The following is a 107938-nucleotide window of genomic DNA, read 5'->3' as shown; positions in this document are numbered from 1 at the left end:
GTTGATCGGCGCGTTGCATTTCGGGCACCTGCCCACCGTGTTCGTGCCCGCGGGCCCCATGCCCTCGGGCCTGTCGAACGGCGAAAAATCCAAGGTGCGCGAGCAGGCCGCACAGGGCTTGGTCGGCCGGCAAGGCTTGCTCGACGCCGAGATGGCGGCCTATCACACCGTGGGCACCTGCACCTTCTACGGCACCGCCAACAGCAACCAGATGCTGCTGGAGGCCATGGGCCTGCATGTGCCCGGCACCGCGTTCATCCAGCCCGGCGACGCCATGCGCGAAACGCTCACGCGCGAGGCCGTGCGCACGGTGCTCGGACGCGCGAGCGAATCCGCATTCAATTGCCCGCCCATCGGCGAAGTCGTGGACGAGCGCTGCATCGTCAATGCCATGGTCGCGCTGCTTGCCACCGGCGGCTCCACCAACCACCTGATCCACTGGGTGGCCGTGGCGCGCTCGGCCGGCATCGTGATCGACTGGGACGACTTCTCGCGCCTCTCCGACGTGACTCCGCTGCTGACGCGCGTGTACCCCAACGGCAGCGCCGACGTGAACGCGTTCCAGGCCGCGGGCGGCCCCGGCTTCGTGATCGGCGAGCTGCTCGATGCAGGCCTGATGCATGCCGACGTGCTGACCGTTCGCGCCGGCGGCATTCGCGAATTTGCGAACGTTCCCGCCATGGCCGACGACAAGCGCCTGGTGTGGCAATCCGCCGCGCCCTCGAAGGACGAAGCGGTGGCGCGGCCCGTCGAGAACCCCTTCAGCGCCACCGGCGGGCTGAAGCTGCTCAATGGCAACCTGGGGCGCAGCGTGATCAAGGTGTCTTCGGTGCCCGACGACCGCCACGTGATCGAAGCGCCGGCGCGCGTTTTCGATTCGCAGGCCGCGCTGCAGCAGGCGTTTACCGCCGGCGAACTCGAGCGCGACGTGGTGTGCGTGGTGCGCTGGCAGGGCCCGCAGGCCAACGGCATGCCCGAGCTGCACAAGCTCACGCCGCCGCTGTCGGTGCTGCAGGGCAAGGGCTTTCGCGTGGCGCTGGTCACCGACGGCCGCATGAGCGGCGCATCGGGCAAGATACCGGCTGCAATTCACGTCTCGCCCGAAGCCGCCGCGGGCGGCCCGCTTGCCAAGGTGCGCGACGGCGACGTCATACGCCTGGATGCGGTAGCGGGTACGCTTGCCGTGCTGGTGCCCGATGACGAATGGGCCGAACGCGAGCTTGCCAAGCTGCCAGAAGCCAAGCGCATTGCCGACGGCCATGGCCTCGGCCGCGAACTGTTCGCCGGCATGCGGCGCAATGCATTGACTGCTGAAGAAGGAGCCTGCTCATGGCTGTAGATAACAACAAACTCACCGCACTCGACGTCATGCGCGATGCACCGGTCATCCCGGTCATCGTGCTGAACGACGTGAAACATGCCATTCCACTGGCGCGCGCGCTCGTGGCCGGCGGCATTCGCATGCTCGAAGTCACGCTGCGCACTCCGCAAGCGCTCGAATGCATCGAAGCCATTGCCAAGGACGTGCCCGAGGCCGTGGCCGGTGCGGGCACCATCCGCAGCGCGGCCGATGCGCAGGCCTCGGCGCTGGCGGGGGCCAAGTTCGGCGTGAGCCCGGGCTACACGCGCGCCGTGGGCAAGGCATGCCACGACCTCGGCTTGCCGCTGCTGCCCGGCGTGGCCACCGGCAGCGAGATCATGACGGCGCAGGAAGACGGCTACACCGAGCTCAAGTTCTTTCCTGCGCTGCAGGCGGGCGGGCTGCCGATGCTCAAGGCCTGGCAAGGGCCGTTCGGCGACGTCACCTTTTGCCCCACCGGCGGCATCCATGCGGGCAATGCGGCGGAGTTTCTTGCGCTCTCGAACGTGGCTTGCGTGGGTGGCTCGTGGATCGTGCCGACCGACGCCATCCGCGAGGGCAACTGGGCACTGATCGAGCAGCTGGCACGCGCCGCGAGCCAACTGCAGCGCTGACCATGCGCGCGGATTTCGACGCGACCGACCTGAAGGTCATCGCGTTCGACGTTTTCGGCACCGTGGTCGATTGGCACAGCGGCATTGCCGCCGAGGCCGAACTCGCGCTGCCCGGCGTGGACGGCGCCACCTTCGCGCTGGCTTGGCGCGCCGGCTACCAGCCCGCAATGAAATCGGTGATGGAGCGCATTGCAGCGGGCGAGGGCGGCTTCACGCTGCTCGATGAGCTGCACCTGAGCATGCTCGGGCAGGTGCTGCACGATTTCGGCCTGACGGAGCAACTGGACACCGCCGCCAAGCGCCACCTGAGTCGCGCCTGGCACCGGCTGTCCGCCTGGCCCGACGCGGTCGAGGGACTCACGCGCCTGAAGAAGAAATTCACCATCTGCACGTTGTCCAACGGCAACATCGGCCTGCTCACCGAAATGGCCAAGCGCGCCGGCCTGCCGTGGGATTGCGTGCTCTCGGCCGAAGTGTTCAAGGCCTACAAGCCCGATCCACGCACTTACCTTGGCGTGGCGGGCGTGTTCGACGCGACGCCGGGCCAGGTCATGCTGGCGGCGGCGCACCATGACGATCTTGCCGCGGCGCGTGTGTGCGGCCTGAAGACCGCCTACATCGAACGGCCCCATGAATACGGCCGCGCGCAGCCCAAGGATGTTTCGCCGAACGCAGAGAACAACCTGCACGCGCGGGACATCAACGAACTGGCTGATCTGCTGGGCTGCTGATTCGCATCATCTGGCTCTCGCTGCGCCAAGCGATTTCGCGGACTTGATCATCCCGCGCATCATTTGCGTGAGCGGAAACTCCACCAGCTTGTAGACCATGTGCGAAGCCGCAATGGCCGCAACGCCGACCGCCGCGGAAATGGCGAGTATCTGGACCGGCGAGGAAATGCCGAGCAGCTTCACCGTGATGGGAATGCCGACCAGGATGAATGGGTGGAAGAGGTACAGCGAATAGGAGCTGTCACCAATGGCCAGCACCGTGCGCATTTTTTTCCAGAACGGCCCGAGCAGGATGATTCCGATGAACATCATGGCCGAAGGAATTGCCAGCGCAAATCCTCTCAGTTGGCCGCTGCCAAGGCCTTGGGATATGGCCAGGTGGGCGAGAAAAGCGCCCGCAACGGTCAGGCCGATGGCGGCAGGAATGTGTTGCCGGAACGATCCCTTTTTGAACGCGACGCCAACGGCCACGCCAAAGGCAAATTCCACGAACAGCGAAAAATTGATGACCTTGGGGTCCACGTTCAGGAGCAGCCCAATGAATGAACCCGCGGCCAGTATCAGGCACGCAATGGTTGCGGTTTTCTTGTTGGCCGTGGGCAGCGCGACGAGCGCCCAGAGCGCGTAGAAGATGATCTCGTAGGTCAGTGTCCAGCCGTTGTTCACCAGATACGGCGCGGTGGTGGGCCACAAGAAAAACGAGGCGGCAATATCCGTTGCTTGCTGCGCGTTGCTGTTGATCAGGTTCGGCTTGAAGATCAGAACCAGCAAGGCCAGCAACGAAAGCCCCCAATAGAGCGGGAACACCCGCACGATCCGCTTTTCCATGAACTCCACATGCGTCATCGTCTTGTTGGCGGTGACAAAGTAGATGATGAAGCCGCTGATCATGAAGAAGATGTCGACACCGACGATCCCGAAATCGAACAACGGAATGGCGCCGCCCGAGAGCGCATGCGATTTTTGCGCGATGTGGTGAACGACCACTAGGAGGGCGGCAATGCCTCTTCCGGCCTGGATGGATTCAACGTACTGGGGCTGGTCGACCGCAATGGATTGAGACTTCACGAGATGCGATCCTGTTGAGCGGCGCCAACGAGAGCCGGCGAGCCTGAAGGGGCGGCAGGGCTGCTGCGCCGCAACCGCTTTTCTTCACGCAGTTCGGCTTTTTGCAGCATTGCCATGGCGGAAAAAACAAGCGGACTCACAATGGCGAAGTGGCGCGCAAAAGAGCCGAAATCGGGCTCGAACACGCCTTCGATAATGAGAAAGGACAAAGGCGCCAGGGCAATCTTGCCGGCCTGGATCATCTTTTTATTGTCGGACTTCGCGCTCTTGACGATGACCTTCACCATCCAGATGAAGGTGAAAGGCATGATCGAAATAAATGCCAGCTGGCTGACCGAACCAAAGCGCAAAAGCTCGAGCGGAAATGCCAGCCTGAAAAACGTGATCGTCGCATTGAGCGCCTGCAGCAGTGCATTGTCGGAAGCAATGACCGCCTCGATCACCGTTCGCGATCCTTCGGCGCCAACTTCCCGGTTTTCATTGACCGCGAGCCGGGCAAAGTCCAGCGTGACGCCTAAAGCGATTTGGAACGTCAGCGCAAGTGCGAAGTAAACCAGAACAATGATGGCCAGCAGCCTGAATACAGTGAGCTGCTTTCTGACGAGCCTCAGCCCGAACCAGACACCGCTGACCAGCAGCCAGTACTTTCTGACCACCCAGCCGTAAACCGTTGCGGACAAGAGCCACGTGAGTCCGAACCATGATTGGCGTGCCGCCATGACCGAGACGAGCACCACGGCGGCAGACAGCATGTCTTTGGAGAGAACCGACAGAAAAATCGCCCGGATGACTCCCCAGGCCAGCGACGCGAGGAATACGCCGAGGGGAATGCGGGCAAACTGGAAGACGGGAATCAAGGTGAGCGACACGCTCAGCAGGGCGCCAGCCAATGGCGCGGTGCCGGCGCTCAACCCCACCGATTCAAGAAGGAACGCGCTGCAGGCGTAGGAGTTTCTTTCCTCAATGGTGGTGGAGGTCAACTGGCACGCATCGGCCCCGAAGAAGCTCAGCAGCGTGTCTTCGTCCGGAAAGATCTGGGCTGCCGTGTCGTGATACGCGAACGGAATGGCTCCAACGACGAGCGCGGCAAATAGAAATACGATGAGCGATATTGCCGGGTCGATCGCTTTGCCGCGGATGCTTAAACTGGTCAAATTCGTTCCGCTTTAGAAGAAAGCGTTCATTTGGAAGACGGGGCAAAAATCAACGGGCCATTTCAATACTTTTGAACTGCTATCCGCGTTCAAGCATGAAAGTTCTTGTTGCAAATTCGGGCGTCTGAAGCGTTAAGCATTAACGCTTCTTGCCAAGGAACAGCAGCAAAGAATATGCCGGTCGCCCCTGCGAAGGCGGCTATTTTGTCTCGTTAATTCGCCCGCGCATTCCGGGCCTCGCGTTTCTTACGGTTGCTTGCAACCTGGCGGTGCCGGCCCGGTGGCCGGCACTCATTGCGGCGGCTGATTACGGCGCGCGCAAAGCGTCTGCGGCGGCTTCTGCCTTGTCGCCGTGGGCTTTTGACTTGTCCTGGATCAGTTCGACCTTGTAGCCGTCCGGGTCGGTCACGAAGGCGATGACCGTGCTGCCGCCTTTCACCGGGCCGGCTTCGCGCGTGACGTTGCCGCCGGCGGCCTTGATCTTTTCGCACGCGGCGTAGGCGTCGGGCACGCCGAGCGCAATGTGGCCGTAGGCGGTGCCGAGCTCATAGCTTTCGGTGCCCCAGTTGTAGGTGAGTTCGATCTCTGCCTGGTCGGGGTTGCCGCCTTCGTAGCCGACAAAGGCGAGGCTGTATCTGTACTCCGGGTTCTCGGAGGTGCGCAGCAGGTTCATGCCCAGCACCTTCGTGTAGAAGTCGATCGAACGCTGAAGATTGCCGACGCGCAGCATGGTGTGGAGAAGTCGCATCTCGTGGGTGCCTGTTCGTTGTTGTGGGAAGAATTCGATTGTCGGGTTTACGCGAGCGTGAGCAAGTGCGCCTCGTGTTTCTTCAGGAATTCACGCAGGTGCTGCGGATACTCCGGCACCACGGCGCTGCGCACACTGGGCCGCGCCGCCAGGGCCTTGCGCCATGCATTCACCTTGGGCAGGGCATCGAAGATGTGCGAGTCGCTGATCTCGTCGAACACTTCGAAGTAGCGAAAGACCGGCGCAAAGACGGCGTCGACCAGGCTGAAGTTTTCGCCCGCGAAGTAGGGACCTGCGCCCAGCGCGGCTTCGACGCGCTCGAACTTGGCGGCGAGTGCCATGCGCTTCTGTTCGAACACTTCGGCATCGCGCGTGGTCTCGTAGCCCCACAGGTCGCCCAATATCGCCGAGCCGAATTCCATCCAGGCGCGGTGCTCGGCGCGGGTGAGCGGGTCTTCAGGATGAAGACGCGGGCCCGGCTGGGTTTCTTCGAGGTACTCGCAGATCACATTGCTTTCGAACAGCACCGCTTCGCCGCCGCCCGGCCGCTGAAGGCGCAGCAGCGGCACCTTGCCGAGCGGCGAGATCGCAATGAACCAGTCCGGCTTGTTTGCGAGGTCGATCACCACGCGCTCAAAAGGCACGTTTTTCTCGGCCAGGGCAATGGCTGCGCGCTGTACATAGGGGCACAGCAGGTGGCTGACGAGGGTAAGGGGTTGGGCCATTGGCGTGCTCCGGAAAATAGGAAAGTGGGAGCGCCGCATTCTTGCGATCCCGAACAACCTTTTCCCGAAAAGCCCATTCGCCGAACGGGCGCCTTGTGCTATTTGGCGGTGTCCAGCCAGTGCGCGATGCGGCCTGCGTGCATCACGCCGATGCGGTCGGCCATGGCATGGGCTTCGGCATCGTTGTGGGTGACGAGGATGGCGGTCTGCCCGGCGCGTTTGAGAATCCCGCGCACCTCCGCCGTCAGGCGTTCGCGCGTGCCGCCGTCGAGATTCGAAAAAGGCTCGTCGAGCAGCAGCAGCGCGGGCGAAGGCGCCAGTGCGCGGGCGAGTGCGATGCGCTGCTGCTGGCCACCCGACAGCTCGTGCGGAAAGCGTTCACCGGCGTCCGCCAGGCCGACGAGCGAAAGCATTTCGGCCGTGCGCGACTGCTGCTGCGCGCGGCCCGCGCGGCGCAGGCCGAACGCCACGTTCTGGCTTGCCGAGAGGTGGGGAAACAGCGCGTACTCCTGAAACATCATGCCCACGCGCCGCTGCTCGGGCGGCAGGTGCACCTGGGTCGAAGACAGCAGCACCTCGCCGAGCCGGATCGTGCCGGCGCGTACGGGCTCGAAGCCGGCAATGGCCCGCAACACGGTGGTCTTGCCGCAGCCCGAAGGGCCGAACAGGCAGGCTATTTCGCCCGCGGGCAGGGACAGCGAAAAGTCGTTCACCACGGTGTGCAGGCCGCGCGGTGTTTCGTAGGCGAGCTGGATCGACTCGAGGGAAAGGGGGGAACTCATGTTTGATGCGGACCGGGCAGGGCCGATGGCGTGCCCAGTTGATTGCGTGCCAGCAGCACCACGGGCAGCAGCCCGGCCGCGACGATGGCCAGCGCGGCAATGGCGCCTTCTTCGTACGTGCCGCGGGCGGCCTCGGCATAGAGCCATGTGGCCAGCGTGTCGAAATTGGCGGGACGCAGCAGCAGCGTGGCGGGCAGCTCTTTCATGGCGTCGACAAAGACCAGCAGCGCACCCGTGGCAATGGCCGGCTGCAGCAGCGGCAGGTGCACACGGCGCAGCGTGCCGCCGGTGGTTTCACCCAGCAGCCGCGAGGCCTGTTCGATGGCGGGCGGAATGCGTGCGAGCCCGGCTTCGATGCCGCCCACCGGCATGGCGAGAAAACGGATGGCGCAGGCCACCACCAGCACAACACCCGCGCCCATCAGCGGCAAGCCTGCGAGGCCGAATGCGTTTGCCAATGCGGAGTCGAACGCCAGTGCGGGCGTGAGCAGGCCAATGGCGAGCACCGTGCCCGGCACGGCGTAGCCCAGCGCGGCCACGCGTGCCTGCCAGCGCGCGCGGTTGGGCCGCGACCCCTGGCTCCGGGCCGCCCATGCCACCACCAGCCCGGCGGCCACGGCGACGACGGTTACGCCCGCGGCCAGTGCCAGCGTGTTGCCCAGGCTCGAGAGCAGGCCTTGCGAAATGCCGCCGCCCTGGCGCAGGCGCTTGCTGCTTTCCCAGACGAGGTAGAGAGCAGGCGCCGCGAATCCGATCATCACCGGCAAGGCGGCGGTGGCGGTGGCCAGCCATGCCGTCCAGCCATGCAGGCGGCGCGGCTGCATCGGGCGCATGCGCTGCGTCGAGCCGAAGCGTTGATGCCGGCGGCCGTTGCGTTCGAGCCAGACCAAGGCCACCACCACGAACAGCATGGCGCAGGCGATCTGCGCCGCGCCGGCCAGGTCGGAGCGCGTGATCCACGTGGTGTAGACCGCAACGGTGAGCGTGTTCACGCCGAGGAATTCAGAGGCGCCGATGTCGTTGAGCGTTTCGAGCAGCGCAAGGCTCAGCCCCACGGCAAGCGCCGGGCGCGCCAGCGGCAGCGCCACCCGAAAGAACGCACCGCGCCGGCTCTCGCCCAGTGTGCGGGCGGCTTCCATCAAGTGCGCGGGCTGCGTCATGAACATGGCGCGCGCGGTCATGTAGACGTACGGGTAGAGCACGAAGCCCAGCACGAAGATCGCACCCGGCATGGAGCGCAGGTCGGGCAGGCGGAACTGGCGCGGGCTGTCGAAGCCCAAGGCCCAGCGGATCGCGCCCTGCACGGGGCCGATCGGGTGCAGCAGGTCCAGGTAGGCGAATGCGACGATGTAGGTCGGCATGGCCAGCGGCAGCAGCAGCGCCCAGTGCAGCACGCGGCGCCCCGGAAAGTCGCAGGCCGTGACCAGCCAGGCGCAGCCGGTGCCGATTACCAGCACCAGCACGCCGACACCCGCAAGCAGCACCGCCGTGTTGAGCGCCGCCTGCGGCAGCACGTGCGCGAACAGCGGCCCCCAGTGCGCCACGCCGGAGCCGAACGCAAGCCAGGCGAGCGTGAGCACCGGCGCAAGCACGCCGATGGCAATTGCAAACGAAGCGCTGCGCCAGAGCGGGCCTGCTGCGTGCAGGTCACCGAAGCTCATGCGAACCACAGGCGTTCCATTGCTCCCGCTCCCCTGGGGGCGAGCAACATCACTGATCGAAGCCGACCTTGTCGACCAGCGCGCTGGCTTGCTTGCGGTACTTGGCAATGTCGGTGAGCGGCAGCGGGTCGACCTTCAGTTCGCCGATGGTCTCGCCTATGATCGGGTCGAGCGCCACACCCTTGCGCACGGGGTATTCGTAGTTGGCTTGCGCGTACAGCGATTGCGCCGGCTCCGAAACCAGGAACTCGAGCAGCTTGACCGCATTGGCGCGCTGCGGCGAGTTCTTCGCCACGGCTGCGCCGCTGATGTTGACGTGCGTGCCGCCGCTCTTGCCGCTGGCGAAGGTCGGGCGGATCACCTTGATGGCGTCGCCCCACTTGCGCGCGTCGGTGCCTTCCTTGGCGCTCTTCATCTGGCCGACGTAGTACGAATTGGCCACGCCGATGTCGCAGATGCCGCCGAGAATGTCGCGCGCCACGTCGCGGTCGCCACCCGTGGCCTTGCGGGCCAGGTTGGCCTTGACGCCGCGCAGCCACTGTTCGGTCTTGGCTTCGCCGTCATGCGCAATCATCGATGCGATCAGCGCCGTGTTGTAGGGGTGCTGGCCCGCGCGGATGCAGACCTTGCCCTTCCACTTCGGGTTGGCCAGGTCTTCATAGCGGAAGCTCGTGATCGGCTGGTTCTTGTCGGCGTAGAGCACGCGTGCGCGCAGCGAGAGCGCGAACCACTGCCCGTCGGCGCCGCGCAGGTTGGCGGGAATGGCCGATTCGAGTGCGGCCGATTTCACCGGCTGCGTGACGCCGCCGTCCACCAGGTCCATCAAGTTGCCAATGTCCACCGTCATCAGCACGTCGGCCGGCGAGCGTGCACCTTCGGCCTTGACGCGCTCCAGCAGCCCGTCCTTCACGAACACGGTGTTGACCTTGATGTTGGTCTGCGTGCTGAAGGCCGTGATCAGCGGCTGGATCAACGCGGGTTCACGCGTTGTGTAGAGCGTGAGTTCGTCGTTGGCGGCGAAAGCAGGCAGGGCGGCAGCGGCCAGCCAGGCGGCGGAGACGCCGAGCAATGCGCGGGCGGCGCGGCCTTGAACGCCGAGGCGGTCGGTCATGAAGGATCCTCCAGGTGCAGAAACGTGAGTGGAAAAGCACCGCAGCCACGTGGCTGACGATGAGAATCATTATCACTGCCCCTGGCGCCGTTTATGTCCTTGCACTTACAAGAAGCACGGACTCACGCAGGTCAATCGACCCACTGGCAGGCTTGGTCGGGCGCGGCGCGCGTGGTGCGAAAGCGGTTGGCCGGATGCGACGGATCCTCGTAGCCGAACGAGATGCCGCAGACGATCTGGCGGTCGTCCGGAATCTCGAACCAGCGGTGCAGAAACCTGGAGCGCGACGCGACGGCCGCCTGCGCGATGCTGGCCACGCCCAGGCTGCGTGCCGCCAGCATGAAGTTGCCGACATAGGCGCCGCAGTCCACCGCGCCGTAGGTGCCGAGCAGCGCCTCGGTGGTGACGAGGGCCACGTGCGGCGCCCCGAAGAACCTGAAGTTCTCCTGCGCCTGCCGCGCCGAAGCCTCGCGGTCGCCGCGCACGATGCCGACGCTCTCGTACAGCTGAAAACCGCATTCGCGGCGGCGCTCCTGGTACACGCCGCGGTATTCCGCGGGCGGCGCAATGTCGAACGCGGCATCGGCCGCGGCTTCGTCCGAATCGAAGGCCTGGCGCAGCCGCTCGGTGGCTTCGGCACTGGTCACGATCACCTGCCATGGCTGTGAGTTGCACCAGGAGGCGGTGCGCTGTGCCATCTGCAGGATCGTGTCGATGGTTTCGCGCGCGACGGGTTCCGCAAGGTAGGCGCGGCAGCTGTATCTCTCGGAAAGAAGAGTCTTGAATGCCGGAGCGAGGTCAGGGTCGAGCGGCGTGGATGGCATGGCGGCGGCCCGGCTTACCGTGCAGAAGGCATCTCGAACACCAGGCAGGTGGTGGTGGCGTGCGCGTACAGCGTGCCGTCCGGTCCGAAAAGCCGTGCCTCGGCCGTGGCGAGTTGCCGGCCGCAATGAATGACCTTGCCCTCGGCGCGAACCCGTTGCGCCTTGGGCGTGAGGCCCTTCACGTAGTTCACGCTCAGCTCGGCGGTGGTGTAGGCGCGGCCGGCCGGCATCATGGTGTGGACCGAGCAGCCCAGCGCCGAATCCAGCAGCGTGGCCACCCAGCCGCCATGAATGGTGCCCAGCGGGTTCAGGTGCTGCGGCAGCGGCGTGCCCTGGAACACGGCCACGCCGGGGCTCACCGAAAGAAGCGTGAAGTCGAGCGTCTTGGCGATGGCGGCGTAGGGGATTTCGGCGCGCAGCATCGCTTCCATCATCTGCAGCCCGGTCTTGCCGGCGATCTGCTCCGGCCGCGCCAGGCCAGGGCCGGGTCCCGCGTCCAGGCGCTGGACGATCTCGGCCTCTTCCGCAATCCAGGCGTCGATGCCTTGGGGCTCGGTCATGAAAATCTCCTTGTTAGTTGTAGATGCAATTATTGTAGCTACAATGAAAATATGAATACCGCTCTGAAGCCCCCTCAGCTGAAGCCCCAGGGATGTACCAATTTCCGCTTGCGGCGGCTCTCCAGGCTGGCGTCGCGCCTCTATGACGCGCATGTCGCGCCCAGCGGGCTCAAGACCACGCAGTATTCACTGCTCTCGCACGTGCTGCATTTCGGACCGCTGCGTCCGGTCGATCTGGCACGCGAGATGAATGTCGACGCCTCGACGCTCACGCGCAATCTCAAGCCGATGCTGGCGGCGGGCTTCCTGGTGCAGACCGAGGGCCCCGATGCGCGCAGCCGCATGCTGTCGATCACCGACGCGGGCCGCGAGAAGCGGGCCGAAGCGCAGCGGCTGTGGCACGGCGCGCAGCTGGCGCTCAACGACATCCTCGGCACGGAGCGCGTTCTGGCGCTGCACACCCTTCTCGACGAGAGCCTGGAATTGCTGCAGCGCGCAGGACTGGGCGATGGACAGCCGGAAGACCCAACAGGAGCCCGCGATGAATGAAACCTCTGTGCGGCGCCATGCGCTCTGGCTCGTGCTGCTGGCGGCCGCGGGCGCTTTCGCGCTCACGATGGGCGTGCGCCAGACGATGGGTCTGTTCCTCTCGGCGCTCAACACCTCGACCGCACTTGGCATCGGCAGCATCAGCCTTGCCTTCGCGTTCGGGCAGCTCTGGTGGGGGCTCACGCAGCCCTTCGCGGGCGCCGTGGCCGACCGCATCGGAACCGGGCGCGTGGTGGTCATCGGCGTGCTGCTGGTGGCCATCGGCACGCTCATCACACCGCTCATGACGAGCACGGCCGGCCTGATCTTCGCCATAGGCGTGCTCGCGGCCGGCGGCGCCGGCATGGCGGGCCCTTCGGTGCTGATGGCCGCGACCACGCGCCTGGTGCCGGCGAACAAGCGCGGCCTGGCCACCGGCCTGGTCAACGCCGGCGGGTCCTTCGGACAGTTCGCGATGGCACCGATCGCCGTCGGCCTGACGGCCGCGGTGGGCTGGGCCGGCGCCATGCAGTGGCTTGGCGTGCTGGTGCTGCTGGCGTTGCCGGCCGCATGGGTGCTCAAGGGCAATTCGAACGCGATGGCCGCGGCCTCGGCAGCCGCATCGGGCACCAAGCCGTTGAGTGCGCGCCAGGCCATCGGCCAGGCGCTCGCGACACCCAGCTACCGCTACCTGAGCCTGGGCTTCCTGGTCTGCGGCTTCCACGTCGCCTTCCTGGCCACGCACCTGCCCGGCGTTGTCGCGGCCTGCGGGCTGCCGGCCGAAGTCGGCGGCTGGGCGCTCGCGATGATCGGGCTCTTCAACATCGTCGGCAGCCTTGCCATGGGCTGGGCCGTGGGGCGCTGGCGCATGAAGTCGCTGCTGTCGCTGGTCTATGCCACGCGCGGCATCGCCGTGCTGGTGTTTTTGCTGGCGCCGAAGACGACGACGGTCATGCTGGTGTTCGCCGCCGTGATGGGTGTGACCTTCCTGTCGACCGTGCCGCCAACCGCCGGCCTCGTCGCCAAGATGTTCGGGCCGGCCAACATGGCGATGCTGTTCGGCATCGTGATGCTGGCGCACCAGGTCGGTGGCTTCCTGGGCGCGTTCCTGGGCGGCTACGTGTTCCAGGCCACGGGCAACTACGACATCGTCTGGTACATCGACATCGCGCTTGCCGCCGGTGCCGCGCTGGTGCACCTGCCGATCCGCGAAGCGCGGCTCGTGCGTTCGAAGCTGGCGGCGGCATGAGCCAGGAACTCGACCCGCGCACGCGGCGGCTGCTCGAAGCGCCCATCGTGCCCACGCTGCTGCGGCTGGCCGCGCCCAATGTGCTCGTGATGGTGGCGCAGGCTTCCGTCGGGCTCATCGAAACCTACTTCGTCGGCAAGCTGGGCACCGATGCACTCGCTGGCATGGCGCTGGTATTTCCCATCGTCATGCTGATGCAGATGACCTCGAGCGGCGCCATGGGCGGAGGCATCGCCTCGTCCATTGCGCGAGCGCTGGGCGCGCGGCGCCGCGATGACGCCGACGCCCTGGTGTGGCACGCGGTGGTCATCGCCATCGGCTTCGGCTTGCTCTTCTCGCTCGCGCTGCTGGCCGGTGGGCGCTGGCTGTACGGAATCATGGGTGGCACCGGCGCCTCGCTCGAGGCGGCGCTGACGTATTCGAACTGGGTGTTTGCGGGCGCCGTGCTGGTGTGGCTCTTCAACTCGCTGTCGGCCATCATCCGCGGTACCGGCAACATGGCGGTGCCTGCGAACGTGACGGTGGCGGGAGTGGTGTTTCTTATTCCGGCATCGCCATTGCTGATCTTCGGCTGGGGTCCGCTGCCGGGCATGGGCATTGCGGGCGGCGCAATGGCGCTGCTGCTGTACTACCTGCTGGGCTCTGTGGCGCTCATCGTCTACCTGCGCTCGCCTCGCAGCCTGCTGCGCCCGACGCTTGCCGCGCTGAAGCTGCGCTGGCCGCTGTTCCGCAACATCCTGGGCATCGGGCTCGTGGGTGCGGTGTCCACGGTGGCAACCAATCTGTCGATCGGCATTGCCACCGCTCTGACCGGCCACTTCGGTTCAGGCGCACTGGCAGGCTACGGAACCGCATCACGGCTCGAATACCTGCTGGTGCCGCTGGTCTTCGGCCTTGGCGCGCCGCTGGTTGCGATGGTCGGCACCTGCATGGGCGCCGGGCAGCGCGAGCGCGCGTTGCGCGCCACGTGGGCCGGCGCCGCGCTGGCTTTTGCATTGACCGAGACCATCGGGCTCGCCGCGGCGCTGTTTCCGCGGCCCTGGCTGCTGCTGTTCGGCAACGACCCCGCCATGCTCGAAACCGGCGCGCACTACTTGCGCGTGGTGGGACCGCTCTACGGCCTCTTCGGCGTCGGCCTGGTGCTGTACTTTGCCTCGCAAGGGGCGGGGCGCCTGCTGTGGCCCGTGCTTGGCAACATCGCGCGGCTGGCCGTGGCCGGAATCGGCGGATGGCTCGCATTGCGCTGGGGCGGCGGGCTGACCGGCGTGTTCGCCGCGCAAGGCGTGGCGTTGGTGGTCTACGGCATCGTCATCGCGTCGGCAATTGCAGGCGGCGCGTGGTTCGGCCGTGTCGGCTGGCCGCGCTCGCCTGCAAACCTGCTGCGGCGCGTGGCGGCGCAAGCTGAGCCGGCTTTGGCCCAGGCAAGGCCTACCGCGCTAAATCAATAGCGATAGGGGTTGTTCGGGCGGCGGTCGTAGCGATTCGGAACGCCGTCGCCGTCGTAGTCCCTGCGGCCGTAGCGGCGCTCTTCCCAATGCCGATGCCGGCGGTGTTCGTAGCGGTCGTGGCCACGGTGGTAGCCTGGACCGTAGTAGGGCCGCGGGGGCGGCGGAGCGTAGTAGTGGTGGCGCGGGGGCGGCGGCGCTGGCACCACATACACCTGTGCCTGAATGAAGCGGCCGCCGGTCTGGGCTTGGGCCGGGGCGCTGAGGGCAGTCAGCGAGAGCAGGGCAGCGGCGCCGATTGCAAAGATGAGCTTTTTCATGGCAACTCCAATGGAGTGGTTGGAAGCCCTATCGTCGTGCTTCCATGTGAACGCTGTGTAAGGCTCGCGCGAAATCCGATAAAGAGCTGTAAGCCGCTGCGCAGCCGTTCCGCCATCTTAGGCGCCCTGTGCCGTGGCTGTAACCGGTCGAACGGACGTCAGCCGTGTGGCGGAGGCAGCATCCGCCGGAGCGCCTCGAAGAACAGGTCGGACTGCTCGCGTTCACCCTGGATTTGCGCCGCGGCAAGAGCGGCCATCTCGGCATCGACGGGAACCAGCGGGCGCCCGGTGGATTGCGCAATCACCTGGTGCAGGCTTGCGCGTTCGAGGTAGTAGAGATCGTCATAGGCGTGCGCAATGGTGGCGCCCGCCACGACGACGCCATGGTTTGCGAGAAAGGCCACGTCTTTTCCCGCCATGGCGCGCGCGATGCGCTCGCCCTCGGCATCGTCGAGCGCCAGCCCGTTGTACACCGCGTCGATTGCAATGCGGTTCATGTAGCGCATGGCGTTCTGGCTCAGCGTGGGGTCGAGCGCGCGATCGACCGTGAGCGTGAGCGCCGTGGCGTAGGGCATGTGGCAGTGCAGCACCACCGCATGGCCGGTGATCCGGTGCACCGCGCCGTGAATGAAAAGGGCGGTCGGTTCGACCCTGTGGCGGCCGGCGAGCACTTCGCCGTGCACGTCGATCAGCACGATGTCGTCCGGCCCGATCTCGCTCCAGTGCAGGCCGCGAGGGTTGATCAGGTAGCGGTCCTGCGCGCCCGGCAACATGACGCTGAAATGATTGCAGACCCCTTCGGACAGGCCGTGGTGTGCGGCTGCGCGCAAGGCAAGTGCAAGGTCTTCGCGCAACTTGCGCACGGTGGGGCTCGCGTAGTCTGAATCTGCGGACATCGACGGGGCCTTGTGGATGTGTGGATGGATGTGGCTAAAGAGGATGGGCTCAGGCGCGGATTGCGCCCGTATAGGCCGCAACGAATCTCTCGGCATCGGCACGCACCGCCGATGCCTGCTTGCCGGGCTTGTAGAGCGCAGAGCCGATCCCGAAGCCGGACGCGCCAGCCGCGCGCCACTCGGCCATGTTGGCCGGCGTAACGCCGCCCACGGGCATGAGCGGCGTGCCGGCAGGCAGCACGGCGAGCAATGCCTTCACAACCGCGGGCGATGCCAGTTCGGCCGGAAACAGCTTGAGCCCGGTGGCGCCCGCGGCCAGTGCGCCGAAAGCCTCGGTCGGCGTCATCACGCCGGGCAGGCAGACCATGCCGAGCCGCACGGCTTCGGCGATGACTTCGGCGTTGAAGTTGGGCGACACGATGAGCTCGCCGCCGGCGGAATGCACATAGCGCACCTGTTGCGCGTCGAGCACCGTTCCGGCGCCCACCAGTGCCTGCGGAAAGCGCGTGCGCATCAGCGTGATGCTGGCATAGGGCTTGGGCGAATTGAGCGGCACCTCGAGCAGCCGGAAGCCCGACTCGACGATGGCGTCGCCCACGTCGGCGGCTTCGGGCGGCGTGAGCCCGCGCAAGATGGCGACCAGCGGCAGCTCGCGCATCGCGGCATCGAATTTTTCTTGGGGAGTCGTCATGAGGGATTTCTGTCTGCGTCGAGAAAACCGGACAGCGCGTGCAGCCCCGCCCAGGTGGCTTCGGCGCCGAGCGTGCGGGTGGCAGTGCCGGTGGCGCTCAGCGCAAGCGTGTAGCGTTGCGTCAGTGCAGGGGAGCCGATCAGCACCACTTCGCCGAAGGCATGCAGCGACTGCGTGCGCAGTTCTTCGCCGATCAGCAGGCCCGAGAGATAGCTCGCAAGCTCTTGCGTGGGCATGCGTTCGAAAAGTGCCAGCGTGCGCGCGCCGAAGGCGTTGTGCAGCAGGCCCTGGCCGTTGTCGGCACGCGTGACGCCCTGCACAAAAGCGGCTTCGTCGAGCGGCGCATCGGCATCGAGCGTGCGCGCCAGAATCGAATGCTGGCTCAGCAGCGCATAGAACTCGCCGGTCATGAAGGTGCGAAAGCCGGTGACGCGGCCCTTCTTGACCGTGGCCCATTTGTTATGGGTGCCCGGCAATACGAACACGCCTTCGTCCACATCCATCAATGCCATGGCGCCGAAGATCTGCACTTCTTCGCCGCGCATGACATCGGGAACGCCGTCGTGCTCGTCGCTGAGACCCGGCACGATGGCAATGCGCGAACGGGGCAGTGCGTCGATGTCGATGATCTTGCGGCCCACTTCGACGCGGCCCGCGGGGCAGGCGCAATACGGCGCCTCGACCCAGCCCTGCTTGCTGCCGGCCATGCCGGAGATCAGGCAGCGCGTGCCTCCGGGCTGCATCCAGTCGCCGAACAGCTCATCGAACACCGCGGGAAAGCCGCCCGCCGGCACCTTGAGAATGCCGCGCGTGTCGCTGCGCTCGTCGAGCACCTCGCCACCCGCGTCGAGCAATGCGCCGCGCAGGGAGCTCGTGCCCCAGTCGATGGCTACCAGTCTTGTCATCCTAGTGATTGTCGCGCGGCACAAAGCCTCCGCGGCGGCCGCGCAGGAACGCCAGGTCGGCCCCCTGGTCGGCCTGCAGCACCGTGTCGACATAGAGCTTCCAGTAGCCCGAATCGAGCGGCGCCTTGGGCGCGACCCATCTTTCGAGCCGCTTGGCCAGTTCTTCGTCGCTCACATGCAGGTGCAGCTTCCGGTTGGGCACGTCGAGCTCGACGATGTCGCCGTCCTGCACCAGCGCGAGCGGGCCGCCCGCCGCGGCCTCAGGCGACGTGTGCAGCACCACCGTGCCGTAGGCTGTGCCGCTCATGCGCGCATCGCTGATGCGCACCATGTCGGTAATGCCCTTGCGCAGCACCTTGGGCGGCAGCGGCATGTTGCCCGACTCGGCCATGCCGGGGTAGCCGCGCGGGCCGCAGTTCTTCAGCACCATGACGCAGTGCTCGTCGATGTCCAGGTTCTCGTCGTCGATACGCTTGTGCAGGTCGTCCGCGTTTTCGAACACCACGGCGCGGCCCTTGTGCACCAGCAGCTCGGGCGTGGCAGCGCTCGGCTTGATGATGGCGCCGTTGGGCGCGAGGTTGCCGCGCAGCACGCAGATGCCGGCCTTGTCCTTGAAGGGTTCGGCCAGCGGACGGATCACCTGCGGGTTGTAGTTTTCGGCGTCCTTCACGTTGTCCCACAGCGTCTGGCCGTTGGCGGTGATGGCGTCCTTGTGCAGGTGTTCCGCAATTTCCTTGATGACCACCGGCAGGCCGCCCGCGTAGCAGAAATCTTCCATGAGGAAGCGGCCCGAAGGCTGCAGGTCGACCAGGCAGGGCAGCTCGGAGGCCAGCCGGTCGAAGTCGTCGAGCGAAAGGTCCACGCCGATGCGGCCGGCAATGGCCAGGAGGTGAATCACCAGGTTGGTCGAGCCGCCGATGGCCGCATTGACCTTGATGGCGTTCTCGATGGCCTGGCGCGTGAGGATCTTGGACATGTTGAGGTCTTCATGGACCATGTCGACGATGCGGCGGCCGGCCATGCGTGCCAGCACGTTGCGGCGGCCGTCGACGGCCGGATACGCCGCATTGCCCGGCAGGCCGATGCCGAGCGACTCGACCATGCAGGCCATGGTGCTTGCGGTGCCCATGGTCATGCAGTGGCCGTGGCTGCGGTGCATGCAGCTCTCGGCCTCGAAGAAGTCTTTGAGCTTGAGCGTGCCGGCGCGCACCTGTTCGCTCATCTGCCACACGCCGGTGCCCGAGCCCAGCTCCTGGCCGCGCCATTTGCCGGAGAGCATCGGGCCGCCCGAGACGCCGATGGTCGGCAGGTCGACGCTGGCCGCACCCATCATGAGCGCGGGCGTGGTCTTGTCGCAGCCCATGAGCAGCACCACGCCGTCGAGCGGGTTGCCGCGAATGCTTTCTTCCACGTCCATGCTCGCAAGGTTGCGGTACAGCATGGCTGTGGGCCGCAGCAGCGTTTCGCCGAGCGACATGACCGGAAACTCGACCGGGAAGCCGCCCGCTTCGTACACACCGATCTTCACCTGCTCGGCGAGCGTGCGGAAGTGCGAATTGCAGGGCGTGAGTTCGCTGAAGGTGTTGCAAATGCCGATGACCGGACGCCCGTCGAACTGGTCGTGCGGCACGCCCTTGCCCTTCATCCAGCTTCGATAGATGAAGCCGTCGCGGTCATTGCGGCCGAACCATTGCTGGCTGCGCAGATCTTCGGGATTTTTCTTCTTCGGCGGGGTGGTCATCGCTTGTCTCCGGGTAACTGGAAGTGTGCCGGCAGGTCAGGGTTTTTCCTGCCGAAATGCGTTTTCAATCATCATATGATAAGCGTGAGGCGCTGTCACGGCGTTCAGGGTTTTCGAGTGGCTAGCGGCGTCGCAGGCTGCTGAACCGACAAAAAGCGAGAGCCAAGAAGCACAACAACAGCAGACAAAACAATCAACAGGCACGCATGATCAAGAACGTTCACGGCAATACCGTCGACCGCATCGGAAGCGACATCGTCGCCGGCCGCTATGCGCCTGGCGCGTCGATCCCGCCGGAACCGCTTTTGTGCGAGGAGCTCGGCGTCAGCCGCACCGTGATTCGCGAGTCGATCAAGTCGCTGATTGCAAAGGGCCTGGTCACCAGCGGGCCCAAGGTGGGCACGCGCGTGCAGCCCGCGGACCAGTGGAACTGGTTCGATGCCGACGTGATCGTCTGGCAGACCGAGGCGGGCCTGTCGGCCGAGTTCCTGCGCGACCTGCAGGACCTGCGCCGCGTGGTCGAGCCTGCCGCCGTGGGGCTGGCCGCCATGCGCGCCACGGTTAAAGACATTGCCGACATGGAAGACGCCTATGCGGGCATGAAGCGCGCCATCGAGTTCGGCGGCGACTACATCACCCCCGACCTGCGTTTTCATCAGGGGCTCATCCGTTCCAGCCACAACCGCATGCTGGTGCAGATGAGCCGCGCGCTGGGTGCGCTGCTGCGCACAAGCTTCGAAATATCGACCAGTCGCAAGAACGGCCCCGCCAGTTCGCTGCCGCTGCATCGCGCGGTGCTCGACGCCGTGATTGCGCGAGATTCCGTACGTGCCGAAAAAGCCGTGCTGGTGCTGATCGACGGTGCGCGCCACGACATCGAGCAGGTGCTCGCCTCGCGCAAGAAGCTTCCGCGCATCAGCCGCCCGGCCACCAGGCTCAAGGCGTTTCCGCTTTGACGCGCGGCAGATTTCATAACAACAGCAAAAGCGACAGGAGATGGTTTATGAATAGAGTGATCGACGGGTTTTTCCGCGTGCTGGAATTCCTTGTAGTGGTGTGCATGGTGGCCATGGTCCTCATGGTGTTCGGCAACGTGGTGCTTCGCTATGGCTTCAATTCGGGCATTTCCGTGTCCGACGAAATGTCGCGCTACTGCTTCATCTGGCTCACCTACATCGGTGCCATGGTGGCAATGCGCGAAGGCGCGCACCTGGGTGTCGACACACTCATCAAGCGGCTGCCGCTCGGTGGCAAGAAGTTCTGCTTTTTCATGAGCCAGTCGCTCATGCTGTTCTGCAACGTGCTGTTCCTGATGGGTACTTACGAGATGCATGAGCTGCAGGTCACCAACATATCGCCGGTGGTCGGCATCTCGATGATCTGGATCTACGGCATCGGCTACGTGGTTGCCGTCGTCATGGGCATCTTCAATATCGAAAAGCTGTGGCGGCTGTTCCGCGGGAGAGTCCCGGAGCAAGAGCTGATCCAGGTCATGGAATCCGAAGAGCAAGTGCTCGAAGTGTCCGCACACGGCAAGGTGGCGCAATGACAGTCACCATCTTCATCGTGTCGCTGCTTGGTGCCATGGCGCTGGGCATTCCAATTTCGTATTCGCTGCTGGTGTGCGGCGTCTCGCTGATGGGCTGGCTGGCCGCAACCGGCGGCTTGCCGGCATTCGACAGCCAGATCATTGCGCAGCGCTTCGTCGACGGCGCAGACAACTTTCCGCTGCTCGCCGTACCTTTCTTCCTTTTGGCCGGGGAGTTCATGAATGCCGGCGGGCTGAGCCGGCGCATCGTCAACCTGGCGATGGCGTGGGTCGGTCACTACCGGGGCGGCATGGGTTACGTGGCAGTGCTGGCGGCCATCATCATGGCGTCGCTGTCGGGTTCGGCCGTTGCCGATACGGCCGCACTCGCCGCGCTGCTGATTCCGATGATGAAGGCGGCCGGCTACCAGCTGAACCGCTCGGCCGGCCTGATTGCCGCGGGCGGCATCATTGCGCCGGTCATTCCGCCGTCGATCGGTCTCATCGTGTTTGGCGTGGCCGGCAACGTGTCGATCACCAAGCTGTTCCTGGCCGGCATCGTGCCTGGCATCCTGATGGGTCTGGCGGTCGGCGTTGCCTGGTGGATCGTCGCCAAGAAGGAAAACGTGAAGTCCGCGCCGCGCGTGGGCTGGGGTGAGCGGCTCAAGGTCACGGCGCAGGGAAGCCTTGCACTGGCGCTGCCCGTCATCATCATCGGCGGCATGAAGTTCGGCATCTTCACGCCGACCGAAGCCGCCGTGGTGGCGGCGGTCTACTCGCTGATCGTGGGCCTCTTCGTGTACGGCGAACTGAAGTTCAAGGACCTGTACCGCCTCACGCTGGCCGCGGGCAAGACGACCGCCGTGGTGATGTTCCTCGTGGCGGCCGCCATGGTGAGCGCCTGGCTCATTACCGTAGCCAACATTCCCGGTGAGGTGGTGGCGCTGCTCGAGCCGTTCCTGGACAACAAGATCCTGCTGATGTTCGTGATGATGGTGCTCATCGTCATCGTGGGCACCGCGCTCGACTTCACTCCCACGGTGCTGATCCTCACGCCCGTGCTGATGCCGGTGGTGCTCAAGGCCGGGATCGACCCGGTGTACTTCGGCGTGCTGTTCATCATGAACAACGCCATCGGCCTCATTACGCCGCCGGTGGGCACGGTGCTCAATGTGGTGAGCGGCGTGGCGCGCATCTCGATGGACGATGCCTTCAAGGGCGTGATGCCTTTCTTCATCGCGCATCTGGTCGTGTTGTTCGCGCTGGTGTTCTTTCCCCAGATCGTGACCGTTCCGCTCCAATTGTGGATGGGTCGCTAGTCAATTTTTTCGTCAGTTCATTCAACCTCAATCGAAGGAGACAAAGCATGTTGTTCCGCAGAACCCTGATGACCGCCGCCCTCGTGGCCGGCGGCCTGCTGGCATCGACCGGTGCCATTGCGCAATTCGCCGAGCGCACCATCAAGTTCACCAATGGCGTGAACGAAGACCACCCCGTGGGCGTGGGCGTGAAGAAGATGCAAGAGGTGCTGGCCGCCAAGACCGGCGGCAAGATGAAGATCGTCGCCTTCTGGGGTGGCGCCGCGGGCGGCGACCTGCCGGCCACGCAGGCGCTTCGCGCAGGCACGCAGGAGATGGTGTGCACCTCCAGCTCCCCGCTGGTGGGCATCGTGAAGGAACTCGGCGCGTTCGACTTGCCGTTCCTGTTTGCGAACGAGAAAGAAGCCGATGCGGTGCTCGACGGCCCTGCCGGCGAATACTTCAACAAGAAGCTCGAAGCCGCCGGCCTGGTGAACCTGGCCTATTGGGAGAACGGCTTCCGCAACCTCACCAACAGCAAGAAGCCGGTGGCCAAGGCCGAGGACTTCGAAGGCGTGAAGCTGCGCGTGATGCAGAACAACATCTTCCTGGACTCGTTCAAGACGCTCGGCGCCAACGCCGTGCCCATGGCCTTCGGCGAAGTGTTCACCGCGCTCGAGACCCGCACCATCGACGGCCAGGAAAACCCCTTCGTGACCATCGAGACCTCGAAGTTCAGCGAAGTGCAGAAGTACCTGAGCGTGACGCGCCACGCCTATACGCCATTCCTCATTCTGTACAGCAAGAAGCTGTGGGACCAGCTCAACCCGCAAGAGCAGGCCGTGCTGCGCGAAGCCGCGAAGGAAGGCCAGAAGGTCCAGCGCGAGGCCAACCGTGCGCTCAACGAGAAGTCGCTCGCCAACCTGCGCAAGACCATGACCGTCAATGACGTGTCGCCGGCCGAGCAGAAGCGCATGCTCGAAAAGGTGAAGCCCGTGTACGACAAGAACGTGCCCAACATCGGCGCTGAAGCCGTGGGCGTGGTGACCGACGCACTGAAGAAGGCGCGCGGCGGCTGATCGATTCCTGACCTGGTTTCGGGGCCGCGCAGCGCAAGCTGCCGCGGCCCTTTTTTATGGAGTTTCAAATTGAAGATCACCGAAGTCGAAACCATCCGCCTGGGTGAGTTTCCCAACATCGCGTGGGTGCGGCTGCACACCGACGAAGGCCTGGTCGGCCTTGGCGAAACCTTCATGGGCGCCGAGGCGGTCGAAGCCTATCTGCATGAATGGGCGGCGCTCAAGCTGCTTGGCACCGATCCGCTGCAGATCGAGGCACGCAACCGCGACATCACCGGCTACCTGGGCTGGCGCGGGTCGGGCGTGGAAACGAGAGGCAACTCTGCCGTCGATATTGCGCTTTGGGACTTGTTCGGCAAGGCGGCCAACATGCCGGTGCACACGGCCCTGGGCGGCAAGAGCCGCGATGCGATCCGCATCTACAACACCTGCGCCGGCTACCAGTACATTCGCAGCGCCACCAACCAGACCAGCTCCAACTGGGGCCTGGCCAACAACAACGGACCCTACGAAGACTTGCAGGGCTTTCTGCACCACGCCGACGAACTGGCCGAATCGCTGCTGTCCGAGGGCATCACGGCCATGAAGATCTGGCCCTTCGACCCGGCTGCGGAAAAGAGCCACGGCCAGTACATCAGCAATGCCGATCTCGACACCGCGCTGGAGCCGTTTCGGAAGATTCGCAAGGCGGTGGGCAGCAAGATGGACATCATGGTCGAGTTCCACAGCCTGTGGCGCCTGCCGATGGCGCAAAAGATCGCCCGCGCGCTGAAGGAGTTCGACACCTTCTGGCACGAAGACGCCATCCGCATGGACAGCCTCGACCTGCTCAAGCAGTACGCGAAGGACTGCGATGCGCTTATCTGCGCAAGCGAAACGCTGAGCTACAAATGGGGCTTCAAGGACTACCTGCAGACCGGCGTGGCCGGCGTGGCCATGCTCGACCTGAGCTGGTGCGGCGGCCTCACCGAAGCACGCAAGATCGCCGCCATGGCGGACGCATGGCAATTGCCGGTGGCGCCGCACGACTGCACCGGCCCTGTGGTCTGGGCCGCATCGACGCACCTGAGCCTGCATGCGCCCAACGCACTCATCCAGGAGAGCGTGCGAGCCTTCTTCACCGGCTGGTACAAGGAGCTCGTCACCGAACTGCCGAAGGTCGAGAACGGAATGATCAGCCTGAACGACAAGCCGGGGCTCGGCCTCGAGCTGCTGCCCGACCTGCACAAGCGTCCGGACGCGATGGTGCGGGTTTCGAAGCTCTGATCCGAGCTTCGTTTCGGCCGAGATTCAGTCGGTGCGCAGTCTCAGCAGTGCACGCACAAAGCCGTGGTCCGAGCGTGAGCGGTCGCGCCCTTCGTGCAGGTGGTCGTTGAAATAATCGACCCGGCGCACGTCGCCCAGGCTGCGCCGGCTGGCCGCAACGAACTCCTCGCTCACGAAGATCTGGTCGAGCACCGCCGGAAAGCCCTGGTGGATGTGCGAATAGGCCACGTCTTTCTTGAGCGCCGACTCGCCCTGCATCTCGTAGGCGTTGAAGAGCGCCACGTCGCGCGCGGCCTTGTCGTAGGCCACATCGGAAGTGGCGGCCACCAGCTGCGTGGTCACGCTGTGCGGCTCGTCGTTGAAGTCGCCCATCACCACCAGCGGCGTGTCCGTGCCCTGCAGCAGGTCGATCACGATGCAGCGCAGGGCGGCCGCTTCGACGCCACGCATGACGAGCGAGCGCAGCGAAGCCATGGCACCCACCTTGCGGTCCTCCCGGTCTTCTAGGTGGTTGCCTTGTGCGTCCTGCAAAAATTTCGGGCGCTTGGATTTGAGGTGCGCCGTCAGCACGTGCACCTGCTGCCCGTGCTTCATTCGCAGCGTGACCAGAAACGGCGGGCGCTCGAAGCGAGTGTGCGGGCCCAGGCCGGGCACATCGACGCCGAAGCCGGCCGGAAAGTCGACGAACGACTGCGCATGGTCCACCTGCAGGCGCGTGGCAATGCCGACCCGCGGCGTGCCTTGTGCGCCGTTGTGCGGCGGCGTGTTCTCGGCGCCGGGTACCGAAACGAAGTCATAGCGCAGGCCGCTGCGCGCAATGGCGGCCTTCAGCGCGCTCTCGTCCCAGACTTCCTGCACAGCCAGCACATCGGCATTCAGCGCGTGAAAGCGCTCGCCGGTCCAGCCGATCTTGCGTTCGTATTCGCGCTCGTCGTAGCCGTCCTGGTTCTCGTAATACACGCGGTGCGGATTCGCGAGATTCAGCAGATTGCAAGTCGCAACGAAGAGGGTGGCGTAGTTGGGCGGTATGTACTGCATGGCTTCGGATTGTGTCGGGACCGCGTGACGCGCGGCGCGACGCCTTTGGTACTAATGGGAAAAGACGATCCATACCGCTTTGTTGCGCAGCTGACAAAAAGCGCGAGAAATGTGCGGAATTTGCGTTTCTGCAACGTTTGTGTCCGCACTTGTAAAACGACAATTCGACGCTGCATCAATTCCGAACGGGAGGAAATAAACATGAGGATTCGATCGACCTGCGCCATCTTGCTGGCGTGCATCGCACTTGCCGCCTGCCGGTCCGCGCCTTTGTACGAGCCCAGCCGGCGCGCGCTGGTCGCGGCGGAAGAAGACGAGGAGCGCACTGTGGTCGGCCAGCCGGTGGCCGGCACGGCCTTCGCGCAACTGCGGCCCAGCATGAGCTACGCCGAAGTCATCAAGATCGCGGGCAAACCCAACGCGGAGACCGTGCGGAACACCGGGAAGGCCTGGATCCCCACCTACAACGGCACCGACCGGTGGCGCCACTACCTTGCCTATAAGGGGCAGGGCGTGCTCGTCTTCGCCGGCACCGCAGGCGGAGAAATCGCCGAGATTTCGCGCACCCGGAATTACACGCCCGATGTGCTGATCCAGATCGTGCATAACCCCGGCGACAGCGGAAAGCTCTGAGCGACCCGGAAAAAAACAAAGGGCACCGAGGTGCCCTTTTTTTCAATTGCGCGGTAGCTGCTCTAGCCGCGCTTCGGCTCAGCGGCCGAACGAGCGGCCGCCGCCACCGCCGGAGCGGTTGCCACCACCACCGCCGCCGTAGCCGCCGCCACCCGAGCGGCCACCGCCGCCCGAACGGTTGCCGCCGTAGCCGCCACCGCCGCCGCCCGAACGGCCGCCGCGACCGCGGCCGCCACCCATGTGGTCGACGCTCGTGCGCAACGGATCCGGCTGGCCGTCGCCACCCGCAACCGCTTCGGCGCGCAGGTGCGCAACCTGGTTGGCCTGCGTCGGGCTGTGGCTGTTGCCGTGATGGCGCGGTTGGCGCTCGTCATGCGGCAGATGGTTCTGCTGTTGATGATGTTGGGGCGCATGGTGCGGCGTGCGTGCCGGGCCTTGCGGTCCGCGGCCTTGCGCCGGGCGGGCAGCGCCCTGGCCGCGTGGGCCTTGGCCTTGGCCGCCACCATTGGCGTTGCGGCCTTGACCGCCGCCGCCCTGGCCGCCGCGGCGTTGACCGCCGCCGTTGCCGCCACCACCGCCGCCACCGGCGCGTTCGCCGCCGCCCTGGCCGGCCTTGTTCTCGCGAATGCGTTGCAGCATTTCGGTGCGGGCAGCCTTGGCGGCCGCCTGCATCACGTCGCGGCTCGGCGGACGGCCTGCCCCGCCCCAGATCGTCTGGCGGCCCATGGCGATGGGCTCGGCGCGCTCGCCTTCTTCGGGGCCGAAGCCTTCGACGAACTGCACCGGAATCGTCTGCTTGGTGAAGCGTTCGATTTCCTGCATGAAGCCTTCTTCGTCCATGCAGACGAAGCTCACGGCCTCGCCGCTCGAACCGGCGCGGCCGGTGCGGCCGATGCGGTGCACGTAGTCTTCGCTGACGTTCGGGATTTCGTAGTTGACGACGTGCGGCAGCTCGTCGATGTCGATGCCGCGGGCCGCGATGTCGGTGGCCACCAGCGCGCGGATCTCGCCGCTCTTGAAGCCGGCCAGCGCCTGCGTGCGTGCGCTCTGGCTCTTGTTGCCGTGCAGCGCCATCGCCTCGATGCCGTTCTTGGTCAGGAACTCGGCCACGCTGTTGGCGCCGAACTTGGTGCGCGTGAATACCAGCACCTGGCTCCACTTGTTCTCGTTGATGATGTGCGCGAGCAGCGCCTTTTTCTTGCCGCGGCCCACCGGGTGGATCACCTGGGTGATGCGCTGCACGGTGGTGTTGCGCGGCGTGACCTGGATGCTTTGCGGGTTCTTGAGCAGCGTGGCGGCCAGGTCGCGAATTTCGTCGCTGAAGGTGGCCGAGAACAGCAGGCTCTGCTTTTCCCGGGGCACCAGCGCGAGGATCTTCTTCACGTCGTGGATGAAGCCCATGTCGAGCATGCGGTCGGCTTCGTCGAGGATCAGCATCTGCACCTGGCTCAGGTCGAGCATGCCTTGCTGCTGCAGGTCGAGCAGGCGGCCCGGAGTGGCCACCAGAATGTCGACGCCCTTCTTGAGCTTGCTGATCTGCGGGTTCATGCCCACGCCGCCGAAGATCACGGTGGAGTCGAGCTCCAGGTACTTGCCGTAGGTGCGGACCGACTCTTCGACTTGGGCCGCGAGTTCGCGCGTGGGGGTGAGCACCAGGGCACGAATGCCGATGCCGCCGAACTTGTTGGTGGCGCTGGCGCCCATGCTGAGCTTGTGCAGCATCGGCAGGGTAAAGGCGGCCGTCTTGCCGGTGCCGGTCTGGGCGCCGCCCAGAAGGTCATGGCCTTCCAGAACCGCGGGAATGGCTTGCGCCTGGATGGGGGTGGGGGTGTCGTAACCGTGCTCGTGCACAGCCTTCAAGATGGCGGGGGCCAGCTTCAGTTCGTCAAAATTCATTGGAAACAATAAGCGCCATACACGGCGCAGTGGCATCGGCCCGCTTGGCGTCTTTTGGTAACGCCGAGCCAGTCAAGGCAGATGAAGGTCAGGGGTGGGAGCCGGAAAGTCCGCCCTCGCAAAAGGGTTGGAAAGGGCTTTCTTCGTCCCCGGCAGAGAGCCGGTGTTGCGGGCAACTGGACCCGGCAACGGTGCTTATTGTCGCATGAGTCGATAATCTATGGTTTGCCGCGTCCGAGAGCTTTCTTCGGGCGCCCGCACTTTCCACCCAATTCCGCTACCCAAGGTAACTATCCACAGATGGCTCAATACGTCTATTCGATGAACCGTGTCAGCAAGACCGTGCCGCCCAAGCGGCAGCTCTTGAAAGACATTTCGCTCTCTTTCTTCCCCGGCGCCAAGATCGGCGTGCTCGGCTTGAACGGCTCGGGCAAGTCCACACTGCTCAAGATCATGGCGGGCGTGGACAAGGAGTTCGAGGGCGAGGCGCTGCCCATGCCGGGAATGACGATCGGCTATCTGGAGCAGGAACCCAAGCTCAACCCCGAGCACACCGTGCGCGAATCCGTCGAAGAGTCCATGGGCGCGGTGTTTGCGGCCAAGGCGCGCCTCGAGGAGGTGTATATCGCCTATGGTGCCGAAGACGCCGACTTCGACGCGCTGGCGGCCGAGCAGGCCCAGCTCGAAGCCATCATCGCCACCGCCGGCACCGATTCCGAGCATCAACTGGAAATCGCGGCCGACGCATTGCGCCTTCCGCCGTGGGACGCAAAGATCGGCCTGCTGTCAGGCGGCGAAAAGCGGCGCGTGGCACTCTGCCGCCTCTTGCTGTCCAAGCCCGACATGCTGCTGCTCGACGAGCCGACCAACCACCTGGACGCCGAATCGGTGGAGTGGCTCGAAGTGTTCCTGCAGCGCTTCACGGGCACCGTGGTGGCCATTACCCACGATCGCTACTTCCTCGACAACGCCGCCGAGTGGATCCTGGAAATGGACCGCGGCCGCGGCATTCCCTGGAAGGGCAACTACAGCACCTGGCTCGAGCAGAAGGGCGAACGCCTGGCGCAGGAGCAGAAGAGCGAAGAAGCCCACGCCAAGGCACTGAAGAAGGAACTGGAGTGGTCGCGCCAGAACCCGAAGGCCCGCCAGGCCAAGAGCAAGTCCCGCCTGGCCCGCTTCGAAGAACTGAGCGACATGGAATACCAGAAGCGCAACGAGACGCAGGAAATCTTCATTCCTGTGGCCGAGCGGCTGGGCCAGCAGGTGTTCGAGTTCCATAACGTCAGCAAGTCCTTCGGCGACCGCATGCTGATCGACAACCTGAGCTTCACCGTGCCGCCGGGCGCCATCGTCGGCATCATCGGCCCGAACGGCGCCGGCAAATCGACGCTGTTCAAGCTGCTCGCGGGCAAGGAAAAGCCGGATTCGGGCGAGGTCGTCATCGGCCAGACCGTGAAGATGGCCTTCGTCGACCAGCACCGTGACGAGCTGGCGTCCGACAAGACCGTGTGGGAAGACATCTCGAACGGCCTGGACATCATCAACGTCGGCAAGTTCCAGATGGCGAGCCGCGCGTATGCGGGACGCTTCAACTTCAACGGCGCCGACCAGCAGAAGAAGGTCGGTACGCTGTCGGGCGGTGAACGCGGCCGGCTGCACCTGGCCAAGACGCTGATTGCGGGCGGCAACGTGCTGCTGCTTGACGAACCGTCGAACGACCTGGACGTTGAAACGCTGCGCGCGCTCGAAGACGCGCTGCTCGAGTTCGCCGGCACGGTCATGGTCATCAGCCACGACCGCTGGTTTCTCGACCGCATTGCCACGCACATCCTGGCCGCCGAAGGCGACAGCCAATGGACCTTCTTCGACGGCAACTACCAGGAGTACGAAGCCGACAAGAAGAAGCGCCTCGGCGAAGAGGGCGCCAAGCCCAAGCGCATGCGCTACAAGGCTCTGAAATAGGCTCGCCCCCAGTCTTCACGCACTTCGTGTCGCTTCGCCAACCCCCTACCGGGGGCAACACCGGAGGCCCGGCAAAGCCGGTTCCCGGTGTTTCTGGAAGAGACCTCAGGGTGCTTCGACAAGAGCGCGTGGTTCCGCAAGGGGCCGCGCGCTTTTTTCATGGGGCGGGCAAGCCGGTGTCTCAGCGCGCCCGCACCAGCCGAAAGGCCGCATTGGCACCCCAGGTGGCAACCAGCAGGTTTCCGCCGGGCATGCGGGCGAACCCCACCGGGCTCAAGAGACCATCGGCTATTGCCGTGCGGCTTCCCTCGCGGTCGATGTTTCAGCAGCAGGTGCTTTCGGCGGCGGCGTGCGGGGCGCGAAGTCGCCCGGCTGCGGCCAACGCAGCTGCACGCGCTTTTGCACCGCGTGGATGTTGTTGCGCAGCGCATAGAGTTCGTCGGCGTAAGAAAGCGGCACGGCCACCTTGTTCACCACGCGGTCGAGTTCCTCGAGCTCGCTCAGCAATTCCTCGCGTCCGCCCTGCTGCGCATCGATCTTGGCTTCGATGTCGCGCAGCCGCGCATACCAGCGGAACACACGGCGCCGCACGCGGAACTGGTAGAGCGGCGGCACCACTCGGCTCAACGGCAGCATCAGCACCAGCAGGCCGCCGAGCACCAGCCACATGCGCTCGATCAGGTTGCTGGCCCAGAACGGAAGGTAGCGCTGCCAGAACGGCGGCGTGCCGTTGATGGCGCGGTCGCCCTCGGGGCTCACCGGCAGTTCGCTGGTGCGCGTGTTCGGAAAGTCGCGCGCGCGGTTGAACCAGCCGGCATCGCTGTGCAGGCCTTGTGCGGCCTGCGCGAAGAGCTGCCGCAGGGCCGAATGCGTTTCGTCCCGCGACAGCATCGAGGTGGTGGCCGCGAGCAGCGTGACGTCCGAGGGCGGCAGGTCTTTCGACAGGTCGACCACGCCGCGCGGCAGCGTCACTGCCGAAAGAAAGGGAAAGCGCCGCGAATAGGCGTCGGCCTGGCCGAAGTCCATCAGCTTGATGTCGGGTGCGCGCAGCAGGCGCTGCACCTGCGGCGACTGCGGCGCCGAAGCCAGCACGATGGCATCGAGCAGGCCGGCCTGCAGCGCTTCGGCCGCGGCCGCCTGCTCGAGGTTCGAGAGCTGCAGCGCGTCGGGCTCCAGGTGGTTGGCCTTGAAGAGCCTGTCCATGATCTCGGGCAGGCCGCTGCCCGGCATGTCGACGTTCACGCGCAAGCCGCGCAGCTGCGTGAGAGAGGTCAGGGTGGCCGTCTTGCGGTCGATCTTCTGCGCGGTGTCGGCGCGATAGAAGAGCCATATCGGTTCGAAGAACAGGCTGCCGAGGGAGGTGAGGCCGGCTTCCTCGTCGGCCACCGGGTCGGCGCTGCCGCCGCGCACAAAGCCCACGTCGGCGCCGCCGGTTCGCAGCAGCTGCAGGTTCTCGGTCGATCCCGTGGTGGCCTTGAGCTCCACCTCGATGCCGCTGCTCTTGAGCACTTCTGCATAGCGCTTGCCGAACTGCGCGTAGGCGCTGCCGGTGGGGCCGGTGGCCAGCGTCACGTGCTTGGGCGGCTGCGGCTGCAGCCACCAGTAGGCGGCAATCAGCACGCCAATCACAAGGAACACGACAGGACCGGCCGAGGCGATGAGGTCGCGTATCGACAGCAGGATCAGCTTCAGCGTCTTGGGCATGGCCATGAGGAGTTCAACCTTTCGTTGCTGCGAGGTCGCCCGCGCAGGGAACATGCAATTCGCCGACCGTGACGGCGCGTGCCGCCAGCACCGCGCGCAAGGTGGCGCGGGCCACCGCTTCGGCCGCCATGGTGCCGAGCACGGTCATGCCGGGCCTGGATTCGGCGCCGGGGCCTTCGAGCGGAACACGGCCGGTGGCCAGCGCAAACAGCGTGTCGCCGTCGCTCATGGTGTGCACCGGGTTGATGGTGCGCGCGAGGCCGTCGTGCGCCACGCTGGCGAGGCGGTTGGCCTGCACCTTGGTCAGCACCGCATCGGTCGCGATCACGCCGAGCGTGGTGTTGGTGCCCGCGAGCAGCGGCTTGGGCAACTCGCCGCGCAGCAGGGCGCGGCGCGTGTCGAGCAGCGCAAGGCCGTCTTCGGTGCGCGCGCCGGCCACCGGCTGTGCGGTGTCCGGGTCGATCACGTCGCCCAGCGCATTGACCGCGATGAGCGCGCCCACCGTCACGCCGCCCACGGTGACAGAGGCCGTGCCGATTCCGCCTTTCATTGCGCGGTGCACGCCGAAGAGCTTGCCCACGAGCGCGCCGCTGCCGGCGCCCACGTTGCCTTCTTCCGGCGCATCTCGGGTGGCCGCGTCGCAGGCTGCATAGCCGGCCGCCGCATCAGGGCGGATGCGCGCATCGCCCATGGGCAGGTCGAACAGCACGGCGGCAGGCACGATGGGCAGGGTGCCAAAGCGCACGTCCATGCCGATGTTGCGCTCCTCGAGCCAGCGCATCGCGCCTTCGGCGGCGGCAAGGCCCCAGGCGCTGCCGCCCGCCAGCATGATGCCGTGCACCTGCTGCACCAGGTTGCCTGGCGCAAGCAGATCGGTCTCGCGCGTGCCCGGTGCGGCGCCGCGCACGTCGACGCCGGCCACGGCGCCCTCGCGGGCAAGGATCACGGTGCAGCCGGTGGGCCGGCGCGTATCGGAGAAGTGGCCGACTTCGATGCCGGCGACATCGGTGATGGCGCCTGAAGACGAAGAAAGAGAAGCGGGTGCGGATGACGAAGCAGGCATGGCGGCCGATTATGGGACCGCGCCCTCTACGATAGGCGCCATGACAGTTGCAAGAAGTTTCTCCGCGGGCGGCGCTGTGCGCCACGTGGTCGTGATCGGAGCGGGTGCCGTGGGCTGCGCAAGCGCCATCGAGGCACTGCGCGCGGGCCTGCGCGTGACGGTGGTGGAGCCCGGCGAGCCCGGTGGCCCGCACGCGACGAGCTACGGCAATGCGGGCTGGTTGTCCTCGCATTCGGTGGTGCCGCCTGCGCTGCCGGGTGCATGGCGCAAGGTGCCGGGCTGGCTGGCCGATCCGCTCGGCCCGCTGGCGCTGCGTTGGCGCTACCTGCCGCACGCGTTGCCGTGGCTGCTGCGCTACCTGGCTTCGGGCTGGACCGAGGCGCGCGTGCAGCGCACCGCCGACGCACTGCGCACGCTGCTCGTCGATGCGCCGGCGCTGCATGCCCGGCTCGCCGCCGAGGCGGGCGTGCCACAACTCATCGAGCAGCGCGGACTGCTGCATGCCTACCGTTCGCGCGAAGAGTTCGAGGGCGATTCGCTCGGCTGGCGTGTGCGCGGGCGCACCGGCGTGCAATGGGAAGAATGGCTTGAGCCGCAACTGCGGCAGCGAGAGCCGGACCTCGACGCGCGCTACACGCTCGGCATCTTCGTGCCCGAGGCCGGGCATTGCCGCAACCCGAGTGCCTACGTGGCTGCGCTGGCGCAGCATGCACTCAGCGCCGGTGCGCAGCGCGCGGCAACGCGCGCCACGGGCTTTCGCATCGAAGGCGGCCGGCTGCGCGCGGTGCTGACGGAAGCCGGCGAAATCGCCTGCGATGCCGCGGCCATCTGCGCCGGCGCGCGTTCGGGCCCGCTCGCTGCGGCGGCCGGTTCCCCGGTGCCTCTGGAATCGGAGCGCGGCTATCACGTCATCGTAGAAGGAGCCGCGGTGGGGCCGCGCACGCCGACCATGGCGGCCGACGGCAAGCTCATCGCGCACTGGATGGACGGCGGGCTGCGCGCTGCGGGGCAGGTCGAGATCGGCGGGCTCGATGCCGCGCCCGATTGGCGCCGCGCCGAGATCCTGCACCGGCATCTGCAATCGATGTTCCCCGCGCTCGGCGATCAGCCAGTGGAATCAACTTCGGTGAAGCACTGGCTCGGCCACAGGCCCAGCCTGCCCGATGGCCTGCCATGCATCGGCGCCTCGAAGGCCAGCACGGATGTGGTGCTGGCTTTCGGGCATGGGCACGTCGGCCTGTGCGGGTCTGCGCGTACCGGCAAGCTCGCGGCGCAGTTGCTTGCGGGCACAACGCCCGAGACCCCTCTCGCCCCATTTGACCCCGGCCGCTTCAGCTGACCGGAGCGTTCCCTCGGTGCGGTTCCGCCTCAGCGATAGCTTTGGTAGACGCGGCTGCCGCCATCGGCGAGGACCAGCAGAACGTCGTAGGGATCGCGCCTGTCCCCGTAGGCGGCGCCGTCCATGCCGGGGGAGCCTACCGGCATGCCAGGCACGGCAAGGCCGACCGCTTTCGGCTTTTCGCGCAACAGCCTGTGCACCTCGCGCGCGGGCACATGGCCTTCGAGCGCATAGCCGCCGACCAGGCCGGTGTGGCACGAGCCCAGCTTGGCCGGGATGCCTAGCCGTGTGCGTGCGGCATCGTTGCCGTTGTCGTGCACGCGGGTTGCGAAGCCGTTCGCATTGAGGTGCTTCACCCAATCCTGGCAGCAGCCGCAGTTCGGGTCTTTCCAGATCTCGACCATCGGAGCGGCGGCCAATGCGGCCAGCGGCCATGCCGTCGTCGATGCGAGCGCCAGCACGGGCGCGGCGCGCAAAAGAAGGGTTCGTCTTTGCATATCGATTCTCCTCAAGACGCGAGTTGCGCACGGGCTTTGTCGACCCACACCTGCAGGTTGTCGAGCAGGTCTTTCTGGCTGAAGGAACAACTCTCTTCGCTGAACAGCGCGCTCGACTCCAGCCGGTCGAGCAGGTTCAGCAGCACCTCGCCATAGCGCGGCGGCAATGCCCCGAGCAGCTCGCTGCTTGCGCGTGCTTCGTTCGAGAGTGCGGTGATCGATTCGCCGCGGCCGTTGCGCAGTGCGTCGATGCGCGCGGCGATGGCGTCGAGTTGCGCTGCGGCGCTCATGTGCCGGCCTTTCCGGGCGGCGGCAGCGAAAGGCCGCGCTCGCGCATCAGGTCGCGCAGCACATCGGGGTAGTCGGTAATGATGCCGTCCACGCCCCATTCCATCAGCCGCAGCATGTCGGCACGCTGGTTCACGGTCCAGGGCAGCACCTTGAAGCCGAGCTTCTGCGCTTCCTTGATGGCTGCCGGCGTCAGGTCGGCATAGGCCGGTGACCAGGCCACCGGCGCGCCGGGCTTGCCCGCGGCGGCCTTGACCAGCTGTGGCGTCGAAGCGAAGTCGGCCGCGTTGAGGCCGGCCGTCCAGCGGCTGTCCTTGAGCGTGCGCGGGGAGCTCAAGTAAGCCCGCGGCAGTTGAGGCGCAAGCTGGCCGACCAGCGCCAGCGTGCGCCAGTCGAAGCTCTGGATCGTCACCCGGCCGCCCATCTGCGCCTTGTCGATTTCTGCCAGCAGGGCGCGCACCATCGGCTCGGGTGCGGCGGTGTCGTCGGGCCTGGTCGGGTCGATCTTCGTTTCGATATTGAAGCGGACCGTGGCTGCACTCGCGCCGCGTGCGCGCACGTGGTCGAACAGGGCCGCCAGCGTGGGAATGCGCTCGCCGTCGCGCGGCTGCTGCAGCGCGAACTGCTTGCCATAGTTGCTCGTGGGGTTGAGCCGGCCCACGTCGTAGCTCTGAAGCTGCGCCAGCGTCAGCGAACGAACGGCCGGGCCCGTCTTCGATGCAAGCCATGCACCGTTCGCGTCGCGCGTGTGGTCGGCATTGAGCGCGGTGTCGTGCGAGATGACGACCACGCCGTCGGCCGTGAGTCCGATGTCGAGTTCGAGCGTGGTCACGCCCAGGTCGATGGCCTTGGAGAACGCCGCCAGGGTGTTCTCGGGCGCAAGGCCGCGTCCACCCCGGTGGGCCTGCAGGTCGAAGTGCTGCTTGGCCGTGGGAAGAATGGCCGCGCAGCTCGCAATGAGCAATGCGGCGGCAAGCAGTGGGATTTTCATTTCAGCTGTACCTTGATGCCGTCGTCCTGAACCGTGATGTCGCCGATCTCGTAGGTCTTGCGTCCGACCGTGAGCTCGTCCGCGGTAAAGCTGCGCAGCACCTGGCCCTGCAGCAGTTCTTGCGCGACCACCGCGCCTATCTTTTGCAGCCGCTCCGCATCGCGGCCTTCCACGCCTTGCAGTTCGAGCCGTTCGGCCTTGGGCTGGTCGAGCCGCAGCGCGCGCGTGGCGGCGTCGTAGCGCAGCGCGCTGCTGACCGAGACCACGCCCTGCACCGGCGATGTGGCCAGCAGGGGGCTCGCAATGGTCAGCGTGGCCGTGATGGCTGCGCGGTTGCCGCGTGCGTCCAGGCCCAGCTGCGGGTCGCGCAGGCCGACCATGAAGATTTCGGCATAGCGCTCGGCCACCGGAAAGCGCTTGGCGATCTGCGCTTGCAGCTCATCGCGGGTTGCGGTGTACTCGTTGGTAAAGAAGTTGAAGCCGGCCAGCGCCGAGAGCGGCGACTGCAGGGCTGCGGCGCCCAGGAGCGCGCGCAGCATCCAGCGGCGGGAAGTGTAGGGCAGGGGGCGGATTTCCATACTCCTGCGAGCTTGCCACAGCCTGCATGGTTCCGTTCCCCGCGCTGCTACGCGAACAGGCAAATTTCCTACGCCGGGGCCACTCCGTGCGAGACACGTTCAAGGCCTCACCGGAAAAAACCAACGATGCAGGGCGCGACGCGAATCGGAATTTCTGGCTGGCGCTATGCGCCATGGCGAGGCCGTTTTTACCCGAAAGGCCTGGCGCAGCGCCTCGAGCTCGACTTTGCCTCGCGCATGCTGCCCACCATCGAGATCAACGGCTCGTTCTATTCGCTGCAGCGCCCCGTGTCGTACCAGGCGTGGCACGACGCAACGCCCGACGATTTTGTTTTTGCGGTGAAGGGGCCGCGCTACATCACGCACAACCTGAGGCTCAAGGAGCCGCGTACCGCGCTGGCCAACTTCTTTGCCTCGGGCGTGTTTGCGCTGCGGGCCAAGCTGGGGCCGATTCTGTGGCAATTGCCGCCGTCCTTCGTCTACAACGCCGATCGGCTCGAGGAGTTTCTGGCGCTCTTGCCGCGGGGCGGCCGGTCTGCCCTTGCGCTGGCGCGGCAACACAACGAAAAGCTGGACGACGACCGCGCGTTTCTGAAGGTGCCCTCGAAGCTGCAGATCCGGCATGCGATCGAGGTGCGGCATGCGAGCTTCGAGAACCCAGGCTTCATTGCAATGCTGCGCCGGCACGGCGTTGCGCTGGTGGTCGCCGACACCGCGGGGCGCTGGCCCCTGCTCGAAGACCTTTGCGCCGACTTCGTCTACCTGCGGCTGCACGGCGACAAGGAGCTCTACGCGAGCGGCTACAGCGACGACGCGCTCGACCGCTGGGCCGAGCGCATCGATGCCTGGCGCAACGGGCGGCAGGTCAAGGACGCAAGGCTGGCCGAACCCTCGCGCCTGCTGTCACGCAAGAAGGGGCGCGACGTGTACTGCTACTTCGACAACGACGTGAAGGTGCATGCACCGTACGATGCCGCGCACCTGGCGGCCCGGCTCGGCGTGGAGACCGGCATCGGACCCGACGACAACTTTGGTCCGCCGCCTGGAATGGTCGTGGGCAAGCGTACGAAGGCGCGGGTCCGCAAGTAGCGACAGCTTTCCGCCTCAGTCGCCTTAGTCGTGCAGCGACGAGAGAAACTGCTTCAGCTCGGGCGTCTGCGGGTTGCCGAACAGCTCCGCCGGCGGCCCCATCTCGTGCACGCGGCCCTGGTGCATGAAGATCAGGCGGTCGCTCACCTTGCGCGCAAAGCTCATCTCGTGCGTGACCATCAGGAGCGTCATTCCTTCATCGGCCAGCGACTCCACCACGCGCAGCACGTCGCCGACCAGCTCGGGGTCGAGCGCGGAAGTGATTTCGTCGCACAGCAACACAGCCGGCTCCATCGCCAGCGCGCGTGCAATGGCCACGCGCTGCTGCTGGCCGCCCGAAAGCTGGTCGGGCATGGCGTCGAACTTTTCGCCCAGGCCCACGCGGTCGAGCAGCTTGCGCGCTTGCGAGGCCGCTTCCATGCTGCTGCGCTTTTTCACCAGCGTGGGCGCAAGCATCACGTTCTTGCCGACGGTGAGGTGCGGAAACAGGTTGAAGCTCTGGAAGATCATGCCCACACGCTGGCGCAGCTCGCGCATGGCCATGGCGCTCTCGTGCAGCAAGGGCTTGCCGTCGACCGTGAGCGAGCCTTCCTGGAACACCTCGAGCCCGTTGATGCAGCGCAGCAGCGTGCTCTTGCCCGAGCCGCTCTTGCCGATGATGGCGATGACCTCGCCGCGCTTCACTTCAAGGTCGATGCCCTTGAGCACTTCGTTGGCACCGTACGATTTGCGCAGCGCGGTCACGCGCACGATCGGCGCGGCGGAAGTCTGGGTTTCAAGCACGGCGGCCATGGGATTTCCTCTCGAGGTTCTTGGCGTACAGGCTTACCGGGAAGCACAGCACAAAGTAAAGCAGCGCCACGCAGCTGAACACCACAAAGGGCTGGAAGGTGGCGTTCGAAATCATGCTGCCGGCCTTGGTGAGTTCGACGAAGCCGATCACCGAGGCGAGCGCCGTGCCCTTGATCACCTGCACCAGAAAGCCCACCGTCGGCGCAATGGCGATCTTTACGGCTTGCGGCAGGATGACGTGGCGCATCTGCTCGGCAAAGCTCAGCGCCAGGCTGCCCGAGGCCTCCCACTGGCCCTTGGGAATGGAGGCCACGCAGCCGCGCCATATTTCAGTGAGAAAGGCGCTGGTGTAGAGGGTGAGCGCCACGCTCGCCGCGGTCCACGCAGACACGTCGACACCGAACAGCGCAATGCCGAAGTAGGCGAGAAACAGCTGCATGAGCAGCGGCGTGCCCTGGAAAAGCTGCACGTACAAGCCGACGGCGCGGTTCATGATGCTGCCCCCGCGCAAGCGCAGGAACAGCAGCAGGCCGCCCACCAGTCCGCCGCCGATGAACGCGATAAGCGACAACACGACAGTCCAGCGCAGCGCCATGAGCAGGTTGCGCAGGATGTCCCAGAGAGAAAAATCGACCATGTGGTTTCTCTCTTCTTTCAGCGGCCGAAGAAGAACTTTGGCCCGGCCCAGTTGAGCAACCGGCGCAGGCTCACGGCCAACGCCAGGTACACCAGCGTGGCGACGATGAAGGCCTCGAATGCGCGGAAGTTCCGGCTCTGGATGAGGTTGGCCGCGTAGCTCAGCTCTTCGGTGGAAATCTGTCCGCACACCGCGGAGCCCAGCATCACGATGATGATCTGGCTCACCATGGCGGGCCATACCTTCTTGAGCGCCGGCGGCAGGATCACGCGGGTGAACACTTGCACCTTGTTGAGCGCCAGGCTCACGGCCGCTTCGATCTGCCCCTTGGGCGTGGCCTCGATGCCGGCGCGAATGATTTCGGTGGCGTAGGCGCCAAGGTTCAGCACCATCGCAATCACGGAGGCCGTCTCCGGCGTGAGCTTGACGCCCGCCGCGGGCAGCCCGAAGAAGATGAAGAACAGCTGCACGATGAAGGGCGTGTTGCGGATCAGCTCCACATAGCTGCCGACCAGCCAGCGAAGCCACGCAGGCCCGCTGGCGCGCGCCCAGGCGCAGGCCACGCCCACGGCCATGCCGATGAGGGTGGCAATGGCCGTGAGGCCCACCGTCCAGGCCACCCCCTTGGCGAGCAGCCGCCAATCGACAAGAACTGCACCGAAGTCGAATTCCATGGCCGCGCCTTCTTTACTCGTGAGAGGTCAGCGGGCGATCAGACGGGCAGGTCGCCGGCTGCCTTGCCCAGCCACTTCTTGGACATGGTGTCCAGCGTGCCGTCCTTCTTGGCGGCGGCAATGATCTCGTTGACCTTGGTCTTCAATGCGGTTTCGCCCTTGGCAACGCCGATGAAGCAGGGGCTGTCTTTCAGCAGCAGCTTGAATTCAGCGCTCACCTTCGGGTTCTTGGCGAGCATGTCGCCCGCCACGGCCGCGCTGGTTGCAAGGGTGTGCGTCTGGCCGGCCACGAAGGCGGCGATGGTCGCGTTGTTGTCCTCGAAGCGGCGGTAGTCGACATTCGGCGGCGCCACCTTGTTCAGTTCCTGGTCTTCCATTGCACCGCGCGTCACGGCCACGGTCTTGCCAGCCATGTCGGCAAAGCTGGTGAGCTTCATGCTCTTGGCCGCATACACGGCCTGGAAGAACGGGGCGTAGGCGGAAGAGAACTCGATGACCTTCTCGCGCTCGGCGTTCTTGCCGAGCGTGGAAATCACGAGGTCGGCCTTGCGGGTCTGCAGGTAGGGAATGCGGTTGGCGCTGGTCACGGGCACCAGCTCGACCTTCACGCCCAGCTTGGCGGCAATGAGCTCGGCCATTTCAACGTCCAGGCCCTGGGGCTTCATGTTCTTGTCGACCGAGCCGTACGGCGGATAGTCCGTCGGCACAGCGATCTTGATGGTCTTGGCCTTCAGCACGTTGTCCAGGGCGTTCTGGGCTTGGGCGGTGCCGGCTGCGGCCAGCATGGCAACGGAAGCAAGCGCAAGCGCGAGGTGGCGTTTGGACGAAGAGAAAGTCATAGCAGGGCTCCTAGGTAAGTCGAAGAATCGGGATCATTGGGAGAAGACGCGGCCGCCTTGCGCCGCCTTGGCTTGGCCGCGGTGTTCTGCTGCAGCGGTGCCAGCGCGTCGCGCAGTTGCGCAAGCGGGTCGGTCGGCGCCTGCACGCGCAGCGCGGACTGCACGGTGCCTATGTGCGCGGCCATCAGCGCTTCGGCGGCGGCGTGGTCGCCCCGTTCGAGTGCGGCAACGATCTGCACATGGTCTTCGCACGACTGCACCGCGTCGTGCGTGCTTTGGTAGAGCATGGCGATGAGCGTGGTGCGCGCGGTGAAGTCGCGCAGCGTGTCGGCCAGCAGCGTGTTGCCCAGGCATTCGGCCAGGCACACATGAAAGTCGCCCAGAAGAAAGCTGCGGTTGCCGACGTCGCTTTCCTTCAGCGCCGCCTTTTCACGCTGAAGATGCGCCTTCAGCTGGCGCAGCGCGGCCTTGTCGATCTTGCCAGTGCTGCCCGTACTGCGGATCAGGCCAAGCTCGATGACGCGGCGTGCCTCGAAGGCTTCGCGCGCTTCTTCCTGCGAAGGCTCGATAACGAACCAGCCGCGCCGTGCGCTCACCGTCACGATGCCGCGCGCTGCCAGGCGGGTGAGGGCTTCGCGCACTATGGTGCGGCTGCAATCGAAGAGCATGGCCAACTGCTGTTCGCCCAGGCGCGAACCCGGCGCAAGCTTCTGCGCCATCACCGCTTCGACGATGCGTGCACTGATTTCGGATGCGGATGTAGACATTGGTCTGCATACCAGCAGCTTTTGTGCCAACTGGTATGCAAGATATGTGCACCGAAATGGGTTTGCGCTGCATGCCGGTGGTGCATGGCGCTTGATTTACGAGGCTTGGTTGGGCGCTCGTTTTTTGTGGCGCCGCTGTTCAGGGCGCGCACCCGCCGACGGGGTACCTTTCTCCGCGAATGTCCCCCGGCCTGCGGCCTCCTCCTTTATTTCGCTGCGCAAGGCACCCCATCAGCGGGTGCGTTGGGCAGAGCCGTGGTTGATCTGCGGAACACCAGTAGCGTGCCCTGGTGCACAGGGCATCGGGTGCTCCGCGCAGCGAAATAAAGGAGGAGGGGCGCAGCCCCGGGGGACATTCGCGGAGGGGAGTACCCGGTTGCCTTTGCACGTGCCCTGAACGACGGCACCAAAACCGCCAGCAAATCAATCCATCCGAGCGCCCGAAGCCTTCACCGCCTTGTCCCAGCGCGGCGTCTCGGTGGCAAGAAAGCGCGCGAAGTCGTCGCTGCCCAGATAGGCCGGGTCCGCCCCCTGGCTCACCATGCGGTCGCGCACCTCTGCGCTGGTCAGCACCTGCTTGAATGCATCGCTCAACCTGGCGACCACGTCCTTGGGCGTGTCCTTCGGGGCGAAGAAGCCGTAGAAGCCCACCACCTCGAAGCCCTTGACCCCCGATTCGATGACCGTCGGTACGTCGGGCAGGGCCGGGTTGCGCTCGCGGCTGGTCACGGCCAGGGCGCGGACCTTGCCCTGCTTGTGATAGTTGGCGGCCTGCGGAATCGATTCGGCCATGAACTGCACCTGCCCGCCCATCAGGTCCGCAAATGCCGGGGCGCTACCGCGGTACGGAATGTGCACCATGAAGATGCCCGTCGCTGTCTTGAACATCTCTGGCACCAGATGGCTGATGCCGCCATTGCCTGCCGAGCCGTAGTTGACTTGCCCGGGCCGCGCCTTGGCGTAGTCGACGAACTGCTTGAGGTTTTGCACCGGCAGCTTGGGCGTGACCAGCAAGGCCAGCGGCTGCATCGCCGTGCGGGCAATGGGCACGAAGTCGCGCTGTGTGTTGTAGGGCAGCTTGCTGTAGAGCGCGCCGTTGATCACCGCCACGCCGGTATTGGCCAGCATGAGCGTGTAGCCATCGGCCGGGCTCTTGGCCACCGCGTCGGCGCCCACCGATCCGCCCGCCCCGGGCTTGTAGTCGACGATCAGTGGCTGGCCCAGCACGGCCTGCAGCTTGTCGGTCAACAGGCGCGCATGCTGGTCCAGCGGGCCACCGGCCGGAAAGCCGATGACCACCTTGATCGGCTTGTCGGGATAGGCGGCCAGGGCGGGGGCGGCCGCGCTGAACGACGCGATTGAAAAAGCCGCCAGGATTGCGGTGCGGACCGGATGGGCCATGGATCGTCTCCTTGTTTTAGTGGAGACGATCATAAGCAGCAGCACTAGCCTGCGAGCGTCGCCTTCAACGTGATCTCCGGCACGCTGGCCAGCGCCTTCGACAGCGGGCAGCCCGCCTTGGCGGCGGCTGCGATCTGCTGGAACTTGGCTTCTTCCAGGTTCGGTACGGTGGCGTCGAGCTCGAGCGCGATGCGGTCGATCTTGAAGCCTTCGCCGTCCTTGGCCAGCCGCACCGCGGCCCTGGTGTCGACCTTGGTGGCCGTGAAGCCTTCTTTCTCGAGCGCGAAGGCAAAGGCCATCGTGAAGCAGGCCGCGTGGGCCGCGCCCACGATCTCCTCGGGATTGGTGCCGCGCTTGTCGTCCTCGAAGCGGCTCGCGAAGCCGTAGGGGTAGTCCTTGAGGGCGCCGGTTTCGGTGCTGATCTGGCCCTTGCCTGTCTTGCCGGCGCCTTCCCAGTGAACGCTTGCGTGCTTGTCTGCTGCCATGAGGGTTCCTTCTTTGCGGTGGGTGGATGGAGGGACCGACAGGTATCGCGCGAAAAGCCCGCCGTGTCTGTAGTCGCACGGCGCATGCGCGATCTATCCAAAGTGAGAAGAAGTGAGAAGAATGGGCGTCACCAAGGTGACGCTCCGGGGGCTTCCCCGATGGGATGCGCGGCCGGGGCGGCTTAGGCTGCGGGCTGCCTTTTTCCTTTCCCTCCTTTGTTCGCCTGCCTTGACCATGCAACAACGCCCGCACCACAAGTTCTGGCCCAAGCGCCTTCCGCATTCGATCACCGTTCCCGCTACCTCGCTGTGGCACAACCTTGCGACCTCGGCCGCGCGTTACCCCGACAAGGCCGCGCTCGTGTTCTTCGGCCGGGTGATGAGCTACCGCGAATTCGCCGATCAGGTCGAACGGCTGGCGGGCACGTTGCATGCCTTGGGCGTGGAGCGCGGCGACCGCGTGGTGCTGAACATGCAGAACTGCCCGCAGCTCGTGATCGCCCATTTCGCGATCCTGCGCGCCAACGCCGTGGTGGTGCCGGTCAACCCGATGAACCGGGCCGAAGAACTCAAGCACTACATCGTCGACCCCGATGCGAAGGTGGCCATCACCACCGGCGACCTGGCCGGCGAGCTGGCCAAGGCCAGCAACGCGCTGCCGCCGGAGCAGCAGCTCGACCACCTCATCGTGACCCAGTTCACCGATGCCTTCGACGCCGACGCAAGCGGCGACGACGCGCCCGCGCCGGCATGGAAAGAATGGCTCACCACGCGGCATCCGTTGCCCGAACTGGCGCAAGGCAAGGCAATGGCCTGGACCGATGCGCTGGCAGCCGGCCATGCCGCCCCCGAGCATGTGGTGGGCGCCGACGACATGGCACTGCTGCCCTACACCAGCGGCACCACCGGCCTTCCCAAGGGATGCGTGCACCACCATTCCAGCCTCATGCACAACGCGGTGGCCGGCCAGCTCTGGGGCCAGGCCACCTCCGAAGCGGTGGTGCTGGCTGTGGTGCCCATGTTTCACATTACCGGCGTGGTGAGCATGATGCACACCTCCATCCTTGCGGCGGGCACGCTGGTCATCATGCCGCGCTGGGACCGCGACGTGGCCGGCCGGCTCATCTCGCGCTGGAAGGTGACCAGCTGGACCAATATCCCGACCATGGTGATCGACCTGATGGCCAGCCCGAACTTCGCGAGCTACGACCTGTCGAGCATCACGCACATCGGCGGCGGCGGCGCCGCCATGCCGCAGGCGGTGGCGCAGCGCCTGTTCGAACAATATGGCCTCAAGTACCAGGAGGGCTACGGTCTCACCGAAACCGCGGCGCCGTCGCACACCAATCCGTCGGACCATCCCAAGCAGCAGTGCCTGGGCATTCCCTTCATGAGCACCGACGCGCGCGTGGTCGACCCCGACACGCTGGCCGAAATGCCCATCGGCGAATCGGGCGAGATCATCATCCACGGCCCCGAGGTGTTCCAGGGCTACTGGAAACGGCCTGACGCGACGAAGGCCGCATTTGTCGAATTCGAGGGCAAGCGCTTCTTCCGCTCGGGCGACATGGGGCGCATGGACGAGGACGGGTATTTCTTCATCACCGACCGGCTCAAGCGCATGATCAACGCGAGCGGCTTCAAGGTGTGGCCCGCCGAGGTCGAGCTGCTGATGTTCCGCCACCCCGCCATCCAGGAGGCCTGCGTCATCTCCACCAGGGACAACTACCGCGGCGAATCGGTCAAGGCCGTGGTGGTGCTGCGCGCCACGCACAAGAACACCACCGAGCAGGAAATCATCGACTGGTGCCGCGAGAACATGGCCGTCTACAAGATTCCGCGCAAGGTGCAGTTCGTCGACGCGCTGCCCAAGAGCGGCAGCGGCAAGGTGATGTGGCGGCTGCTGCAGGAAGACGAGAACGAGACTGCTGCGTAACAGCGGGTTCGTGCCCGCGAGGTTGGGGCAGTTCGCAACGAGAATCCGTGGCTTTTGCTGCCACGTTCATTCTCTCTGCTCCATGCGTTTGCGTTCGCTTGCCGCCGTTTGCCTCGCGCTCCTGCCCCTGCTTTCGCCCCAGTCATCGCATGCGGCCCCGCCGCGAACCTGCCTCGTCGTAGGCATCAGCGACGGCGACACACTCACCGCCCGCTGCGGGCGCTTTGGCTCCTACGAGGAAGTGAAGGTGCGCATTGCCGCGATCGACGCACCGGAACGGGCCCAGCCCTACGGACAGCGCAGCAGGCAGGCGTTGAGCCGCCTGTGCTACTTCGAGCAGGCCGTGATCACCGAACGCGACATCGACCGCTACGGCCGCACGGTGGCCGACGTGAACTGCGACGGGCAGGACGCCGGAACGAGGATGGTGGCCGAAGGGTGGGCATGGGTGTACGACTTCAACGGCATCGCCACTCGGCGCGGCGGCGGCCTGTTCAAGCTGCAGGAGAGCGCCCGTGCGCAACGCCTGGGGCTGTGGGCCGGCGCCAAGCCGACAGCGCCGTGGGATTGGCGGCGGCGCCAGCGCGAGAACGCATCGTCGAACGACTTTCTGTTCTGAGCTGTTCGAGAGCGGACGCAAGAACAGCGCCTCAGCAGGCGCCCCCATAAAAGCAGCGCAGAGAGGGCACGAAAACGCCCGCGAGAAAGCTGATTGCGCATACGACCAGCATCAAAAGGGCAAACATGCGCAGGCCCTCGGCGCTCCAGCGCGGCGCGAAGATGCTGACCAGAAAGCCCGAGGCAAAAGTGCCTTCGAGCCATGCCGCGCCGCCCCAGCGCAAGACCCACAGCCAGAACACCGCGTCGAGCGCATGCACGGCAATCCACAGGGGCAATGACATGTCAGGCGGGCCCTCGCGGGGGTTTGCGGCTACGACTCGCTCTTGCCCTGCACGTCCGCCACCACGCGCGCGTTGCGCTGGAAGCTCCAGTAGGCGCTGGCCCAGTCCATCATCACGACGATGCGGTTGCGAAAGCCGATGAGGAAATACGCGTGCGCGAACAGCCAGAAGAGCCATGCAAGCCGCCCGCTGAAGCGCAGCGGACCGAAGGGCGTGCCCAGGTCGACCACTGCCGAGTTGCGGCCGATGGTCGCCAGGTTGCCGTAGTCGCGGTAGCGAAAGGGCACTGTGGGCGTGCCGGCAATGCGGCGAAGAATGTTCGAGGCGGCGGCGCGGCCCATCTGCTTGGCACCGGGCGACACGCCCGGCACGGGCTTGGGCGGCTTGCCGGGCGCGTAGCTCATGGCGGCCGCAAGGTCACCGACCACGCTGATTTCAGGGTGGCCGGCCAGGCTCAGGTCGGGCTCGACCTTGATGCGGCCCGCGCGGTCGCATTCGGCGCCGGTCGCTTCGCCCAGCATGCGGCCGAGCGGCGAGGCCGCAACGCCGGCCGCCCACACCACGCAACTGCTCTCGATGCGGTAGCTGGTGCCCGGCGCGCCGTCCGCGCCGCCGCCTGACTGCACTTCGAGTCCGTTGCCGTCGATGGCGGTCACGCGCGCATTGAGCCGCACCTCGACGCCGAGTTTTTCAAGCTGCTCCAGCGCTTTCTGGCTCAGGCTCTCGGGCATTGCCTGCAGTACGCGCGGGCCGCCTTCGACCAGCAGCACCTGCGCGCTGCCCGGATCGATGTGGCGGAACTCCCCGGAAAGCGTGTGTTTGGCAATTTCGGCCAGGGTGCCGGCCATTTCGACGCCGGTCGGCCCGGCACCGATCACCACGAAGGTCAGCAGCGCGCGGCGGCGCTGCGGATCGGTGGCGGTTTCGGCCGCCTCGAACGACATCAGCACCCGGCGGCGGATCTCGAATGCGTCGGCCAGCGTCTTGAGGCCGGGCGCGAGGGGCGCCCATTCGTCATGGCCGAAGTAGCTGTGGGTGGCTCCGGCCGCGACGATCAGGTGGTCGTAGCTCACCCGGCTGCCGTTGGTCAGCTGAACCGCCCGGCCCGCCGCGTCGATGGCGCTCACTTCGCCGAGCAGCGTGGTGATGCGCGGCTGCTTGCGAAACAGGGTGCGCACCGGCGCCGCAATCGACGGTGCGGCCAGCCCGGCGGTTGCCACCTGGTAGAGCAGGGGCTGGAACAGGTGGTGATTGGTTTTTTCGATCACCGTCACGTCCACGTCGGCGCTGTCGAGCCTGCGGGCAGCTTCGAGCCCGCCGAATCCGCAACCGACGATGACGACGTGGGGGCGGGTGGAGGCGTTGTTCGTTTGCATCGAACGGATGATACGCAGCCGCCATGCACGCCGGCGCGTCTTGTGCCAAAGTGGCTCCCCCACCGATTTGGCGCCCACCCGCAAGAGAGCCAGGGCGAGAACTTGTCCTACGTGCCGCGGCAATACGAATCGGCTACAACGAGCGGTTGACCCGACTGGAGACTCCATGACGCTTTCCCGGCCGATCCCCCAGGCGGCGAGCGCATTGCGCGACAAGTTCCGCGAAGTGCGAGCTGCCAGCCTGGCGCTCGCCGCGCCGCTCTCCGCCGAAGACCAGTGCATCCAGTCGATGCCTGACGCTAGCCCGACCAAGTGGCATCTCGCGCACACCACGTGGTTTTTCGAGACCGTGCTGCTCCAGCCTCACGTCGCGGGCTACCGGCCCTTCGACGTGCGCTTTCACTATCTCTTCAACTCGTACTACGAGGCGCTCGGCCCGCGCCACCCGCGGCCGCAGCGGGGGCTGCTCACGCGACCTTCGGTGGACGAGGTGCAGGCCTATCGCAGCCACGTCGACGAGGCGGTGCTCGCCTTGCTCGACCGCGACATCGACGAGCAGGACTGGGCCGCCATCGAGCCCATCGTCACGCTGGGCCTCCATCACGAGCAACAGCACCAGGAACTGCTGCTCACCGACATTCTTCATGCCCTGTCATGCAACCCGCTGCTGCCCGCTTACAAGCCGGCGGCAGGCCCCGCATTGCGGCTGGCCGCGGTTCCGCCGGCCATGCGCTGGCTGCCGCAGGCGGGCGGGGTGGTCCAGGTCGGCCATGAAGGGCCGCAGCTGGGTTTTGCCTTCGACAACGAAACCCCGCGCCACGCCGCGCTGCTGCAGCCCTATGCCATTGCCGACCGGCTGGTGAACTGCGGCGACTACGCCCAGTTCATTGCCGATGGCGGCTACAAGCGGCCCGAACTCTGGCTTTCCGACGGCTGGGCCGCGGTGCAGGCGCAGGGGTGGCAGCATCCGGCCTACTGGCTCCCGCCCGACGATCCGCGGCTCGGCCCGCAGCAGCACCAGGGCGGCTGGCAGGTGTTCGGCCTGCACGGCGTGCGGCCCATGGAAGCCGATGCGCCCGTCTCGCAGTTGAGCTTCTATGAAGCCGCCGCGTATGCCGAATGGGCCGGCGCGCGGCTGCCCACCGAGTTCGAATGGGAGGCCGCCTTCGACGCGCCAGGCATCTTGCAGATGACGGGCCACGTCTGGCAGTGGACGCGTTCTTCGTACGACCCGTATCCCGGCTTCAGGCCCATGCCCGGCATTGCCGCCGAATACAACGGCAAGTTCATGGTGGGGCAATTGGTGTTGCGCGGTGGCAGCGTGGCCACCCCGGCTGGGCACACGCGGCCCAGCTACCGCAACTTTTTTCCGCCGGCGGCGCGCTGGCAGTTCTCGGGGCTACGGCTCGCGAAAGACGTCTGAATCATGCGCAATCCAACATCCTCGTCCTCCTTCTCGTTCGCCGCCGCACAACAGCAGCGCAAGCCTGCGGCGCCGGCCACCGCCGCAGCGGCAACGAGCGAGCCGCTTTGCGAATTCGGCCGCGCGATGCTGGCGGGCCTTGCACGCAAGCCGCGCAGCATTTCACCCAAGTTCTTCTACGACGCGGCCGGTTCGCAGCTGTTCGACCGCATCTGCGAGTTGCCCGAGTACTACCCGACGCGAACCGAGCTGCGCATCCTCGGCGAATGCGCCGGGGAGATCGCCGAGCAGATCGGCCCCGGTGCCGAGATCGTGGAGTTCGGTGCCGGCTCCCTGACCAAGGTGCGGCTGCTGCTGGATGCGCTCGAGGCGCCCAAGCGCTACCTGCCCATCGACATTTCGGGCGAACACCTGCAGGCCGCCGCCGCACGGCTGAAGGCCGACTATCCCGAACTGGTGGTGCAGCCGATTGCGGCGGACTACACCATGCCGCTGGTGCTGCCGGCGCCGATGCCCGGTGCGGGCAAACGCGTGGGGTTTTTTCCGGGCTCGACGATCGGAAATTTCGAGCCGGAGGAGGCGCTGGCTTTTCTGCAGCTTGCGGCGCGGATGCTGCGAGGGGGCGGGCTGCTGATCGGCGTCGATCTGGTGAAGGATCCGGCTCGGTTGCATGCGGCGTACAACGATGCGCAAGGGGTGACGGCTGCGTTCAACTTGAATTTGCTGCGACGCGCCAATGCCGAGCTCGATGCCGACTTTGATCTGGATGGCTTTGCGCATTCGGCGTTCTACAACGCGCCTCGGCAGCGGATCGAGATGCACTTGGTGAGCCGCCGGGACCAGGCTGTTTCACTGCACGGTGAGCGGTTCGGGTTCGAGGAAGGGGAGACGATTCATACCGAGTACTCGCACAAGTTCACTGTGGATGGACTGCGGGCGCTGGCTGTGAAGGCGGGATTTCGGCCGCTGGCGGTTTGGACGGATCCTGAGAGGCTTTTTAGTGTGCATTGGCTGGGGGCGTGATTTTTCTTTTTGTTTTTTGAGTTCCGAGGCCGGGATTCCGCCCGGCGGCGGACTCACTTTCTTTTGCTTCGCCAAAAGAAAGTAAGCAAAGAAAAGGCGACCCCACTGTCTGCGACCCCTGCGCTTCGCTACGGGGCAACCTGCGGTGCTCGTGTTTCGCGGGGTCCGCAGAACTCGCTTCGCTCAAACAGCTGCGGCCCTGATCCGCGAAACCCTCCGCTCCTCGGCGCATACAGAGGGGCTTGGAAACCGAACGGGCCTTTGCTTCGCTCGGCACCGGGCCACTGCGGCGCTGCGCGCTGCAGTGGTTGGCATCGAGTTGAATGTTGGCAGTTGGGGTTGGCTGTTGGAGCCGAGCGATAGCGAAGGCTGCCCGCTCCCACCCCTTCTGTATGCGCCGAGGAGCGCAGATGGAGGTGGGATCAGGGCCGCAGGTGTCTGAGCGAAGCGAGTTCTGCGGACCCCCGCCGGAGTCGAGCACCGCAGGTTTCCCGCAGCGAAGCGCAGGGACGCAGACAGTAGGGGTCGCCTTTCTTTGCTTACTTTCTTTGGCGAAGCAAAGAAAGTGAGTCGCCCGCCGGGGCGAGACCCGGCCTCGGGAAGCAAACAGAGCCCCAAGTACCCGGACAAAAAACACGCCAAAGGCAGAGGGCACAATATCCCTTCCCCGTGGAGAGCAACACATGAAAGCAACCTGGAACGGCGTCACCATCGCCGAAAGCGACGATACCGTGCTCGTCGAAGGTAACCACTATTTCCCGATGAGCTCGCTCAACCGCGACCACGTCACCTTCAGCAACCACAAGACCACCTGCCCCTGGAAGGGCACGGCCAGCTACTACTCGCTGCTGGTCAACGGCGAGCTCCACACCGATGCCGCCTGGTACTACGCAGATCCCAAGCCCGAAGCCGAAGAAATCCGTGATCGCGTCGCGTTCTGGAAGGACGTGAAGGTCACCGCGTCGTGACCAACGCTGCATTCGCACCGCCGTTCATCCAGCCGGGCGAACTGCTGCCCGCGCTGCGCGAACAGGGTTATGCGGTGCTCAGCCCGCAGGGCGTGAGCGACTGGCTCGGCGTGCCGCTCGATCAACTCGAAGCACTGCACGCCGACTGGAACGACCTTCCACCGGATGAATACCTGAAAGACGGCGGCCGCTACCGCACGCGGCGCCACGCGTGTTTCACGGTCGAAGGCGAGGCGATTGCGCAGGTGCCGCATCGTGCGCACTGGCAACCGGTCGAATACAACGCGCTGCACGGCGGCATGCAGCGCTGGTTTGCGCCCATGCGCGAGGCCACGGTAGTGCAGCCGGTATGGAAGCGCCTGCTGCAGCGGCTGGGCGAAGCGGCAAGCGGCATGCGCGATACCGCAGCGCAACCGTGGTTTGTCGAGGCGCACCAGTTCCGCATCGACACCGCAGGAGGCATCGGCCGGCCCACGCCCGAAGGCGCGCACCGCGACGGTGTCGACCTGGTGGCGGTCGCACTGGTGGGGCGCAGCGGAATCAAGGGCGGCGAAACGCGCGTGTTCGAAGCCAACGGAAGGCGCGGCGAGCGGTTCACCATGACCGAGCCGTGGACGCTGCTGCTGCTCGACGACGCACGCGTGATCCACGAGTCCACGCCCATCCAGCCGACCGAAGAGGGGACCGCCGGCTGGCGCGATACCCTCGTCGTCACCTGCCGCGCTCAGGGTTTCCAGGGGGATTGACCCCGCTGGCTTGAGTCCTACAGTCACGCCCCGGCCGAGGGGTTAAATTGGAGGCCCGGTTCGATTGCGAGCCGCGCCTGTCTGCGAACGAACGAAAGTGAGGTCCGCCATGTTCAATCACATCCTGGTTCCGATCGACGGCTCCGAAACTTCCATGCTCGCGGTCAGCAAGGCCAGCGGCCTGGCGCTGGCGTTCGGAAGCCGCATCACGTTGATCCACGTGATCGACAACTATCCCTTCATCGGCGTGGGCGCGGACTACGCGCTCGGCCAGAACGAATACCTTGCCGCGGCCACTGCAAGCGCGAACGCGGCGCTCGCACGCGGCGTGGCCGCGCTTGCGGCCGAAGGCCTGCACAGCGACCAGCGCGTGATCGACGGCCATGTGGTGCACGAAGGCATCGTCGACACGGCCATTGCCATTGCCGCCGACCTGATCGTGATGGGCTCGCATGGCCGCAGCGGCATCGAGAAGCTGCTGCTCGGCAGCGTGACCCAGCGTGTGCTCCAGGACGCACCCATGCCGGTGCTCGTGGTCAAGGGCGGGCTGTAGAAAAAAGAGAAGAAGAAAGAAGGGCGAAATCCGGCTGGCTCTGAAAGCGAAGCATCTGCTGCGTTGCAGGATGCGCGAAGCCCAGCTCGCTCGCATGCAGCAGCAGGCGCGGGGCGCGCGCCTGGACCTCGGCACTGCCATAGAGCGCATCGCCCAGGATCGGATGGCCAATAGACAGCAGATGCACGCGCAGCTGATGCGAGCGGCCCGTGAGGGGCTCCAGCAGCACATGCGTTGCCGCAGTTTCTCCATCGGCTGTTGAAGAAAGCGCCCGCCAGCGCGTGACGCTCGGCTTGCCCGCAGGGTCTACCTTCTGCAACGGGCGCCGCGGCCAATCGGCCATCAGCGGCGCATCGATAACGGACCATTCATCGCGCACCGGCATGGCGCCATCGACGATGGCCTCGTAGCGCTTGTGCACCACCCGGTTGGCAAACGCATCGCCGAGCGCCCGCTGCATGGCGGCGCCGCGCGCCATCAGCACGAGCCCGCTGGTCGCCATATCGAGCCGGTGAACGATCAGCGCATCGGGCCACCGCTGCATGGCGCGCGCGCTCAGGCAGTCCTGCTTGTCTTCGCCGCGTCCGGGCACGCAAAGCAGGCCCGCAGGCTTGTTCAGCACCAGCAGGTGGGCGTCTTCGTGAACGAGGTCGATAAGAAGGTCGGTGTCGGGCATGGATGCGGCAGAGTGTAGAGAGATGACCGGTAGGAGGGGCACGGAGGAGAGCCCGCCCTCATGCGAGGCTCATGAAGCCTCGGCTATCCTCGAACGAATGTCCGGCCCCGCTTCTCCTGCCTCTCCTTCTCCCATTTCCGCCGCCGTTCCCGCGCCCCCGAGCTTTTCCCAACTCAGGCGCGAGCGTCCGTTCATGCAGTTGTGGGTGGCGCGGCTTTTCGGCACCGCGGCGTCGCAGATGCTTTTGGTGGCCATCGGATGGCACATGTACGAACTCACCAGCAGCGCCTGGGATCTCGGCCTCGTCGGCCTCTACCAGTTCGTTCCCGCATTGCTGCTGGCGCTGCTGGCCGGCCACGTGGTCGACCGCCGCCATCGTGGCCGCATCGTGGCGGCCTGTTTTGCGGTGCAGGGGGTAGTGGCGCTGGTGCTGCTGCTCGCGGTGGCGCAGCGCTTCGACACGCGTGGGCTGCTGCTGGGGCTGTCGCTGGTGCTCGGCGCGGTGCGGGCCTTCCAGATGCCGGCGCAGCAGGCGCTGACGCCGCTCCTGGTGCCGCCCACCATGCTGCCGCGGGCCATGGCCTTCAGCTCGGCCGGCATGCAGGGCGCGATCATCGGCGGGCCGGCGCTTGGCGGCCTGCTGTTCGTGGCGGGCATGGCGGTGGTGTACGGCGCGAGCGTGCTGTGCTTTGCCATTGCCTGCGTATTGGTGCTGCGGCTGCGCTACGCCCATACCCCGGCGGCGCGCGAGCCAGTCACGCTGGCCACGGTGTTCGCGGGTGTCAATTTCATCTGGAAGCGCAAGCCCGTGCTCGGCGCCGTGTCGCTCGATCTTTTCGCGGTGCTGCTGGGCGGCGCCGTAGCGCTGCTGCCCATCTACGCCAAGGACATCCTGCACACCGGGCCATGGGGCCTCGGCCTGCTTCGCAGCGCGCCCGCTGTGGGCGCGCTCGTGATGTCGATTGCGCTCACGCGCCGGCCCATCGAGCGCAACATCGGCCGCACCCTGCTGATCGCCGTCGGGCTCTTCGGGCTGTGCATGGTGGTGTTCGGCATTTCGCGCAGCTTCGTCGTTTCGCTGATCGCGCTGGCGGTGTCCGGTGGGGCCGACATGGTCAACGTGGTGATCCGGCAGACCCTCGTGCAGCTCGAAACGCCCGACGCCATGCGTGGCCGGGTGAGTGCGGTCAACTCGATCTTCATCGGGGCCAGCAACCAGCTGGGCGAGTTCGAATCGGGCGCCACGGCGGCGCTGCTGGGGCCGGTGGGCTCGGTGGTGCTGGGCGGCGTGGGAACCATGATGGTGGCGCTGGGCTGGTTCAAGCTGTTTCCGTCGCTCGCGCAGCGGGATCGGCTGGTGATCGCGGCGCCGGCCCAGCCCGTCAAGCAGAGCTGAAGAGGGCTGGACAGGCTCTCAGAAGACCGAAAACGCCCGGGGCGCATCGATCGTTACATCGCTCTGCGCCTCGGCCACGCAGGGCAATATCCAGCCCTCGGCCTTTTCCTCGGCGCTCAGGCCTGGCCATTCGACGGTGTGGCGTATCGAGCCCGACAGCAGCTGGCAGATGCAGGTGCGACAGGTGCCGTTGCGGCAGGAGCTCGGCATTTCGATTCCGGCTGATTCGGCCGACTTCAGGAGCGTGGTGCCGGCCTCGGCCTCGAAGCCAAGGCCCGACGGTTCGAGCCGAACCCTCATCGCTGCGGGGGTTGCTGCTGTTGCTGCTGCTCGCGGCGCTGTTCGCGCAGCATGAAGAGATAAAGGCTTTCGACCTTCTCGCGCGCCCACGGCGTCTTGCGCAGGAACTTGAGGCTGGAGCTCACGCTCGGCTCGAAGGTGAAGCAGCGGATGGGAACGAGCTGGCCGAGCTGTTCCCAGCCGTAGTAATCGGCCAGCGCCGTGACGATGGCTTCCAGCGTGAGCCCGTGCAACGGGTTCCGTGGCTGGGCCGGCTTGGCGGGCGCTGGCGATTCGTCGGTCACTTGTTCTTGAGCTTGCCGCGCGGAATGACCGCGGTGGTGATGGTGCGGACCGGCTCGATGCCGCCGGTGCCCGCGGGCTTGGGCGGCGAAGTGTCCTTCTTCGGTTTCTTGGCTTCCTTGTTCGCGCGTTGTTGACCCTTGGCCATATCTACCTCCTGTTGATGTGTGTCTGGTGCGTGTGCAACAAGCAGTTTAGCGGTGCGGCGACAATACGCGGTTCCATTTGATTTTCCGCATCCATGTCAGATTACGAAGTTCGCCCCGCCACGATGCGCGACGCCAAGGCCGTCGCCGAAGTCCACACCCTGGCCGCCCAGGCTGCCTACCAGGGCATCCTGCCCGAGGAAGAGCTGCGCACGCTGGCCCCCGCCACCCGCGAAGCCAAGTGGCGCGAAGCCATCGAGTTCAGCGAGCCGCAGGTGCAGGTTGCGGTGCTGGGCGGCGAAATCGTCGGCTTTGTCGGCTTCGACCGCTCGCGCGATCCCAAGACGCCTTCCACCGCAGGCGAGATCTGGGCTCTCTATGTCAAACCGGAGCATTGGAGCAAGGGCCTCGGCGTGGCGCTCTGGGACGCCGCGCGCGAAGGCCTCGAAGAAGAAGGCTGCACCACCGTCACCGCGTGGGTGCCGATTCGCAATGACCGCGCCATGCGCTTTTTCGAACTCGCCGGTTTCAAGCGCGAAATGAAGACCGCCAAGACCACGGCGCTCGGCACGGTGCGCGTCGAAGAAATCCGCCTCAAGCGCAACGTCGTCTGACGCGCCTGCCGCGTACGGGTATTGCCGGCGAGGGCCGCGGTTGCGGCTAAGCTCGCCGATTCTTTTTTTACACCGACCATTGCCATGGCCACCAGCCTGCTTCTGCTGCTCGACGACATCGCCACCGTTCTGGACGACGTCTCGATCCTCACCAAGGTAGCCGCCAAGAAAACGGCCGGCGTTCTGGGCGACGACCTGGCTCTCAATGCGCAGCAGGTTTCGGGCGTCAAGGCCGAGCGCGAACTGCCCGTGGTCTGGGCGGTGTGCAAGGGCTCGTTCGTCAACAAGCTCATCCTGGTGCCCGCGGCGCTGGCCATCGGCACATGGTTGCCCTGGCTGGTGACGCCGCTGCTGATGATCGGCGGCGCGTTCCTCTGCTTCGAAGGCTGCGAGAAGCTGGCCCACAAGTTCCTGCACAAGCAGGAGCACGACGCCGACACCGCGCGCCACGAGCGGGCGGTGGCCGACGAGACCATCGACGTGGTCGCCGTCGAGAAGGACAAGATCAAGGGCGCGGTGCGCACCGACTTCATTCTTTCGGCGGAAATCATCGCCATCACGCTGGGCACTGTTCAGGGCCAGCCCTTCGTCACGCAGTTCACCGTGCTCGCGGGCATTGCGCTGATCATGACCGTCGGCGTCTACGGCCTGGTGGCCGGCATCGTGAAGCTCGACGACGCGGGCCTCTACCTGAGCCAGCAGGCCAGCAAGGCCGCGCAGGCGCTTGGCCGCGGCATCCTGGCCGCGGCGCCCTGGCTCATGAAGGGGCTGTCGATTGCGGGCACCGCCGCCATGTTCCTCGTGGGCGGCGGCATCCTGGTGCACGGCGTTCCCGCGTTCGGCCATGCGGTCGAACACTGGGCCGAGGCCACCGGCGGTGTGTTCGGCGCGCTCGGATCGATGGGCGTGAACGCGGGTGTCGGCCTTGTTGCCGGTGCCGTGGTGCTCGCGGTGGTCGAGCTCGTCAAGAAGCTCCGCCGCTGAGCGCAGCGCGGCTTTTTATTGACGCCGCGCTTTGGCGCGCTGCACCAGGTCGACCACGATCAGCGCCACGCCCAGCGCAAGGGCGAACCAGCCGACCACCGACGCGCCCGCCACCATCTCGAACCAGCGCGTGCCCTGCAGGAAGCGCGGCCCCAGCAGAACGGCGGCGCCGATCAGTACGCAAAGAATGCCGCGTTCGATCGTGCGGAGTTGTCTTGAGGCCATGGTTTCGTGAGTCGCTGGTGGAGGTCGGCAGGTGCGCCATTGTCGCAAGACGAACGCGCTGCAGAATCGAACGGCAAAACCCCCAAGGAACCGCATGACCATCGAGATCGCCAAGGAAGCACGGCAGCAAGCCATCGCGTCGATCGAGCGCTACTTTCGAGAGAACATGGAAGAGCCGATCGGGAACATCGCCGCCGGCGCGCTGCTCGGCTTCTTTCTCGAGGAGGTCGGGCCCATCGTCTACAACAAGGCGGTGGCCGACGTGCAGGAGCGCCTGCAGGCTCGCATCTCCGAAGTCGACCTCGAAGTGCACGAAGACGAATTCCAGTACTGGCGCAAGTTCGACCGGCAGAAAAAGGGCAAGTGACCGGGCGCCTTGGGGCGAGCGAATGCGCTGGCAGGCGTTGTGCAGGGGCGACGCGGTCGCGGCCCGCAGAGGGCCAGCTTTCCATGAACATACACATGGTTACGCCGCCGCTGCAAAATGGGACCCCATGCAATACAACCGCGCGCCCATCTTCTCCAGGTCTTCGCTGCTGCGCAGCTTCACCGCCGTGCCGCTTGCGCTGGCTGCAACGCTTGCCGCCGCACAGCCCGATCCTTCGGGTTTCCCACTGGAAGCCGTGGGCTATCTCAACGAGGAACTGCCCCGCATGGAGGCCGCCATCGCGGCCCGCGACCGCAGCTTCTTCCACGGCGCCACGGCCCGCGTGGTGCAGTTCTCGGAGCGCTGGGGCTTCAAGGCCCAGGCGAACCCCGATCTGGCGAAGTACCCGATGTGCACCGAGGCCGTGATGGACTATGCGGTGGTCGGCATGTGCAAGCTCAACCCCTCGGGCGACGTGTGCGAGCCCGGGCTGGCACCGCGCTTCGAAGCCAACGTGCAGCGCTGCCGCGAGCTTGCCGCGCGAAAATAGCGTTCCCGTCTTTCGACGCAAAAGAACATCCCCGCACGCATGCGGGGCGGAGACACGCATGGACTACACCCGCTACCAGACCCTTGCCATCACGCGCCGCGGCATCAACGATGCGGTGCTCGATATCCAGATGCGCGCCGCCAACGGCAAGCTGCCGACGGCCGGCCATGACGGCCACCGGGAGCTCGCGGAAATCTGGCGCGACGTGGCGGCCGACGACACGGTGCGCTGCGCGGTGCTGCGGGGCGAGGGGCTGGGTTTTTCCGGCGGCGGCGACCTGGCCATGGTGCAGGACATGACCACCGACGACGCGGTGCGCCAGCGCGTATGGAAAGAGGCGCGCGACCTCGTCTACAACATCATCAACTGCGACAAGCCGATCGTGAGCGCCATGCACGGCCCGGCCGTGGGCGCCGGGCTGGTGGCGGGGCTGCTGGCCGATATTTCCATTGCCAGCAAGGGCGCGAAGATCGTCGACGGCCATACGCGCCTGGGCGTCGCGGCGGGCGACCATGCGGCCATCGTCTGGCCGCTCTTGTGCGGCATGGCCAAGGCCAAGTACCACCTGCTGCTGTGCGAGCCGGTGAGCGGCGAGGAGGCCGAGCGCAACGGCCTGGTGTCGCTCGCGGTGGACGAGGCCGACTTGCTGCCGCGCGCCTATGAAGTGGCCGACCGGCTGGCGGCCGGCAGCCAGAGCGCGATTCGCCTCACCAAGTACGCGCTCAACAACTGGCTGCGACAGGCCGGGCCCACGTTCGACGCCTCGCTGGCGCTCGAATTCATGGGCTTTGCCGGCGCCGACGTGCGCGAGGGCGTGGCGTCGCTGCGCGAACGGCGGGCGCCGAACTTCGGCTGATCAGGCCGGCGGGTAGGCGACGCCGGCCGAGCCTGATGCCCACGGCTCGTACTTCCGCATCGCGCGCTCGAACAGCTGCGACCCGGTCCAACCTGCCAGCCAGCTGCGCAACTGCGGCCAGGGCTGGCTTTCGAACCATGCGGGATCGACCATTGCGAACTGCCGCACGAAGGGCATGACGGCGGCATCGGCCAACGCGGCTCGCGCGCCGAAAAGCTGGCCCGAACCCGCGGCAAGCATTGCCTCGAGCCGCAACAGAAATTGCGAGCCGATTTCGCATGCGTTCTCGGGTAATTCGCTGAACCGCCCTGGGTATTTGTAGCGGTCGAGCTGGGGCTTGAAGTCGTTGTCGCAGGCGGCGATGAGCGCGAGCATGTCGTCAAGCGCGCCCGCCTCGGGCTCTAGCCAGCGCAGCGGGTCGTTGCGGCGCAGGGCCCACAGCATGATGTCGAGGCTTTGTTCGAGCACCGTAGCGCCGGGCAGCACCAGCACGGGCACTGTGCCCTTGGGCGAGGCGGCCAGCATCTCGGCGGGCTTGTTCTTCAAGACCACTTCGCGCAGCTCGCAAGGTTCGCCGCTGGCGGCCAACGCCAAACGGGCGCGCATTGCGTACGGGCAACGGCGAAAGCTGTAGAGAACGGGGAGGCTCGGGTGCGGCATCGAACGCGAGAGTCTATGCCGGGCCGGGCCAGGAATTGTCGCTTCGGTTAAATGCAACATGGTTGCGTTGCTCCATATAATGCAATTCTGTTGCATGTAAAGCCAAGCCTATGACCCAACGCCTTCCCGTTACCGTGCTGTCCGGCTTTCTCGGCGCCGGCAAGACCACGCTGCTCAACCACATCCTGCACAACCGCGAGGGGCGGCGCGTGGCGGTCATCGTCAACGACATGAGCGAGGTCAACATCGACGCGGCGCTGGTGCGAGACGGCGGCGCCCAGCTTTCGCGCACCGACGAGAAGCTGGTCGAGATGAGCAACGGCTGCATCTGCTGCACGCTGCGCGAAGACCTGCTCGTCGAGGTGAGCCGGCTCGCGAAGGAAGGGCGCTTCGACCAGCTCGTGATCGAATCGACCGGCATCTCGGAGCCGCTGCCAGTGGCCGAGACCTTCACCTTTGCCGGCGAAGACGGCAAGAGCCTGGCCGACGTGGCGCGGCTGGACACCATGGTGACGGTGGTCGACGCCTTCAACTTCCTGCGCGACTACGGCTCGCCCGACAGCCTGGGCCAGCGCGGCCAGTCGCTCGGCGATGAAGACACCCGCACCGTGGTCGACCTGCTGATCGAGCAGATCGAGTTCTGCGACGTGCTGGTGGTCAACAAGACCGACCTCGTCACCGCCGAAGAGCGCGGCCGGCTGATGGCCATTCTGCGCAGCCTCAACCCGCGTGCGCGCATCGAGACGTCGGAGTTCGGCCGCGTGGCGCTCGATCGCGTGCTGGACACGGGCCTGTTCGATTTCGATCAGGCCGAACAGGCGCCCGGCTGGCTGGCCGAGCTGCGCGGCGAGCACCCGCCGGAGAGCGACACCTACGGCATTCGCAGCTTCGTGTACCGCGCGCGGCTGCCGTTTCATCCCCAGCGCTTCTGGGACCTGGTGCAAAGCGAGTGGGAAGGTGTGGTGCGTTCCAAGGGATTCTTCTGGCTCGCGAGCCGGGCCACGCGCGCGGGCTCCTGGTCGCAGGCGGGTGGCGCCTGCCGCTACGGCGTGGCCGGCCTGTGGTGGGCCGCCGTGCCGCGCGAGCACTGGCCTGCCGAGGAAGAAGCGTTGCAGCTCATCCGCAAGAACTGGGATCCCGCCACCGGCGACGCGCGGCAGGAGCTGGTGCTGATTGGCATCGGAATGGACGAGGCCGAACTGCGTGCGCGGCTCGACGCCTGCCTGCTGACCGAAAGCGAAATGCGCTACGGCGCTTCATGGTGGGCCAATCTTCCGGACCCTTTTCCGTCCTGGAACGTGTAGCCGTCCCGCGGCGGCGCTCAGCCCCTGCAATCCCCGCAGGTGCCGTGCAGCGTGAGCGCGGTGCGGCGCGTGTCGATGCCTTGCTTGCGCAACTCGCGGCCGAGCCGGCTCATTACCTTGGGCAGTTCGGGGTCGGAAGGCAGCGCCAGCACCTTATGGCACTGGTCGCACTCGAAGATGTTGCCCGAAGCGGCTTCCACGTGGCGCGCAAAGCGGTTGATGCGGTCCGCGCCCACGCGGCGATCGCACAGGCCGGCCTCGACCAGGCGGTCGAGCACGCGGTAGATCGTCACGCGGTCGGGCGGGGCACCGGTGGCACCGGTGTAGGCGGCAACCACGTCGTCGTGCGTCAGCGGCTGCGGAGCGTGTTCCAGCAGGTCCAGCACGGTTTGCGCGGCGCGCGTCACGCGCAGGCCGCTGCTGCGCAGCAAGGCTTGGCTGCCTGATGCCGTGGAGGGAGAGGGCTTTGGGTGTGGGCTCATGGGTTTTGCGTGAACCGCCATTGTGTTGCATTCCGTGAGACCGCGCCCCGGGCGGCCCGAATGCGCTAAGGTCTGGTTTTTGGCGTCTCTGAATACCTTCTACCGACCATGTCCCGCTCCCCGATCGAAATCGAAACCGCTCCCCATCCCACCGCCACGGTGATCGTGATGCACGGCCTTGGCGCCGACGGAAACGACTTCGTGCCGATTGCCAACGAACTCGACCTGTCGAGCGTGGGCCCCGTGCGCTTCGTGTTTCCGAATGCGCCGGTGATCCCGGTCACCATCAACGGCGGCTACCAGATGCCGGCGTGGTACGACATTGCGGTGGCCGACCTGGTCGCGCGCGAAGACGAGGCGGGCCTGCGCCGCTCGCAAGCTGCGATCGAAGCGCTCATTGCCAACGAGAAAGCCCGCGGCATCAAGCCCGAGCGCATCGTGGTGGCCGGTTTCTCCCAAGGCTGCGCCATGGCGCTGATGACCGGCCTGCGCCATACCGAGCGGCTGGCGGGCATCGTCGGCCTCTCGGGCTATCTGCCCATTGCAGCCACCACCGCGGCGGAGCGCCATGCGGCCAATCACGAAACCCCGGTTTTCCTGGCCCATGGCCGGCAAGACCCGGTGGTGCCATTCGACAGGGCGCTGCAGTCGCGCGACGCGCTCACCGCGCTGGGCTACACCGTCGAGTGGCATGAATACACCATGGCGCATTCGGTCTGCATGGAGGAAATTGCCGACCTGAACCGGTTCCTGCTGCGCGTGCTGGCGTCATAGCGCGGCAGTTCGCGCCTGGCTCCAGCCTTCCCACCCGGCCACCCTGAAAGCGCAAGCATCATGAACTTTGCTAGCAAAACAATAGCGCCGGCCAGCATAGCGGAAGGAGGGATTCCCTGCACGAGCAGTGCCCGCGCGGGCGTGCTACCTTCCAGCCCCTCAGAAGATTGACGGGTATAACAATATGAGCAGCAGATTGCAGGAGAGGTTGGGTGCGCTCTCAACCGCGAGGTTGAAGGGGATGCGGCGCGGCATCGAAAAGGAAAGCCTGCGCGCCCTGCCGGACGGCAAACTCGCGCTCACCCCGCATCCCGTCGCGCTCGGGTCGGCGCTCACCCATCCGCACATCACCACCGACTTCAGCGAATCGCAACTCGAGCTCATCACCGGCGTGCATGCCAATGTGCAGTCGGCGCTCGACGAGCTGACCCGCGTGCACCAGTTCACCTACCGCGTGCTCGACTCGCTCGGCGACGAGCGCCTGTGGGTGTCGAGCATGCCCTGCGGCCTGCCGACCGACGAAACCATTCCCATCGGGCGCTACGGCTCCTCGAACATCGGGCGCGCCAAGAGCGTCTACCGCATGGGCCTGAGCCACCGCTACGGCCGGCGCATGCAGACCATTTCGGGCATTCACTACAACTGGTCGTTGCCCGATGTGTCCAGCGAACAGTATTTCGCCCTCATCCGCAATTTCCGGCGCCACGCCTTCCTGCTGCTGTACCTGTTCGGCGCTTCACCGGCGCTGTGTTCGAGCTTTGTCGCGGGCCGCCCGCACGAGCTTCAGCCGCTGGGCGACGGCAGCATGTTCATGCCGCACGGCACCTCGCTGCGCATGGGGCGTCTCGGCTACCAGAGCGACGCGCAGGCCTCGCTGGCCGTGAGCTACAACAGCCTTGAAGGCTACGGCGCCTCGCTGCAGGACGCGCTCACGCGCCCCTGGCCGGCCTACGAAGCCATCGGCATCCGCAATTTGGGCGGCGACTACAACCAGCTTGCCACCAGCCTGCTGCAGATCGAGAACGAGTTCTACGGCACCATCCGCCCCAAACGCGTGATCAACCCCGGCGAGCGGCCGCTGCATGCGCTGCGCGAGCGGGGCGTCGAATACGTCGAGGTGCGGCTGATGGACCTCGACCCGTTCGAGCCGGTGGGCATCAATGCGCAGACGATGCGCTTTATCGACGTGTTCCTGCTGCAGTGCCTGCTGAGCGACAGCCCGGCCGACACCCCGCAGGAAATTGCCGAACTGGCCCACAACCAGCACCTCACCGCCGCGCGCGGCCGCGAGCCTGGCCTGCACCTGCTGCGGGGCGGGCGCGAGGTGGCGCTGGCCGACTGGGGCATCGAACTGGTGGAGCAATGCCTGCCCATTGCCGCCGCGCTCGACGCCGCGAACGGCGGCACGCAGCATGCCGAAGCGGTGCAAGCGGCGCTGGCCGCCCTGCAGGACCCGGACAGCCTGCCCTCGGCGCGCGTCCTCGCTGCCGTGGAGCAACAGCACGGCAACTCGTTCATCGGCTTCATTCGCGCGCAGTCCGAGCAGACCCGGGCAGCGCTCCTGGCCCTGCCGTTCCCGCCCGAGCAGCAGGCCGAGTTCGAGCGCATGACCGAGCAATCGATCCAGGAGCAAAAGCGCATCGAGGCCGCCGACACCATGCCCTTCGAGATCTACCGCGAGCAGTACGTGTCGCCGGCGCGCCTGGGGCTCGGCCGCGGACGGATGGCCGTCGCGGCCTGACCGGCTGACGAGCCGGGCTGTCCTACGCGTCTCACCAAGGGGCAGCCCGCCTGACGACATTTGCGGGCGCCGATGGCCTACAGGCATTGGCCTGCATGACTCACCGCGCGCGCCGCCGCGCCGGAGACCATGGACAGCATGCACCCCGCAAGCAGCAACAGATTCGTATTCCGGCCCGTCGCTTGGCCGGAGATTCCGGCATGAGCTTCAAGGCCTATCTTGTCGAGGACAGCGCCCTCATCCGTGAAAACCTCGTCGGCTTCCTGCACGACGTGGCCGACGCGGACGTGGTCGCCTGCGCCAGCAGCGAGGAAGAGGCGGTGCGCTGGCTGCGCCAGCATCGCAACGACTGGGACCTGACCATCGTCGATCTTTTCCTGGAGCGCGGCAACGGCCTGGGCGTGGTCAGGGCCTGCCGAGACCGCATGGCCAGCCAGAAAGTCGTCGTGCTGAGCAACTACGCCACCTCCGACATGCGCCAGCGCTCCGCCCAGCTGGGCGCCGATGCCTTCTTCGACAAGTCGGCCGAGCTCGACCAGCTGGTGGCCTATTGCGAAACGCTGCGTCACGCGCGTGACTGAGCGCGCGCGCGGCCGCTCGCGCCGACGTGCTTTTCTGGGGTAAAACGCCACGCGGCCGCCCGCGGCGGTCATACGCATACCCCACCCCAAGCAAAGAAAGCAGAGAGCAAGAGATGACCCAAAGCACCATCGACTTCAAGGGCCGAGTGGCCATCGTGACCGGCGCGGGCGGCGGGCTCGGCCGGCAGCATGCGCTGGCCCTGGCGGCGCGGGGCGCCAAAGTGGTGGTCAACGACCTGGGCGGCGCGGCCGACGGTTCCGGCGGTTCGGTGAGCGCCGCGCAAGCCGTGGTCAACGAAATCAAGGCCGCCGGTGGCGAGGCCATGGCCAACGGCGCCTCGGTGACCGACTTCGATGCGGTGCAGGCCATGGTGCAGCAGGCGGTCGATGCCTGGGGCCGGGTCGACATCCTGGTCAACAACGCCGGCATCCTGCGCGACAAGAGCTTTGCCAAGATGGAGCTTGCCGATTTCAAGCTGGTGGTCGACGTGCACCTGATGGGCGCGGTGAACTGCACCAAGGCCGTCTGGGCGCTCATGAACGAGCAGAAGTACGGCCGCATCGTGATGACCACCTCGTCTTCCGGGCTCTACGGCAACTTCGGCCAGAGCAACTACGGCGCCGCCAAGCTTGCGCTGGTGGGGCTCATGCAAACGCTGAGCATCGAAGGCGCCAAGAACGACATCCGCGTCAATTGCCTGGCGCCCACCGCGGCCACGCGGATGACCGAGGGCCTGATGCCGAAGGAAGTGCTCGAAGCCCTCAAGCCCGAGGCGGTGGTGCCCGCCATGCTGGTGCTGGCCTCTGCCGACGCGCCGAACCGCACCATTCTTTGCGCGGGCGCCGGCACCTTCGAGGCCGCGCACATCACCCTCACGCAAGGTGCCTGGCTGGGCATTGGCGTTGACACGCCCGAGCAACTGGCCGCGCGGCTTGCCGATGTGACCTCGCGCGACGGCGAGATCGTGCCCCAGAGCGGTTCGGCCCAGGGCAGCAACGAAGTGGGCAAGGCCATGGCCAACGCGAAGAAGAGCTGACGCAACCTGTTCACGGCGCTTGACCTGGAGTGCACTCGAGCATTTCCAATGAATTCACCGGGACTTCCGGTTCATTCATTCCACGAGGAAATGCAGCCATGAACACGACGACAGACAACAAGGCGCTGGTGCAGCGCATCCATGCCGCGCTGGACCAGGGCAACGGCCAGCTCTTCATCGACAGCCTGGCCGAGGATGCCGCCTGGACGCTCGAAGGCACCACGCCTTGGTCGCGCACCTATGCGGGCAAGGCGGCCATCCGCGAAGAGCTGATCAAGCCGCTGTTCGCGCAGTTCGCGGGCCCCTACCGGAGCAAGACCGAGCGCATCATTGCCGAAGACGACCGGGTGGTGGTGCTGTTCAGCGGCGACGTGCCCACCAAGGCCGGCAAGCGCTACAACAACCGCTATTGCTACGTCTATCGACTCGAAGGAGGCAAGGTGAAGGAACTGACCGAGTACTTCGACACCGCACTGGTGCAGGAGGCGCTGCAGGCGCCCCCCGCCGCCGCCCATGACGGCTGACGGCGGCACCCCGTTCCATATCGGCGAACTGGCCACGCGCACCGGCCGCACGGTGCACGCCATCCGCTGGTACGAGGCGCAAGGCCTGGTGCCCGGCGTTTCGCGCGACGAGGGCGGCCGGCGCCTTTACGGCGAACTGCACGTGGGCTGGCTCGACCTGATGGACCGGCTGCGCCGCACCGGCATGACCATTGCCGAGATGCGGGAGTACACCGCGCTTGCGTTGCTGGGCAAGACCACGCTCCCGCAGCGGCGCGACCTGCTCGCGGCGCACCGCGCGCGCGTAACCGAAACCATCGCCGAGTGGAAGCGCGCCTTGTCGCTGGTCGACCGCAAGATCGATTTCTACGACGAGTGGATGCAGACCGGCCACCGCCCGCCGTTGATTCCGGCCGAGACGTCCGGCCCCAAGTCACCCGCGCGGAAGCCCCGCAATCGGCGGTAGGCGCGGGCGCTTGCCGGCGCTACTCCGCGATAAAGCCTGCGTCCTTGCGGATGGAGTCGCGGTCGCGGTGGTTGTTCAGCCGGCCCAGCGTGTTGTCGAGCAGGCGCTTGAGCTTTTCGGCCGCGCCGCGAAAGGCTTCGTCCAGGGTGGTGGCGTATTGCGTCACGGCCAGCGGCTGGTGGTGCGCAAGCCGTGCTTCCATCACGCAGCACTTGTTGCCCGCACCGGCCTTGTCGTGGTTCTCGTCGCTCAGGTGCACTTCGACGCGGGTCACGTCGTCGACGAAGCGGCCCAGCTGTTGCTTGATCTCCGTATCGGCCCAGCGCTCCAGCGCGTCCTTGTTGTTGACACCGTTGCTCGTGTTGACCTGAATCTGCATGCCGTGTTCCTGCTGATGGATGAACGAGCCCCTACTGTGCGCCCTAAACAGGCCCGGTGCGCGTAGGCGTGTTCCCCACCTTGGGGCAGGCATGGGATCAACTCTGGATATAGGTTGTGAGCTGCGCGATGGTCACTTCGTGGTCGGCAATGATGTCGTCCATCAGGTCCTGGATGGAGATCATTCCCACCACCTTGTCGCCGTCGACCACCGGCAGGTGGCGGAACTTGCGCTGGCTCATGAGCGCCATGCAGGCGCGCGTGCGGGTTTGCGGGGTCACGGTCATCACGTCGGGCGTCATGATCTCCGAGACCTTCATTTCCTTGGAGTTCTTGCCCTGCAGCGCCACCTTGCGGGTGTAGTCGCGCTCGGAAAGAAAGCCCACCAGTTTCTCGCCGTCCATCACCATGAGCGCGCCCACTTCGAAATGCGCCAGGGTGGCCAGCGCGTCGAACACGCTGGCGTCCGGCGAGGTGCGCCATGCCGCGGAGTCGTGGCGCTTGAGCAGTTCGGAGACGGGTTTCATCGCGGTAACTCCATCAAAAGTTTCAATTCGACCGACGCGCCGATGCGCCGCGTTCAGTCAAATGATAGGGGCGGAACAGCCCCCCGCGATGCAAAACATCTAATGGATTGCACGTGTCTCGCCGAGACGCGCGCCAACGCGAACTAAGGTGTTGGTGCCAGCACGCGGCTGAGCGCCACCGGGTCGCCGATCACCGACTTGACCAGGCCCTTCTCGTCGAAGTTGACCTGGTACTCGGACCAGCTGTCGCGCCAGTAGCGCCACGTGGGTGCGTCGAGGCTGGGGTTCTCGGCGGCAACGGGGTAGCCGATGGCCATCAGCACCTGCTCGCGCGTCATGCCGGGCATCACCTTCACGGCAAGGATGGCATTGCGGATCGCGGGCGGAAAGGCCGCCATCTTCTGCTTGGGGTCTTCGGTCACCACGTAACGCTTGGCAAAGTCGATCAGCGTGATGTTGCGGCTGTAGTCGTTCTTGATGCGCTGCGGCTTGCCGGCCAGGTCGGCGCTGAACCAGCGCATGTCGTAGGCCGTGATGCGGGCCGGCGTGCCCACGGCCACGATGCTGGTGCCTTGCTCGTCGTAGTTGATGTCGCTGATCGAGCTGCCGTAGGTGCGCATGTTGCAGCACAGGTAGCCGTCGATCATCGGGCCTTGCGGCGGCGTGGGGCGCTGGGCATGGGCAACGGTTGCGACTGTCGCGGAACCAACGGTGGCTGCCAGCAGGGCGGCAGCGGCAAGGCGCTTGAACATGGATTTCCCTCGAATGATTATTTGAAAGCGGCTGCGGGTGCAGCGCGCGGATTCTAGGGGTGCGGCACGCCGCAGCGCAGGCAAAATGGCCGTCTGCAGCTATGGAAAACGTAGCGGTGTGATCTGCCGCACGTTCCCCGTCGACAATGCGCACCTGGCCTTCGAGCCGGCCCCTCCCAGACAGAGCGAAAGAAAGAGCATCCATCGATGGCGATCCAGTGGTTCCCCGGGCACATGTACACGACCCAGAAGGCCATCACCGAGCGGGTGAAGGACATCGACGTGGTCATCGAGTTGCTCGACGCGCGGCTGCCCGGCTCCAGCGCCAACCCTATGCTGGCCGATCTCACGGCCGGCCGCCCCTCGCTGAAGGTGCTGAACAAGCAGGACCTGGCCGACCCGGCGCGCACCGCGCTCTGGCTCGCGCACTACAACGGGCTGCCGGCCACGCGCGCCATTGCGCTCGACGCGAGCCAGACCACGCCGGCGCAGGCCATCGTGCGCGCCTGCCACGAGCTTTCGCCCAACCGCGGCGGCATGGCCAAGCCGATGCGCGTGCTGATCTGCGGCATTCCCAATGTGGGCAAGTCCACGCTCATCAACACGCTGACCGGCAGCCGCAAGGCCAAGACCGGCGACGAGGCCGGCATTACCAAGCTGGAACAGCGCATCACGCTGGCCGACGACTTCTACCTGTGGGACACGCCAGGCATGCTGTGGCCGCGCATCGTGGTGCCCAAGAGCGGCTACAACCTGGCAGCGAGCGGCGCTGTGGGCCGCAACGCCTTCGACGAGGAAGAAGTGGCGCTGGAGCTGCTCAACTACCTGAAGGCGAACTATGCCGAGGGCATCACCGCGCGCTTCAAGCTGGCCGAGCACGACGCCGCCGCCATTGCCGCCATGAAGGACGAAGAGCTGCTCGACGCCATCGGCCGCAAACGCGGCGCGCTGCTGGGCAAGGGCCGCGTCAATCTGCAAAAGGCCGCGGAGATCGTCATGCACGAGTTCCGCGCCGGCAACCTGGGGCGCATCACGCTCGAGACGCCCGCGGAGTTCCTTCAATGGCTGGCCGAGGGCCAGCGCATCGATGCCGAACGTGCAGCCAAGAAGGCGGCACGCGGCAAAAAGCGCAAGCCGGGCGCCGAGCCTTCGGAAGGCCAGGCGCCCGAGGCGGGCTGAACAGGGCGCGCTCGCTCAGCGCATCTGCAGGCGAGCGTCCTTCGGGTAGCTGATGGTGTAGTCGGCCGCCACGCGCGCGGTCTTGCCGGCATCGAGGTCGAAGCTCCACATCGCGAGGCCCGGCTGCTTGTTCCAGGCCAGCTCACCCGGCTGCGGCGCGAACTGCGCGGCCACGCGCACCTGCTCGTCGACGGAAACCGGCGCGGCCTCGAGCACCTGCACCGCAATGGGCGTGCGGTGGCGGTTTTCGACGACATAGGCGCGCTGCACCTTGCGCTCGGCGCGCGAACCGACAAAGCCGCCCGTGCCCTGGCTGTTTTGCTCGGGCTCGGCCTGCACGCGCACGAGTTCGTCGCGGCCGAAGGAGAGCGTGAGCTTTGCATCGGTGGGTGCATTCCATCGGCCGCTGCCGACGAAGTTGCCATCGCGGTACAGCTGCAACGCCCCGGCCGGCCATACACCTGAGGGCTGCGCGAGTTCTGCGACCAGGAAGGCGCTGGCGTCTACGCGCGGGCTGGTGCGCGCGGCAAGCTTCGCCGTGTCTTCATGCTGGCCCAGTGCCAGCGTCACGCGCTGGCCGTTGGACGGCACGTCGATGCTCTGCGGCACGGCAAATTCGGTGGCAAAACTGTTGTCGAACACGGCCACGTCGAAAAGCGGTTCCGCAGCTTCGGCCATGGCGCGCTTCCGGTCGAGTGATGCCGCGGGCGCCGGCGCCGCCATCATCGCGACGGCCGGGCTTGCGGGTGCGCGCTGCGGCGGCTCGATGCCGATGCGCCACGCGCTTGGCGTGCGGCCCGTGGTTTCGCGGCGCGGCTGGCCGGTGGAAAGCACCAGCTTCACGCCGCGCCAGTCTTCGCCCGTGGCCTGCGCCACCAGCGCCTGGCGCTCGATGCGCACCTTGCGGGTGGCGGTGTCGAGCAGTGCGCGGTAGGTGGGCGTCCAGCCCGGGCCGTTGACCTGGTAGCTGAGCTTCACGTCGGTGTCGGCGCTGGCGGCCAGCGTGACGGTCACGGCCACGACCTGCGTGCCGTTGCCCTGTGTGCGCGTGCGCTCGGCCAGGAGCGGGTTGAGCTGGCGGTCGATGTCGGTCTGCTTGCGCTGGATCTGGTGCTGCTTCAGCAGCGAATCCTGCCCGGTGCGGCGCATCGCGTCGGTCATTGCGGCAAGGTTGCGTGCGTCCATCGGTGCGCGGGCGCCTTGCGCCGGCTCGCCGCTGCCCGAGAGCCCCTTGAGATAGCCGGTGACCAGGCCGAGCGCATCGCTCTCGGCCTGCAATGCAGCCTTCTGGTCTTCCAGGTCGCGAATGCGTCCGTCGAGCGCGCTGGTCGCGCAACGTGCGGAGAGTTCGCGCGGCTCATTGAGCACCGAGGTTTCGCCCAGGCGCACCGAGGCGCCGGCCGATACCTGCAGGCTCTGCACGTCGAGCCCGGCGGGCAGGCAGGCAAAGGTGACCGACCGGCTGCCGGCCGCGACCCGCGCCACGCGCTCCACCGTGGCGCTGCCGGGGTACACCTTGACTTGCGTGATGCGCGACGCGTCTGCGCCGGCGGCGGTTGCCACGGCCTGCGCATTGGCGCCGGTGCCGAGCACCAGGCAGGCTGCGGCAACGACGGTGGCGCGCAGGTCGGCACGGAAGAAGAAGGAGGAAGAAGAGATCGCTTTCATCGGAGCCTCGGTAGTGGATCGTTCCTCCACTCATACGGCGGGGCTTCCAAACCGGGGTTAAGTTCCGGCAAAAAAAGTGCGCTGTCGCCAAGGCAACTGTCGAAGCGGTGCGGGTCTCCCGCGCGACGGCGCCCGGCGGAGCCGCTTCGTAGAGTGGCTCTCCGTATCTTTCATCGTCTTCGACGCTCCATCCTTTCTTTTTGAAAGACCCCCATGCTCGACACCATTCAGGCCATCAACAAAACCGCTGCCTTCAATCGCTGGGCCGGTTTCGAAGTCACCCGCGCCGCCGCGGGCGAAGCCGAACTGCGCATGGAGTGGCGCGAGGAAGACATGGGCCAGTACGCCGGGTTTCTGCACGCGGGGCTCATCGGCGCAATGCTCGACACGGCCTGCGGCTTTGCGGCGGCCACGGTGGCGGGGCGGGTGCTGGCCTCGCACTTTTCGGTGAGCTGCCTCTCGCCCGCGCTGGGCCGCGCCTTCATCGCGCGCGGCAAGGTCGTGAAGGCAGGCCGCAAGCAGGTGTTCACCACCGCCGAGCTCTACGGCCAGGGGGAGGGCGACAGCCTCAAGCTCGTGGCGACCGGGAGCGCCATCCTGGTTCCGGTGGAAGAGGCTCCGCCGGTGAAGTGATTTCTGCTTTGCCGCGGGCCCGCCGGAGCTTCAATCCGAACAGCGGCCGCAGCCAGTTCAAGCGGCGAATCACCCCGTCGGTGAGTGCCCAGCAGCCGGCGATGGTCAGCGCGACCAGCAAGGCGGGCTCCAGCACCGGCCCCAGCGCGAGCGGTGGCAGCAGCGCGATGCCCGCGATGATCAGCGTCTGGTGCAGCACGTACCACGGGTACACCGACTCGTTGGCCCAGCGCAGCCACCGCCAGGGCCTGTTCAGGTAGCGGTGGCCGTGACCCAGGATGGTGGCCACCGCCAGCCACAGGTAGAGCATGCGCAGCGCGTCCATCAGCACGCCCGAAGGCGGGCTCTTCACGCCGAGCCGCAGCACGATGAAAGCCGCAATCACCGCCGCGGCCAGCGCAAGCGACAGGCGGCGCAAGCGCGCCAGCTCGCGCCACACGCCGGTGTCCGCGCCCATCCAGTAGCCGTACAGAAACACGGTGAAGAAGATGCTGTGCAGGTAGAAGTCGTGAACCAGGTTGTGCGTCGGCGGAAAGTGCCGGGCCAGCAGCATCGTCCAGAGCAATAGCGGAAGCGCCGGCAGCCATAGCAGCTTCCAGCCGCGCAGCGCGTTGAAGCTGCGGCGCATCCACTGGCCCGCGCGCGAGCGCCACAGCGGCAGCGTCAGCGCGATGAGCGCCGTGTAGGTGAACAGGTAGGGCAGGTACCAGAGATGGTTCCAGGTAATGCCGAACTCCGCGCCCGCGAACGCCTGCTTCGGCCACGGGTCGTTCATGGGCAGGTAGCGCAGCAAGAAGGCGCCGAAGCCCGGCGCCACCAGTCCGTTGGCCACGCCTTCGGCATAGGCCTGGTAGGGCACGATCACCGCCATGCCGAAGGCCAGCGGCAGCATCAAGCGGGCGCCGCGGCTGCGCAGCAAACGCCAGGTGCCCTGCTTGCGGCTCAAAAAACCCAGCGACACGCCCGAGATCAGGAACACCAGGTCCATGCGCCATAGGTTGAGCACGCGCATCGGCCACTGCAGCCATTCGGCCGCATGCGGGCTCTTCAGGTGCCAGGGCCAGTCGGCCACGTAGTACATCGCCACGTGGTACAGGATGACGAGCAGGAAGGCTAGCGCGCGCAGCGCGTCGATGTCGTGCCGGCGATCGGGCGAAATGGGAGATGCGGGAGATGCGGGCATCGGGGCTCCTCATTGAAAGCGCTGGAGAGAAGCCGCGATGGTCGTGCCCGGCCGCCGCCTGCAGCGCGCACAAGGGACGGATCGTCCCCTGTTTGTGACGAGCGGTGCCCGCCAGGGACGAAATTCGCCCGCCGGTGCGCGGATCATCGCGAGAATCCCGGGCATGGGAGATTCCCGAAAGAACCTGTACGAGCGCTACGAGCCCATCCGCCGCTGGGTGGAAGTGGGCTTCTGGGTCGTCTTCATGGCGCTGCAGGCGGTGTTCAACACGACCGTGGCGCTGATCGATGCGCGCGATCGCGCGGTGCCGCGCGCCGCCTGGGAAATCGTGACCTGGGAGGTGTCCAGCCATCTTGTGCTGCTGGCGCTGGTGCCGGCCGTTGTCGCCGTCCAGCGCCGGCTTTCGCCGCTGGCGCGCACGCATCTGCTGCGCTATCTGGCTTGGCACCTGGCCGCCAGCGTCGTCTTCAGCCTGGTGCACGTGGCCGCGATGTTCGCACTGCGGGCCGTGGTCTATTCGGCCATGGGCGAGCGCTACGACTTCGCTGGCTGGACGGGGCGCTGGGGCTACGAATACCTGAAGGACGTGCGCGCCTACCTGTCGATGGTGTTCGGCATCTGGGTCTACGGCGTCTTCATGCTGCGGCTGCAGGGCGAGGCGCGTGTGCTCGACCCGCCCGAGGCGGCGTCCGCCGAGCCCGGCGTGCATCAACCGGCGCCGCCTGCGCAGCCCTCTCGGCCCGAGCGCTTTCTGGTGCGCAAGCTGCGGCGCGAATTCCTGATTGCCGCCGGCGACATCGATTGGCTCCAGGCAGAAGGCAACTACGTCGGCCTGCATGTCAACGGCCACGACTATCTGCTGCGCGCCACGCTCACTGACTTTCTGACGCAACTCGACCCTGCCCGGTTCGTGCGCGTGCACCGCAGCCACGCGGTCAACCTGGGGCGCATCAAGGAGATAGAGCCGCTCGACGGCGGCGACGCCCGGCTGCATATGCACGATGGTTCTACCGTGCCGTGCAGCCGGCGCTATCGCGATGCGCTGCGCGCGGGCCTGGGCTGACGAGGGCGCCGCCTCTTCGCGCGTCCTGTTCCGGTGCGGTGTTTGCACTGAGAACGCTCATTTCGCGCCGATGAGCACCATGAAAGAGCATTCAGGCACCATTTTTGCTTCCTTGCGGCGCTGCCCCGAGCGATTCGGGTGCGATGCACCAATTCAAACCAAAAACTGCAAGAAGCTCCCATGGACGCACTCAAACAGGGCGCAGATGCGCTGTTCATCCTTCTCGGCGCCATCATGGTCTTTGCCATGCATGCCGGTTTCGCCTTTCTGGAACTGGGCACCGTGCGCAAGAAGAACCAGGTCAATGCGCTGGTCAAGATCCTGGTCGATTTCTCGGTCTCGACCGTCGTGTACTTCCTAGTGGGCTATGGGGTTGCCTATGGCACTCACTTCTTCGTCGGCGCGACCGAACTGGCGGCCAAGAGCGGCTACGAGCTGGTGAAGTTTTTCTTTCTGCTGACCTTTGCCGCGGCCATTCCGGCCATCATTTCGGGCGGCATCGCCGAGCGCGCCAAGTTCTGGCCGCAGCTCATCGCCACGGCCGTCATCGTCGGCCTTGTCTATCCGCTGTATGAGGGGATTGCGTGGAACAAGGCATTCGGCATCCAGGAGTGGATTGCCGCGGCCACTGGCCACGAGTTTCATGACTTCGCGGGTTCGGTGGTGGTGCACGCGGTCGGCGGATGGCTTGCGTTGCCGGCCGTGCTGCTGCTGGGAGCGCGCCGCAATCGCTACCGCGGCGACGGCTCGCTGAGTGCGCATCCGCCCTCGAACATTCCGTTCTTGGCACTGGGCGCGTGGATCCTGTGTGCGGGCTGGTTCGGCTTCAACGTGATGAGCGCCCAGACCATCGACAAGATCTCCGGCCTGGTCGCCGTCAATTCGCTCATGGCCATGGTGGGCGGTACGCTGGTGGCGCTGGCCATGGGCAAGAACGACCCCGGCTTTGTGTACAACGGCCCGCTCGCCGGGCTGGTGGCCGTGTGCGCCGGCTCCGACCTGATGCATCCGCTGGGTGCGCTGGTGGTGGGCGGCGTGGCCGGCGGCATCTTCGTCTTCATGTTCACCCTCACGCAGAACAAATGGAAGATCGACGACGTGCTCGGGGTGTGGCCGCTGCACGGCCTGTGCGGCACCTGGGGCGGCATCGCGGCCGGCATCTTCGGCACGCAGGCGCTGGGCGGCATCGGCGAGGTGAGCGTGTGGGCGCAGCTCATCGGCACCCTGGTGGGCGTGGCATGGGCTGCGCTTGCGGGCGCGGTGGTGTACGGCGCGCTCAAGGCGGCCATGGGCCTGCGGCTCACGCAGGAAGAGGAATACGACGGCGCGGACCTGTCGATCCATCACATTTCCGCGACGCCGGAGCGTGAGGTGAACTGGTAAGTGAAGCTGGGCTGAAGCGTATTTGCGGCGAATACGCTTCAAATTTGAAGCGTATGCATCCGGCTTGCTCGAGAAAGACGGGGTTGAGCGATCCCGTATGCGACTGTTCGCTCAATGTAGCTGCGGCCGGCACAAGAGCAAAAAAGCGCGGCCTGTAGCAAACTCGCCCGACCCCTCCGCTTGAATATTCACACAGCCAATGACCCAAACGCCCCCCGCCCTCGAAGTCCTCCCCCGCGACATCTCCGCGTACCGCAAGGGCAACATCGGCATCGACTACGTGCACCGCTTCGAATCGGGCAAGCCCGGGCCGCACGTGCTGATCAACGCGCTCACGCACGGCAATGAAATCTGCGGCATGACGGCGGCCACGCATCTGCTCGACACCAACGTGCGCCCCAAGATCGGCACGCTTACCGTGAGCTTTGCCAACGTGGAGGCCTACGAGTCGTTCAACGAGGCGCTGCCCTTCGACAGCCGCCAGTTGGTGCACAACCTCAACCGCATCTGGTCGCCCGAGTGGCTCGACGGCACCCAAGACAGCCCCGAACTGCGCCGCGCCCGCGTGCTGCGCCCGGTGGTGAGCGCGGCCGACCACATCCTGGACATCCACTCCACCAGCCAGCCGGTGATCCCGTTCTGGGTGTACCCGGCCTATGACCGCAACGCCGAAGCGGCACTGGCCCTTGGCCGCCCTTCGGTGCACCTGGTCATGCCCGAAGGCCTGGGCTCCGGCACGCCGCTGATCCAGCATGGCCGCCACGGCCTTCGCGATGGCAAGGGCGTGGCGCTGGTGGCCGAGTGCGGCCAGCACTTTCTGCGCTCCGCGTCAGAGCTTGCCACCGCCATCTCGCTCGACTTTCTGGCGCACTTCGGCCTCATCGACAAAGACCCGGCGGCGCCCGCGCCCGGACCGCAGCGCCGCTTCGAGCTGCTTCAGACGCACATCATCAAGTCCGAAGAGTTTGCGTTCGTGCGCCCGCTGATCGGCTTCGAGACCTTTGCCAAGGGCGAGCTGATCGCCACCAACGGCCCGGACGAGATTCTCGCGCCGTGCGATGAGTGCACGATCTTCATGCCCGCACAGCGCGTGATCGTGGGGCGCGAGGCGGTGTATTTGACGAAGCCGATCTGAGATCGGTCGGCAGATCAGGCGACGAGGCTTTCAGAGGCGAATGCGTCGCCGATGCTGGGTTATCTCAAGCCGCAACAAACAGCGCCGGGTCCACCATCGCCCGGTTCAACATCACCGACCAGTGCAGATGCGGCCCCGTCACTCGCCCCGTGGCTCCCACAGCCGCAAGCTGCTCACCGGTCTTCAGCTCATCGCCCACCTTCACATCGACCCGGCTCAGGTGGCAATACATCGTCAGCAGGCCGCCGCCGTGGTCGAGCCACACGGTGCCGCCGTTGAAGAAATAGTCGCCCGTGTCGATCACCCGCCCCGGCAGCGGTGCCAGCACAGGCGTGCCGGTGCCGGCCGCGATGTCCATGCCGCTGTGCGGATTGCGCGACTGGCCGTTGAACACGCGGCGCAGGCCGAACGAGCTGGAGCGACGGCCCGGCACGGGGACGCGCATCTGCAGCGAGGCATCGGGCCTCAGGTCGGTGAACGTGGCCATCACGGTGGCAAGGTGCGCGCGTTCGCGCTCGTAGCGCGCCTCGTCTTCGGGCGAGAGGTCGACAGTGCGCGGTGGCACGTTCAGGCGCTGCTCGCGGTATTGCTTGGGCGCCACGGTGTAGGCGATCTGTTTTTCTGCACCGCTTTCGGGGCGCACAACAATGCTTGCGTCGCCCGGCGTGGCTGCGAGCGGAATGCCCACCAGCGCCGTCCATTCGATGGCATCGCCCAGCACGAGCAATGGCACATCGCCTGAAAAGGCGGCAGGTCGTTTGGCGCTTGGGCCGAGCGACAGGCGCGCCACGCCGCCCGGCACCTGAGACGCGTGCGGCCACACTTCAGCGCGGTTGTGCTTGGGCTTTGCAGCGGGCGCAGCTGTGGCGTGCGTTGCAGGCAACGCCAGCATGCCCAGCGTACCGAGCAGTGCGTGACGGCGATTCAAGGCGGGCGAGAGAAGCTCGGAGAAATGGAGTCGGTTGCTGTGCATACGGGGTCGAATAAATGGAATGTGTGCTGCGGCGCTAACCAAGCCAGGTGCCGGGCGCCAGTCCGTCCAGCGTGTGCGGCCCGATGGCAGCACGTATCAGGCGCAGGGTGGGAAGCCCCACGGCCGCGGTCATGCGCCGCACCTGGCGGTTGCGGCCTTCGCTGATCGACAGCTCCAGCCACGCGGTGGGAATGCTCTTGCGTTCGCGAATGGGCGGTTGCCGCTCCCACACATCGGGCGGAGGATCGAGCAGGCGCGCGCGGGCGGGGCGCGTAAGTCCGTCGTTGAGTTGCACGCCTTCGCGCAGCGCGTCTAACGCCACTTCGGTGGGCACGCCTTCCACCTGCACCCAATAGGTCTTCTCCATCTTGAAGCGCGGATCGGCAATGCGCGCCTGGAGCTGGCCGTCATCGGTGAGCAGAAGCAGGCCTTCGCTGTCGGCATCGAGGCGCCCGGCGACATAGACGCCGGGAACATCGATGAAGTCTTTCAACCCGCGCCAGCGGCCCTCGGGCGTGAACTGGCTGAGCACGCCATAGGGCTTGTTGAAGCGGATGAGGCGAGAAGGGATTACTTGCCCCAGCTGTCCCGCATGCCCGCGGCGCGATTGAACACAGGCTTGCCGTCGGCGCCAGCCTTGGTGTCGCGCACGAAGTACCCATGCCGCTCGAACTGGATGCCGACGCCGGGCTCGGCCTTTGCGAGTGACGGTTCCACATAGGCCGTGCAAGCTTCGAGGCTGGCCTTGTTCAGCTCGTCCATCAGCTCGCCGCTGCCCGGGTTGGCCGCCGCAAACAGCCGCTCATACAAGCGCACCTCGGCCTGCACCGCATCGGCAGCGGCCACCCAGGTGATGTTGCCCTTCACCTTGATGGCGTCGGCGCCGGGCGTGCCGCTCTTGGTGTCGGGCACCAGCGTGGCCTGCACTTCGACGAGCTTGCCGCTCGCGTCCTTGGTGCCGCCGGTGCACTCGATGACGTGGCCGTACTTGAGCCGCACCTTGTTTCCGGGGAACAGGCGGAAGAAGCCCTTGGGCTGCACTTCCTCGTAGTCGGTGCGCTCGATCCACACCTCGCGGCCGAGCTTGAACTCGCGCTTGCCCATTTCAGGGTGGTGCGGGTGCACAGGCGCCGAGCAGTCGTCGAGTACTTCGTCGCCGCCCATGAGTTCGCCCCAGTTGGTAATGACCAGCTTCACCGGGTCGAGCACGGCCATTGCGCGCGGCGCGATGGGGTCCAGGGTGTCGCGCAGCGCGGCTTCCAGGCTCGCGTAGTCGATCCAGCCGCCGGACTTGGTGGTGCCGCTGCGTTCGCAGAACAGCCGCAGCGCCTCGGGCGTGTAGCCGCGGCGGCGCAGGCCCGCCAGCGTGGGCATGCGGGGGTCGTCCCAGCCGTCGACATGCTTTTCTTCGACCAGTTGGCGCAACTTGCGCTTGCTGGTGAGCACGTGGGTGACGTTGAGGCGCGCAAATTCATACTGGCGCGGATGCGGGCTGGCGACGAGGCCGCCCTCGGCCAAGCGGTCGAGCAGCCAGTCGTAGAAGGGGCGCTGGTCTTCGAACTCCAGCGTGCAGATGGAGTGGGTGATCTGCTCCAGCGCGTCTTCGATCGGGTGCGCAAAGGTGTACATCGGGTAGATGCACCACTTATCGCCGGTGTTGTGGTGCGTTGCGCGCCGTATACGGTACAGCGCCGGATCGCGCATGTTGATGTTGGGGCTCGCCATGTCGATCTTGGCGCGCAGGATGGCGGCGCCGTCGGGCAACTGGCCGTCACGCATGGCGCGGAAGCGGGCGAGGTTTTCTTCCACGCTGCGGCTGCGGAAGGGGCTGTCGGTGCCGGGCGTGTTGAAGTCGCCGCGGTTGGCGCGGATTTCCTCGGCGCTTTGCTCGTCCACATAGGCCAGGCCGGCACCAATCAGGTATTCGGCGGCGCGGTACATGAAGTCGAAGTACTCGCTCGCAAAATACTCGTGCGGCTGCAGGGTGCCCGGGGCGCTGGGCCGGTCGGCCAGGTAGGTCTCGTAGCCGAGCCACTTGACCGCGTCGCGAATGGAATCGACGTATTCCTGCTCTTCCTTCTCGGGGTTGGTGTCGTCGAAGCGCAGGTGGCACACGCCGCCGTATTCCTTGGCCAGCTCAAAGTTGAGCCAGATGCTCTTGGCATGGCCGATGTGCAGGTAGCCGTTCGGCTCGGGCGGAAAGCGCATGCGGACCTTGGCCGGATCGGGCATGCCCTGGGCATGGTGGGCGGCATCGCCGGGCGAGCCACCCCACTTGCGGCCAGAATAGGCACCCTGCGCAAGGTCGTTTTCGATCACGTGGCGCAAGAAATTACTCGGTGCAGCGGCCGTTTTCGCGCTGTCTTTGTCGGTCGGGGAGGTCATTGCGGCATTCTAGAGGGCACCCCCTGCCGGTTACTTTTGGCAACGTTCTTCACATTACGGCGGGCAACCGCTTTGCATTTGGCGCGTTCAATACCTACATGGGCGGGTAACGCCCCAACCAGGAGTTCAAAGATCATGAGCCTCACACGTTCAACCTTCTTCAAATGGGCCGCCGCGGGTGTCGTGGCAGCCGGCGCTTTGTTTGCGGCCACTTCGGCCAGTGCCCGCGGCGACGTGAGCTGGTCGGTGGGCGTGGGTCTGCCAGGCGTGTCCGTGGGCGTTGGCGCTCCGGCCTACTACCCGGCTCCGGTCTACGCCGCTCCGGCGCCGGTGTATTACGCACCGCCGCCCCCGGTGTACTACCGTCCGCCGCCGCCTGTGTATTACCGACCGGCTCCGGTGTACTACGCACCCCCGGCGTATTACGCACCGCGCGGCTACTACCGCGGCTATGGCCACGGCCATCGCCACTGGCGTTAAGCCGTAGCGCCTCCAAGGCGCGATTCGCAAGTCAAAAGCCGGCTCCTCTCAAAGGGCCGGCTTTTTTATGCTCGCTTGACTGTCGATTTCACATGGCGCGGAAGAGGTGGGCGTAAAGGCGGCTCACGGGAATTTTTTCGGGCCGGCCTTTTAGGTCGAGGTGCAGCTTGCCGGCCTCGTCGCGGTGCACCGCCCCTATTGCCGCGCTGCGCACCACCACTGCGCGGTGCACCTGCCAGAAGACTTCGGGGTCGAGCTGCGCCAGCAGTTGCTTGAGCGGCGTGCGGATCAGATATTCGCGCGTGGCAGTCAGCACGCGGATGTACTTGTCGGCCGCCTCGAAGTACAGCACCTCGTCGATGGGAACCATGCGCACGGTGTTTCCACCGGCTTCGCTGGCGGCAATCATCTTCAGCGGAGCCCTGGCGGCCTGCGAGGGCAAGCCGCTTGCGGCACCCGCACCGGCGGCGGCCAGCAGCTGGCGCCACTGCGCAAGGGTTCTCTCCAGTGCCTCGTCGGCCGCAGCCGGTTTTGCATGCGGGTGCTGTGAGGCCAGCGCCTGCTGCAGGCGCAGCACGGTCTTGCGCAGGCGCTCGGGCTGCACGGGCTTGAGCACGTAGTCGATGGCCTGGGTCTCGAAGGCGCGGGCGGCGTATTCGTCGTAGGCGGTCACAAAGACGAGCTGCGGCATGGGCGCTTCATCGGTCGGCCAGCGGTCGGCCAGTTCGGCCGCGGCACCCAGGCCGTCCAGGCCGGGCATGCGAATGTCGAAGAACAGCACCTGCGGCAGAAGCCGCAGCGCCTCGCGCACGGCGCTTCGGCCATCGCCCGCAGTGGCAAGCACTTGCAGTTCGGGCCATGCCGCGCCCAGTTCGGCCTTGAGGGCGTGGGCGAGCAGGGGTTCGTCTTCGGCAATGAGTGCGGTGGGGTTCATGCGAGTGGTGGCAACGGAAAGCTGAGCGTGGTGCAGGTTCCACCCGCGGGGGCGGTGGCCAGGCTCATGCGGCCCTGGTCGCCGTACACGGTGGCAAGCCGTTCGCGAACCTGCTCGAGCCCGAAGCCGCTGCCTCCGGATGGCGCGGGCTGGTTGGCATCGAGCCCAACGCCGGTGTCGCTCACTTCGATGACCAGCCGGCCGGCATCCTGCCGTGCGGTCACGGCAATCCTGCCACCTTCGACCTTGGGCTCGAGCCCATGGCGAATGCTGTTTTCAACCAGCGGCTGCAAGAGCAGCGGCGGCACCGGCGTGTCGCGCAAGTCTTCCGGCAGATCGAGCGTGTAGCGCAGCCGGGCGCCCATCCGAACCGACATCAGTTCGAGGTAGTCGGCCAGCCGCTCGAACTCCGCCGACAGCGGATGCGCGAGCGCGCGCGAGCCGCTGAGCGTCATGCGCAGGTAGTTGTTAAGGCGGTCGAGCATGGCCACGGCGCGCGGTGGGTCGGCCGTGATCAGCACGCGCAGGTTGGCCAGCGTGTTGAACAGCATGTGGGGTTCGAGCTGCGCTTCAAGCAGCTTGAGCCGTGCCTCGGTGGCGTTGCGCTGCGCCAGCTCGATCTGGCTGCGCATGTGCTTGCTACGGCCCAGGCTGTAGAAAAAGAAGCACATGCAGATGGTGGCCGTCAGCGTGATGATGATGGTGGTGGCGAGCCGGCGCTCCTCGAAGCTGCTGAAATTGAGCAGGGGCTGGTGGGTCCACGCATCGCCAATCGCATTGCCCCCCAGAAAACCGACCAGCACACCGCCCGCGACCAGCAGATAGCCCCAGGGCCCGGTCGGCCAGAGAATCTCGCGGTGTCCGCTGATCAGCAGCCGGCCCACGTCGATGAAGAGCCAACTGATCAGCCCGATCGACAGCGAATAAACCATCTGCGCGCCCCAGTCCCCGTGCTGGGTGATGGCCAGCGCCGCCGCTATGAAGCAGCAGAAGGCCACCGTGATCAGCCCATGCCTGAGCATGCTGCGGATGTTCTCCGCGCGAAAACGGGGGAGCGCGCCGACACTCATCCGCGCTCTCCGGCGCGCAGGGCCTGCCGTTCGCGCTCTACCAGCCGGTCATAAAAACTGCCGCCGGGCGCAATGAACCAGATGACGGCGCCGTGAATCAGCAGGCCCAGGCCCCATCCCATGAGCGGATACACCGCCCATGTGTGGCCGCGCGATGCGGAGACGGCCACCAGCCCGAGGTTGACCAGTACGTAGACGAAGGCATGGATGTACCAGCCCATCTTGGCGCCAGCACGGCGGCGGGCGAGTTTTTCGACATCGCGGGTGGAAGGGTTGGCTTGTGTGGTGTTCATGACGGTTCTCCAATAAACGAATGGGTCGATGGTCTGGGGCGGTCGATGAATCGGCTGGCGATCTTAGGCCGCACGGGCCTGCACGGCCATGGCGTCGGTGCGGATGGCCAGCTTCCAGAGCCGCACGGCGCGCCCCGCGAAAATGCCGCTGAAGGCGCCGTACAGCATCGGAATTGCGACAGCAAAGCTGGCCTGCTGGCGCAGTTCGGGGTGCATGGCGAGGGACACGCCCACTGCGTACTTGGTGAAGAAAATGCCCATCATCAGCACCAGCGGTACGGCGCTGCCGGCCACGTGGAACTCGCGTGCGGCCCGGTCGTAACGCGTGGTGACGGGCAGGGGCTGCTGAAGCACCAGCAGCACCAGCGCGGCGGCGGCCACGGCCCACCCAAGCAGGGCGCCCGGTGAATCGCCGAAGGCCGAGATCACGCCCGCCAGCGAAAGGCCGGTCATGGCAATGGGCATCACGGTCACCTTGGCCAGGCTGACCCGGCCGGTCAGCAACTGCCTGCAGCCAAGCCACAGGAGTAGCGCAAAAACGGCGAAGACCCACTTCGGGGTATGAAGAATGATCTGCAGCAGCATGGCGTTTCTCCGGTGAAAAGATGATTCGATGGGCCGGACTGTGCCGGCGCACCCGAGGCCGGGCCACGGGTCTGCGACGAAATGCGGGCAGGGCGCGCGGAATGCAGCCAACGGGCGCGAAACGCGCGGTTTTCCGAAGCTTTACCGATGCTTTACGGTTCATAAGACAGGAGCGCTACGATCCAGCGCTCCACTAGCGGCCGTACTTGCGCATTGCCACACCACACATGGAATCACCGACCTCCGAGCCTTCTTCCGGCGATTCGCCTGCTGTTCAACCGGTACACCCCGCCTCGTCCCCGCCGCCCCGGCCGCCTTCGCGCCGCCGGCTCTGGCTTGGCAGCCTGATTGCGCTGCTCCTGTTGCTGCTGCTCGGAGGCGGCGCCTGGTACCTCATCAACCGCAAGGCCAGCACCGCCGGCGGGCCGGGCTTCGGCGGCGCCACCGTCACGGTCGGCAATGCGCTGGCGCGCGAGATCGAGCTGCCGGTGACCATCGACGCGCTCGGCACCGTCACGCCGCTCGCAACCATCACGCTCAGGGCGCAGGTGGGCGGGGTGCTCACCGAGGTGCTGTTCACCGAAGGGCAAACCGTTGCCAAGAACCAGCTGCTCGCGCGCATCGACCCAAGGCCCTACGAGCAGGCGCTGATGCAGGCGCGCGGCACGCGCCAGCGCGACGAGGCGCAGCTCGAGGCCGCGCGCGTCACGCTGGCGCGCTACCGCACGCTGCTGACGCAGGATTCCATCGCCCGGCAAGACGTGGACACCCAGGCCGCGCTGGTCCGGCAGCTCGAAGGCACGGTCACCACCGACCTGGCCGCCGAGGCCGCCGCCAAGCTGAACCTCGACTACACCCGCATCACCGCGCCGGTGGCCGGCCGCATCGGCCTGCGTGCGGTGGACGCGGGCAATACCGTCACAGCCAACGCAACCACCGGCATTGCGGTCATCACGCAGATGAACCCCATCGACGTGCAGTTCTCGGTGCCGCAAGACCGCGTGCCCGACATCCAGGCCCAGCTTGCCAAGGGCGAGCCGCTGCCAGTCACCGCGTTCGACCGCACCCGCGCGGCAACGCTCGACACGGGCTCCTTCTCCACGCTCGACAACGTGGTCGACACCACCACCGGTACGGTAAAGGCCAAGGCCCGCTTCGGCAATGCGCAGACCACGCTGTTCCCGAGCCAGTTCGTCAACGTGCAGATGCTGCTGCGCAAGGTGCGCGCGGTGGTGGTGCCGGTTACCGCGGTGCGCACCGGTCCCAGTGGCGACTATGTGTATGTCATCAACCAGGACCGCACCGTCTCGATGCGCCAGGTGAAGCGCGGCGAGGCGAATGTCGATGTGGTGGCCATCACTTCAGGCCTGAAGGCCGGCGAGAACGTGGTGACCGAAGGCGGCGACCGCATCAAGGACGGCGCCGTTGTTCAGCTGCAGGGCGAAAGGCCGGCCATGGGTCCGCGTGGCGGCGCGTCGGGGCCCCGCGGTGCGGCATCGGGCCCGCGTGGCGAGCGCGGCGAAGGCGGTGGAGAGCGGCGGCGCCAGCGCCCGCCGCAATGACGAGCATCAGCAACAACCCACGGAACAAGCGAGCGCGTTCGCGATGAGCCCCTCACGCCCTTTTATCGATCGGCCGGTGGCCACGGCGCTGCTGATGGTGGCCATTGTGCTGGCCGGCTTCGTGGGCCTGCGCCTGCTGCCGCTGGCCGCACTGCCGCAGGTCGACTACCCCACCATCCAGGTGCAGACCCTCTACCCCGGTGCCAGCCCCGAGGTCATGAGCCGCACCGTTACCGCACCGCTGGAGCGGCAGTTCGGCCAGATGGCCGGGCTCAACCGCATGAGCTCGGTGAGCTCGGCGGGCGTGTCGATCGTCACCTTGCAGTTCGCGCTCGACCAGACCCTGGACGTGGCCGAGCAGCAGGTGCAGGCCGCCATCAACGCCGGCGGCTCGCTGCTGCCAGCCGACCTGCCGGCGCCGCCCGTGTACGCCAAGGTGAACCCGGCCGACGCGCCCATCCTCACGCTGGCCGTGAGCTCCGAAACCATGCCGCTCACCGAGGTGCAGAACCTCGTGAACACGCGGCTCGCGCAGAAGATCAGCCAGGTCAGCGGCGTGGGGCTGGTGTCGCTTTCGGGCGGGCAGCGCCCGGCCGTGCGTATTCAGGCAGACACCAACGCGCTGGCGTCGGTGGGCATTGGCCTGGACACGCTGCGCAGCGCCATCACCGCGGCCAACGCGAACAGCGCCAAGGGCAGCTTCGACGGACCGCGGCGCGCCTACACCATCAACGCCAACGACCAGCTCGTGACGGCGGACGACTACAAGAACCTGATCGTCGCGTGGAAGAACGGCGCACCGGTGCGCATGACCGACGTGGCGCGCGTAGTCGACGGCGCCGAGAACACGCAGCTGGGCGCCTGGGCCGCGCTGCGCGTGGGAGAGCGGCAACCCGTGCTGTACCCGGCCATCATCCTGAACGTGCAGCGCCAGCCCGGCGCCAACGTGATCGGTACGGTCGATGCCATCAAGAAGCAGCTGCCCGAGCTCGAAGCCTCGCTGCCGGGCTCGCTCAAGGTGGAGGTGCTGAGCGACCGCACCACCGGCATCCGCGCCTCGGTCTCGCACGTGCAGCTCGAACTCGGGCTGGCCGTGGTGATGGTGGTGCTGGTGATCTTCTTCTTCTTGCACAGCGTGCGCGCCACGGTCATTGCCAGCCTTGCGGTGCCGATCTCGCTCATCGGCACCTGCGGGTTGATGTACCTGCTGGGCTACAGCCTCAACAACCTGAGCCTGATGGCGCTGACCATCGCCACCGGCTTCGTGGTCGACGATGCGATCGTGATGATCGAAAACATCGCGCGCTACCTCGAAGAGGGCGATCCGCCGTTCAAGGCCGCGCTCAAGGGTGCCACGCAAATTGGCTTCACCATCATCTCGCTTACGGTGTCGCTCATCGCGGTGCTGATTCCGCTCTTGTTCATGGGCGACGTGGTGGGCCGGCTGTTCCGCGAGTTCGCCGTCACGCTGGCCATCACCATCCTGATTTCTGCCGTGGTGTCGCTCACGCTGGTGCCGATGATGTCGGCGCGCTGGCTCAAGCCGCAGGCCGAAGAGGGCGGGCGCTTCGGTGCCAGCGTGCAACGCTTTTTCGACCGCGTGATTGCCCGCTACGACGTGTGGCTGCAATGGGTGCTGCGCCACCAGCCGCTGACGCTCGTGGTGGCGGTGGCCACGCTGGCGCTCACGGTGCTGCTCTACATGGTGATTCCGAAGGGGCTCTTTCCCACGCAGGACACCGGGCAGCTGCAGGCACGCATCGAAGCCGCGCAAGACGTGTCGTACACGCGCATGTCCGAGCTGCAGCAGCAGGCCGCCACCGCCATCCTGGCCGACCCCGAGGTGGCCAGCGTGAGTTCGGTGGTGGGTGTGGACGCCGCCAACAACACGGCGCTGAACACCGGCAGCATGCTCATCAACATGAAGGCTGACCGGGGCAACCAGGAAGACACCATGCAGCGCTTGCGCGAGCGGGTGCGCTCGGTGGCAGGCGTCACGCTGTACCTGCAGCCCACGCAAGACCTGACCATCGATGCTGAAACCGGCCCGACCGAATTCCGCGTGTCGCTCGAAGGGGTGGACACCACCACCGTCGACACCTGGGCGCAAAAGCTGGTGGAGCGCCTGCGCTCCGAGCCGCTGGTGCGCAATGCCACCACCAACGCGGGTGCCAAGGGCTTGGCCGCCTATGTCGACATCGACCGCAACACGGCCTCGCGCCTCTCGGTCACGGCCAGTTCGGTCGACGACACGCTCTACAGTGCATTCGGCCAGCGCATCGTCTCGACCATCTTCACCGAGACCAACCAGTACCGCGTGATCCTGGAAGCGCAGCGTGAAGCCCTGGCCTCGCCGCAGCTCTTAGGCAACCTGCAGTTGCGCACCGGCAGCGGCGCGCCGACCACGCTGTCGTCCATTGCCACGGTGCGCGAGCAGTCCGCGCCTCTGCAGGTCACGCATGTGGCGCAGTACCCTGCCGCCACTGTGGGCTTCGACACGGCCGAGAACGTGGCGCTGGGCAAATCGGTGGCGGCCATTCGCGCGGCGGCAAAGGAAATCGGCATGCCGGCGAGCATGACCATGAGCTTTCTGGGAGCTGCGGGGGCCTACGAAAAGTCGCTCTCCAACCAGCTGTGGCTCATTCTGGCGGCGGTGGTGTGCGTGTACATCGTGCTGGGCGTGCTGTATGAGAGCTACATCCATCCGCTGACGATTCTCTCGACGCTGCCTTCGGCCGGCGTGGGCGCGTTGCTCGCGCTCATGGTCACGGGCAACGACCTGGGCGTGATCGGCATCATCGGCATCATTCTCCTGATCGGCATCGTGAAGAAGAACGCGATCATGATGATCGACTTTGCCATCGACGCCGAGCGGCGCGAGGGCAAGTCGCCGCGCGAGGCCATTCACCAGGCGGCGCTGCTGCGCTTCCGTCCCATTCTGATGACCACGCTGGCGGCGCTTTTCGCGGCGCTGCCGCTGATGTTCGGCTGGGGCGAGGGCGCAGAGCTGCGCCGGCCGCTGGGTCTGGCCATCTTCGGCGGGCTGGTGGTGAGCCAGGTGCTCACGCTCTTCACCACGCCGGTGGTGTATCTGGCCTTCGACCGCATGGGCCGCCGGTTCGGGCGCAAGCGGGAGGCTGTGGCCGAATGAACCTCTCCAGGCCTTTCGTCGAACGTCCGATCGCCACGGTCTTGTTGACCGTCGGCATCGCGCTGGCCGGGATTGCGGCGTTCTTCGTGCTGCCTGTGTCGCCGCTGCCGCAGGTCGACTTTCCGACCATCTCGGTGACCGCCAGCCTCGCGGGGGCGAGCCCGAGCACCATGGCTTCGAGCGTTGCCACGCCGCTCGAGCGGCGGCTGGGCGTGATTGCGGGCGTGAACGAGCTCACCTCGACCAGCTCGAACGGCTCGACCCGCATCAGCCTGCAGTTCGACCTCAAGCGCAACATCGACAGCGCCGCGCGCGAGGTGCAGGCGGCCATCAACGCGGCGCGGGCCGACCTGCCGGCCACCTTGCGCAGCAACCCGACCTACCGCAAGCGCAACCCGACGGCCGCACCCATTGCGATTCTGGCGCTCACCTCCAAGACGCGCACGCCGGGGCAGATCTACGAGGCCGTGTCCAACATCGTGAGCCAGAAGCTCTCGCAGGTCGAAGGCGTGGGCGAGGTCGAGATCGGCGGCGGTTCGCTGCCGGCCGTGCGGGTGGAGCTCGAACCCTTCTCGCTCAACCGCTTCGGCATCAGCAGCGAAGACGTGCGCGCCGCCATCCAGGCCAATAACGCCAACCGGCCCAAGGGCGCCATCGAGAACGACGACCGCCGGCTGCAGATCTACACGCCGTCGCCGGGCCGTCATGCGGTGGAATACCGCGACATGGTCATTGCCTGGCGCAACGGCGCGGCCGTGCGGCTGGGCGATGTGGCGCGGGTGATCGACAGCGTGGAGAACACGCGCACGCTGGGTCTCTTCAACGGCCAGCCCGCGGTGATCGTGCTGGTCACGCAGGAGCCCGGCGCCAACATCATCGAAACCGTGGACGGCGTGCGCGAGCTGCTGCCCGAGCTGCGTGCGCAGCTGCCGCAGGACATCGAGGTGCAGGTGGCGTCCGACCGCACCAACTCCATCCGCGCCTCGCTGCGCGAGATCGAGGCCACGCTGATGATCTCGATTGCGCTGGTGGTGCTGGTGGTCGGCCTGTTCCTGCGCAAGGCGCGCGCCACCATCATTCCGGCGGTGGCCACGGTGGTGTCGCTGCTCGGCACCTTCGGCGTGATGCACTTGCTGGGCTACAGCCTCAACAACCTGAGCCTGATGGCGCTCACGGTGGCCACCGGCTTTGTGGTGGACGACGCCATCGTGGTGCTCGAAAACACGAGCCGCCACATCGAGGCCGGCATGGGCCGCGTGGAGGCCGCGCTGCGCGGTGCGCGCGAGGTGGGCTTTACCGTGCTGTCGATCAGCCTCTCGCTGGTGGCGGTGTTCATTCCGCTGCTGTTCATGGACGGGCAGATCGGCCGGCTGTTTCGCGAATTCGCAGTCACGCTGTCGGTGTCGGTGCTGATCTCGCTGGTCATATCGCTCACTACCACGCCCATGCTCTGCGCCATGCTGCTCAAGCCCGAGCAGCCCGACGCCAAGCCGCCGGGACGCCTCGCGCGCATGTCGGAGGGCGTGTACCAGTGGAGCCTGCGCACCTACGCCCACAGCCTCGACTGGGCGCTTGCGAGCAAGGCCGTGGTCATGGTGGTGTTGCTCGCGGTGGTGGGCCTCAACGTGTACCTGTTTTCGGCCATTCCCAAGGGCTACTTCCCCGAGCAGGACAACGGCCAGCTCAACGCGGGCCTGCGGGCGGACCAGAGCATTTCGTCGGTGGCGCTGAGCGAGAAGCTGCGCCAAGCGGTCGACATCATCCACAAGGACCCGGCCGTCGACACCGTGGTGGGCTTTGCGGGCGGCAGCCGCTCGGGCGGCGGCTTCATGTTCGTCAACCTCAAGCCGCTGTCGGAGCGCACCGAGAAGACCGCGGCGGTCGTCAACCGGTTGCGGCCGCAGCTCAACCAGCTGACCGGGCTGCGCGTGTTCCTGAGCCCGGTGCAAGACCTGCGCATGGGCGGGCGCTCGAGCAATTCCACCTACCAGTACACGCTGAAGGGCGACAACCTTGCCGACCTGCGCACCTGGACCGCGAAGCTGGCCGACCGGCTGCGCCAGGAAACCGCGCTCACCGACGTGGACAGCGACCAGGCCGACAACGGCGTGGAAACCTTCGTGGACGTCGACCGCGACAGCGCCGCGCGGCTTGGCGTGACCTCGAGTGCGGTCGACAACGCGCTCTATAACGCCTACGGCCAGCGCTCGGTCGCCACCATCTACGACGAGCTCAACCAGTATTCCGTCATCATGGAATGGGCGCCGCGCTACCAGCGCGCGCCCGTGGTGCTGAAAGACCTGTACGTGCCTTCGACGCTCACCACCAGCACCACCGCGAGCGGCGCCACCACGGTCAGTTCACTGGCCAACACCACCGACGCGAGCACCGGCACCTCGACCACCACGTCGGCCAACCCGGGGCTGCGCACCGCGTCCACGGGCCAGGCGCTCGCGGCCAACACCACGCTCATGGTGCCGCTCTCGGCCATAGCCAAGGTGAGCGAACGGGCGGTGCCAAGCTCCATCGACCACCAGGACACCGAGCTCGCGAGCACCGTCTCGTTCAACCTGGGTGAGGGCGTCACGCTGCAGGATGCTCGGCGCATCGTTGCGCAGGCGGAGGCGGACATTGCCATGCCCGTGAACGTGCGCGGCAGCTTCCAGGGCACGGCGCTGGCGGCGCAGCAATCGCAGGGGCAGCAGTTGGCGCTCATTCTGGCGGCCATCGTGGTCATCTACATCGTGCTGGGGGTGCTGTACGAAAGCCTGATCCACCCGATTACCGTGCTCACCACGCTGCCTTCGGCGGGCGTGGGCGCGGTGCTGGCGCTGCTGCTGTTCCGCATGGAGTTTTCGATCATTGCGCTGATCGGGCTCTTCCTCCTGATCGGCATCGTGAAGAAGAACGCCATTTTGATCATCGACTTTGCGCTGGAGGCCGAACGCGCGCGCGGCATCTCGGCCGTGGAAGCGGTGCGCGAGGCGTGCCTGCTGCGCTTCCGGCCGATTCTCATGACCACGCTGGCCGCCGCGCTCGGCGCACTGCCGCTGGCCATCGGCTTCGGCCAGGGTTCCGAGCTGCGCCAGCCGCTGGGCGTCGCGATCATCGGCGGCCTGGTGGCGAGCCAGCTGCTCACCTTGCTGACGACCCCCGTGGTCTACGTGCTGCTCGACAAGCTGCGCCGCCGCTCCGGCAACGAGCGCCACCTGAGCCGTGCCGCAAGCTCGCCGACATGAACAGAAGAATGAACGAACCTGCCATGAAACAACGACAACGCATTCGCTCGCATCTGCCCGGCAGGCTGTCCGCGCTCGTGTTGGCCGCCATGGTGGCCGGCTGCGCCGTAGGCCCAACGTACCAGGTGCCAAGCTCGGCCGCTCCTGCCGAATGGAAAGAGGAGAAGGCTGCCGAAGGCTGGCTGCCTGCCGCGCCGGCCGATGCACTCGACCGCGGCGAATGGTGGAAGCTTTTCGGCGACGCCACGCTCGACGAACTGGCCGCCCGCGTGCAGGTGTCCAACCAGAACATTGCCGCGGCCGTGGCCAACTACGCGCAGGCCCAGGCACTTGTGCGCGGAGAGCGCGCCGCGCTGTTCCCGACGGTGTCGCTCGACGGCAGCGGCAGGCGAAGCGGCAATGCCGGCAGCACCAGCAACGCAACCAGCACTTTTGCCGTAACGCTGGGTGTCGATTGGGCGCCCGATGTGTGGGGCCGGCTGCGTCAGGCCGTGAGCAGCGCGCAGGCCAATGCAGAGGCCAGCGAAGCCGACCTGGCTTCGGCGCGCCTTTCGGCCATTGGCGACCTGGCCACCAACTACTTCTCGCTGCGCGAAACCGATGCCGAGATCGTGCTGCTCGACCAGACCATCGAGGGCTACCAGCGCGCCTTCGAGATCACGAGCAACCGCTACAAGGCCGGCATTGCCGCGCAGACCGACGTGCTGCAGGCGCAGACCCAACTCGTCAGCGCACAGGCCGAGCGCGTGGGCCTGCAGCGCACCCGCGCCACGCTGGAGCACGCCATCGCCATGCTGGTGGGCGTGGCGCCGGCCGACTTCAGCCTGCCCGCTGCGCAGTGGATGCCCACGGTGCCGGGCATTCCGGCCGGCGTGCCATCGACGCTGCTGCAGCGCCGGCCCGACATCGCGGCGGCCGAGCGCTCGGTGGCGGCCGCCAATGCGCAGATCGGCATTGCGCGCTCGGCGTACTTTCCGAACTTCGGGCTCAGCGCCTCGGTGGGCGGCAACGCAAGCCGCGTGAAAGACCTGTTCAACGCATCCAACACGCTGTGGGCGCTCGGCCTTTCGGTGGCGCAGGTGGTGTTCGATGCAGGCGCCATCGGCGCGAGCGTCGATTCGGCCAAGGCGGGCCACGAAGCCAGCGTGGCGCGCTACCGGCAGACGGTGCTCACCGCTTTCCAGGCCGTGGAAGACCAGCTCACCGCCGGTGCCGCGCTGGCGCAGCAGGAAGGCCTGCGGCGCGAAGCCTCGGCCGCGGCCGACAAGACCGAGCAGCAACTGCTCAATCGATACCGCGCAGGCCAGGTCAGTTACACCGAAGTGGTCACTGCGCAGGCAGCCGCGTTGAACGCACGCCGCACCTTGGTGCAGCTGCTTGTAAATCGCCAGACCGCCGCAGTGGCGCTCATTCAAGCCCTCGGCGGCGGCTGGCAGGCTGGGGCAACGTAATCAACGTGCCTTCAGTGCGCGTGACGGTCCATCGACCCGCCAAGGTAATCCTTGTCGGTCACAAGCACCCAGAGCGCAAGCACCAGGATGGCTGCGGACACGAGCACTGCGTTGACCATCGCGTTCTCGACAGTGGCAAAGCCGAGCACCCAGGGGGATACGGCCAGCCAGATCGCGAGCGCGCCTTCGGTCCACTCTTCCCAGGCACGCGGAACCAGGGTTGCCCCCAGGGCCACGGCGCCCAGTGCGATGCCGGTCAATACCGTGCTCCACATCGCGAAGGTCACGTCCTGGAAACCCAGGACCCAGGGCGAGACGATCAGCCACACACCCAGAATGATGTTGACCGGGTCTTGCCAGTGTTTCACTTGCTTCATGGTCATTACCTCCTGTCGCAGCACAAAGCCGCGACAGCTGTTTGACCGGGCGGCCTTGGCCGGGTTCCGCGATGCGGCACCGCAGCATGCGATTGGTTGGCCGTACCTATTTTTCTAGTTTCCGCGCGCCACCGGCGGCATCAGGTACGCGCCTGACTCGAACAGCTGCGCTTCCGCCTGATCGATGCGCCGGATCACCGGCTTGCCCGCCCGGCTTGCAAGCAGTTCGACCAGCGCCTCGGTCACGGCCACGCCTGCCGCCACCGAGGGAAAAAACGAGGGGCTGTTGATCGTGAAGAGCAGCGTTTCGTCCGCCAGCAGCGACAGCGGCGAAGCCACGCTGTCGGTAATGGCGACGATGCGGCAGCCCGCCGCCTTGGCCGCTTCTGCCACCTGCAGCGCCTCGCGCGAGTAGGGCATGAAGCTGGCCACCACCAGCGCATCGCCCTTGGCAAAGGCGCGCTGCTGCATTTCGAGCGAGCCCCCCTGGCCATCGACCAGGTGCACGCTGGCGCGAAAGAGCCGGTACACGTAGACGAATGAGAACGCGATCGGAAAGCAGGCCCTGAACCCCGCCGCGTGCACCGCGGGCGCCTTCTCGATCAATACGCAGGCCTTTTGCAGCGCCTGTTCGCTCTGCTGGTGCGTGGCCTCCAGGTTGCGGCGTTGCACTTCGAACATCTCGCCCGTGAGGCTCCGGTCCTGCGCGCGGCCGATGAGCTGCTTGGCGCGCCCTCCGTAGGTTTCGGTGCCCAGGCCCATGTCGCCGGCAAAGGCTTCCTTCAGCTGCGGCCAGCCCGCATAGCCCAGGTGCTGCGCAAAACGCACCAGCGTGGCGGGCGTGCTCTGCGCGCGCGTGCCCACGTTGCGCATCGATGTGGTCACCACTTCGTTCGGGTGGTCCAGCACATAGCGCGCCACCTGCTGCAAGGCGGGGCTCAGCTCATTGAAATGCTGGCGGATCTGGTCTCTGGCGCCCATGGCGGTGTCTCTTTGGCAGCTGCTGTTGGAACGAATGTACCGGACATGGAACAACCTAGCAGTTGACGGAACAAATGTTCCAAATAATAATCCGTCGGAAACGTTGGTTCCAAGACCGACTCCACCATCTCGCTGCCACCCGCCACCATGACGCACGTCTTTCATCGCCACCTTCGCCAGAGCCCGCCCATTGCCGCGGGCTCCAACGGCATGTTCATCCGCGACGCCGAAGGGCGTGAATACCTCGATGCATCGGGCGGGGCGGCCGTGTCGTCGCTTGGCCATGCGCACCCCGAAGTGCTGGCCGCCATGCACGCGCAACTCGACAAGCTGGCCTACGCGCACACCAGCTTCTTCACCAGCGAGGTGGCCGAGCAGTTGGCCGACGAGCTGATTTCATCGGCGCCCGAAGGCATGAGCCATGCGTACCTGGTGAGCGGCGGCTCCGAGGCAGTGGAGGCGGCGCTCAAGATGGCGCGGCAGTACTTCGTGGAGATCGGCCAGCCGCAGCGCACGCACTTCATTGCGCGCCGCCAGAGCTATCACGGCAACACGCTGGGCGCGCTTGCGGTGGGCGGCAATGCGTGGCGGCGCGAACCGTTCGCGCCCATCCTGGTGCCGGCCACGCACGTCGCGCCGTGCTATCCGTACCGCGAGCAGCGCGCCGATGAAAGCGCCGAGCAATACGGCCTGCGCCTCGCGGCCGAACTCGAGGCCGCCATCGTCGCGCAGGGTGCCGATCGCGTGATCGCCTTCGTGGCCGAAACAGTGGGCGGCGCCACGGCCGGCGTGCTCACGCCCGTGCCGGGTTACTTCAAGGCCGTGCGTGCGGTGTGCGACAAATACGGCGTGCTGCTGATCCTCGACGAGGTGATGTGCGGCATGGGCCGCACCGGAACGTTGCATGCCTGCGAGCAGGAGGGCGTGGTGCCCGACCTCATGACCATTGCCAAGGGCCTGGGCGGCGGTTACCAGCCCGTTGGTGCAGTGCTGGCGCAGCGCAAGATCGTCGATGCCATGTCCAAAGGCAGCGGCTTCTTCCAGCACGGCCACACCTACCTTGGGCATCCGATGGCTTGCGCGGCGGCACTCGCGGTGCAGCAGGTGATCCGGCGCGACGGCCTCGTCGCCAAGGTCCGCGAAGACGGCGCGGCCTTCGGCGAAATGCTGGCCGAGGCGCTCGGCGGCCACCCGCATGTCGGCGACGTTCGCGGCCGCGGCTTCTTCTGGGGCATCGAGCTCGTGGCCGATCGCGCGAGCAAGGCGCCGTTCGATCCGGCGCTGAAGATCAACGCGGCCATCAAGAAAGACGCCATGGCGCGCGGCCTGCTGTGCTACCCCTTCGGCGGCACCGTCGATGGCCGGCAGGGCGACCACGTGCTGCTGGCGCCGCCCTTCATTGCCACGCGTGCGTACCTGCAGGAAATCGCAACGCGCCTTGCGGCTTCCGTCGACGCCGTGACGAGCGCCGCCACGCGCTGACCGCTGATCTTTCTTTCTTTCTTCGTTTTTCCAATCCGCCCATTCCAAGGAGCGCTTTCATGCCCAAGCTTCGTCTGCCGATTTTCTTTGGCGCTGCCGCTCTTGCGGCGGCTTTTGCCCTGCTGTTGCCGCATGCCGCACAGGCCCAGGACAACAACGACACGCTCGCCAAGATCAAGGCGAGCGGCGCCATCACCTTCGGTTACCGTGAGTCGTCGTTCGGCTTTTCGTACCTTGATGGCAACCTGAAGCCGGTGGGCTACAGCATCGAGATCTGCAACCGCATCGTCGAGGCGGTGAAGAGCGAGCTGAAGCTGCCCGCCATCGAAATCAAATACCAGGCCGTGACTTCGGCCAACCGCATTCCGCTGGTACAGAACGGCACGGTCGACATCGAGTGCGGCTCCACCACCAACCTGGTCGAGCGCCAGAAGCAGGTGGCGTTTTCGCCGGACATCTTCCGCTACAACGTGCGCATGCTGGTCAAGGCCGATTCAGGCATCAAGAGCATTGCCGACCTGCAGGGCAAGACGGTGGTCACCACCACCGGCACAACCTCGTTCCGCCTGCTGCGCGAGGCGGACAAGGGCCGCAACCTCGAAGTGAACAACCTCGGCGGCAAGGACCACAGCGATTCGTTCCTGCTGGTGGAAAGCGGCAGGGCGCAGGCCTTTGTGCTCGACGACATCCTGCTTGCCGGCCAGATCGCGAACGCGCGCAACCCGAAGGACTTTGTCATTGCCGGCGAGAGCCTGCGCACCGAGAACCAGTCGCTCATGTTCCGCAAGGAGGATCCGGCCTTCAAGGCGCTGGTGGACCGCGTGGTGTCGGGCATGATGAAGTCGGGCGAGATGGAAAAGCTCTACAGCAAGTGGTTCATGTCGCCCATTCCGCCCAAGGGCATCAACATCAACTACCCGCTCAACGCCGACACGAAGGAGGCCTTTGCCAATCCGTCGTCCAAGGGCATCTGACAGCCGCTCTCGCATGACCCGCATCGCCCTGATCCACGCGCTTTCGCATTCGGTTGCGCCCATCAACGCCGCCTTTGAGCGCGACTGGCCCGAGGCGGTGCGCATGAACCTGCTGGACGACAGCCTCTCGGCCGATCTGGCGCGCGGCGGCCAGGGGCTCAATGCCGCAATGCACGAGCGCTTTCAGCGGCTTGCACAGTACGCGGTCGAAACCGGCGCGCAGGGCATTCTCTTCACCTGCTCGGCGTTCGGCCCGTGCATCGAGGCGGTGGCAAAGCGGCACGCGGGCATTCCGGTGCTCAAGCCCAACGAGGCGATGGTGGCCGAGGCCGTGCAGGCGCAAGGCGAAGGGCAGGGCCGGCTCGGCCTCATCGCAACCTTTGCGGCCACGCTGGTGTCGATGCCGCCGGAGTTTCCGCCCGGCATCGAGCTGGAGCCCGCGTTGGCCGAAGGCGCGCTCGACGCGTTGAATGCCGGCGATACCGCCCGGCACGACGCCCTGATTGCCGCGCAGGCCGAGGCGCTGCGCGAGCGCGGGTGCACGCGCATTGCGCTGGCGCAGTTCAGCATGGCGCGCGCGCGTGCCGCTTGCGAGCAGGCCAGCGGCCTGCCGGTATTGACCACGGTCGACAGCGCCGTGCGGGCACTGCGGCTGCGCTCGGGCCGCGGCTCCTGATAAAAGCCCGCAGCGGCACGGGGCCGCCTGAACCCGGCCTGACTCGATGCCTCGCCATAATTGGCGCTCTTTAAAGGAGTAAGCGTGGACATCGTTTTGCTGGTGAAGGCCGCTGTCATGGGCATCGTCGAAGGGCTGACAGAGTTTCTGCCGATCTCGTCGACCGGGCATCTGATTCTTGCGGGCTCGCTGCTCGGCTTCGACGACGCCAAGGCCAAGGTGTTCGACATTGCCATCCAGACGGGCGCGATCTTCGCGGTGATCCTGGTGTACTGGCAAAAGATCCACTCCACCGTGGTGGCGCTGCCGCGGCAGCCCAAGGCAAGGCGCCTGGCCATCAACGTGGTGATCGGTTTTCTGCCCGCGGTGGTGCTGGGCCTCATCTTCGGCAAGATGATCAAGGCGCACCTTTTCACCCCCGTGGTGGTGGCCAGCACCTTCATCATCGGCGGCTTCATCATTCTCTGGGCCGAGAAGCGGCCGCCAGGCTCGGTGCGCATCGAGCACGTCGACGACATGACGACGTGGGACGCCCTCAAGGTCGGCCTGGTCCAGTGCTTTGCAATGATTCCGGGCACTAGCCGCAGCGGCTCGACCATCATCGGCGGCATGCTGCTGGGCCTGTCGCGCCAGGCCGCCACCGATTTTTCGTTCTTCCTTGCCATTCCGACGCTCATCGGCGCCGGGGCCTACAGCCTCTACAAGGAGCGCGCGCTGCTCTCGGTGGCCGACATTCCGCTGTTCTCGGTGGGGCTGGTGTTCTCGTTCCTGAGCGCGTGGCTCTGCGTGCGCTGGCTGCTGCGGTACATCAGCACGCACAACTTCATTCCTTTTGCCTGGTACCGCATCGCCTTCGGCATCGTGGTGCTGGCCACGGCCTGGACGGGCTTGGTGATCTGGGCGGAATAAGCCTCAGCGCGAAAAGGAATCTTCGCCGCCCGCGTGCGCCGTTTCGGCCCGCGAGCCGAGCGCCAGTTTCCGGTAGATGGCCCTGGTGCGGCACTCCACCGCCAGCCGGGGCGCCGAAAGCGTTTCGGCAATGTCGCTGTAGCTGCGCCCTTGCACCACCAGCTCGAGCATCTTGCGTTCGCGCAGCGACAGCGTCGTGTCCGGCTCGGCCGGCGAATCAGCCGCGTGATTCGAATCCCACGCCAGGATGCGCCGCGCAATGGCCGCATCGATCGGCGCGCCGCCTTGCTCGATGCTGCGCAGCGCGATGCTGAGTTCGAGATCGTCGCGCTCCTTCAGCAAGTAGGCGACCGCGCCGGCGCGCAGCGCTGAAAAGATGCTTTCGTCGGAGCGCGTCGCGGAAACCGCAACAGCAGGCACCTGCGGCTGGTGGGCCTGCAGCCATTCGATGAGTTCGATACCGCTGCCGTCCGGCAAGCCGATGTCCACAAGAACCACACCGAAGCGCTGGCTCTCTAGAAGTTGCATGGCCGTCTCACCGTTCTCGGTCCAGACGATCTGGGGCTCGTCGCATCCGAGCGTCGACAGGATGTAGCGAAAACGTTCCTGCATCGAAGGATCGTTCTCGACAACGAGCGTCGGACTCAGCGAAACGGCTTCAACGGCTTCCTGGTAGGAAGTTGACATTTGCTCGACATTTTGAAGCGGCGACCGATGAACTGGGACGTTTTTACTTATTTTCGTCCATTGTTACCGATGATTGCAATTTGTATCGCCCGGTTTATTCCGTCTTGACAGGCATGCGCAACGCGAGCTGAGTGGCACCTGGCCGAGACTCCAGCCGAAGCTCGGCGCCCAGCCTACGGGCGCGCGCGTGCAGGCTGCGCAGACCCGAGCCGCCGCCCTTGGCAGCGTCTGCCACGACAAACCCTTGCCCGTCGTCGCGTACGTCGAGTTGCAGGTCGGAGCCGGCGCAGGTTACGGCCACGTCCACGCGTCGGCCGCCGCTGTGCTTGAGGGTGTTTGTCAGGGCCTCCTGCAAAAAGCGCAGCAGGTCGAGGCTTTGCGAGGGAGGCAGCTCGAGCGTCTCGACGCCTGACACCTGCCACCGGCAGTCGATTCCGTTGGCGTCGAGCAACTGGGAGGTGCGATGCCGCAAGGGCGCCAGCAGCTCGCCGAACGCACAGGCGCCGTCGTGCCGGCCCGTGGCCTCGATGATGAGCCGCAAATCGTCGCGCAGGCTCTTGAGCATTGCGAGCAGGGCGGATGCTGAAAGCTCCTCGGGCCTGCGCTCGAGCGTTGCAATGCTGCCGACCAGCATGCCGCCCAGGCCGTCGTGCAGGTCGCTCGCAAGGTTGACCCGCTCGCCAATGCGCGCATGCGCGAGCTCCAGCGCGTGCTGCTGCGCAAGCGTGGCGGCCAGTTCGGCCTTGGCGGCGCTCACTTCCTCGATCAGCTCGGTGTTGAAGTTCTCGATGCGCTTCAGGCTGCTCACGAAGCGGCCGGCCTGCGTCAGCGCCATGCCCAGCAGCAAGCCGTACGAGGACATGGTCGTGTAGTAGATGTTGCTGTCGATCACCTGTGTGAACACCAGCAGGTCGTGCGCGCCGGTTACCGCCGACAGTGCCATGAAAGGCGCAAGCGACCGCATGGGACTGCCGCGATGCCGGGCGGCGTGAACCAGCGAGGCGCAGTTCACGGCAATGATCGTGAGGCCGCCCACCAGCGTCCAGAGGGCGCGGTGAGTGACCAAGTTCGCTAAACCGGCAAGCCACAGGTCGAGCACGCCAGCCACCGCAACCAGCAGCGCGAAGCCTTCCAGGCGCGGCATGCGCCGCTCGCAGAAGCGCAGCGCAAAAATGGCGTATGACACGCTGAACAGAAGCAGCAGCGAAGTGTTCGACGCCTGCCAGCTGTGGCTGCTCGCAAACGGCCAGGGGCTGGTCGCGATCTGGTTGTAGCCGAACAGGAGCCACAGCACCGACATCAATGCGAACCAGCCATAGGCCGTTTCGCGCCGCCGCAATAGCCACAGCGCAGCGAAGAAGGCGGACACCGCCGCGCTCACCGCCAGCCCGAGCATCTGGAGATCGCGGCGCAAGAGACGCTCGTGTCCGTATGACGCCTGCATGGCCGCCGGCGGACCGAGGCTGACCGGACCGAGGCCTGCCTGATAAGCCGAAAGACCCGAAACCCGTATCAACAGCGTGTTGCGGCCCTCGCGCAGCAGTGGCGGCGCCAGCAGCCAGTAGCGCGTGCTGTTCCACGCCCGGGTCAGCGGTTCGATCAGGCTTTCGTCGCGCCAGATGGGTGTGCCGTTGAGCGACACCGCACCGGCCATGTTGAGGTAGTGCAGCAGCAAGCCGGTTTCAGCAACGTGCGCGGGCTGGTCCCAGGTCAACCGGTACCAGACCACGCCGTCGAAGCCGGGCCAGCGCGCGGCCCAGCTGTCGGGCAGGGTGACCGGTGTCCAGCCACTGGCGGGCGGGGCGATTTCGTCCCAGCCCGCCCCGCGCACCGCTTCGATATGGAGTTCAGGGGCCTGCTGTTGCGCCAGCGCCGTGCCGGCCGGGAAGAGAAACAGAAGGAGGAGGAAGAAGGGGCCGAACCGCGCAGTAGGCCATGCCGCGAGGCCTGGGCGCGCGGCCTGCGGGGGAGATTCTTCGTATGGCATTTACCAGCTTTCGGGGATGGCTTGGTCGAAATGGGAAATACACACTTCGTCTTACTTGTTTTATTTGCTTTCAAGAAAGATGTCCATGCCCACACAGATCCACGCCGACAGCGACAAAGGCGGCTTGCACAAGGCGCCGGTAAAACGGCGGCTGGTGCGCGCGCGCCGGTATTTGCCTGTGTTCGCCCTGCTGGTCGGCGGGAGCGTCTACGCGGCCGGATTTGTCGATGGCACCGCGGGCAATCTCGGGCCGGGAACCATCAACGGGACGGCGGGAACCGGCGGCACTGCAGCCAGCCTCTCGGGAGACGGGGCCACCGCGCTCGGTGCGGGCGGCGATGGCGGCATGGGAACGGCCGGTGGCACCGGCGGCACCGGCGGGGCGGGGGCCAGCGCAACTGCGAACGGGGCAACGGCCATCGGAGGCGGAGGAACCGGCGCACTCGGCGAGGCGGGGGGAACGGGGGCACAGGGGGGCGTGGGGCCCAAGCCTCGGCGGGCGGCGCGATCGCGCTTGGCGCCGGAGGCGCGGGCACCGAGGCTTGTTGCCTCTACACCGGCTTGGCAGGCGGCAACGGCGCGCAGGCTTCGGGCACTGCCGCGATCGCCATCGGGAGCGCTTCAGGCACCAGCCAAGGCGTCGTGGCATCCGGCAGCGGCAGCACTGCGATCGGCGGCGCCAACGGCGGCGCTTCGGGCGCGGCCGCATTGGCCACGGGCAGCGTGGCGATGGGTTCCGGCAGCCGGGTTGCAAGCGGCGCGAACGGCAGTGTGGCCATCGGCGCGAATTCTGTCGCCACGGCGGCCAACACGGTGTCTTTCGGGGCCGCAGGCCAGACGCGCGGCCTGGTCAACGTGAGCGCCGGAGCGGTGACTGCCGCAAGCACCGATGCAGTCAACGGCAGCCAGCTGTACACCGTGCAGCAGACAGCCAACACGGCGGTATCCGCAGCCTCGGCCGCACAAGGCACGGCCGACTCCGCGCTTGGCCTGGCGCAGAACTCGGCCCAGTACGGCGCGGGCGGCACTTCGCTGCAACTCAATGCCAACGGCGGCGCCGGCACCACCATCAGCAACGTCGGTGCGGGTCAGGTGGCAACCGATGCCGCCAATGTCGGCCAAGTGCAGCAGGCCCAGCAGACCGCCATCACCACGGCAAACAACTTCACCGTCCAGCAGGTCACCGCATTGCAGGCCTTGATGAACCAGGCATTGTCCAGCGGTGTCTGCGCGGTGGGCGCGGGCGGAGCGGTGGCCTGCGGGCCAGGGGCGGGCGCGAGCGGTGCCGGCAGCACGTCGATGGGCACCAATGCACAGGCCAACGGCCAGGACACTGTTGCCGTCGGCAATGGCGCGCAAGCCAGCCATGCGGGTTCGGTTGCCATTGGTGCCGGCGCCAGGGCGCTGGCAGACCCCACCACCGCCTTAGGCAACAACGCGGTGGCCACAGGCAACAACGCCGTGGCGCTCGGTGCCAACACACTGGCGTCGGGCAGCAACGCAGTGGCGCTGGGCCAGGGTTCCGTGGCCGACCGCGACAACACCGTGTCGGTGGGCAACGCCGCGGCCGGTCTGTTGCGCGGCATTGCGAATGTCGCGCCCGGCCTGCTGGGCACCGATGCCGTCAACGTCAACCAGCTGCAGCAGGCGGTGAGCAACGCGACCAGCCAAGCCAACGCCTTTGCGGCACAGGGCGTTGCAGCCGCACTGGCCATGCCTTCGATGCCGACCTTGGCCGTCGGCAAGAAATGGATGGGAGCCGCCGTGGGCAACTATGCGGGTGCTGCGGCGGTCGGCTTCGCTTTCGGCTATCAGGTCAGCGACAACTTCAACCTGGGGCTGGGTGTTTCCACCGCAACCAGCAGCGGCAGCAGCAACCGCATTGCTGCCCGCGTGCAGGCGGGCTACGCCTGGTAAGCCGCGGAGAGAAGAAAAAAGCCGGCGCCGCTCACTGGAGCAAGCCGTGCCTGCGGGCCTGGTAGACAGCCTCGGTGCGTGAGTTGACGGCCAGCTTGCGATAGATGTTCTTGGTGTGGCATTCAACCGTCAGCCTGGAGATCGACAGCGACTCGGCCATGTCCCGGTTGCTGAACCCTTGCGCCACCAGTTCCAGAATCTCTTGCTCTCGCGGTGTCAGCGCCACGGCAAGCGGGGCTGGCGCGTCGGCCGCCATCACCGGCGTAGCCATCTGCGTTGCCAGCCAGGCGAGGATGTGGCGTGCAATGGCCGGGTCGATCGGCGCGCCACCTTGTTCGATGCTTCGCAGCGCAATGCTGAGCTCGAGGTCGTCGCGCTCTTTCAGCAGGTAGCCGACGGCGCCGGCACGCAGCGCTGCAAAAATGGTTTCTTCGGTGCGCCAGGCTGAAATCACCACGGCGGGCACCCTGGGATGCGCCGCCTGCATCCATCCGATGAGTTCGACGCCGCTGCCGTCCGGCAGGCCGATGTCGACCAGCGCGACCCCGAAGCTCTGTGTGCGAAGCAGTTCCTTTGCCGAGGCAATGCTCTCCGCCCAGGCGATCTGCGGTCCGCCGTAGCCGAGCATGGCCAACACGCGGCCCAGTCGTTCGCGCATTGCGGGGTCGTCTTCGACCACCAGCGAAGGGCTCAGGGAGACTGCTTCAATCACTGCCGGGTGGGAGGAAGGCATGGGGCTCCAATCAGTCCAGCAGATTGCGCAGCGCCGCCTCGACCGCTGCTGCAGTGGCAAGCGGCTTTTCCATGGGGAAGAGGTGCGTGCCATCGAGCATTGCAATGCGCCCTTTGGTCACCTTCTGGGTCATGGCCATGCCGACCTGCTTCATCTCGGCCGACAGGCGCCCGCCGATGAAGGCCGCCTTGCATTTGAGCGGGTGGCGGCGCAGCAGCGCTGCTAGGTTGTGGGGCAAGGTGTTGTAGATGGCCGTTTCCACGTTGCGGTCGAAGCTCAGCTCGCGCGTGTCTTCGCTGTCGAAGGTGCCGTGGTCGATGTAGTCGTGCAGCACCTGCTCGTCCCACTTGGCAAAGGCCTTCTTGCTGCGGAAGTGCTCGAACACGGCCTCCCTGTGGTCCCACTTGTTCCTGCGCCTGCGGCTGATGGCGCCGGGCGAGACGGTCTTCATCAGCGGGGTGCGCTTGACCAGGCTCAGCGTGTTTGCGCGCCAGCCGCCCAGAATCGGCGAGTCGAGCAGCACCACGCCCCGGGCGAGCGCCGGATGCAGTGCAGCGCACATCAGGCTCAAAAATCCGCCGAGCGAATGGCCGACCAGGAACACCGGGCCGCCGGTACGGTCGGCGTGCTGCTGTGCGAAGTCGGCCAGCTGCTGCACCAGGTGCGGCCAGTTGTCGGTAACGGGGTACTTGGGGTCGTGCCCGAATTTCTCGATGGCATCGACCTCGAAGCCGCGGTTGCGCAGGCTGTCGAGAACGACGCGGTAGGTGCTCGCCGGAAAGCTGTTGCCGTGCGAGAAGACGATGGGCGGCATCGCCATGGCTGCAGCCGGGCTCAGATGAGCTTTTCGTCGGGCGTGGAAATCTTGCGCAGCGGACTGTGCCGCGTGGCCGGCATCTTCAGCGGGTGCTGGGTGGCGGAGTCGTCCCACACCGGGTCTTCAATGCTGTCGAACACCTCGCGCAGCTTCTGGCCCCAGCTGTTGTGCATCATGCGGTAGTAGGGGTTGTCGGCATCGATGCAGATCACGCGGTCGGTCTCGAACTTGTTGGCCTCGTACACCACCAGGTCGAGCGGCAGGCCCACCGAGAGGTTCGACTTCATGGTCGAGTCCATCGACACCAGCGCGCACTTGGCGGCCTCGTCGAGCGGGGTTTCAGGCGTGAGCACGCGGTCGAGCACCGGCTTGCCGTATTTCGATTCGCCCACCTGGAAGTAGGGCGTCTCGGTGGTGGCTTCGATGAAGTTGCCCGCCGAATACACCAGGAAGAGGCGCATGCCTTCGCCCTTGACCTGCCCGCCGAAGATGAACGACACGTTGAAGTCGAGCCCCGCATGCTTGAGCGCCTCGGCGTCGCGGTCGTACACGTGGCGCACGGCCGAGCCGAGCACGCGCGCGGCGTCGAACATGCTCTTGGCGTTCCAGATGGTGATCGGGTCGCCTTGCGAGCCGTCTTCGCGGGTTTCGCGCAGTTCCTCGATCTGCAGAATTTCGCGCACCGATTGCGAGATGCTCAGGTTGCCCGAAGACAGCAGCACCATGACGCGGTCGCCCGGCTGCTCGTAGACGATCATCTTGCGGAAGGTGCTGATGTGGTCCACCCCCGCATTGGTGCGCGAGTCGGAGAGAAACACCAGTCCGGCGTTGAGTTTGATGCCTACGCAATAAGTCATTTTTTCATCTCGCACGAAGAATGCCCGCTCACATGGCGCTGCGTTCGCGCGTGTTCAGTTTTTGTAAGGCATAGAGCGCGTCGAGCGCCTCCCGCGGCGTCATCGCATCGGGGTCGAGCGCGGCCAGGGCGGATTCTACGGCGCTGGCCATCGGCGTTTCGGCCACCGGCGGAGGCGCGAACAGATCGACCTGCGCGCGCGTCTGGGCATGCTGCGATTCCAGCGCCTCGAGCGCCTGCCGCGCATGGTTGACCACAGCGGCGGGCATGCCCGCGAGCCGCGCCACCTGGATGCCGTAGCTCTTGCTGGCCGGGCCGGGCTGCATTTCGTGCAAGAACACGATGTCGCGGCCCGCCTCGGTGGCGCTCACGTGCATGTTCACCGCGCAGTGGTGCGTGGCCGGAAACTCGGTCAGCTCGAAGTAGTGGGTGGCAAACAGCGTGAAGGCCTTGCTGCGGTCGTGCAGCTGGGCCGCAATGCCGGCGGCCAGCGCCAGGCCGTCGAAGGTGCTGGTGCCGCGGCCGATTTCGTCCATGAGCACCAGCGACTGCGCGGTGGCGCTGTGCAAAATTTGCGCAGCCTCGGTCATCTCGAGCATGAAGGTCGACTGCGCATTGGCCAGGTCGTCCGCGGCGCCAATGCGGGTGTGAATCGCGTCGATGGGCCCGAGCCGGCACGCCGCCGCCGGCACGTGCGAGCCGATGGAAGCCAGCAGCACGATGATCGCCACCTGCCGCATGTAGGTCGACTTACCGCCCATGTTGGGGCCGGTAATGACCTGCATGCGCTGCTGCGGCCCAAGCACCGTGTCGTTGGCGATGAAGCCGCCCGACGACTTTTCGGCCAGCCGCGCTTCCACCACCGGGTGCCGGCCCTCCTGGATCTCGATGCAGGGGTGCGAAACGAAGCTCGGCGCGCGCCAGTGCAGCGTGTGCGAGCGCTCGGCCAGCGCGCACAGCGCGTCGAGCGTGGCAATGGCGCCGGCCAGTTGCGTGAGCGCGGGCACCGAGGGCTGCAGCGCATCGAGCAGCTGCTCGTAGAGCCACTTTTCGCGGGCCAGCGCGCGGTCTTGCGCGCTCAGCGCCTTGTCTTCGAAAGCCTTGAGCTCGGGCGTGATGAAGCGCTCGGCGTTCTTCAGCGTCTGGCGGCGGCGGTAGTTGTCGGGCACCTTCGAGAGCGCGCTTTGCGTCACCTCGATGTAGAAGCCGTGCACGCGGTTGAACTGCACCCGCAGGTTGCTGATGCCGGTGCGCTCGCGCTCGCTCACTTCGAGCTTCAGCAGAAAGTCGTCGCAGTTCTCGCTGATGGCGCGCAGCTCGTCCAGCTCGGCGTCATGGCCGGTGGCAATCACGCCGCCGTCGCGCACCAGCGCCGACGGGTCGGGCTTGATCGCGCTTGCCAGCAGGTCTGCGCAGCCGGGCGGCGGCGCAAGCCGCTCGGCAATCTGGTCGAGCAGCGCGGTAGAGCCGGGCAGCAGCGGCGACAGCTGTTCTGCCTTGGCCAAGGCGAGCCGCAGCGCCAGCAGTTCGCGCGGGCGTACCTGGCGCAGGGCAATGCGCGCCGCAATGCGCTCCACGTCGCTCGTGTTCTTGAGTTGTTCGCGCAGCGTGCGCCAGGGCGCGGCCGTGCCACCCAGCACCGTGGACTGCAGCGCGCCAATGGCTTCGAGCCGCGCCTGCGCCTCGCTGCGGTCGCGCCGCGGCGAAAGCAGCCAGCGCTTCAGCAAGCGGCTGCCCATGCCCGTCATGCAGGTGTCGAGCAGCGAAAACATGGTGGGCGAATCTTCGCCGCGCAGCGTTTGCACCAGCTCCAGGTTGCGCCGCGTGGTGGGCGGCAGCTCGATTAGGTCGCCGTCGCGCTCCACCGAAAGGCGCTGCACGTGCGAAAGCGCGCGGCCCTGCGTGTGCTCGGCATAGCCAAGCAGCGCGGCGGCGGCGGCATGCGCGTTGGCGAGCGATTCAGCGTTCCACGCGGCCAGGCTCTTGCTGCCCATTTGCTCGCTGAGCTTGCGTTCGCCAAGGCCGCCGTCGAACTGCCAGGCCGGGCGAATCGAGAGCGTGAAAGGCGTGGCCGCGCGCGCGGCCTTCAGTCGCTGCTCGAAGGCGGGGGTGACCTCGGCGCTGTAGAGCAGCTCGCTCGGCGCGATGCGCGCAATCCAGGTTTCGAGCGCGTCGGCCGGGCATTCGGCCAGCCGCAGCTCGGCACCCGTCACGCTGAGCCACGCCAGGCCGCAAAAGTTGCGCGTGCCCGCATGCACCGCCAGCAGCAGCGATTCGCTCTTGTCGTTGAGCAGCTCCGAATCGGTCAGCGTGCCGGGCGTAACCACCCGCACCACCTTGCGCTCCACCGGCCCCTTGCTCGCGCCGACCTCGCCCACCTGTTCGCAAATGGCAACCGATTCGCCCAGCTTGATGAGCCGCGCAAGATAAGTGTCGACCGCGTGGAAGGGCACGCCGCACATCACCACCGGCTGGCCTGCCGACTGGCCGCGCTGCGTAAGGGTGATGTCGAGCAGGCGCGCGGCCTTTTCGGCGTCGGCCCAGAACAGCTCGTAGAAATCGCCCATCCGGTAGAACAGCAGGGTGTCCGGATGGTTCGCCTTGAGGCCCAGGTACTGCGCCATCATGGGCGTGTGCCCGGAGAAGTCGCTGGTCGAGGGAGAGGGTTGGGCAGTCGTCGTTTTCACTCGGGCGATTATCGGGGACGAGCGAGTGGCAAGCCGGTGCCCATTGCGGCGGTTGCGGCCGGCCGGCGTGCACCCGCCGCTCTAAAATCCGCTGACGCAAACCCCGCGTGAAGAACAAGGCGCCCATGGCTCACCCGGATGAATTCAAAGGCCCTGGAGCGGACGCGCTGCCGGACACCGCCACCTTGCCCGCAGAGTTTGCCGCGCTCTACCTCTGCATGTCGCCTGCCCAGCTTGCCGACCTGCGCAAATCGAAGCGGCCCGACGGTCGAGCAGGCAACGGCCCGCCCGTCATCAGGCCGGTGGAAGGCGGTGCAGCCGGGTCGAAAGACCCGCTGCTCTACACGCTTGGCACATTGCGCAACTTCGCAAAGGCCCACACCGCCCCAACGGCGTTCGACACCGCGTTGAACTCCGGAATGCTGGGCTGGGTGTCCGCCAAGCTGCCGTTCTTCGCCGAGCTGGAACCCCGCGTCAAGCGCGGCAGGCGAGTGCTCATAGGCGGCGCCTGGGACCGGGCCGACCCCCTGCGCGAAAAGCGCTTCACGGAACTGGCAAAGGGCCGCATCCGCTTCACATCACTGACCTGCGCCGAAGCCGCGGCCAGCCTGTGGGCCGACGTTGCAAGCCACTCTGCGTTCGCCCAAAAAGGCTTGGCGCTGTTCAAGAGCGAGACGCAGGCAATCGAAGCTTCGCTGGCCGCCACCGCGGCCCTGGCGGCGGCGTCGAATCCGGATGCGGCGGCCTGACCCCATTTCAAGATCGACCATGGACGAGTACCGATGCTGATCAACTGCGTGGCCTACGAAAACGGCGCCAAGCTCGCCGATATCCCGGTCGAGGACATCAGCGAGTACATCGTCCGCCCCGGCTGCTTTGTGTGGGTGGCGCTGAGCGACGCCACGCCCGAAGAGCTGGCGCAGATGAAGGACGAATTCAACCTGCATCCCCTGGCGGTGGAAGACGCGCACCACGGCCATCAGCGCCCCAAGGTCGAGGAATA

General features: G+C 66.2%; 111 protein-coding genes (2 of these 111 cut by a window edge). 52 read left to right on the top strand and 59 right to left on the bottom strand.

Going from position 1 to position 107938, the window contains the following annotated elements:
* The 3 genes in view from edd to GOQ09_RS18855 are tightly spaced (at most 2 nt apart) and all read left to right on the top strand, a layout consistent with a single transcriptional unit that may run on beyond the window.
* Nucleotides 1–1339, top strand: the 3' portion of a protein-coding gene (gene edd / locus GOQ09_RS18865) for a phosphogluconate dehydratase (RefSeq protein WP_157614913.1). 488 nt of this gene lie to the left of the window's left edge; the window shows 1339 of its 1827 coding nt (coding positions 489–1827); the start codon falls outside the window, past its left edge; its stop codon occupies nucleotides 1337–1339.
* Nucleotides 1330–1974 carry a bifunctional 4-hydroxy-2-oxoglutarate aldolase/2-dehydro-3-deoxy-phosphogluconate aldolase gene (gene eda / locus GOQ09_RS18860; protein ID WP_157614912.1) on the top strand — a complete coding sequence of 215 codons (645 nt, stop codon included), beginning with the start codon at nucleotides 1330–1332 and terminating at the stop codon, nucleotides 1972–1974. The genes edd and eda overlap by 10 nt, the downstream gene beginning before the upstream one ends.
* Before the next feature lie 2 nt (nucleotides 1975–1976).
* Entirely contained in the window at nucleotides 1977–2705 is a 729-nt protein-coding gene (locus GOQ09_RS18855; RefSeq protein WP_157614911.1) for a haloacid dehalogenase type II, read from the top strand.
* Nucleotides 2706–2711: 6 nt separating this feature from the next.
* Here the strand turns inward: GOQ09_RS18855 and GOQ09_RS18850 are convergent, their stop codons facing one another.
* From GOQ09_RS18850 to GOQ09_RS18810, 9 genes are all read right to left on the bottom strand, one after another.
* The gene (locus GOQ09_RS18850) at nucleotides 2712–3773 is read right to left on the bottom strand and encodes an acyltransferase family protein (protein WP_157614910.1); all 1062 of its coding nucleotides are present in this window, start codon (nucleotides 3771–3773) and stop codon (nucleotides 2712–2714) included.
* A complete protein-coding gene (locus tag GOQ09_RS18845) occupies nucleotides 3770–4927 on the bottom strand; it encodes a hypothetical protein (RefSeq protein ID WP_157614909.1) in 1158 nt (385 codons plus the stop codon). The genes GOQ09_RS18850 and GOQ09_RS18845 overlap by 4 nt, the downstream gene beginning before the upstream one ends.
* A gap of 307 nt (nucleotides 4928–5234) precedes the next feature.
* The gene (gloA, locus tag GOQ09_RS18840) at nucleotides 5235–5675 is read right to left on the bottom strand and encodes a lactoylglutathione lyase (RefSeq protein WP_157614908.1); all 441 of its coding nucleotides are present in this window, start codon (nucleotides 5673–5675) and stop codon (nucleotides 5235–5237) included.
* 47 nt (nucleotides 5676–5722) lie between these two features.
* On the bottom strand, nucleotides 5723–6400 hold the full coding sequence (locus GOQ09_RS18835) for a glutathione S-transferase family protein (protein ID WP_157614907.1): 678 nt from the start codon (nucleotides 6398–6400) through the stop codon (nucleotides 5723–5725).
* Between the two features lie 98 nt (nucleotides 6401–6498).
* Nucleotides 6499–7182: an ABC transporter ATP-binding protein gene (locus GOQ09_RS18830; protein WP_157614906.1), complete on the bottom strand. Its 684-nt coding sequence runs from the start codon at nucleotides 7180–7182 to the stop codon at nucleotides 6499–6501.
* Complete coding sequence (locus GOQ09_RS18825) at nucleotides 7179–8843, bottom strand: ABC transporter permease (protein ID WP_157614905.1); 1665 nt, start codon at nucleotides 8841–8843, stop codon at nucleotides 7179–7181. Before GOQ09_RS18825 ends, GOQ09_RS18830 begins: the two co-directional genes overlap by 4 nt.
* A gap of 49 nt (nucleotides 8844–8892) precedes the next feature.
* Nucleotides 8893–9954, bottom strand: a complete 1062-nt coding sequence (locus tag GOQ09_RS18820; RefSeq protein ID WP_157614904.1) for a Fe(3+) ABC transporter substrate-binding protein — start codon at nucleotides 9952–9954, stop codon at nucleotides 8893–8895.
* A gap of 131 nt (nucleotides 9955–10085) precedes the next feature.
* Nucleotides 10086–10778, bottom strand: a complete 693-nt coding sequence (locus GOQ09_RS18815) for a nitroreductase (RefSeq protein ID WP_157614903.1) — start codon at nucleotides 10776–10778, stop codon at nucleotides 10086–10088.
* Nucleotides 10779–10792: 14 nt separating this feature from the next.
* On the bottom strand, nucleotides 10793–11338 hold the full coding sequence (locus tag GOQ09_RS18810; RefSeq protein ID WP_157614902.1) for a PaaI family thioesterase: 546 nt from the start codon (nucleotides 11336–11338) through the stop codon (nucleotides 10793–10795).
* 51 nt (nucleotides 11339–11389) lie between these two features.
* On the opposite strand from GOQ09_RS18810, the gene GOQ09_RS18805 reads away from it, so the two are divergent.
* The 3 genes from GOQ09_RS18805 to GOQ09_RS18795 are packed head-to-tail and all read left to right on the top strand — an operon-like array spanning nucleotide 11390 to nucleotide 14563.
* Nucleotides 11390–11887, top strand: a complete 498-nt coding sequence (locus GOQ09_RS18805; protein ID WP_157614901.1) for a MarR family winged helix-turn-helix transcriptional regulator — start codon at nucleotides 11390–11392, stop codon at nucleotides 11885–11887.
* Nucleotides 11880–13115: an MFS transporter gene (locus tag GOQ09_RS18800; protein WP_157614900.1), complete on the top strand. Its 1236-nt coding sequence runs from the start codon at nucleotides 11880–11882 to the stop codon at nucleotides 13113–13115. Before GOQ09_RS18805 ends, GOQ09_RS18800 begins: the two co-directional genes overlap by 8 nt.
* Nucleotides 13112–14563: an MATE family efflux transporter gene (locus GOQ09_RS18795; RefSeq protein ID WP_157614899.1), complete on the top strand. Its 1452-nt coding sequence runs from the start codon at nucleotides 13112–13114 to the stop codon at nucleotides 14561–14563. The genes GOQ09_RS18800 and GOQ09_RS18795 overlap by 4 nt, the downstream gene beginning before the upstream one ends.
* Here the strand turns inward: GOQ09_RS18795 and GOQ09_RS18790 are convergent.
* From GOQ09_RS18790 to GOQ09_RS18770, 5 genes are all read right to left on the bottom strand, one after another.
* Complete coding sequence (locus tag GOQ09_RS18790; protein ID WP_157614898.1) at nucleotides 14557–14880, bottom strand: hypothetical protein; 324 nt, start codon at nucleotides 14878–14880, stop codon at nucleotides 14557–14559. The genes GOQ09_RS18795 and GOQ09_RS18790 overlap by 7 nt on opposite strands.
* Nucleotides 14881–15038: 158 nt before the next feature.
* Nucleotides 15039–15776: an aldolase gene (locus tag GOQ09_RS18785; protein WP_157614897.1), complete on the bottom strand. Its 738-nt coding sequence runs from the start codon at nucleotides 15774–15776 to the stop codon at nucleotides 15039–15041.
* Nucleotides 15777–15825: 49 nt separating this feature from the next.
* The gene (locus tag GOQ09_RS18780) at nucleotides 15826–16467 is read right to left on the bottom strand and encodes a 2-dehydro-3-deoxy-6-phosphogalactonate aldolase (protein ID WP_157614896.1); all 642 of its coding nucleotides are present in this window, start codon (nucleotides 16465–16467) and stop codon (nucleotides 15826–15828) included.
* Nucleotides 16464–17372 carry a 2-dehydro-3-deoxygalactonokinase gene (locus tag GOQ09_RS18775; RefSeq protein WP_157614895.1) on the bottom strand — a complete coding sequence of 303 codons (909 nt, stop codon included), beginning with the start codon at nucleotides 17370–17372 and terminating at the stop codon, nucleotides 16464–16466. Before GOQ09_RS18775 ends, GOQ09_RS18780 begins: the two co-directional genes overlap by 4 nt.
* A gap of 1 nt (nucleotide 17373) precedes the next feature.
* Nucleotides 17374–19113 (bottom strand): IlvD/Edd family dehydratase, encoded by a 1740-nt coding sequence (locus tag GOQ09_RS18770; RefSeq protein WP_157614894.1) that lies wholly within the window; start codon nucleotides 19111–19113, stop codon nucleotides 17374–17376.
* Nucleotides 19114–19319: 206 nt separating this feature from the next.
* On the opposite strand from GOQ09_RS18770, the gene GOQ09_RS18765 reads away from it, so the two are divergent.
* The 5 genes from GOQ09_RS18765 (at nucleotide 19320) to GOQ09_RS18745 (ending at nucleotide 24284) form a co-directional block, all read left to right on the top strand.
* The gene (locus tag GOQ09_RS18765) at nucleotides 19320–20069 is read left to right on the top strand and encodes a FadR/GntR family transcriptional regulator (RefSeq protein ID WP_157614893.1); all 750 of its coding nucleotides are present in this window, start codon (nucleotides 19320–19322) and stop codon (nucleotides 20067–20069) included.
* A gap of 47 nt (nucleotides 20070–20116) precedes the next feature.
* Nucleotides 20117–20662, top strand: a complete 546-nt coding sequence (locus tag GOQ09_RS18760) for a TRAP transporter small permease (RefSeq protein WP_157614892.1) — start codon at nucleotides 20117–20119, stop codon at nucleotides 20660–20662.
* Nucleotides 20659–21960 (top strand): TRAP transporter large permease, encoded by a 1302-nt coding sequence (locus GOQ09_RS18755; RefSeq protein WP_157614891.1) that lies wholly within the window; start codon nucleotides 20659–20661, stop codon nucleotides 21958–21960. Before GOQ09_RS18760 ends, GOQ09_RS18755 begins: the two co-directional genes overlap by 4 nt.
* Nucleotides 21961–22007: 47 nt before the next feature.
* Nucleotides 22008–23018: a TRAP transporter substrate-binding protein gene (locus GOQ09_RS18750; RefSeq protein ID WP_157614890.1), complete on the top strand. Its 1011-nt coding sequence runs from the start codon at nucleotides 22008–22010 to the stop codon at nucleotides 23016–23018.
* Nucleotides 23019–23087: 69 nt separating this feature from the next.
* The gene (locus tag GOQ09_RS18745) at nucleotides 23088–24284 is read left to right on the top strand and encodes a mandelate racemase/muconate lactonizing enzyme family protein (RefSeq protein WP_157614889.1); all 1197 of its coding nucleotides are present in this window, start codon (nucleotides 23088–23090) and stop codon (nucleotides 24282–24284) included.
* 24 nt (nucleotides 24285–24308) lie between these two features.
* Here GOQ09_RS18745 and GOQ09_RS18740 read toward each other — a convergent pair whose 3' ends face one another.
* On the bottom strand, nucleotides 24309–25322 hold the full coding sequence (locus tag GOQ09_RS18740; protein WP_157614888.1) for an endonuclease/exonuclease/phosphatase family protein: 1014 nt from the start codon (nucleotides 25320–25322) through the stop codon (nucleotides 24309–24311).
* Nucleotides 25323–25523: 201 nt separating this feature from the next.
* Here GOQ09_RS18740 and GOQ09_RS18735 point away from each other — a divergent pair, with 201 nt between their 5' ends.
* Entirely contained in the window at nucleotides 25524–25955 is a 432-nt protein-coding gene (locus GOQ09_RS18735) for a hypothetical protein (protein ID WP_157614887.1), read from the top strand.
* 78 nt (nucleotides 25956–26033) lie between these two features.
* Here the strand turns inward: GOQ09_RS18735 and GOQ09_RS18730 are convergent, their stop codons facing one another.
* Nucleotides 26034–27851, bottom strand: coding sequence for a DEAD/DEAH box helicase (locus GOQ09_RS18730; RefSeq protein ID WP_157614886.1), 1818 nt, complete (start codon nucleotides 27849–27851; stop codon nucleotides 26034–26036).
* Nucleotides 27852–28151: 300 nt separating this feature from the next.
* Between GOQ09_RS18730 and ettA the strand changes: the two genes are divergently transcribed.
* Complete coding sequence (gene ettA / locus GOQ09_RS18725) at nucleotides 28152–29813, top strand: energy-dependent translational throttle protein EttA (RefSeq protein ID WP_157614885.1); 1662 nt, start codon at nucleotides 28152–28154, stop codon at nucleotides 29811–29813.
* A 288-nt stretch (nucleotides 29814–30101) separates the two neighbouring features.
* On the opposite strand, the gene GOQ09_RS18720 is transcribed toward ettA, so the two are convergent.
* A complete protein-coding gene (locus tag GOQ09_RS18720) occupies nucleotides 30102–31523 on the bottom strand; it encodes a TAXI family TRAP transporter solute-binding subunit (RefSeq protein WP_157614884.1) in 1422 nt (473 codons plus the stop codon).
* Between the two features lie 7 nt (nucleotides 31524–31530).
* Nucleotides 31531–32580, bottom strand: a complete 1050-nt coding sequence (locus GOQ09_RS18715) for a P1 family peptidase (protein WP_157614883.1) — start codon at nucleotides 32578–32580, stop codon at nucleotides 31531–31533.
* A gap of 40 nt (nucleotides 32581–32620) precedes the next feature.
* Between GOQ09_RS18715 and GOQ09_RS18710 the strand changes: the two genes are divergently transcribed.
* Complete coding sequence (locus tag GOQ09_RS18710) at nucleotides 32621–33919, top strand: NAD(P)/FAD-dependent oxidoreductase (protein WP_157614882.1); 1299 nt, start codon at nucleotides 32621–32623, stop codon at nucleotides 33917–33919.
* A 29-nt stretch (nucleotides 33920–33948) separates the two neighbouring features.
* Here the strand turns inward: GOQ09_RS18710 and GOQ09_RS18705 are convergent, their stop codons facing one another.
* From GOQ09_RS18705 to GOQ09_RS18690, 4 genes are read right to left on the bottom strand one after another with little or no spacing between them, the layout of a single operon-like run.
* A complete protein-coding gene (locus tag GOQ09_RS18705) occupies nucleotides 33949–34416 on the bottom strand; it encodes a DUF411 domain-containing protein (RefSeq protein ID WP_157614881.1) in 468 nt (155 codons plus the stop codon).
* An 11-nt stretch (nucleotides 34417–34427) separates the two neighbouring features.
* Entirely contained in the window at nucleotides 34428–34706 is a 279-nt protein-coding gene (locus GOQ09_RS18700; RefSeq protein WP_157614880.1) for a hypothetical protein, read from the bottom strand.
* A complete protein-coding gene (locus GOQ09_RS18695) occupies nucleotides 34703–35695 on the bottom strand; it encodes a glycerophosphodiester phosphodiesterase (protein ID WP_157614879.1) in 993 nt (330 codons plus the stop codon). Before GOQ09_RS18695 ends, GOQ09_RS18700 begins: the two co-directional genes overlap by 4 nt.
* Complete coding sequence (locus tag GOQ09_RS18690) at nucleotides 35692–36234, bottom strand: DUF1439 domain-containing protein (RefSeq protein WP_242630881.1); 543 nt, start codon at nucleotides 36232–36234, stop codon at nucleotides 35692–35694. The genes GOQ09_RS18695 and GOQ09_RS18690 overlap by 4 nt, the downstream gene beginning before the upstream one ends.
* A 165-nt stretch (nucleotides 36235–36399) precedes the next feature.
* On the opposite strand from GOQ09_RS18690, the gene GOQ09_RS18685 reads away from it, so the two are divergent.
* Nucleotides 36400–37362, top strand: a complete 963-nt coding sequence (locus GOQ09_RS18685) for a DUF72 domain-containing protein (protein WP_157614877.1) — start codon at nucleotides 36400–36402, stop codon at nucleotides 37360–37362.
* Nucleotides 37363–37386: 24 nt separating this feature from the next.
* On the opposite strand, the gene GOQ09_RS18680 is transcribed toward GOQ09_RS18685, so the two are convergent.
* From GOQ09_RS18680 to GOQ09_RS18650, 7 genes are all read right to left on the bottom strand, one after another.
* Nucleotides 37387–38154, bottom strand: coding sequence for an amino acid ABC transporter ATP-binding protein (locus GOQ09_RS18680; RefSeq protein ID WP_157614876.1), 768 nt, complete (start codon nucleotides 38152–38154; stop codon nucleotides 37387–37389).
* Nucleotides 38138–38791, bottom strand: a complete 654-nt coding sequence (locus tag GOQ09_RS18675) for an amino acid ABC transporter permease (RefSeq protein ID WP_157614875.1) — start codon at nucleotides 38789–38791, stop codon at nucleotides 38138–38140. The genes GOQ09_RS18680 and GOQ09_RS18675 overlap by 17 nt, the downstream gene beginning before the upstream one ends.
* Before the next feature lie 17 nt (nucleotides 38792–38808).
* Nucleotides 38809–39465, bottom strand: coding sequence for an amino acid ABC transporter permease (locus tag GOQ09_RS18670; protein WP_157614874.1), 657 nt, complete (start codon nucleotides 39463–39465; stop codon nucleotides 38809–38811).
* A 38-nt stretch (nucleotides 39466–39503) separates the two neighbouring features.
* Nucleotides 39504–40304 (bottom strand): transporter substrate-binding domain-containing protein, encoded by an 801-nt coding sequence (locus GOQ09_RS18665; protein WP_157614873.1) that lies wholly within the window; start codon nucleotides 40302–40304, stop codon nucleotides 39504–39506.
* Nucleotides 40301–41071 (bottom strand): GntR family transcriptional regulator, encoded by a 771-nt coding sequence (locus GOQ09_RS18660; protein ID WP_157614872.1) that lies wholly within the window; start codon nucleotides 41069–41071, stop codon nucleotides 40301–40303. The genes GOQ09_RS18665 and GOQ09_RS18660 overlap by 4 nt, the downstream gene beginning before the upstream one ends.
* A 423-nt stretch (nucleotides 41072–41494) precedes the next feature.
* Nucleotides 41495–42472, bottom strand: coding sequence for a Bug family tripartite tricarboxylate transporter substrate binding protein (locus tag GOQ09_RS18655; RefSeq protein WP_157614871.1), 978 nt, complete (start codon nucleotides 42470–42472; stop codon nucleotides 41495–41497).
* A 44-nt stretch (nucleotides 42473–42516) separates the two neighbouring features.
* Nucleotides 42517–42957: an OsmC family protein gene (locus GOQ09_RS18650; protein WP_126746180.1), complete on the bottom strand. Its 441-nt coding sequence runs from the start codon at nucleotides 42955–42957 to the stop codon at nucleotides 42517–42519.
* 235 nt (nucleotides 42958–43192) lie between these two features.
* Here GOQ09_RS18650 and GOQ09_RS18645 point away from each other — a divergent pair, with 235 nt between their 5' ends.
* The gene (locus tag GOQ09_RS18645) at nucleotides 43193–44893 is read left to right on the top strand and encodes a long-chain fatty acid--CoA ligase (RefSeq protein WP_157614870.1); all 1701 of its coding nucleotides are present in this window, start codon (nucleotides 43193–43195) and stop codon (nucleotides 44891–44893) included.
* An 82-nt stretch (nucleotides 44894–44975) separates the two neighbouring features.
* Nucleotides 44976–45512 carry a thermonuclease family protein gene (locus GOQ09_RS18640; protein WP_157614869.1) on the top strand — a complete coding sequence of 179 codons (537 nt, stop codon included), beginning with the start codon at nucleotides 44976–44978 and terminating at the stop codon, nucleotides 45510–45512.
* Nucleotides 45513–45543: 31 nt separating this feature from the next.
* Here the strand turns inward: GOQ09_RS18640 and GOQ09_RS18635 are convergent, their stop codons facing one another.
* Together GOQ09_RS18635 and GOQ09_RS18630 are read right to left on the bottom strand one after the other, a co-directional pair.
* Nucleotides 45544–45795 carry a hypothetical protein gene (locus tag GOQ09_RS18635; protein WP_157614868.1) on the bottom strand — a complete coding sequence of 84 codons (252 nt, stop codon included), beginning with the start codon at nucleotides 45793–45795 and terminating at the stop codon, nucleotides 45544–45546.
* A 29-nt stretch (nucleotides 45796–45824) separates the two neighbouring features.
* Nucleotides 45825–47171 (bottom strand): NAD(P)/FAD-dependent oxidoreductase, encoded by a 1347-nt coding sequence (locus GOQ09_RS18630; protein ID WP_157614867.1) that lies wholly within the window; start codon nucleotides 47169–47171, stop codon nucleotides 45825–45827.
* A gap of 166 nt (nucleotides 47172–47337) precedes the next feature.
* Between GOQ09_RS18630 and egtB the strand changes: the two genes are divergently transcribed.
* The 5 genes from egtB (at nucleotide 47338) to GOQ09_RS18605 (ending at nucleotide 51884) form a co-directional block, all read left to right on the top strand.
* Nucleotides 47338–48594 carry an ergothioneine biosynthesis protein EgtB gene (egtB, locus tag GOQ09_RS18625; RefSeq protein WP_157614866.1) on the top strand — a complete coding sequence of 419 codons (1257 nt, stop codon included), beginning with the start codon at nucleotides 47338–47340 and terminating at the stop codon, nucleotides 48592–48594.
* Between the two features lie 3 nt (nucleotides 48595–48597).
* The gene (gene egtD, locus GOQ09_RS18620) at nucleotides 48598–49617 is read left to right on the top strand and encodes an L-histidine N(alpha)-methyltransferase (protein ID WP_126746174.1); all 1020 of its coding nucleotides are present in this window, start codon (nucleotides 48598–48600) and stop codon (nucleotides 49615–49617) included.
* 683 nt (nucleotides 49618–50300) lie between these two features.
* Entirely contained in the window at nucleotides 50301–50585 is a 285-nt protein-coding gene (locus GOQ09_RS18615; RefSeq protein WP_015866436.1) for a DUF427 domain-containing protein, read from the top strand.
* The gene (locus tag GOQ09_RS18610; protein WP_157614865.1) at nucleotides 50582–51331 is read left to right on the top strand and encodes a 2OG-Fe dioxygenase family protein; all 750 of its coding nucleotides are present in this window, start codon (nucleotides 50582–50584) and stop codon (nucleotides 51329–51331) included. The genes GOQ09_RS18615 and GOQ09_RS18610 overlap by 4 nt, the downstream gene beginning before the upstream one ends.
* Nucleotides 51332–51440: 109 nt before the next feature.
* The gene (locus tag GOQ09_RS18605; protein WP_015866434.1) at nucleotides 51441–51884 is read left to right on the top strand and encodes a universal stress protein; all 444 of its coding nucleotides are present in this window, start codon (nucleotides 51441–51443) and stop codon (nucleotides 51882–51884) included.
* Here GOQ09_RS18605 and GOQ09_RS18600 read toward each other — a convergent pair.
* Nucleotides 51868–52560, bottom strand: coding sequence for an RluA family pseudouridine synthase (locus tag GOQ09_RS18600; protein ID WP_157614864.1), 693 nt, complete (start codon nucleotides 52558–52560; stop codon nucleotides 51868–51870). The genes GOQ09_RS18605 and GOQ09_RS18600 overlap by 17 nt on opposite strands.
* A gap of 97 nt (nucleotides 52561–52657) precedes the next feature.
* On the opposite strand from GOQ09_RS18600, the gene GOQ09_RS18595 reads away from it, so the two are divergent.
* Nucleotides 52658–53956: an MFS transporter gene (locus GOQ09_RS18595; protein WP_242630880.1), complete on the top strand. Its 1299-nt coding sequence runs from the start codon at nucleotides 52658–52660 to the stop codon at nucleotides 53954–53956.
* 18 nt (nucleotides 53957–53974) lie between these two features.
* On the opposite strand, the gene GOQ09_RS18590 is transcribed toward GOQ09_RS18595, so the two are convergent.
* Genes GOQ09_RS18590 through GOQ09_RS26140 form a run of 3 tightly spaced genes read right to left on the bottom strand, consistent with a single transcriptional unit; the run spans nucleotide 53975 to nucleotide 54686 of the window.
* The gene (locus tag GOQ09_RS18590; protein ID WP_157614862.1) at nucleotides 53975–54256 is read right to left on the bottom strand and encodes a 2Fe-2S iron-sulfur cluster-binding protein; all 282 of its coding nucleotides are present in this window, start codon (nucleotides 54254–54256) and stop codon (nucleotides 53975–53977) included.
* Nucleotides 54253–54540, bottom strand: a complete 288-nt coding sequence (locus tag GOQ09_RS18585) for a VF530 family DNA-binding protein (RefSeq protein WP_157614861.1) — start codon at nucleotides 54538–54540, stop codon at nucleotides 54253–54255. Before GOQ09_RS18585 ends, GOQ09_RS18590 begins: the two co-directional genes overlap by 4 nt.
* Complete coding sequence (locus tag GOQ09_RS26140) at nucleotides 54537–54686, bottom strand: hypothetical protein (RefSeq protein WP_164547877.1); 150 nt, start codon at nucleotides 54684–54686, stop codon at nucleotides 54537–54539. Before GOQ09_RS26140 ends, GOQ09_RS18585 begins: the two co-directional genes overlap by 4 nt.
* A 93-nt stretch (nucleotides 54687–54779) precedes the next feature.
* Here GOQ09_RS26140 and GOQ09_RS18580 point away from each other — a divergent pair, with 93 nt between their 5' ends.
* Together GOQ09_RS18580 and GOQ09_RS18575 are read left to right on the top strand one after the other, a co-directional pair.
* Entirely contained in the window at nucleotides 54780–55298 is a 519-nt protein-coding gene (locus tag GOQ09_RS18580) for a GNAT family N-acetyltransferase (RefSeq protein ID WP_157614860.1), read from the top strand.
* Between the two features lie 84 nt (nucleotides 55299–55382).
* A complete protein-coding gene (locus GOQ09_RS18575) occupies nucleotides 55383–56282 on the top strand; it encodes a DUF808 domain-containing protein (RefSeq protein ID WP_157614859.1) in 900 nt (299 codons plus the stop codon).
* A gap of 15 nt (nucleotides 56283–56297) precedes the next feature.
* Here the strand turns inward: GOQ09_RS18575 and GOQ09_RS18570 are convergent, their stop codons facing one another.
* Nucleotides 56298–56507, bottom strand: a complete 210-nt coding sequence (locus GOQ09_RS18570; RefSeq protein ID WP_157614858.1) for a hypothetical protein — start codon at nucleotides 56505–56507, stop codon at nucleotides 56298–56300.
* A gap of 94 nt (nucleotides 56508–56601) precedes the next feature.
* On the opposite strand from GOQ09_RS18570, the gene GOQ09_RS18565 reads away from it, so the two are divergent.
* The 3 genes from GOQ09_RS18565 to GOQ09_RS18555 all read left to right on the top strand — a co-directional run bounded on the left by GOQ09_RS18565 (nucleotide 56602) and on the right by GOQ09_RS18555 (nucleotide 58280).
* Entirely contained in the window at nucleotides 56602–56874 is a 273-nt protein-coding gene (locus tag GOQ09_RS18565) for a DUF2164 domain-containing protein (RefSeq protein WP_126746165.1), read from the top strand.
* 127 nt (nucleotides 56875–57001) lie between these two features.
* Nucleotides 57002–57424, top strand: a complete 423-nt coding sequence (locus GOQ09_RS18560) for a hypothetical protein (RefSeq protein ID WP_157614857.1) — start codon at nucleotides 57002–57004, stop codon at nucleotides 57422–57424.
* A 58-nt stretch (nucleotides 57425–57482) separates the two neighbouring features.
* Nucleotides 57483–58280 (top strand): enoyl-CoA hydratase/isomerase family protein, encoded by a 798-nt coding sequence (locus GOQ09_RS18555; protein WP_157614856.1) that lies wholly within the window; start codon nucleotides 57483–57485, stop codon nucleotides 58278–58280.
* On the opposite strand, the gene GOQ09_RS18550 is transcribed toward GOQ09_RS18555, so the two are convergent.
* On the bottom strand, nucleotides 58281–58940 hold the full coding sequence (locus GOQ09_RS18550) for a glutathione S-transferase (RefSeq protein ID WP_157614855.1): 660 nt from the start codon (nucleotides 58938–58940) through the stop codon (nucleotides 58281–58283). It lies immediately after the preceding gene.
* A 110-nt stretch (nucleotides 58941–59050) separates the two neighbouring features.
* Between GOQ09_RS18550 and zigA the strand changes: the two genes are divergently transcribed.
* The gene (gene zigA, locus GOQ09_RS18545) at nucleotides 59051–60244 is read left to right on the top strand and encodes a zinc metallochaperone GTPase ZigA (RefSeq protein ID WP_157614854.1); all 1194 of its coding nucleotides are present in this window, start codon (nucleotides 59051–59053) and stop codon (nucleotides 60242–60244) included.
* Nucleotides 60245–60261: 17 nt separating this feature from the next.
* Here zigA and GOQ09_RS18540 read toward each other — a convergent pair whose 3' ends face one another.
* The gene (locus GOQ09_RS18540) at nucleotides 60262–60726 is read right to left on the bottom strand and encodes a Fur family transcriptional regulator (RefSeq protein WP_157614853.1); all 465 of its coding nucleotides are present in this window, start codon (nucleotides 60724–60726) and stop codon (nucleotides 60262–60264) included.
* Between the two features lie 108 nt (nucleotides 60727–60834).
* Here GOQ09_RS18540 and GOQ09_RS18535 point away from each other — a divergent pair, with 108 nt between their 5' ends.
* From GOQ09_RS18535 to GOQ09_RS18510, 6 genes are all read left to right on the top strand, one after another.
* On the top strand, nucleotides 60835–61500 hold the full coding sequence (locus GOQ09_RS18535) for an alpha/beta hydrolase (protein ID WP_157614852.1): 666 nt from the start codon (nucleotides 60835–60837) through the stop codon (nucleotides 61498–61500).
* Nucleotides 61501–61684: 184 nt separating this feature from the next.
* Nucleotides 61685–63241 (top strand): glutamate--cysteine ligase, encoded by a 1557-nt coding sequence (gene gshA / locus GOQ09_RS18530; protein WP_157614851.1) that lies wholly within the window; start codon nucleotides 61685–61687, stop codon nucleotides 63239–63241.
* A 200-nt stretch (nucleotides 63242–63441) separates the two neighbouring features.
* On the top strand, nucleotides 63442–63822 hold the full coding sequence (locus GOQ09_RS18525) for a response regulator transcription factor (RefSeq protein WP_157614850.1): 381 nt from the start codon (nucleotides 63442–63444) through the stop codon (nucleotides 63820–63822).
* 113 nt (nucleotides 63823–63935) lie between these two features.
* Nucleotides 63936–64859 (top strand): SDR family NAD(P)-dependent oxidoreductase, encoded by a 924-nt coding sequence (locus GOQ09_RS18520; protein WP_157614849.1) that lies wholly within the window; start codon nucleotides 63936–63938, stop codon nucleotides 64857–64859.
* Nucleotides 64860–64957: 98 nt separating this feature from the next.
* The gene (locus GOQ09_RS18515) at nucleotides 64958–65383 is read left to right on the top strand and encodes a nuclear transport factor 2 family protein (RefSeq protein ID WP_157614848.1); all 426 of its coding nucleotides are present in this window, start codon (nucleotides 64958–64960) and stop codon (nucleotides 65381–65383) included.
* Nucleotides 65373–65828, top strand: coding sequence for a MerR family transcriptional regulator (locus GOQ09_RS18510; RefSeq protein WP_157614847.1), 456 nt, complete (start codon nucleotides 65373–65375; stop codon nucleotides 65826–65828). The genes GOQ09_RS18515 and GOQ09_RS18510 overlap by 11 nt, the downstream gene beginning before the upstream one ends.
* A 19-nt stretch (nucleotides 65829–65847) precedes the next feature.
* Here GOQ09_RS18510 and GOQ09_RS18505 read toward each other — a convergent pair whose 3' ends face one another.
* The 3 genes from GOQ09_RS18505 to bamE form a co-directional block, all read right to left on the bottom strand.
* Nucleotides 65848–66207 carry an HPF/RaiA family ribosome-associated protein gene (locus tag GOQ09_RS18505; protein ID WP_157614846.1) on the bottom strand — a complete coding sequence of 120 codons (360 nt, stop codon included), beginning with the start codon at nucleotides 66205–66207 and terminating at the stop codon, nucleotides 65848–65850.
* Between the two features lie 97 nt (nucleotides 66208–66304).
* Nucleotides 66305–66733, bottom strand: coding sequence for a CBS domain-containing protein (locus GOQ09_RS18500; RefSeq protein WP_126746152.1), 429 nt, complete (start codon nucleotides 66731–66733; stop codon nucleotides 66305–66307).
* Between the two features lie 143 nt (nucleotides 66734–66876).
* A complete protein-coding gene (gene bamE, locus GOQ09_RS18495) occupies nucleotides 66877–67485 on the bottom strand; it encodes an outer membrane protein assembly factor BamE domain-containing protein (protein ID WP_157614845.1) in 609 nt (202 codons plus the stop codon).
* Nucleotides 67486–67692: 207 nt separating this feature from the next.
* On the opposite strand from bamE, the gene ylqF reads away from it, so the two are divergent.
* A complete protein-coding gene (gene ylqF, locus GOQ09_RS18490) occupies nucleotides 67693–68664 on the top strand; it encodes a ribosome biogenesis GTPase YlqF (RefSeq protein WP_157614844.1) in 972 nt (323 codons plus the stop codon).
* A 15-nt stretch (nucleotides 68665–68679) separates the two neighbouring features.
* Here the strand turns inward: ylqF and GOQ09_RS18485 are convergent, their stop codons facing one another.
* Entirely contained in the window at nucleotides 68680–70332 is a 1653-nt protein-coding gene (locus GOQ09_RS18485; RefSeq protein WP_157614843.1) for a DUF4139 domain-containing protein, read from the bottom strand.
* 213 nt (nucleotides 70333–70545) lie between these two features.
* Here GOQ09_RS18485 and GOQ09_RS18480 point away from each other — a divergent pair, with 213 nt between their 5' ends.
* On the top strand, nucleotides 70546–70965 hold the full coding sequence (locus GOQ09_RS18480; protein ID WP_157614842.1) for a PaaI family thioesterase: 420 nt from the start codon (nucleotides 70546–70548) through the stop codon (nucleotides 70963–70965).
* On the opposite strand, the gene GOQ09_RS18475 is transcribed toward GOQ09_RS18480, so the two are convergent.
* Nucleotides 70901–72148 carry an acyltransferase family protein gene (locus GOQ09_RS18475; RefSeq protein ID WP_157614841.1) on the bottom strand — a complete coding sequence of 416 codons (1248 nt, stop codon included), beginning with the start codon at nucleotides 72146–72148 and terminating at the stop codon, nucleotides 70901–70903. The two genes, GOQ09_RS18480 and GOQ09_RS18475, sit on opposite strands and share 65 nt — an antisense overlap.
* A 163-nt stretch (nucleotides 72149–72311) precedes the next feature.
* On the opposite strand from GOQ09_RS18475, the gene GOQ09_RS18470 reads away from it, so the two are divergent.
* The 3 genes from GOQ09_RS18470 (at nucleotide 72312) to GOQ09_RS18460 (ending at nucleotide 75729) form a co-directional block, all read left to right on the top strand.
* The gene (locus GOQ09_RS18470) at nucleotides 72312–73211 is read left to right on the top strand and encodes a LytTR family DNA-binding domain-containing protein (RefSeq protein ID WP_157614840.1); all 900 of its coding nucleotides are present in this window, start codon (nucleotides 72312–72314) and stop codon (nucleotides 73209–73211) included.
* A gap of 180 nt (nucleotides 73212–73391) precedes the next feature.
* A complete protein-coding gene (locus GOQ09_RS18465; protein WP_157614839.1) occupies nucleotides 73392–74594 on the top strand; it encodes an ammonium transporter in 1203 nt (400 codons plus the stop codon).
* 199 nt (nucleotides 74595–74793) lie between these two features.
* Complete coding sequence (locus tag GOQ09_RS18460; protein WP_157614838.1) at nucleotides 74794–75729, top strand: succinylglutamate desuccinylase/aspartoacylase domain-containing protein; 936 nt, start codon at nucleotides 74794–74796, stop codon at nucleotides 75727–75729.
* A 64-nt stretch (nucleotides 75730–75793) separates the two neighbouring features.
* On the opposite strand, the gene GOQ09_RS18455 is transcribed toward GOQ09_RS18460, so the two are convergent.
* From GOQ09_RS18455 to GOQ09_RS18445, 3 genes are read right to left on the bottom strand one after another with little or no spacing between them, the layout of a single operon-like run.
* Nucleotides 75794–76702: a M23 family metallopeptidase gene (locus tag GOQ09_RS18455; RefSeq protein WP_207309869.1), complete on the bottom strand. Its 909-nt coding sequence runs from the start codon at nucleotides 76700–76702 to the stop codon at nucleotides 75794–75796.
* 34 nt (nucleotides 76703–76736) lie between these two features.
* A complete protein-coding gene (locus GOQ09_RS18450) occupies nucleotides 76737–77273 on the bottom strand; it encodes an rRNA large subunit pseudouridine synthase E (protein ID WP_157616762.1) in 537 nt (178 codons plus the stop codon).
* On the bottom strand, nucleotides 77273–79087 hold the full coding sequence (locus tag GOQ09_RS18445; RefSeq protein WP_157614837.1) for a glutamine--tRNA ligase/YqeY domain fusion protein: 1815 nt from the start codon (nucleotides 79085–79087) through the stop codon (nucleotides 77273–77275). The genes GOQ09_RS18450 and GOQ09_RS18445 overlap by 1 nt, the downstream gene beginning before the upstream one ends.
* A 135-nt stretch (nucleotides 79088–79222) precedes the next feature.
* Between GOQ09_RS18445 and GOQ09_RS18440 the strand changes: the two genes are divergently transcribed.
* Nucleotides 79223–79567, top strand: coding sequence for a hypothetical protein (locus GOQ09_RS18440; protein ID WP_157614836.1), 345 nt, complete (start codon nucleotides 79223–79225; stop codon nucleotides 79565–79567).
* Between the two features lie 88 nt (nucleotides 79568–79655).
* Here the strand turns inward: GOQ09_RS18440 and GOQ09_RS18435 are convergent, their stop codons facing one another.
* The 4 genes from GOQ09_RS18435 to GOQ09_RS18420 form a co-directional block, all read right to left on the bottom strand.
* Nucleotides 79656–80501: a LytR/AlgR family response regulator transcription factor gene (locus GOQ09_RS18435; RefSeq protein ID WP_157614835.1), complete on the bottom strand. Its 846-nt coding sequence runs from the start codon at nucleotides 80499–80501 to the stop codon at nucleotides 79656–79658.
* A complete protein-coding gene (locus GOQ09_RS18430) occupies nucleotides 80498–81571 on the bottom strand; it encodes a sensor histidine kinase (RefSeq protein ID WP_157614834.1) in 1074 nt (357 codons plus the stop codon). The genes GOQ09_RS18435 and GOQ09_RS18430 overlap by 4 nt, the downstream gene beginning before the upstream one ends.
* Nucleotides 81568–81864, bottom strand: a complete 297-nt coding sequence (locus tag GOQ09_RS18425; RefSeq protein ID WP_157614833.1) for a 2TM domain-containing protein — start codon at nucleotides 81862–81864, stop codon at nucleotides 81568–81570. The genes GOQ09_RS18430 and GOQ09_RS18425 overlap by 4 nt, the downstream gene beginning before the upstream one ends.
* 63 nt (nucleotides 81865–81927) lie before the next feature.
* The gene (locus GOQ09_RS18420) at nucleotides 81928–82449 is read right to left on the bottom strand and encodes a DUF6622 family protein (protein WP_157614832.1); all 522 of its coding nucleotides are present in this window, start codon (nucleotides 82447–82449) and stop codon (nucleotides 81928–81930) included.
* 227 nt (nucleotides 82450–82676) lie between these two features.
* Here GOQ09_RS18420 and GOQ09_RS18415 point away from each other — a divergent pair, with 227 nt between their 5' ends.
* The 4 genes from GOQ09_RS18415 to GOQ09_RS18400 are packed head-to-tail and all read left to right on the top strand — an operon-like array spanning nucleotide 82677 to nucleotide 91852.
* Nucleotides 82677–84011 (top strand): efflux RND transporter periplasmic adaptor subunit, encoded by a 1335-nt coding sequence (locus GOQ09_RS18415; RefSeq protein WP_157614831.1) that lies wholly within the window; start codon nucleotides 82677–82679, stop codon nucleotides 84009–84011.
* A gap of 43 nt (nucleotides 84012–84054) precedes the next feature.
* A complete protein-coding gene (locus GOQ09_RS18410; RefSeq protein ID WP_157614830.1) occupies nucleotides 84055–87162 on the top strand; it encodes an efflux RND transporter permease subunit in 3108 nt (1035 codons plus the stop codon).
* Nucleotides 87159–90401, top strand: coding sequence for an efflux RND transporter permease subunit (locus GOQ09_RS18405; protein ID WP_157614829.1), 3243 nt, complete (start codon nucleotides 87159–87161; stop codon nucleotides 90399–90401). Before GOQ09_RS18410 ends, GOQ09_RS18405 begins: the two co-directional genes overlap by 4 nt.
* An 8-nt stretch (nucleotides 90402–90409) precedes the next feature.
* Nucleotides 90410–91852 carry an efflux transporter outer membrane subunit gene (locus tag GOQ09_RS18400; RefSeq protein WP_157614828.1) on the top strand — a complete coding sequence of 481 codons (1443 nt, stop codon included), beginning with the start codon at nucleotides 90410–90412 and terminating at the stop codon, nucleotides 91850–91852.
* Between the two features lie 11 nt (nucleotides 91853–91863).
* On the opposite strand, the gene GOQ09_RS18395 is transcribed toward GOQ09_RS18400, so the two are convergent.
* Together GOQ09_RS18395 and GOQ09_RS18390 are read right to left on the bottom strand one after the other, a co-directional pair.
* Nucleotides 91864–92229 (bottom strand): SPW repeat protein, encoded by a 366-nt coding sequence (locus GOQ09_RS18395; protein WP_157614827.1) that lies wholly within the window; start codon nucleotides 92227–92229, stop codon nucleotides 91864–91866.
* Nucleotides 92230–92343: 114 nt separating this feature from the next.
* Nucleotides 92344–93210 carry a MurR/RpiR family transcriptional regulator gene (locus GOQ09_RS18390; RefSeq protein WP_157614826.1) on the bottom strand — a complete coding sequence of 289 codons (867 nt, stop codon included), beginning with the start codon at nucleotides 93208–93210 and terminating at the stop codon, nucleotides 92344–92346.
* A gap of 147 nt (nucleotides 93211–93357) precedes the next feature.
* Between GOQ09_RS18390 and GOQ09_RS18385 the strand changes: the two genes are divergently transcribed.
* From GOQ09_RS18385 to GOQ09_RS18370, 4 genes are all read left to right on the top strand, one after another.
* Nucleotides 93358–94692 (top strand): aspartate aminotransferase family protein, encoded by a 1335-nt coding sequence (locus GOQ09_RS18385; protein ID WP_157614825.1) that lies wholly within the window; start codon nucleotides 93358–93360, stop codon nucleotides 94690–94692.
* Nucleotides 94693–94751: 59 nt separating this feature from the next.
* Entirely contained in the window at nucleotides 94752–95666 is a 915-nt protein-coding gene (locus GOQ09_RS18380) for a transporter substrate-binding domain-containing protein (protein WP_157614824.1), read from the top strand.
* Nucleotides 95667–95679: 13 nt separating this feature from the next.
* Nucleotides 95680–96342, top strand: a complete 663-nt coding sequence (locus GOQ09_RS18375) for an aspartate/glutamate racemase family protein (protein ID WP_157614823.1) — start codon at nucleotides 95680–95682, stop codon at nucleotides 96340–96342.
* 84 nt (nucleotides 96343–96426) lie between these two features.
* On the top strand, nucleotides 96427–97251 hold the full coding sequence (locus tag GOQ09_RS18370) for an undecaprenyl-diphosphate phosphatase (RefSeq protein WP_157614822.1): 825 nt from the start codon (nucleotides 96427–96429) through the stop codon (nucleotides 97249–97251).
* Nucleotides 97252–97254: 3 nt separating this feature from the next.
* Here GOQ09_RS18370 and GOQ09_RS18365 read toward each other — a convergent pair whose 3' ends face one another.
* From GOQ09_RS18365 to GOQ09_RS26395, 3 genes are all read right to left on the bottom strand, one after another.
* Nucleotides 97255–97938, bottom strand: a complete 684-nt coding sequence (locus GOQ09_RS18365; RefSeq protein WP_157614821.1) for a response regulator transcription factor — start codon at nucleotides 97936–97938, stop codon at nucleotides 97255–97257.
* Nucleotides 97939–98032: 94 nt separating this feature from the next.
* Nucleotides 98033–99925, bottom strand: coding sequence for a sensor histidine kinase (locus GOQ09_RS18360; protein ID WP_157614820.1), 1893 nt, complete (start codon nucleotides 99923–99925; stop codon nucleotides 98033–98035).
* A gap of 551 nt (nucleotides 99926–100476) precedes the next feature.
* Nucleotides 100477–100704, bottom strand: coding sequence for a hypothetical protein (locus GOQ09_RS26395; protein WP_242630879.1), 228 nt, complete (start codon nucleotides 100702–100704; stop codon nucleotides 100477–100479).
* A 34-nt stretch (nucleotides 100705–100738) separates the two neighbouring features.
* On the opposite strand from GOQ09_RS26395, the gene GOQ09_RS26390 reads away from it, so the two are divergent.
* A complete protein-coding gene (locus tag GOQ09_RS26390) occupies nucleotides 100739–101842 on the top strand; it encodes a YadA family autotransporter adhesin (protein WP_242630878.1) in 1104 nt (367 codons plus the stop codon).
* A 31-nt stretch (nucleotides 101843–101873) separates the two neighbouring features.
* On the opposite strand, the gene GOQ09_RS18350 is transcribed toward GOQ09_RS26390, so the two are convergent.
* Genes GOQ09_RS18350 through mutS form a run of 4 tightly spaced genes read right to left on the bottom strand, consistent with a single transcriptional unit; the run spans nucleotide 101874 to nucleotide 106935 of the window.
* Nucleotides 101874–102575 (bottom strand): response regulator transcription factor, encoded by a 702-nt coding sequence (locus tag GOQ09_RS18350; protein WP_157614819.1) that lies wholly within the window; start codon nucleotides 102573–102575, stop codon nucleotides 101874–101876.
* Nucleotides 102576–102585: 10 nt separating this feature from the next.
* Nucleotides 102586–103395 carry an alpha/beta hydrolase gene (locus GOQ09_RS18345; RefSeq protein WP_207309868.1) on the bottom strand — a complete coding sequence of 270 codons (810 nt, stop codon included), beginning with the start codon at nucleotides 103393–103395 and terminating at the stop codon, nucleotides 102586–102588.
* A 14-nt stretch (nucleotides 103396–103409) separates the two neighbouring features.
* Nucleotides 103410–104249, bottom strand: coding sequence for a proteasome-type protease (locus tag GOQ09_RS18340; RefSeq protein ID WP_157614818.1), 840 nt, complete (start codon nucleotides 104247–104249; stop codon nucleotides 103410–103412).
* Between the two features lie 28 nt (nucleotides 104250–104277).
* Nucleotides 104278–106935: a DNA mismatch repair protein MutS gene (gene mutS, locus GOQ09_RS18335; protein ID WP_157614817.1), complete on the bottom strand. Its 2658-nt coding sequence runs from the start codon at nucleotides 106933–106935 to the stop codon at nucleotides 104278–104280.
* A 107-nt stretch (nucleotides 106936–107042) separates the two neighbouring features.
* On the opposite strand from mutS, the gene GOQ09_RS18330 reads away from it, so the two are divergent.
* The gene (locus GOQ09_RS18330; protein ID WP_242630877.1) at nucleotides 107043–107684 is read left to right on the top strand and encodes a hypothetical protein; all 642 of its coding nucleotides are present in this window, start codon (nucleotides 107043–107045) and stop codon (nucleotides 107682–107684) included.
* A 33-nt stretch (nucleotides 107685–107717) separates the two neighbouring features.
* Nucleotides 107718–107938, top strand: the beginning of a protein-coding gene (corA, locus tag GOQ09_RS18325; RefSeq protein WP_157614816.1) for a magnesium/cobalt transporter CorA. The gene runs 757 nt beyond the window's last position; only the first 221 of its 978 coding nucleotides appear in the window; the start codon lies at nucleotides 107718–107720; its stop codon lies beyond the right edge, outside the window.

This window comes from Variovorax paradoxus (assembly GCF_009755665.1).
GTDB lineage: Bacteria > Pseudomonadota > Gammaproteobacteria > Burkholderiales > Burkholderiaceae_C > Variovorax > Variovorax paradoxus_G.
The sequence above is the reverse complement of the archived record's forward strand: the minus strand, read 5'-3'. Positions and strand labels throughout refer to the sequence as shown.

What these genes read in the sequence shown, in the direction of transcription:
- GOQ09_RS18835 (WP_157614907.1), bottom strand. Translation starts at nt 6,400, where the DNA reads ATGGCCCAACCCCTTACCCTCGTCAGCCACCTGCTGTGCCCCTATGTA.
- GOQ09_RS18565 (WP_126746165.1), top strand. Translation starts at nt 56,602, where the DNA reads ATGACCATCGAGATCGCCAAGGAAGCACGGCAGCAAGCCATCGCGTCG.
- GOQ09_RS18650 (WP_126746180.1), bottom strand. Translation starts at nt 42,957, where the DNA reads ATGGCAGCAGACAAGCACGCAAGCGTTCACTGGGAAGGCGCCGGCAAG.
- GOQ09_RS18705 (WP_157614881.1), bottom strand. Translation starts at nt 34,416, where the DNA reads ATGCAAAGACGAACCCTTCTTTTGCGCGCCGCGCCCGTGCTGGCGCTC.
- GOQ09_RS18445 (WP_157614837.1), bottom strand. Translation starts at nt 79,087, where the DNA reads ATGACCTCCCCGACCGACAAAGACAGCGCGAAAACGGCCGCTGCACCG.
- GOQ09_RS18375 (WP_157614823.1), top strand. Translation starts at nt 95,680, where the DNA reads ATGACCCGCATCGCCCTGATCCACGCGCTTTCGCATTCGGTTGCGCCC.
- GOQ09_RS18360 (WP_157614820.1), bottom strand. Translation starts at nt 99,925, where the DNA reads ATGCCATACGAAGAATCTCCCCCGCAGGCCGCGCGCCCAGGCCTCGCG.
- eda (WP_157614912.1), top strand. Translation starts at nt 1,330, where the DNA reads ATGGCTGTAGATAACAACAAACTCACCGCACTCGACGTCATGCGCGAT.
- GOQ09_RS18590 (WP_157614862.1), bottom strand. Translation starts at nt 54,256, where the DNA reads ATGAGGGTTCGGCTCGAACCGTCGGGCCTTGGCTTCGAGGCCGAGGCC.
- GOQ09_RS18815 (WP_157614903.1), bottom strand. Translation starts at nt 10,778, where the DNA reads ATGCCATCCACGCCGCTCGACCCTGACCTCGCTCCGGCATTCAAGACT.
- GOQ09_RS18740 (WP_157614888.1), bottom strand. Translation starts at nt 25,322, where the DNA reads ATGCAGTACATACCGCCCAACTACGCCACCCTCTTCGTTGCGACTTGC.
- GOQ09_RS18640 (WP_157614869.1), top strand. Translation starts at nt 44,976, where the DNA reads ATGCGTTTGCGTTCGCTTGCCGCCGTTTGCCTCGCGCTCCTGCCCCTG.
- GOQ09_RS18655 (WP_157614871.1), bottom strand. Translation starts at nt 42,472, where the DNA reads ATGGCCCATCCGGTCCGCACCGCAATCCTGGCGGCTTTTTCAATCGCG.
- GOQ09_RS18680 (WP_157614876.1), bottom strand. Translation starts at nt 38,154, where the DNA reads ATGGCCGCCGTGCTTGAAACCCAGACTTCCGCCGCGCCGATCGTGCGC.
- GOQ09_RS18340 (WP_157614818.1), bottom strand. Translation starts at nt 104,249, where the DNA reads ATGACTTATTGCGTAGGCATCAAACTCAACGCCGGACTGGTGTTTCTC.
- GOQ09_RS18715 (WP_157614883.1), bottom strand. Translation starts at nt 32,580, where the DNA reads ATGCCTGCTTCGTCATCCGCACCCGCTTCTCTTTCTTCGTCTTCAGGC.
- GOQ09_RS18700 (WP_157614880.1), bottom strand. Translation starts at nt 34,706, where the DNA reads ATGAGCGCCGCAGCGCAACTCGACGCCATCGCCGCGCGCATCGACGCA.
- GOQ09_RS18520 (WP_157614849.1), top strand. Translation starts at nt 63,936, where the DNA reads ATGACCCAAAGCACCATCGACTTCAAGGGCCGAGTGGCCATCGTGACC.
- GOQ09_RS18410 (WP_157614830.1), top strand. Translation starts at nt 84,055, where the DNA reads ATGAGCCCCTCACGCCCTTTTATCGATCGGCCGGTGGCCACGGCGCTG.
- GOQ09_RS18830 (WP_157614906.1), bottom strand. Translation starts at nt 7,182, where the DNA reads ATGAGTTCCCCCCTTTCCCTCGAGTCGATCCAGCTCGCCTACGAAACA.
- gshA (WP_157614851.1), top strand. Translation starts at nt 61,685, where the DNA reads ATGAGCAGCAGATTGCAGGAGAGGTTGGGTGCGCTCTCAACCGCGAGG.
- GOQ09_RS18810 (WP_157614902.1), bottom strand. Translation starts at nt 11,338, where the DNA reads ATGACCGAGCCCCAAGGCATCGACGCCTGGATTGCGGAAGAGGCCGAG.
- GOQ09_RS18390 (WP_157614826.1), bottom strand. Translation starts at nt 93,210, where the DNA reads ATGGGCGCCAGAGACCAGATCCGCCAGCATTTCAATGAGCTGAGCCCC.
- GOQ09_RS18600 (WP_157614864.1), bottom strand. Translation starts at nt 52,560, where the DNA reads ATGCCCGACACCGACCTTCTTATCGACCTCGTTCACGAAGACGCCCAC.
- GOQ09_RS18460 (WP_157614838.1), top strand. Translation starts at nt 74,794, where the DNA reads ATGACCCAAACGCCCCCCGCCCTCGAAGTCCTCCCCCGCGACATCTCC.
- zigA (WP_157614854.1), top strand. Translation starts at nt 59,051, where the DNA reads ATGACCCAACGCCTTCCCGTTACCGTGCTGTCCGGCTTTCTCGGCGCC.
- GOQ09_RS18485 (WP_157614843.1), bottom strand. Translation starts at nt 70,332, where the DNA reads ATGAAAGCGATCTCTTCTTCCTCCTTCTTCTTCCGTGCCGACCTGCGC.
- GOQ09_RS18555 (WP_157614856.1), top strand. Translation starts at nt 57,483, where the DNA reads ATGGACTACACCCGCTACCAGACCCTTGCCATCACGCGCCGCGGCATC.
- GOQ09_RS18635 (WP_157614868.1), bottom strand. Translation starts at nt 45,795, where the DNA reads ATGTCATTGCCCCTGTGGATTGCCGTGCATGCGCTCGACGCGGTGTTC.
- GOQ09_RS18345 (WP_207309868.1), bottom strand. Translation starts at nt 103,395, where the DNA reads ATGGCGATGCCGCCCATCGTCTTCTCGCACGGCAACAGCTTTCCGGCG.
- GOQ09_RS18855 (WP_157614911.1), top strand. Translation starts at nt 1,977, where the DNA reads ATGCGCGCGGATTTCGACGCGACCGACCTGAAGGTCATCGCGTTCGAC.
- bamE (WP_157614845.1), bottom strand. Translation starts at nt 67,485, where the DNA reads ATGTTCAAGCGCCTTGCCGCTGCCGCCCTGCTGGCAGCCACCGTTGGT.
- egtD (WP_126746174.1), top strand. Translation starts at nt 48,598, where the DNA reads ATGCGCAATCCAACATCCTCGTCCTCCTTCTCGTTCGCCGCCGCACAA.
- GOQ09_RS18675 (WP_157614875.1), bottom strand. Translation starts at nt 38,791, where the DNA reads ATGGTCGATTTTTCTCTCTGGGACATCCTGCGCAACCTGCTCATGGCG.
- GOQ09_RS18455 (WP_207309869.1), bottom strand. Translation starts at nt 76,702, where the DNA reads ATGCACAGCAACCGACTCCATTTCTCCGAGCTTCTCTCGCCCGCCTTG.
- GOQ09_RS18475 (WP_157614841.1), bottom strand. Translation starts at nt 72,148, where the DNA reads ATGCCCGCATCTCCCGCATCTCCCATTTCGCCCGATCGCCGGCACGAC.
- GOQ09_RS18500 (WP_126746152.1), bottom strand. Translation starts at nt 66,733, where the DNA reads ATGAAACCCGTCTCCGAACTGCTCAAGCGCCACGACTCCGCGGCATGG.
- gloA (WP_157614908.1), bottom strand. Translation starts at nt 5,675, where the DNA reads ATGCGACTTCTCCACACCATGCTGCGCGTCGGCAATCTTCAGCGTTCG.
- GOQ09_RS18665 (WP_157614873.1), bottom strand. Translation starts at nt 40,304, where the DNA reads ATGACTTTCTCTTCGTCCAAACGCCACCTCGCGCTTGCGCTTGCTTCC.
- GOQ09_RS18415 (WP_157614831.1), top strand. Translation starts at nt 82,677, where the DNA reads ATGGAATCACCGACCTCCGAGCCTTCTTCCGGCGATTCGCCTGCTGTT.
- GOQ09_RS18440 (WP_157614836.1), top strand. Translation starts at nt 79,223, where the DNA reads ATGAGCCTCACACGTTCAACCTTCTTCAAATGGGCCGCCGCGGGTGTC.
- GOQ09_RS18755 (WP_157614891.1), top strand. Translation starts at nt 20,659, where the DNA reads ATGACAGTCACCATCTTCATCGTGTCGCTGCTTGGTGCCATGGCGCTG.
- GOQ09_RS18780 (WP_157614896.1), bottom strand. Translation starts at nt 16,467, where the DNA reads ATGACGACTCCCCAAGAAAAATTCGATGCCGCGATGCGCGAGCTGCCG.
- GOQ09_RS18480 (WP_157614842.1), top strand. Translation starts at nt 70,546, where the DNA reads ATGCTCGACACCATTCAGGCCATCAACAAAACCGCTGCCTTCAATCGC.
- GOQ09_RS18465 (WP_157614839.1), top strand. Translation starts at nt 73,392, where the DNA reads ATGGACGCACTCAAACAGGGCGCAGATGCGCTGTTCATCCTTCTCGGC.
- GOQ09_RS18350 (WP_157614819.1), bottom strand. Translation starts at nt 102,575, where the DNA reads ATGCCTTCCTCCCACCCGGCAGTGATTGAAGCAGTCTCCCTGAGCCCT.
- GOQ09_RS18720 (WP_157614884.1), bottom strand. Translation starts at nt 31,523, where the DNA reads ATGGCCATGCCCAAGACGCTGAAGCTGATCCTGCTGTCGATACGCGAC.
- GOQ09_RS18690 (WP_242630881.1), bottom strand. Translation starts at nt 36,234, where the DNA reads ATGCTGCGCGCGCTCCTGGGCGCCGCAGCCCTGCAGTCGCCGCTCTCG.
- GOQ09_RS18730 (WP_157614886.1), bottom strand. Translation starts at nt 27,851, where the DNA reads ATGAATTTTGACGAACTGAAGCTGGCCCCCGCCATCTTGAAGGCTGTG.
- egtB (WP_157614866.1), top strand. Translation starts at nt 47,338, where the DNA reads ATGACGCTTTCCCGGCCGATCCCCCAGGCGGCGAGCGCATTGCGCGAC.
- GOQ09_RS26140 (WP_164547877.1), bottom strand. Translation starts at nt 54,686, where the DNA reads ATGGCCAAGGGTCAACAACGCGCGAACAAGGAAGCCAAGAAACCGAAG.
- GOQ09_RS18770 (WP_157614894.1), bottom strand. Translation starts at nt 19,113, where the DNA reads ATGACCACCCCGCCGAAGAAGAAAAATCCCGAAGATCTGCGCAGCCAG.
- GOQ09_RS18685 (WP_157614877.1), top strand. Translation starts at nt 36,400, where the DNA reads ATGCAGGGCGCGACGCGAATCGGAATTTCTGGCTGGCGCTATGCGCCA.
- GOQ09_RS18750 (WP_157614890.1), top strand. Translation starts at nt 22,008, where the DNA reads ATGTTGTTCCGCAGAACCCTGATGACCGCCGCCCTCGTGGCCGGCGGC.
- GOQ09_RS18420 (WP_157614832.1), bottom strand. Translation starts at nt 82,449, where the DNA reads ATGCTGCTGCAGATCATTCTTCATACCCCGAAGTGGGTCTTCGCCGTT.
- GOQ09_RS18575 (WP_157614859.1), top strand. Translation starts at nt 55,383, where the DNA reads ATGGCCACCAGCCTGCTTCTGCTGCTCGACGACATCGCCACCGTTCTG.
- GOQ09_RS18540 (WP_157614853.1), bottom strand. Translation starts at nt 60,726, where the DNA reads ATGAGCCCACACCCAAAGCCCTCTCCCTCCACGGCATCAGGCAGCCAA.
- GOQ09_RS18505 (WP_157614846.1), bottom strand. Translation starts at nt 66,207, where the DNA reads ATGCAGATTCAGGTCAACACGAGCAACGGTGTCAACAACAAGGACGCG.
- GOQ09_RS18825 (WP_157614905.1), bottom strand. Translation starts at nt 8,843, where the DNA reads ATGAGCTTCGGTGACCTGCACGCAGCAGGCCCGCTCTGGCGCAGCGCT.
- GOQ09_RS18630 (WP_157614867.1), bottom strand. Translation starts at nt 47,171, where the DNA reads ATGCAAACGAACAACGCCTCCACCCGCCCCCACGTCGTCATCGTCGGT.
- GOQ09_RS18395 (WP_157614827.1), bottom strand. Translation starts at nt 92,229, where the DNA reads ATGAAGCAAGTGAAACACTGGCAAGACCCGGTCAACATCATTCTGGGT.
- GOQ09_RS18405 (WP_157614829.1), top strand. Translation starts at nt 87,159, where the DNA reads ATGAACCTCTCCAGGCCTTTCGTCGAACGTCCGATCGCCACGGTCTTG.
- GOQ09_RS18785 (WP_157614897.1), bottom strand. Translation starts at nt 15,776, where the DNA reads ATGTCCGCAGATTCAGACTACGCGAGCCCCACCGTGCGCAAGTTGCGC.
- GOQ09_RS18570 (WP_157614858.1), bottom strand. Translation starts at nt 56,507, where the DNA reads ATGGCCTCAAGACAACTCCGCACGATCGAACGCGGCATTCTTTGCGTA.
- GOQ09_RS18560 (WP_157614857.1), top strand. Translation starts at nt 57,002, where the DNA reads ATGCAATACAACCGCGCGCCCATCTTCTCCAGGTCTTCGCTGCTGCGC.
- GOQ09_RS18760 (WP_157614892.1), top strand. Translation starts at nt 20,117, where the DNA reads ATGAATAGAGTGATCGACGGGTTTTTCCGCGTGCTGGAATTCCTTGTA.
- GOQ09_RS18615 (WP_015866436.1), top strand. Translation starts at nt 50,301, where the DNA reads ATGAAAGCAACCTGGAACGGCGTCACCATCGCCGAAAGCGACGATACC.
- GOQ09_RS18510 (WP_157614847.1), top strand. Translation starts at nt 65,373, where the DNA reads ATGACGGCTGACGGCGGCACCCCGTTCCATATCGGCGAACTGGCCACG.
- GOQ09_RS18660 (WP_157614872.1), bottom strand. Translation starts at nt 41,071, where the DNA reads ATGTCTACATCCGCATCCGAAATCAGTGCACGCATCGTCGAAGCGGTG.
- GOQ09_RS18710 (WP_157614882.1), top strand. Translation starts at nt 32,621, where the DNA reads ATGACAGTTGCAAGAAGTTTCTCCGCGGGCGGCGCTGTGCGCCACGTG.
- GOQ09_RS18645 (WP_157614870.1), top strand. Translation starts at nt 43,193, where the DNA reads ATGCAACAACGCCCGCACCACAAGTTCTGGCCCAAGCGCCTTCCGCAT.
- GOQ09_RS18430 (WP_157614834.1), bottom strand. Translation starts at nt 81,571, where the DNA reads ATGAGTGTCGGCGCGCTCCCCCGTTTTCGCGCGGAGAACATCCGCAGC.
- GOQ09_RS18525 (WP_157614850.1), top strand. Translation starts at nt 63,442, where the DNA reads ATGAGCTTCAAGGCCTATCTTGTCGAGGACAGCGCCCTCATCCGTGAA.
- GOQ09_RS18765 (WP_157614893.1), top strand. Translation starts at nt 19,320, where the DNA reads ATGATCAAGAACGTTCACGGCAATACCGTCGACCGCATCGGAAGCGAC.
- ylqF (WP_157614844.1), top strand. Translation starts at nt 67,693, where the DNA reads ATGGCGATCCAGTGGTTCCCCGGGCACATGTACACGACCCAGAAGGCC.
- GOQ09_RS18775 (WP_157614895.1), bottom strand. Translation starts at nt 17,372, where the DNA reads ATGACAAGACTGGTAGCCATCGACTGGGGCACGAGCTCCCTGCGCGGC.
- GOQ09_RS18535 (WP_157614852.1), top strand. Translation starts at nt 60,835, where the DNA reads ATGTCCCGCTCCCCGATCGAAATCGAAACCGCTCCCCATCCCACCGCC.
- GOQ09_RS18800 (WP_157614900.1), top strand. Translation starts at nt 11,880, where the DNA reads ATGAATGAAACCTCTGTGCGGCGCCATGCGCTCTGGCTCGTGCTGCTG.
- GOQ09_RS18580 (WP_157614860.1), top strand. Translation starts at nt 54,780, where the DNA reads ATGTCAGATTACGAAGTTCGCCCCGCCACGATGCGCGACGCCAAGGCC.
- GOQ09_RS18595 (WP_242630880.1), top strand. Translation starts at nt 52,658, where the DNA reads ATGTCCGGCCCCGCTTCTCCTGCCTCTCCTTCTCCCATTTCCGCCGCC.
- GOQ09_RS18385 (WP_157614825.1), top strand. Translation starts at nt 93,358, where the DNA reads ATGACGCACGTCTTTCATCGCCACCTTCGCCAGAGCCCGCCCATTGCC.
- GOQ09_RS18515 (WP_157614848.1), top strand. Translation starts at nt 64,958, where the DNA reads ATGAACACGACGACAGACAACAAGGCGCTGGTGCAGCGCATCCATGCC.
- GOQ09_RS18435 (WP_157614835.1), bottom strand. Translation starts at nt 80,501, where the DNA reads ATGAACCCCACCGCACTCATTGCCGAAGACGAACCCCTGCTCGCCCAC.
- GOQ09_RS26395 (WP_242630879.1), bottom strand. Translation starts at nt 100,704, where the DNA reads ATGGCCACACTGCCGTTCGCGCCGCTTGCAACCCGGCTGCCGGAACCC.
- GOQ09_RS18550 (WP_157614855.1), bottom strand. Translation starts at nt 58,940, where the DNA reads ATGCCGCACCCGAGCCTCCCCGTTCTCTACAGCTTTCGCCGTTGCCCG.
- GOQ09_RS18400 (WP_157614828.1), top strand. Translation starts at nt 90,410, where the DNA reads ATGAACGAACCTGCCATGAAACAACGACAACGCATTCGCTCGCATCTG.
- GOQ09_RS18605 (WP_015866434.1), top strand. Translation starts at nt 51,441, where the DNA reads ATGTTCAATCACATCCTGGTTCCGATCGACGGCTCCGAAACTTCCATG.
- GOQ09_RS18365 (WP_157614821.1), bottom strand. Translation starts at nt 97,938, where the DNA reads ATGTCAACTTCCTACCAGGAAGCCGTTGAAGCCGTTTCGCTGAGTCCG.
- GOQ09_RS18695 (WP_157614879.1), bottom strand. Translation starts at nt 35,695, where the DNA reads ATGAAAATCCCACTGCTTGCCGCCGCATTGCTCATTGCGAGCTGCGCG.
- GOQ09_RS18805 (WP_157614901.1), top strand. Translation starts at nt 11,390, where the DNA reads ATGAATACCGCTCTGAAGCCCCCTCAGCTGAAGCCCCAGGGATGTACC.
- GOQ09_RS18380 (WP_157614824.1), top strand. Translation starts at nt 94,752, where the DNA reads ATGCCCAAGCTTCGTCTGCCGATTTTCTTTGGCGCTGCCGCTCTTGCG.
- ettA (WP_157614885.1), top strand. Translation starts at nt 28,152, where the DNA reads ATGGCTCAATACGTCTATTCGATGAACCGTGTCAGCAAGACCGTGCCG.
- GOQ09_RS18820 (WP_157614904.1), bottom strand. Translation starts at nt 9,954, where the DNA reads ATGACCGACCGCCTCGGCGTTCAAGGCCGCGCCGCCCGCGCATTGCTC.
- GOQ09_RS18795 (WP_157614899.1), top strand. Translation starts at nt 13,112, where the DNA reads ATGAGCCAGGAACTCGACCCGCGCACGCGGCGGCTGCTCGAAGCGCCC.
- GOQ09_RS18425 (WP_157614833.1), bottom strand. Translation starts at nt 81,864, where the DNA reads ATGAACACCACACAAGCCAACCCTTCCACCCGCGATGTCGAAAAACTC.
- GOQ09_RS18670 (WP_157614874.1), bottom strand. Translation starts at nt 39,465, where the DNA reads ATGGAATTCGACTTCGGTGCAGTTCTTGTCGATTGGCGGCTGCTCGCC.
- GOQ09_RS18470 (WP_157614840.1), top strand. Translation starts at nt 72,312, where the DNA reads ATGGGAGATTCCCGAAAGAACCTGTACGAGCGCTACGAGCCCATCCGC.
- GOQ09_RS18735 (WP_157614887.1), top strand. Translation starts at nt 25,524, where the DNA reads ATGAGGATTCGATCGACCTGCGCCATCTTGCTGGCGTGCATCGCACTT.
- GOQ09_RS18790 (WP_157614898.1), bottom strand. Translation starts at nt 14,880, where the DNA reads ATGAAAAAGCTCATCTTTGCAATCGGCGCCGCTGCCCTGCTCTCGCTG.